Source organism: Eisenbergiella porci, assembly GCF_009696275.1.
Classification (GTDB): Bacteria; Bacillota; Clostridia; order Lachnospirales; family Lachnospiraceae; genus Eisenbergiella; species Eisenbergiella porci.
In genome coordinates this window covers 57672-173014 of the sequence record NZ_VUMI01000003.1, presented here as the reverse complement: position 1 = coordinate 173014, position 115343 = coordinate 57672, and the positions used below count along the sequence as shown (strand labels likewise).

Below are 115343 nucleotides of genomic sequence, written 5' to 3'. Positions count from 1 at the left end.
ATTTCTCATATAAACCAGTGATGCCTGAAGGTATATACACCCTGGTAAAGCCCACTTCTTTTGCATAGCCTGCCGCACATTCAATTAGCTGCCGGCTGATCCGGTTCCCTCTGAAACGAGAGGACTGCGGAAATAGATAAAGACATAGGTCTATTGAAATAAGAAAGCCGGAGGAGAAAAATTTTTATCTGCCTTTTTTAATCTGACATACTGTTGTCATATTATGTGTGTTAGGATGAATACATCAAAAGACGAAAGGAGTCAGATATGGAAGAAAGATTTTGCCAGAGCTGCGGAATGCCTATGGGGGATACCGATGAATTATACGGAACGGAGGCAGACGGCAGCAAGAGTACAGACTATTGCTCCTATTGCTATGCGGACGGCGCATTTACATCGGAATGTACGATGGATGAAATGATTGAAGGCTGCATCCCTCCCATGCTGGAATCAAATCCCGAATTGAAGGAAGAGGATGCACGCAGTATGATGCAGCAGTGGTTCCCCGTCCTGAAACGGTGGAAGAACAACTAAATATAAAAAAACAGGGAGCGTGTCAGCATTACAGGTTAAGCTGAGTTCAATGCAGTGCCGGCAGACTCCCTTTCTGTCATACCAGAACATTTATTTCTTCTTTTCCCTGATAGGAATCCATATTTCACTGCTGTAATCATAGGAATGGGTATCTCCCATTGTGTACATTTCCACATTAAAACCGCTCGCAAACTCATACCTGGAGTTCCCCGGCAGCCATTCATTGAAAATACGCGAATTCACCGCCTGAAGTGCGCCGGGCATCGGCCCTGTACACCAGAATTTTGCTATGGTGCAGCCCGGCAGCAGGGCTTGTGTCATACCCTCCGGAAGCTCCCCTCCCCTGTAATCGCCCGCGATAATATAACGGAACTCCCTGCAGTTACCAGGGATTTCGATACAGATGCCGTACTTTCCGATACAGCAGTCCCTGACCTGGGCCGGCGCATTTTTATTGCAGTATTTCTGCTTGAAGCTGTTCCAGAAGGACGGTATTTCATCATATGCGCTGTCGAAGGAGAAGATCCGCTCCAGACCGATTACCGGCAGCGGATCCATTTTTTCCACTGTATAATTCAGATTACTTCCGCCTTCCACCGTGATTTTTATATGAAGCGGCTGAAAAACCTGAAGTTTGTCAGGATTTTTTTTCAGCTGCATGGGAGCCGCCCCATGAAAACGGCTGAAGGCTTTTGTGAAGCTTTCAGGAGTTTCATAACCGTATTTGTAAGCCAGGTCAATGATCCTGTCATTTCCGGCCAGCACATCCAGCGCGGCAAGATACAGCCGTCTGCTGCGAAGATAAGCGCCGATGGTCATTCCGGTTATGATTTTAAAGCCCTTCTGGAAATAAAAGGGGGACAGGTTTATATGAGCGGCTATATCCTCTGCTGTAATATTTTCCATCAGATGAGCTTCCATGTAATTTACAGCTTCCTTCATTGCTTCCAGCCATTCCATACCGTCAGTCCTTTCTTTCGTGCAACGCACATTTCTGCTTAAAGTTCCATCCATTATACATGATGGCAGATTAAGTTGCCTGTCTTTTCCTGCCCATTTCTGTCCGCTCCATTTTGGCCGAATGCAGGGCAGACAGGAGAATATCATTATTATGCCACGCTCCGGTTATTTCGAACGCTTCATATAAAAAAACGGCGCAGGAAATTCTTTTGAAATTATAATAGCATAGATTGGAACAGAAGGGAGATGTTATTTTAAGCCAGAAGTTGATGAAAACCGTGTAAAAAACGAACTGTCCCGTTGCAGGCTTGCTTCGGCGTCGGACGTCAGACGGGGCTGGCTTTTTTCCATCGGTATAGTATAATGAAAATGCAGAGATAAAAACACAGCCCGGTAGGTAGTCCGGGCGCAGCGGACAATATTTGTGAAAGCGCTGTCAGTAACCCTCCCTCCTTGGGTCGTCCGTTCTTTGTTCATAAATATATTTAAGGAGGATTCTTTTATGGACAGAGCATCGGAAGAAGCAGGACAGCAGGCAGTTTTGAGGGTGTTTTTTGAAGACCCGTTCTGGGTGGGGGTGTTTGAGCGCACTTCACAGGGAAGGGTATCCGTTTCAAAGATTACCTTTGGCCCGGAGCCTAAGGATTATGAGGTATGGGATTTCCTTCTCAGGAATTATTCAAAGCTGTGTTTCAGTCCTTCGGTGGAAGCTGTGGTAAAAGAAACGGGGCAAAATCCCAAAAGGATGCGGCGGCAGGTGTGCAGGGAACTGCGGCAGCCGGGCATCGGAACCCCGGTGCGGCGGCCATGGTAATGATGGATCTGGATAATTTCAAGGGGATTAATGATCGTTATGGACACGACTGGGGCGATGAATATCTGAGGCGCTGCGCCCGCATCCTGGAAAAAAGCAATGGGGAACGGGGCATAGCGGCCAGAAGGTCGGGAGATGAATTCTGCCTGTTTCTGCATCATTTTTCTTCCAGGGAGGAAATCGCCAATTATATGGAAGAACTGTACGGGGAAATCCGTGCCGGGGAAATCACTTTCCCTGACGGAAGCACCGGCTTCTTGCGAATCTCCTCAGGGCTGGCCTGGTACGGGGAATCGCTTAACAGCGGCAGCATGCTGTTGCGTGCGGCGGATTATGCGCTGTATGATGCAAAGAACAATGGAAAAGGAATATGGAAGCAGTATTCCCTGTGAGATACAGGGAAACTGAAGAAAGTAAGCCGCAGGAAATCGGGAATTTCCTGCGGCTTTTATTTCCGCGGCTTACCCCAGCCGCGGCCTTGTTGCACTTTTAGTTAACTGTATTAAAACGGTACAGATACTTTTTGTCAGAAGCTGTTACCATTATTTGCTGCTGATTTCACTGTGCAGCTCCTGAATGGATTTTACTTCTCCGTTGCCGTGTTCCTTCACATACTTGATTCCCTTTGCGGTAGCGCGTGCGGCGGCAATGGTGGTCATGTAAGGAATTTTTGCTTTAATGGCGGCCTTCCTTAAATAGCTGTCGTCATGCATGCTTTCCTTGCCGACAGGAGAGTTTACAACCAGCTGGATTTTTCCGTTGGTGATGAGGTCGAGGATATTCGGCCTGCCCTCATAAAGCTTGTTAACCCTTTCCGCTTCGATGCCTGCTTCTCTGATGAGATTGCAGGTGTTTTCCGTTGCGATGATTTTAAAGCCTGCTTCAGCAAATGCCTTTGCTACCTCAACCACCTCGGCCTTGTCCTTTCTGTTTACGGAAATCAGGACGGTGCCTTCCAGGGGAAGACGGGACTGGGTTGCTTCCTGCGCTTTATAGAACGCTTCTCCATAGTAGGTGGACAGGCCTAAAACTTCGCCGGTGGAGCGCATTTCCGGTCCGAGAACCGGATCGACCTCCGGGAACATATTGAAGGGGAATACCGCTTCCTTTACACCGTAGTAAGGGATATGCTGCTCCTTCAATCCGGAAATGGGGGAGGGCTTGCCGGTAAGCTCTGCAGTGATGATATCAATGGCAAGGGGCACCATACGGATATTGCATACCTTGGATACTAACGGCACGGTACGGGATGCGCGGGGATTGGCCTCCAGCACATAAACTCTGCCGTTTTCGATGGCATACTGCATGTTCATCAGGCCTTTTACATGCATTTCTTCCGCAATCCTTCTTGTATAATCCTTGATTGTTTTCACATTTTCCTCGGAAATGTGTACGGAAGGGATAATGCAGGCAGAGTCTCCGGAATGCACGCCTGCCAGCTCAATATGCTCCATAACCGCAGGAACAAAGGCATGTGTCCCATCGCTGATGGCATCCGCTTCACATTCCATGGCATGATTCAGGAAACGGTCGATGAGGATAGGGCGGTCGGGAGTAACGCCGACTGCGGCCTTCATATAGCCCGCCATGCTTTCATCATCGTAAACCACTTCCATGCCGCGTCCACCTAAAACATAGGAAGGGCGGACCATTACAGGATAGCCAATCCGGTTGGCAATCTCAAGCGCTTCCTCCACGGTGGTTGCCATTCCTGACTCCGGCATGGGGATTTCCAGTTTTTCCATCATGGCGCGGAACAGGTCGCGATCCTCCGCCAGATCGATAACGGAAGGGGAGGTGCCGAGAATTTTCACACCGTTCTTTTCCAGTTCATTTGCAAGATTCAGAGGCGTCTGTCCGCCGAACTGTGCGATAACGCCCACCGGTTTTTCCTTTTTATAGATACTCAGTACATCCTCCAGGGTCAGCGGTTCAAAATACAGCTTGTCGGAGGTGTCGTAGTCGGTGGAAACAGTTTCCGGGTTACAGTTAACGATGATGGTTTCAAAGCCCAGCTTTTTCAGGGCCAGTGAGGCATGAACGCAGCAGTAGTCGAATTCGATGCCCTGTCCGATACGGTTGGGGCCGCCGCCGAGAATCATAACCTTGGGTTTGTCGTTGGAGATGGGATTCTTATCCTCCGCGTTGTAGGTGGAGTAGTAGTAGGCGCTGTCGGGAGTGCCGCTTACATGGACGCCTTCCCAGGCTTCCTCCACACCCAGCGCAATACGGCGGTTCCGGATATCGTCTTCCGGGATTTCAAGGATCTGGCTTAAGTATTTGTCGGAGAAGCCATCCTTCTTTGCAGCAATCAGGCGGTCATCGGCAGGAAGGCCGCCTTTATGGGCGGCGAGCGCCTCTTCTTCTTCCACCAGTTCCTTCATCTGCTGTATAAAGTAGGTTTTTACCTTGGTAATGTCATGGATTTCATCAATGGTGGCACCCTTGCGGAGCGCTTCATACATGATAAAATGACGTTCACTGGAGGGCGTAATCAGCATGGAGAGGAGCTGTTCCTTTGTTTTGCTGTCAAAATCCTTCGCATGGCCCAGGCCGTAGCGGCCGGTTTCCAGGCTGCGGATGGCTTTCTGGAAGGCTTCCTTGTAGTTCTTGCCGATGCTCATGACTTCGCCTACCGCACGCATCTGCGTACCCAGCTTGTCTTCTACGCCTTTGAATTTTTCAAAGGCCCAGCGGGCGAACTTGATTACCACATAGTCTCCGTCAGGCACATATTTGTCCAGAGTCCCGTATTTTCCGCAGGGGATGTCCTTCAGGGTGAGGCCGCAGGCCAGCATGGCTGAAACGAGGGCGATAGGGAAGCCGGTAGCCTTGGAAGCCAGAGCGGAGGAACGGGAGGTACGGGGATTGATTTCGATAACAACGATGCGGTCGGTTTCCGGATCATGGGCAAACTGTACGTTGGTGCCGCCGATAACCTGAACGCTTTCAACGATTTTATAAGCCTGCTCCTGCAGACGCTTCTGACATTCCTCAGAAATGGTGAGCATAGGGGCGGAACAGAAAGAATCGCCGGTATGCACGCCGAGGGGATCGATATTCTCAATAAAGCAGACGGTGATCATGTTGTTTTCACAGTCCCTGACAATTTCCAGCTCCAGCTCTTCCCAGCCGAGAATGGATTCTTCCACAAGAACCTGTCCCACCAGGCTTGCCTGGAGGCCTCTTGCGCATACTGTTTTCAGCTCGTCCACGTTGTAAACGAGTCCGCCGCCTGCGCCGCCCATGGTATAAGCGGGACGGAGTACTACGGGATAGCCAAGACGATCCGCAATGGACAGCGCCTCTTCCACGCTGTAGGCAACCTCGCTGCGGGCCATTTCAATGCCCAGCTCGTTCATGGCTTTTTTGAATTCGATACGATCTTCGCCGCGTTCGATGGCATCCACCTGGACGCCGATAACCTGAACGTTATATTTTTCCAGAACGCCGGCTTTGTTCAGCTCCGCGCACAGGTTCAGTCCGGACTGTCCGCCCAGGTTGGGCAGCAGGGCGTCGGGCCTTTCCTTGGCGATAATCTGCTCCAGCCGTTCCACATTCAGCGGTTCGATGTAAGTAACATCGGCTGTTTCCGGATCGGTCATAATGGTTGCAGGATTGGAATTAACGAGTACGATTTCATAACCCAGTTTCTTGAGTGCTTTACATGCCTGGGTTCCGGAATAGTCAAATTCGCAGGCCTGACCGATGATGATCGGACCGGAACCGATGATAAGTACTTTGTGAATGTCTGTTCTTTGTGACATATTTCCTCCATTCTGCTGCAGAAAATCCGCAGCCCTAGTATCAGGCGGGAAAACGGCGCCAGCTTTTACGCATCTGTACGCAAACCGAAATGGAAAGAACCATCTGATCCCTTCCGCCCGTTCTGCAGTAATTTCCCTTTGCAGTATATTATATAGGAAAATCGCCAAAAGGCAAATCATATTTTTTATGAATTATAAAAAGAAAATAAAGTGATAAAAAATAGTTGCTAAAACAATAATGTTTTATTATACTGAAAATCAGGAAAAGAATATTTCCTGACGGCTTCTGTTATCAGTCAGGAGTAAAGATGAAAGCAAGAGATAAGTTTCAGAAGTTAAATCTGAGCAATGCCTTCCTGTTCGCAGCGGTGATGAATGACGCAGAGGTCTGCCGGCTGGTGCTGGAGATATTGACAGGAGAACCTGTGGAAGCGGTGAATGTGCAGAGTGAACAGAGTATTTTATTCAGTTCCGATTTCAGGAGCGTGCGTCTTGATGTTTATGCCAGGGACTGCCTGGAGGTAGAGTACGATCTGGAAATGGAGAATGGCGGTGAAAGTCTGCCAAAGCGCAGCCGGTATTACCAGTCCCAGATGGACGTAGCCGCTCTGAAGCCGGGGGATGATGTGGATCTGCTGGGATTAAGCTATGTTATATTTCTGTGTACCTTTGATCCTTTTGACGAGGGACTGTATCGTTATCGTTTTGAAAATACCTGCACGGAAACAGGAAACAGCCTGGGAGACGGAACGAAAAAGATATTTCTGAATACCAGGGGACGGACAAAAAAGGATGTATCAGAGGAACTGCTGCATTTTCTGGCCTATGTGGAAAATACTACGGATGAATGTGCGGCATTGTACAATGATCGGAAGCTTGACAGGATTCACCGGAAGGTGAAGGAACTGAAGGCAAGCCGGGAATGGAGGGCGAGGTATATGAAGTTTGAGGAGCTGCTTTCTAAGGAACGTGAGGAAGGGCAGTTTGCCGGTGAAAAAAGGATGCTGGCTTTGGTGCGCGCCATGCTTCAGGATAACCGGAGCGATGAAATCCCGTTGCTGGAAACAGATGAAAAGCTGCGGGAAGAGCTGTTCAGGGAATATCATATATAATTCAATAATTCTATTCTTCTCAGCTGCCCGTCCGGGCAGCGTCTTTATCGGACCGGGGATTATACTGCCGGTCTGTTCAGGTATTTTATGTGCCTGATTTCAAATTTTCCAATATATAATAAATTCAGATAACGGCCTGCCGGGCGGGAAATATTTTTTCCTTTTTAAGGTCAGTTTTAGCCTTTTATAATTATTACGTCTTTCATTTCTATATTCAGGCAACAGCATACGGATTTCCACTTCAATAGTCGACATATGATATAAAATATACTACACTAATTTATAGGATAAGGAGGTGTTACATGGCAGCCATAGATCTGATAGTTCTGGGAATGATTAAGCAGCAGCCGCAAAGCGCTTATGAGCTCCAGAAAAATGTAGAGTACAGGAACATATCCCGCTGGGTAAAAATCAGCACGCCTTCCATATACAAGAAGGTTATCCAGCTGGAGGAGAAGGGATATCTGGAGGCGGAGCTTGTCCGGGAGGGAAATATGCCGGAGAAAAGCGTCTACCGGATAACGCCAGAGGGCGAACATTTTTTTATGGACCTGATGGAAAAAACAGCGCGGGAAACCGTGAGTATTTTCCTGAATTTCAATGCGGTGATCATGAACCTGGATTTTATGCCGGAGGAAAAGAGAAAGGAGCTTCTGGAAGGAATACATGACGGAATCAGCGATCTGAAGGAAACCATCGAGGTAAAAAGCGGTGAAAGACAGCATATTCCGCTGACAGGGCGGACCATACTGCAGCAGCAGCTGGAAATGACGGAGGCAATGGAGCGCTGGCTTACCGGCTTTGAAAAGGAGTATCTGAAGAAAAAATGAAGCCGCTGTGATAAGAAGCGGCGTAAAAAACGTGCAGGTCCGCATCAGCGGATGGAGAGGAGAAGTAATGGCATTCTTCGTGAAAAAGGGCTGCCTGTGATCTATGAGGTAGGACCCGGAGTCCACGAATGGGATTTCTGGAACCGTTATATCAAACGGATTCTGGTCTGGCTTCCTTTAGAGGAGCCGGCAGCAGGAAGCTACAGCGGAAAAATAGGTGATGCCGGGCGGCCGTAGACCATGCTGCAAAATCAAATGTAATTGTTCAGTCCCTTCACAGTTACTGCAGGAATCGGTTGCAACTGGCGCCGTACTGGGGCATAATAAAGATAACAGCTAAAGAGGGCGGACGAGCCGGCGGTAATACCGGCTCGTCATTTCCGCGGGCAGTGCAGGAGCGCGGCAAAAGCAGGAAGAACGTCGGGTGCGCAAAAGGGAGGGGCTTACGTGAAGCAAAATGGGAAACGCAACAAGTATACCTTTGGATTAGGGACCATAGGCAGGGATATGGTCTATTCCATGGTGAGCATGTATCTGATTTATTATCTTACGGACATTATTGAACTGCCCACATCCACACTTTGGTGGATCACGGCAATCGTTCTTTGTGCCCGTATTTTTGATGCGTTAAACGATCCGATTATGGGCGTGATTGTGGATAATACGGACACAAAATATGGGAAATTCAAGCCCTGGATCGCACTGGGCGCATTACTTTCAGGAATGCTGACCGTCCTGCTCTTTACGGATTTCGGACTGCAGGGAGCGGCCTATATCGCCGTATTTGCCCTGATTTATGTGGCCTGGGGGCTGGCCTATACTGCGAATGACATTTCCTACTGGTCCATGCTGCCTTCCCTGAGCCTGGAGCAGAAGGAACGGGAGCAAATCGGATCCGTTGCCAGGATTTGCGCCAATATAGGCCTGTTTTTCGTGGTTGCGGGGATTGTGCCTATTACCACTGCCTTTGGAAATGCCCTGGGAAGCATGCAAAAGGGCTACTTTGCCTTTTCATTCCTGGTGGTGGCCGTGATGTGGGCGGGCCAGTGCGTCACTCTTGTCGGAGTGCGTGAGCCAAGGGAGCTGGTGGTGAAAAATAAGCATACCAGCCTGCGGGAGCTGCTGCAGGTAATTTTCAAAAACGACCAGCTTCTTTACACAGCAATTTCCATGGCGCTGTTCATGATTGGCTATACCACAACCACCAGTTTCGGCCTTTATTTTTTCAAATATGCCTATGGGGATGAGGGGATGTATTCTGTTTTTGCGCTGATTCTTGGCGTTTCCCAGATCGCCGCGCTGGTGGTGTTCCCCTGGATCAGCAGGTTCTTCGAGCGGAAGACGCTCTATGCCTTTGCCACCGCACTGGTGGTGGCCGGCTATCTCATCTTTTTCTTTGCGCCGCTTGATACCATGCTCTTTATCGGAATCGCCGGCGTTCTGCTCTTCGTGGGGCAGGCATTTATCCAGCTGATGATGCTCATGTTTCTGGCGGATACGGTGGAATACGGGTTCTGGAAATCGGGACGCAGAAATGACAGCGTCACCTTCTCACTCCAGCCGTTTATCAATAAAATGGGCGGCGCGGTTTCCTCCGGCGTGGTAAGCGCCACGGTCATCCTGTCCGGCATCAAGGAGGCGCAGAGCGCGGCGGATGTAACGGCCGAAGGCCTGCTGATGATGAAAACGGCCATGATGGTTTTCCCGCTGATTTGCATTGTGGCGGGTTTCCTGCTTTACCTGAAAAAGTATAAAATTGACCGAAAGCTTTATGAACAGATTCTGAAGGACTTAAAGGAGAGAGGCGATCTCAGAATCGGGGAAGGAGAGTGAACCATGTATCACGAAATTACAATGAAAAGCAGCTTGAGAGAGGTATATGCCCACCCCGTCGGACACGACATCCTGAAAAAGATCCTTCTGCAGGCAGGTATGCAGGATAAGCTTCTTACCAGCCGGCTGACCGGATCCCTGTCCCTGCAGGCCCTGTCCGTACTGACGAAAAAAATGCTGGATGATGCTTTCTGGCAGACCTTTCTGCATCTGCTCAACAGCGAACAGGACCGCCCGGACGGGGGCGATGGGGAGCTTATTAAAAAGTGGTGGAAGGAAGCCGTTTTTTACCAGATCTATCCCCGCAGCTTCTGTGATACGAACGGCGACGGAATCGGTGATTTGAAGGGAATTATCGGAAAACTGGATTACCTGCATACGCTGGGGGCGGACGCTGTCTGGCTGTCGCCGATCTATGATTCGCCCAACGACGACAACGGCTATGATATCCGGGATTATCATAAGATAATGAAGGAATTCGGCACCATGGAGGAGTTTGACGCCCTGCTTTCCGGTCTGCACCAGAGGGGGATGCGGCTGATTATGGATTTGGTGGTTAACCATACCTCAGACGAGCACGAATGGTTCCGGGAGGCGGTAAGGGATCCTTACGGCCCCTGCCATGATTACTATATTTTCCGGGAAAATGAGGACGGGAGAGAGCCGAATAACTGGACGTCCTTTTTCGGCCAGGGAAAATACGGGGATGCCTGGCGCTATATTCCGCAGAATGACGAATGGGCGCTGCATCTTTTTTCCAAAAAACAGATGGATTTAAACTGGGATAATCCCCGGCTGCGCTCCGAAATCATTTCCATGGTAAAATGGTGGCTGGAAAAGGGCGTGGACGGCTTCCGTCTGGATGTTATCAACTATATTTCCAAGGAGGAAGGGCTTCCCTACGGCAATGAAAGCGTGAGAAAAATGATGGGCTATGTGGGAATTGAGCATTATTTTTACGGCCCCCATCTTCATGATTATCTGCGGGAGCTGCGCTGTAAGGCGTTTGACACTACCGACGCTTTTTCCGTGGGAGAGACACCGGGGGTGGGAATGCAGATGGCCAGGCTTCTTACCGGGGAGGACAGGCATGAGCTGGACATGATTTTCTCCTTTGATCATCTGGAAACGCCGGGACATACCCGTTTTGACGACTATCGCTACGATCTGAACTACCTGAAGCAGTACTATACGGAATGGATGGAGGGTTATGGAAACGGCTGCTGGATGTCGCTCTTTTTCGAAAACCATGACAATCCCCGGATGATATCCAAAATAAACGAAGACCCGGAGTACCGCTTTGCCATCGGCAAGCTTCTGGGAATGATCCAGTTTACGCTGCGGGGAACGCCTTTTATCTATCAGGGGCAGGAGCTGGGAGCAATCAACGGGTCGTTTACGGATATATCACAGATTCAGGATGTGGAGAGCCGGAACCTGTATGAAGAATTCTGCCGCACCATGGGCGAAGAGGAGGCACTGCGCCGGATCCTTGCAGGGACCCGCGATCATGCCAGGCTCATGATGGACTGGCAGGAGGTATGCCGTCAGAAAAACGACAGAGAATCCATTTATTATTTTTATAAAAAACTGATAGCCCTGCGGAAAAAATATCCCGCGCTTGTTTACGGGGAAGTCAGGATTGTCCATAAGGAGAAGAAAAATTTCTTCGCCTGGTTCCGTGAACTGGGCAACGAGGCTTTTTATGTGGAATGTAATCTCAGCGAAAAGCAGAGAAAGCGCCCGCCCCGCCCGAAGGGCTTTTGCCCCTTGCTTTCCAACTATAGCCGGATAGAGAGCAGGATGCAGCCCTATGAGGCCTGCCTTTACCGCTTTAAAAAGGAAGCTGCCGTTTGCGGTAAGGGTTCCGCCAAAGCGCCGGAAGGAAGGTGACGGACATGGATAAGCATATGGATAAGAAAAGCAATGTCTCCAGCCCGGTGATATTACTCCTTTCCTTTTTATTTATCGCGTTGGAAAGCGTCCGCCTTTTCACTGGTAAGCAAAGCGCCTATTTTACAGACGCCATCCTGCCGGCCGTATGGATTGCAGCTTATTTTCTCATAATAGCCGTGCTGCTTTTGGCCTGCTTCCTTCTCTGCATCCGGGGAATGCGCCGCCAATGGCACCACCTTTTACGCATTCCCCTGGCCATGTACTTCCTTTATTGCCTGGCGGTAGCCGGCCTTATCCTCACCACCGGCTATGCCCCGCTGATTCTGCTTCCCGTCATGGTGGGAATTATCGTCATCATAGTAGAAATCATCAACGAAAGAACTCTGGTCCGTTGAGCGGGGGAGGGGGAAACGTCCCGGTTCCGGTTCCATCCGCCCTTTGTCCGCGCAGGCTGCGGCCGGGCTTCCTTTTCCCGGTCCGGCGGGGCGTGTTTTCGGTTCCAGTCTCAAAAACGGGGTGTTTCTAACCGTTCCCCTATACCGGGCATCTGCCAACGCGGCCAAAACTCCTCCGCAGCGGCCCTGGAAGCTGCGGCGCGTGAAAAGGTTTTGAGGCCTGCTGCGTCGTCAGACAGGCCGCTAAGGGCGGCAGAAGCCCGGCCCTGGGGAAGCGGTAAGAAACATCTCCGTTTTTTCCAATGGAGCCGAAAACACGCCCCGCCGGCCCGGGAAAAGGAAGCCCGGCCGCAGCCTGCGCGGACAAAGGGCGGATGGAACCGGAACCGGGACGTTTGGCATCTCTCCACATAAATGGAAACCGGTCAGAAAAAGACAAATAAACTGCAAGATTTTACATTTTCAAATGGTTTAGGATCTTTTATTATTTAATATAAGGATATGTGTGTATGAAGTTTTCCTTTAGGGAAGGCTTCATACTGCAGCATATAAAAAAATGGAGGAAATATTTACGATGAACAGCAAGCTTTTACAAGAAAACGGGTTTATGCCCTGGGAGCAGAATCCGGAGTGTTTCCGGATCAATAAGAGAGCGCCTCACAGTGACATTATCCCTTTTCCTTCTCTGGAGGATGCCCTTTCATGGAATAAGACTGCCAGAAGGGTGACAGATTTGAACGGAATCTGGAAGTTTCGTTATTTTGAGAATCCGGATCAGTGCAACGCCGCATATCCGGAAGGGTTGGAAATGGTAATGGATACACATAACTGGGGACATATCCGGGTGCCGGCAAACTGGCAGATGGAGGGGTATGATTATCCGCAGTACGTGAATGTAAAGTATCCCTGGGAAATGACGGAAGATATCATGCCGCCGGAAATCCCCAGAGTTTATAACCCGGTGGGGATTTATGAACGTTCCTTTTTTGCAGAGAAAACAGACGGAGAGAGGATGTATCTTCGTTTTGAAGGCATTGAATCCTGCGGCGAGGTGTATGTGAACGGAAGTTTTGTGGGCTACAGCGAGGGTTCTTTTACTCCCGCGGAGTATGATATTACGGATTATGCGGTTGACGGGGAAAACCAGCTGGTGGTGAAGGTGCTGCGCTGGTGTGACGGCAGCTGGCTGGAGGATCAGGATTTCTGGCGTCTGTCCGGTATTTTCAGGGATGTGGCCCTGTATACCCTGCCTGAAGTACATATTGGTGACTGGAAAGTGGATGCCCTGCTGGATGAGAATTACCAGGACGGTATCCTGAATGTGGAAGCGGCGCTGGAAGGGAAGGCGGACGGCTGCAGGGTACGGCTGGAGCTTTACAGTCCCAGGGGCAGACAGCTGCTGGATTCTCCCGAGACAGAGGTAAAGGACGGAAAAGCAGCATTTTCCCTGCAGGTGGAGACACCCTGGCAGTGGAGTGCGGAATCTCCTGTGCTTTATACTGTAGTGCTGTATCTGGAGAATGAAGGAGAGGAAACAATTCTGGCGGCACGCTGCGGATTCCGTACCTTTGAATTAAAGGACGGCCTGATGATGCTGAATAACAAGAGGATTGTTTTCAAGGGCGCAAACAGGCATGAGTTCGGCGCTGAATTCGGAAGGGCCATTACGAGGGAAGCCATGCTTAAGGACGTGCTGGCGATGAAACGCAACAATATCAACGCTGTCCGCACCTCCCATTATCCCAACCATCCTTATTGGTACGAGCTGTGTGATGAATATGGTCTTTATGTAATCGATGAAACCAATCTGGAAACCCACGGCAGCTGGACCTACGGCGTGCCCGAAGAGGAGCAGCCCGACATCCTTCCGGGAAGCAATCCCCGCTGGACGGGAGCGGTCCTTGACAGAGTGGCGGATATGTATTACAGGGACAGAAATCATCCTTCGGTGCTCATATGGTCCCTGGGAAATGAGTCCTTCTGCGGAACGAACTTCCGTAAAATGGCTGATTTCCTCCGCACCCATGACAGTACCAGGCTTGTCCATTATGAAGGACAGTGCCACTGCCAGGGGTATGAGGATGTGACGGATATGATTTCCACCATGTACACCCCGGTGGAGCAATGGGTGAAATATGAAGATACTAATCCGGAGAAGCCCGCTATCCTCTGTGAATATGCGCATGCCATGGGAAATTCCTGCGGCAGCCTTATCAAATATACGGAGGCTTTCGAAAAATATCCTAAGCTTCAGGGCGGCTTTATCTGGGATTTCGTGGATCAGGCGATTTTGACAAAGGACAAGAATGGTAAGGATTACCTGGGCTACGGCGGTGATTTTGGAGAAGGCTATACGGATGGGATTTTCTGCGGAAACGGCCTGATGTTTGCGGACAGGACGGAAACTCCCAAGATTAAGGAAACGAGAATCTGCTATCAGAATATGAAATTTGCTGATGCCGACTGGGAGACCGGCGAGGTGACAATCTGCAACAGGAGCTTGTTTACGGATTTATCCGCTTATCGTTTTGTGTGGACGCTGGTTCTTGACGAGGTTTCCTGCGCTCAGGGAAGTGTGGACGTTAAATGCGCGCCCGGGGAAACCGTTAAGGTACGCCTTCCTTTTGCCGGGGAACTAAAAAAATGGAAGGAAGCAGGAAAATCCTGTCTGGAGGCCTTCCTGAATATGGAAGCGCAGCTGAAGGAGGATACGGCCTGGGCCAGAGCCGGCTATGCTGTGGCAAAGGGACAGTTTATTACCGGCAGCAGGGAAAGCCTTCTTACGGAAAAGAAGGAAGGAAGCAGCCTGAAGGTAACGGAGAATTTCGGCGCCCTGATAATTACAGGCAGTGATTTCGAATACCGTTTTTCCAAACGAAGCGGAGACTTCTACAGCATCCGCAGAGACGGAAAGGAATACCTGAAGGCGCCCCTGGAATGCAATTTCTGGAGAGCGAGCACGGACAATGACCGTGGAAGCAAACAGTCCTACCGTTCCATGATATGGAGATATGCCGGTGCGAATGCCGCCAAATGGACCAATCAGGGAAAGGTTAGCGGCGAGGCTGTGGAGGTGGAGATGAAATTCATCCTGCCCACTACATCCCAGGCAGTGATGGAAACGAAAATCACCATACGTCCGGATGGCAGCATTCTGTTTGACAACACATATAAAGGCGGGGAAAATCTGCCTGATATACCGGAGGCAGGCCTGCTGTTTACCCTTCCGGAAAGCTTTGACCGTTTTGAATGGCACGGCAGGGGAGAACACGAAAACTACATTGACAGGAACAGCTCCGCCTTTGTAGGAACCTACCGTTCCAAAGTGGCGGATCGCATGGCACCTTATCTGATGCCTCAGGAATGCGGCAACATGACAGGCGTCAGAAGGCTTACCGTAATGAGCCGCTGCGGAGCAAGCCTGACCTTTACCGGAATCCCGGAGGTGGAAGCGAATGTCCTTCCCTATACCCCGGAGGAAATGGAGCTTGCCGCACATCAGAAGGATCTGCTCCCTTCCGATAAGACGGTGGTAAGAATAAATTACCGCCAGACCGGCGTTGGCGGAGACGACACCTGGAGCCTCAATGCCAGGGCACATGAAGAATTCCGCATCAAAGGCGACGGAACGTATCATTTTGTATTTAAAGTAAAACCGGAATAAAAAAGCGTTAACGCAGTAAAAAACGGCCGCCCCGGAAGCGATGGTAACATCAGCGCTTCCGCAGGCGGCCGTTTCTGTGAAATTATACATCATTCAAGCTGACTCAATACTGTTTGGGCCGCAGCCCCTTCAGGACTCAGGTCATGGAGGCCTTATAAATCTCATCAATGGAGCGTTTCAGCACCGCATTGAATTCCTCGTCCGTCTGCTGCTTCAAAAGCCCTGCGGTAAGCGCCCTGGAAAAGCTTGCGATCAGCCGGTGATTCCTTGCCAGCCGCTGATTGGCTTCCACCTGGCTGTAACCGCCGGACAGCGCCACAACACGCACCACATGAGGATCGTCAATCAGCTCTGCATAAAAATCGTCTATACTGGGTATCGAAAGCTTAAACATCAGCTTCGTATCCGGAGCCAGCGTGCTTAAATGCGCCAGCAGCTCCTTTTTCAGCAGATTTTCCGCCGCCTCCTTGTCGGGAATGAAGATATCCACCTCAGGCTCAAGAATCGGAACCAGTCCTGCGTCGGCAATACGGCAACCAATTTCAAACTGCTGGTCCACGATTTTTTTAATTCCGTAAGGATCGGCCGCTTTGATAACAGACCGCATTTTCGTTCCGAAAATATGCCTTTCCTTCGCCCGTTCCAGCAGTTCCTCCAGATTGTGGATAGGCTTCATCATCCGGACGCCGTATTCCTGCTCCGCAAGTCCCTTGTCCACCTTCAGGATCGGCAGAATCCCTTTCTCTTCCCACAGGTAATCTGCGGTAAACTTCCCGTCAATCTGCCGTTCCATCGTGTTCTCAAAAAGAATTGCCCCCAGAATATGCTCGGAAGTGAAAGCAGGGCTTGTCATAATCCTGGTCCTCATCTCATGGATAAGGTCGAACATCTCCTTATCGCTGTGATAGGCTTCATCCGGAATACCATAGAGCCGGAGAGCCTTCGGCGTGCTCCCGCCGCTCTGATCCAGTGCCGCGATAAAACCGTTTCCCTTGTGCATCCGTTCAAATTGTTCCTGATTCATATATGCTCCCCCTTTTCTGCAGAGTTCCGGCAAATTTCACGTTCCGGCCTCTACGATCAGCCATCCGCATATATTCAGCCGATGCGTCCTTCACCACAACTGCTAATCAAAATCAACAAGTTTCTCTATAGTTATATTATACTGCCATATCCGCAAAAACGCCACAAAATATCAGCAAATTCCACAAAAAAATTCAAGGCGCTTTGCACGAAAGCCCATTCATTTTCCATTATTTATGACGAGCTAAATTGTAAGTTCACGCCTTTACGCCAAGACATTCCAAAAGCCGCCAATGTCCGGGGCGCCGTCCGGCTCCGGCAGAACTGATGTGCGTCCGCTCCAAAGCTGCCGCCAAAACCGCAAAAATAGCGGAAGGCCCCGCAAGTACGGGACCTTCACTTTTTTTATAATATAATTGAGCAACAGAACCGCATCCATAAGCCTGACTGACACAATTCCGTGTTCCCATCAATTTGTTATAATCATACCCTACAAATGTGACAAAACTATGTACACATTCATAAGAAAAAATAAAAAAAACACGAAAGATTTTATAAATTATTAGGAATAAGAGGAAGAAAGACAGTTGATTGCAGCCGCTTCAGATGGCAGGAAGGACGGCGCCGACGCTGATGCATTTATCCTGGTTCCTTCACAATGAATTTCAAAATGTCTTGAGATATTTTATGAAATATAGTAATGTGAAGTTGACTTCACGTGAAGTATACTTCATATGAATAAAGGGAGGCTGATAATGAAAACGAAGGTGAAAGAGCTGCGAACCGCATCCGGGATTACCCAGCAGCAGCTTGCCGAATTGGTTCACGTTTCGGCCAGGACAATCATATCCATTGAGAAGGAACAGTACAGCCCGTCCTTAATGCTGGCATATCGGATAGCGGAGGTTTTTCATGTAACAGTGGAGGAGCTGTGCTGCCTGGAAGAAAACAAAAGGCTGGAGGATCAAAAGTATGAGGAATTGTAAGAAATTAAGCTATACGGATAAAATTAAATGGCGTATCCGTATTTTGTGGATGGTTTTAGCTGCGATGCTGGTTTATATGGTAACGGTGGCGGAACTGGGCGGCGGGGATTCCAGGATTATGACCGGCCTGGCGAAGCAGTTCAGCAGTTTTGTTTTTTTCGGGGGCCTGATTTATGTGGCTTACAGAATTGTCCGAAATAAAAAGCTGCTGAAAAACAGAATGCTTTTAAAGGAACAGCTGCGCATGGAGCAGGACGAAAGAAATCAGTATCTGCATGATAAAAGCGGAGGGATCATAGTGGATATCCTGTTGTTATCTCTGCTGTTTATCACTGTGACAGCCGCATTATTCAACATGGCGGCCTTTTATACGGCAATCACCATACTGGGGCTTACGGTTGTCCTGAAGGCGGCGGCATACTTCTTTTTCAGCCGCAGATAGGCTGCGGGGAGAGGAGAATGCTGCGCCGGATGGCGGCTGAGATGTGATGCTTTTGTGTGTTTCCCATGTAAGAAGTGAAAGGAGAAATCAGATGAGGGCGCTCAGAGTGTTTGGAAGCTTTGTGTATATGACGGCGGTAATTTTTTTCTGCCTTTGCATTTCCGCCGGGCCGTTATGTACATTTACGATTAATAACGTGATTGTGGGGCGTGCAGTATCCTCCAGAGTACTGGACGAGGTATACAGGGGTTGGCCGGAAGTGACCTATGGACAGATGGAGGCCATAGAGAAGGGGATTACGGACAGTGCTGCGCTGCAAAGGCTGACAGGCGATCTCCTGGATGCCATGGCTGAAGAGGCGGTAATGGAAGAGACTGCAAAAATCGCGGAAATGGCAGAATCAGCCGGAAGGACCGGAAATGAAGCTGCCATATTTCTGACGGATAAAACGGTGGAAGAACTGAAGGAGGGTATTTACTCGGAAGTGATAAAGGAAATGGGAGAGCTTCTGACAGAGGAACAAAAGACGGTACTGGAGGATGGGATAGAAATTCAGGTTAATATAATAGCAGACGGGTCTTAAGACGGTCGCAGCCGGTATGCTTGGCGACGTTTATCTGCCGGTAAACGGTCCGCTGCGGCTGTATGCCGCGTTGACTTCTTTTCAGGCAAAGGCTGTTGCATTCCTGTTTCTTTTTGCAGGTGCCGCCGCCGTATTCTGGGCCTGCAGGGGATGGTCTGCAGGGCTCCGCCTGCTGGCCTGGGACAGCATGGCCGCAGGCCTGCTTACCGGAGCGGCCATACCCTTTGCCATTTCATCATCAGCCCGTTTCTTGACCAATCGGATTCTGGGAAGAACGGTGGAGATTACGCTGACGCCTCTGTTATTCTGCGGCGGGATATTGTCTGCCGCAGGGCTGCTCTTCCTTGCCCTGGCGTATGTGCTGCAAAAACACCGATCTGACAGGCTGTAAAATACTGTTTGCGCCAACTGGACAAACCGCTGGAAAAATCCCCCTGCCACAGATTACAAAAAGGGCAGAGACAGTCAAGCGGCTGCAGTACAGGTATGGTATGGTAATAAAAAAAGGAGGAACAAAAAATGTACGCATGGGAACAGATACAGCAGACGGTAGACTACATTGATAAGCATCTGGGAGAGGAGCTTGCCATAGATAATCTGGCAGAAATGGCCTCACTGTCACCTTTTTATTACCAGAGACTGTTTAAGCGGCTGGTAAAAAAGCCGGTGGGTGAGTACATTAAGCTCCGCCGCATGGGTAAGGCGACGGAGGCGCTGCTGCAGAAGGACAGCCGCATTTTGGATATTGCCCTGGAGCTTGGCTTTACCTCACATGAACATTTCACCAGGACGTTTAAGGAAACCTTCGGCATGACGCCGGAGGAATACCGCCGTAATCCAACAACCTTAAACCGCATGACCAAACCGGAGCTTTCCCTGAATTATGTATTGGTGGGGGAAGGGGTTCCCCTGGTAACGGAGGGGATTGTCATTGAGGTAAAAAGAGAACAGAAGGAAGAAGCCGTCAGATATACGGGCTTTGAAAAGAAAATGCCGGTTGCCTTCCTGGACGGCATCGGATGCGACTCCGGAGTGGATCCCCTTGGACAGCTGTGGGACGACCTGCATGAGGCAAAGGATAAAATACCGGGCCTTATGGAGAGCGGAGAGGAAGCCGGGGTTACGCTGCCCTGCAGTGAGGAAGGGTTTTTCCGTTATTTTGCGGGCGCAAGAATCCGGCCGGACGCTGCGGCTTTAGGATATTCGCAGTGGGAGCTTCCCGCAGGGGAGTATGTCGTGTGTTCCTTTGAGGCGGAAAATTTCATGATGCTTGTGACGGATGCTCTTTACAAGGCGCTGAATTACGTTTACGGGGTATGGCTTCCCGGCCACGGACTGCAGACGGAAGGCTTCTGCGCCGAGCTTTATGCCAGCCATACCATGGAAACAACGAGCATGGAAATCTGGATGAAGCTTATTACAGACAGGGAAGAAAAAATGGAATAGTCTTAAAAACGCCTGCCGGCAATTTCTCCGGCAGGCGTTTTTGACTTCTTTAGCAGCACCGTCCCCTCAGGCGGGAAAAAGAAAACGGGCGGCGGTGGTGAACAGGAAGCAGAGTATAATTCCGCAAACAGTTGGTACAAGAAAGGAAAGCAGCGTCCATTTCAGGCTCCCCGATTCCTTTCGGATCGTAAGGAGGGTGGTGGCGCAGGGCCAGTGCATCAGGGAAAAAAGAAGGGTGCTTACCGCCGTAATCCAGGTCCAGCCGTTGGCGGTAAATAGCTGCATCAGCTGTACGCCCTCCACTTCCAGCAGACTCCCCCTGGCCATATAGGTCATAATAATGATGGGCACTACGATTTCATTGGCCGGAAGCCCCAGAAGAAAACCGGTGAGGATACAGCCGTCCATGCCAAGCCGTCGGGCGAAGGGATCAAGAAAGCCGGTGAGCGCCGTAAGCAGCGTGGTCTGTCCGGAAAGCGGCACATTGGCCAGCACCCAGATGAGCAGCCCGGCGGGCGCGGCGGAGATTACGGCCCTTCCCAGCACCTTCAGCGTCCGGTCAACAATGCTGCGCACAATCACCTTCAGGATCTGGGGCCTGCGGTAGGGCGGCATTTCCAGAGTGAAGGAAGAGGGGACGCCCTTCAGTATGGTGGCGGAAAGCAGCCTGGAGACGAGGAAGGTCATCAGGACGCCCAGCACAATGAGCGCCACCAGGATGCACGCGCCCAGGAGAGAGCCGGTCAGCCCGCCCGCCCCGCCGATGAGGAAAAGCGTGATGATGGACAGCATGGTGGGAAATGCGCCACCATCCAAACGGCAACTTTGCTCCATACGACGAGTAGATGGCTGACAGTTCCCTACTCGCCGTCGATAAAAATATGGAGGTCTTTGCCATCCCAGACAATTTTCTTAACTATCAGCTTGATTAAGGTACGCTTTTCTTCAATCGTCAGCGTATGGAAATTGTCTTTGAAGCTGGATAACGCCGTGGACAGCATATCCACTTGGATTTCCCTGTCCGCGATGATGTTTACATCCTTTTGCAGACGGGCTTTTTCTTCTTTCATGGAAGTAAGCTCTTTGTCCAGCTCCGTGATTCTGGCGTTTACACGTTCAATGAACGCCGCTCCTAAGTTTCCGTGTGACAGTGTGTTGATTAGATTGTCAATCTCGCTGTTACATTTCTTGATTTTATCATCAATGACCGCTACGGGGCTTTTTTGTGTCTGTCCTTGTAAATCACGTTTCAGCTTTTCCAGCAGTTTGTAGATACCGGAGTTCTCGTCTGTGTACTGCATGAGATATTCACAAACAATATCGTCCGCCTGCTGTCCATTGAGATTTTGACAGTCACATAAATTTAAGCCGCCACGCAGTTTATTGTTACAAATATAGTCGTAAAGTTCACGGTTGCCGCCTTTGCCGCTCCGCTGCTTTGCGAACATCCGGCTCTGGCATTTATCACAGAAGATTAAGCCGGACAGCAAGGAATAGTCATTATGCATGATAGCAGGTTTCTTCCCTGTGGGGATATTGTCTTTTAAGATATTTTGAATTGCTACCCACTTTTTACCGGAAATACGCCCCTTGTGCTTACCGATTGCGACAATCCATTTATCCATATCCTGTCTTGGGGCACTTTTCTTTCGGTAATCACGCTTATTGTATGCCAGCAGACCGTATTTATTGGAACAATCGGTTTTCTCAAAACAAACATCTGAATGATGTTCCGTGAAGTATTCCCATGCGTCTTCGTCAGCGATACAGTAAACCGGATTCTGTAATATCTCTTTAATGCCTAATAGAGAGAAAATCTTTCCTGTACGTGATTTAATCCCCTGCTTGATTAAGTATTTGCTTACGCCGGATATGCTCCGAAGCTCTAAGAACTTTTCCAGAATACAGTCAATGGTTTTCAATTCCTCTGGATTGTCCTTTAGCTTGCAGGAAGTCTTGATTTTGCCGTCAATGATGATTTCCTGTATCTTTTCAGAAGTAAATCCTGTTGGGGTAGTGCCGCCCAGCCAGCGTCCAGTCCTAGCCAGCATTAGCATATTGTCACGGACACGCTCTGCAATCGTTTCTCTTTCCAGTTGGGCGAAAACCGAAGCTATGTACATCATGGCTTTTCCCATAGGCTTTGAGGTGTCAAATTCTTCTTTGATACAGATAAATGAAATATTGTAGCTGTTCAAGTCTTCAATCAGAGAAGAAAAGTCACTGACATTACGGCTGATACGGTCAAGACGATAGCAGACAACGTATTCCGGTTTATTCAGTTTTATATCACGGAGCATTTGCTGGAATTGCGGTCTGTCCGTGTTCTTTGCAGAAAAGCCCTCGTCTTCATAGACGACGATTTCCGCATTATTCGATTCGGGGATTTTGGTTAAAATATACTCCCTGCACATTTCAATCTGGTTTTCAACGCTTTCCCCTTTGCCCGTATATACCGATTTACGGCTGTATATATAGATTCTCAAAGGTTACTCACCATCCTTTTTCTGCTGCACATAGTCAAATAAAATCTTAGCGCATAAGTTGGAAAAGGTACGCTTGTCCTCTTTTGCCAGATTATCTAACTGCTGCTTTAATTCCTTTGAAATTGTTATAGGTACTCTTACGTTATTTTCAGAAACAGCCAAACTATCCACCTCCTTATATATAGTGTATCACAGTGTAACACTTTTGTCAAGATTGCTAATTGATATTAAAAAGTTTCACACAAAAGATTGAGTTAAAACATAAATTGACATACTAGATATTGTGGGATAAAATAGATATATGAATTTTAGTGATTGAGGGAGGGCAAATATTTATGTCAGTTAGTGATTATTTTTCAACATTTTGTTCTAATTTAAGAATGAGTTCCGATACGGTATCGACGATTCAATATCGGTATCATCAAATTACCAAACGAATTAATCTTGATTATAGAAATAGTTCATCAGAAACGGCGTATAGTTTATATGTCGGTTCTTACGGTAGAGGTACAGAAATATGGACGAGTGATATAGACATGATTGTACAATTACCATATGAAACTTATGCTAAATTTAACGCATATAGCAGTAATGGTCAGTCAGCCCTTTTGCAAGAGGTAAAAGGCGTTTTACAGAAAACATATAGTACATCTTTTGTTAAGGGTGATGGACAAGTAATTGGTATAAATTTTACGGACGGTATAAATTTTGAAATTGTTCCAGCTTTTATTAACAAAGATGACAGTTATACTTATCCAGATTCCAATGATGGAGGAAGTTGGAAAACTACAGACCCAAGAAAAGAAATTGCTGCTATGAATACAAGAAATAGTAACACTAATAAGAATTTAAAACGACTGTGTAGAATGGCTAGAGCATGGAAAGAAAAATGTAATGTTTCAATGAGTGGAATATTGATAGATACATTAGCCTATAAATTTATTGGAGATTGGGAATATAAAGATAAATCGTATCTGTATTATGATTTTATGAGTAGAGATTTTTTTGAATATCTAAAAAACATTGACACATCTCAAAGTTATTGGCTAGCACCGGGAAGTAACCGCTATGTTTGGAAATCGGGTAGTTTTCAATCAAAGGCAAAAACAGCATATGATAATGCAGTAGCCGCCATATCGTATGAGAACGATAATAAATCATATTCTGCAAAGCAAAAATGGAGAGAAATTTATGGAACGAAATTCCCAGATTAGCCAAGGCTATAAGTTGGAATCACAAATTAGAGAAGCATATGGCAGGGTTACATATACCCAAACCTGTCATGATAAAATCATTAGTCGATTATTAAAAACTAATGACAGAATAAAAATTTGGCAAATTGTTTTGTCAGCGATTACTACGAGTGGTTTTATTGTTGCGATTCTTTCGGAAGATAAAATAGCAAGCGTATTAGGAGCAATTATATCCCTTGTATTACTGATTTTAAATTCTTATACAAAAAACTTCAACTTAGTAGAAAAGGCGCAAGAACATAAGGTAGCGTCAGACGCTTTGTGGAAAATCCGAGAAGAATATGTATCATTATTAACTGATTTTGAAATCTTAGAGCCAGAAGCTATAATGAAAAAAAGAGATGAATTGCAAGAAAGAACTGCTGAAGTATACAGTAACTCTCCTAGAACAGATGGAAAAAGTTATGCAGAAGCTCAAAAGGCTTTGAAGAATGATGAAGAACAAACTTTTTCAGAAAATGAAATAGATATTATGTTACCTAATTCTATAAGGCGCAGTAATAGAGATATAAAATAATAGAAAATGTATGTGAAGGAGTATCGTAAAAATGGTACTCCTTTTTTCTTGTCCAAAATTCAGAAAGGATGTGATACCCATGCCCCGACAAGAACCGCAGGAGCGTTCCCCTCCGCATAACATTATGAGATTCCGCCAGTCACGAGCTGGCAGAAATCCCCTTTATTCGGCTTGGCTACCCTTTACCTGTCAGAATGGGATTTGTCAAGGGTGTGAAGCACAACGCCAGCCCTTGATAAATCACAGGCAGACAGGTATTCTCCACGAAGCTGAATAAGGAACTATCCAAATCCATCAACCATCAATCATCAGAAAGGAAAGGTAAAAACATATGGAACTTAAATTTGTTATCCCCAACATGGAAAAGACATTCGGCAGCTTGGAGTTTGCCGGAGAAGACAAGACAGAACAGCGCAGAATCAATGGGCGCATGACCGTACTCACACGCAGCTTCAATCTTTACTCTGACGTACAGCGGGCGGATGATATTGTCGTGATTCTGCCAGCCGAAGCAGGCGAAAAACATTTTGATTTTGAAGAACGGGTAAAGCTGGTAAATCCTAGTATTACCGCAGAGGGCTATAAAATCGGTACTCGTGGCTTCACAAACTACATCCTCCATGCGGATGACATGGTAAAAGCATAAGGAAAGAGAGGTATTATTTATGAGATTAGCAAATGGAATCGTCATTGACAAGGAGGCAACATTCGGGGCGTTGAAATTCTCCGCCCTCCGCCGTGAGGTACGGATTCAGAACGAGGACGGTACGGTATCGGATGAAATCAAGGAGCGCACTTACGATTTGAAGTCCAGAGGACAGGGGCGCATGATTCAAGTGTCCATCCCTGCCAGCGTACCGCTGAAAGAGTTTGACTACAACGCAGAAGTAGAAATCATCAATCCCGTTGCTGATACCGTCGCAACCGCAACATTTCAAGGGGCGGATGTGGACTGGTATATCAAGGCGGATGATATTGTCTTGAAGAAAGGTGCTGCCCCTGCCGGAAATCCGCAGCCACCAAAGAAAGACAATCCGCCTGCAAAATAGGAAGCCTATGGATGGTATCGCAGGATATGACGAGTACGAAAACGACTTCCGGCTTCTTGCCCTGCCGGAATACCGCTGGATGGCGGAACAGCTATTGAACGAAGCCTTAGAAGATTACAGTCCAACGGAAAATCTGAATGTATTTATGCCGGATTGCCTATGCAATGATATTTCCGGCTATACATTCCTGTTTACAGCCCGTACAGAAGACAGCGAAAAAACCTATTCGCTGCTCTACACGGGCTTTTATTAAATTCAGAGAAAAGGAGTGAATCAAGCATGAAACAGTATCTCCCACGTGGCAAGCGGATTCGTGCCACGGACACAGACTTAGTTTTCCATACTGCCACCGCCGCCCTGCTTCCAGTCTTTCTGCTGATTGTCCTGCTGTTTCATGGCAGATCAATCATGCAGACAGACTGGCAGGATGTTACTTTAACGCAGCTTAAAGAATCCATCCGCATTCCCTATCTGCTTATCAGCATGGGCGTGGCAGGATTTATCTGTCTGGCGGCGGCTCTGGTCTTCCGGCATTACTGCCGTGACTATGTGAAACAGCTCTACCACCGCCAAAAGCTGGCGAAGATGGTTCTGGAAAATAAATGGTATGAAGCGGAACAGGTGCAGTCAGACGGTTTCTTCAAAGACCTGTCCTCCAGCCGTTCAAAGGAGAAAATCAGCTATTTCCCCAAAATCTACTACCAGCTAAAAAACGGGCTGATTCACATTCGGGTGGAAATAACGCTGGGAAAATATCAAGACCAGCTTTTGCACTTGGAAAAGAAACTGGAAAGCGGTTTGTACTGTGAGCTGACCGACAAGGAATTAAAGGATTCTTACGTGGAATATACCTTGCTCTATGACTCTATCGCAAACCGCATTTCCATAGAGGATGTGCAGGCAAAGGATGGCAAGCTCCGGCTGATGAAAAATATCTGGTGGGAGTATGACAAGCTGCCCCATATGCTGATTGCCGGAGGAACGGGTGGCGGTAAGACGTATTTCATTCTGACGCTCATAGAAGCCCTGCTCCGCACAAATGCTGTTCTCTACGTCTTAGACCCGAAGAACGGTGCGAAACGTTTCTACTTGAAAAGAGTAGACACAGCACAATCAACTAAATTTGTGCTGGAGAACTGAACACACGAATAGTCGAATGATGGGGTAACGCCCTGAAAGGCTACTTTAATACTCCGACTGGCAGAATTATGAGTAAATATAAGACTGTCAGAAGCTCGGTGAAGTCGGCAAAGAGATACCGTAACAGATAATGCTGACGAAAAATACCCAGAGGTGGGTGTCGTATCCCATATGCCGGAAGTCTATAAAATATCTATGGTTAGTATGTAGATGAGCGGTCTACTGACGAATCTTTGAATGTACAGGTCTATATCGGGACTGGATAGAAATGTCCAGTGACACAAATAGTGTCGCTACTGTGGGTGAGTAAGACTCGTTTTTATGAAAATCCATATAATGTTACAGGCATTATCAAAGTAGCAGGCTTAGAGAAGAAACCTACGGATATATGTACAGATAGTGTGTTAGGAACGTTGAAAGCTGGCAACATGGAGATTTTACTATCTATGAAGTGTTCACATCATAAGGTTATTGTGAGATTAGCAATGATATAAGGTGTGTTTATGCCAGTGATAGTGGTGGCACAGTACCTATGAAACCATGATAACAATGGTGGAGGGATAGCCACTAGTCATTGAAGAATAGAATTACTAAGAATGGTATGGGTTCGAGTAAGACTAAGAGATGTACTTACTCCTGTCATTAAGGAGGATACAAACCATGCTAAAGAAAGACAAGCTCCGCTATAACGAATATTATGATATGCAACATATTTATGATGAGTTATACGCACAGAGCAAAAATGGTAATAACTTTTATAAGTTACTGGAAATTATTGGTTCAGAACAAAATATCTGCTTGGCATACCGAAATTTAAAAACAAACAGCGGAAGCAAAACCGCTGGTACAGATGGGCTAACGATTGATGATATTAAACATTTGTGTGATGAAGATATTATTATGAAAGTCCGAAGCAGCCTGGATAATTACCAACCAAAATCAGTCAGACGGGTTTTTATTCCTAAATCTGGAAGCGATAAAATGCGACCTCTCGGAATCCCCTGTATCTGGGACAGACTTGTACAACAATGTATCTTGCAAGTCCTAGAACCGATATGCGAACCTAAGTTCCATAATCATTCCTATGGATTCCGTGCGAATCGAAGTGCCCACCATGCACTTGGCAGAGTAACCAGTTTGATAAACATATCAAAGTATCATTACTGCATTGATGTAGATATTAAAGGATTCTTTGATAATGTCAACCACGGGAAATTGTTAAAACAGATTTGGACACTTGGCATTCGGGATAAAAGACTGATTTGCATTATTAGTAAAATGCTGAAAGCTGAAATTGACGGCGAGGGTGTCCCAGAAAAAGGAACTCCGCAAGGCGGTCTGTTAAGTCCCCTGCTCTCGCTCATAGTCCTTAATGAATTGGATTGGTGGGTAAGCAGTCAATGGGAAACTTTCCAGCCAAAGCACCGTAATAAAAACGGTTGGTTCCAATATGCAAAGAAACATACGAGGTTAAAAAGTGGCTTTATTGTGCGTTATGCTGACGATTTTAAAATTATGTGTTCGACCTATGAAGAAGCACAGCGATTCTATCACAGTACCGTAGATTTTCTTAACAAAAGGCTGAAATTAGAAATCAGTCCAGAAAAATCAAAGGTAGTAAATCTGAAGAAAAATTCATCAGATTTTCTGGGATTCAAAATTAAAGTGATTCCAAAAGGGAAAACAAAACATGGATATGTTGCCAAAACAGATATGAACCAGAAAGCACTAAAGAAAGCAAAAACAAATCTAAAGTTAAAAGTCAGGGATATAGTCAGGCACACAACTACTTTCCAGATTGCACGTTATAATCTGGCGGTTATGGGAATGCAGAATTATTATTGTGTGGCTACGAATATATACAACAATTTAACAGAAGTAAGTTACGCTCTTTTACCGACCACCAGAGTTCGCTTTAAAAAGATTGCAAAGCTAATACCTTTTGAAACTACAAGTCAAGATTTCCAGATGAAAACAACTGGAATACGACCACAAACAAAAATTATTATGATTGCCGATACTCCTCTATTGCCAATCAACGGAGTAAAACACAAAAATCCGCTGAATTTCTCACAGGATATATGCAACTTTACAGAACACGGAAGAAGCAGAATACATGAGGAAATAGCATTGGTAACCAAAGGAGAGATACGGATTCTTTTAGAGTATAAAGACACCACAAAGAGTGTTGAATTTAATGATAATCGAATTTCGGTATTTATAGCCCAACAAGGCAATTGCTATATCACTAATCGAAGGCATAGCCCGACTGATATGGTTTGTATCTACAAGAATATTACCGAAACAGATAGAGATAAATACCAAAATCTTGTATTTGTTGAAATACCAATATCAAAAGCGATACTGACTGAATCAGTACAACAGGCAAAAATGTGGTTGATGAACTATGGCTTGAGCAGTCAACAAAAGAAAAAGCTGAACAAAATACGAGCGAACTATGGATACCAAGCAATAAAATAACCAGAACTTATGAATCTATTTGAATATGATGGAACGCCGTATGAAGCGAAAGTTTCATGTACGGTGTGAAGCGGGGGAAAACTTGGAGATAACATCAAAGAGTTACCTATCGCTATCTGACCTTGCGGACTTGGAAGCCGTCATGCCAAACGTCTACTATAAAAAGGATGATATGACCGCCTGCCTTGACCGTTTCTATGATGAAATGATGAAACGCAGCGAGGATATGAAGCAGATGGATGGCTACAAGACAGGGGAAAACTACGCCTACTTGGGATTGCCAGCGAACTTCCTTATCTTTGATGAATATGTGGCGTTCATGGAAATGTTGGGAACAAAAGAGAATGCCATCGTCCTTAACAAGCTGAAACAGATTGTCATGCTGGGGCGGCAGGCCGGATTCTTTCTGATTCTTGCCTGCCAGCGTCCGGACGCAAAATATCTGGGCGACGGAATCCGTGACCAGTTCAATTTCCGTGTGGCTCTTGGGCGTATGTCTGAAATGGGCTATGGGATGATGTTCGGGGAAACCGACAAGGATTTTTTCTTGAAGCAGATAAAAGGGCGTGGCTATGTGGACGTGGGAACAAGCGTCATATCCGAATTTTACACGCCCCTTGTGCCAAAAGGACACGACTTCCTAAAGGAAATCAAACTACTTGCAAACAGCAGGCAGGACACACAGGCGGCGTGCGGAGCGGAAGCCGCAGGGGTGGACTGACCTGCTGGCTGGTGTGCCGCAAGGCACGCCAGCACCTAACCCCCCGTATCTAACAGGGGGGTACAAATCGACTGGAAACAGTCTGAAAATAAAGCGGAATCCTGCTGGTTACATGGGATTCCTTAAAATCCGGCGTGTGTCAGCAAAGTACCGAAAGTTGACATACGCCTTTTTGATGTAATAGGAAATTCCTCCTTACGGAGAAATCTGGAATAAAATAGCCCGCCGGAGGTGGGCATGCTGATAAGACGAATACTTTTAGAAGATATAAAAACCTTCTTCAAATTCGTCATCATCAAGGTCATCATCCTCAGTAAGGAAGTAATGCATATCGAGCAAATCAGAGTCAGTCATATTTTTAACCAGTTTTGCAGTCATGCCTTCCGGAGGATTTTTGATATATTTTTGCCTGAGTCCCTCTATAAATTTTGGATCCATTGTACGCCTCCTGCCAGTTGATAGTTTCAGTATGGAGCAGACAGGAGATAAAATCAAGCACATTTACCACTGGAACGGCAACGATATTTTGCCATTGCCCTTTCGTAGAGTTCATGAAGAGAAACAGGCTTATGATTGTGGTAGAGTTCCAGAAACTCCATTTGGCGGTTACATTTTGGACATTGAAGAGGATCGTAACCGAAGGATAAGAGGAAGAGTTGCCGCCATTTGTTAAAATCAAGCAAAATTCTGTGCTTTGATTTTGGAACAGCCCGGCGAAGGCTTTCGTCAGATTTGCGGTGCCTCGCATAGAGTCCGTAATAACGCGTCATCTTGAAATATTTTTCTGGTATGTGCTGGATAAGCAGGGAAATAAAGTCCATTACTGGGACTGTTTTTTCTACGTAGGAATTATCTTCGTGTTTATTATAGTGGAAAGTCACGTTTTCCCCGTCATAGGAATCAATACGTGAGGAGGCAATCACAGGGCGGCCGAGATAGCGGCTGATGTATTTTACAACAGTGTCAGTATCACAGAGGTTAGGCTTTGCATAAACATAAAACCCATTTTTATCTTTTTTGTAAATGGCAGCCTTGGTCTTTTTGAAGGAAGGGCCAATGCACTTTTCCAATTCATTTAAAAGAGCAGTCTGGAAAGCCTTGCGAAGATAAGTATAGCTAAAGTGTTTGACAACTCTCCAGAAGCCGTCATCGGAGAAACCACCTTCGGTAAGAAGGCAATGGATGTGGGGATTCCATTCCAGGGGTCTGCCGAAGGTGTGCAGGACACAAATGAAACCGGGGACAAAGTTCCTGCTTTTATTCATTTCATGGAACATTCTGAGAATGACGCTGCGAACCGCCTGAAAAAGGCAGTTAAGGCGGGAACGGTCATCCAGAAAGAAAGGGCGAAGGTCTTCATCTATGGTAAAGACGAGATGCCTGTGGGTACAGTCAACGAGCTTAAAGGAGATTTTAGTAGAGCGGTCAATACAGTACTTGTTGCCGCAGGTAGGGCAAAATTTAGAATGACAGCGGAAAGGAACAAATTTAAGTTCGCCGCAGTGGGGACAGCCGTACATGGCACCGCCGTAGGCGGGGTCTCCACAGTTAATCATCTTTTCCACGTTTTCCATAACAATGGGGCGTGGATGAAGAGTATATTCAATTTCTTCGTAATGTTCTCTAAAAATCTTTTGAAGGATGCTCATAAGAGTATTATGAAGGAATTAGGGAGAAAAAACAACCCCACCCCTCAAGATTGAGGGGCAGGGGAGTTGAATAGGCGAAGCCTATTTTTTATTGGAGGGATATTCACTGAATCACGATACTTGGGTACAGGAATTAAAGGAAAAACGCTCCGGCTATGGAATCTCACAGAGCAGACTTGCGATAACTGCTGGCGTGACACGCCAGTATTTAAGCGACATTGAAACGGGCAAGGTACTTCCGTCCGCCGAACGGAAAGCGGCTATCATGGAAGCACTGGAACGGTTCAATCCAGACGCTCCCCTTGAAATGCTCTTTGACTATGTGCGGATTCGCTTCCCTACTCTGGATGTGAAGCACATCGTTGAGGATATTTTGAGGTTGAAGCTGTCCTATATGCTCCATGAAGACTACGGCTTTTATTCTTACGCTGAACATTACTGTCTGGGCGACATATTCGTGCTGGTATCGCCCGAAGTAGAAAAAGGTGTGCTGCTGGAACTGAAAGGGCGTGGCTGCCGCCAGTTTGAAAGCTACCTGCTGGCACAGGAACGGAGCTGGTACGAGTTTTTCATGGACTGTCTGGTGGAGGGCGGCGTGATGAAGCGGCTTGACCTTGCCATCAATGACAAGACAGGGATTCTTAACATCCCCCGTCTGACGGAGAAATGCCGGAATGAGGAATGTGTTTCCGTGTTCCGCAGCTTTAAGAGCTACCGAAGCGGCGAACTGGTGCGGAGGGATGAAAAAGAATGTATGGGAAATACACTGTATATCGGCTCTTTGCAGAGTGAAGTGTACTTCTGCATTTATGAAAAGGATTTTGAACAGTACAAGAAAAATGACATTCCCATAGAGGAAGCCGAAGTTAAGAACCGCTTCGAAATCCGGCTGAAAAATGAGCGTGCCTATTACGCCCTCCGTGACCTGCTGGCATATGACAATCCAGAACGAACCGCTTTTAAGATTATCAACCGCTATGTGCGGTTCGTGGATAAGGACGATACGAAGCCCCGTTCTGAATGGCGGATAAGTGAGGAATGGGTGTGGTTTATCGGAGAGAATCGGGAGAGCATGAAGCTGACAACGAAGCCCGAACCGTATTCATTCCAGCGTACCTTGAACTGGCTTTCCCATCAAGTAGCCCCAACCTTGAAAATGGCTATGAAGCTGGATGAAATCAACCATACGCAGGTCGTAAAGGATATTATCGCCAGTGCGAAGCTGACCGAGCGGCACGAAAAAATCTTAAAGCAGCAAGCAGCCACCGCAAAGGAGGTGGTTATCTAGTTGATTTTTATTCCCTGTTGACATTCAAGCAAAGAAATCCCCTACGGGGATACCACCATGTACGGAAAGCAGGTACATGAATGAGGAAAGGAGCGATTTTATGAATTTCGGACAGAACTTATACAACTGGTTTTTATCAAACGCGCAATCTCTGGTACTGCTGGCAATCGTTGTGATTGGACTTTACCTCGGATTTAAGCGTGAATTTAGCAAGCTTATTGGCTTTCTGATTATCTCGCTGATTGCCGTTGGTCTGGTCTTCAACGCCGCTGGTGTGAAAGATATTCTGTTAGAGCTGTTCAACAAGATTATCGGAGCTTAAATTAGCTTGGTATAATAATCATTTAGTGATACAATACAACTAAATATAATTTTAGGGGTGTATCATGAAAAAAAAGCATATTATTCTTTTGTATATTCTTGTTTTATTGTTATCTTTAGTAATTCCTATAATCATAAATGAAAGCTATAAAGCCAATACGGGCTATATAACGTTATGGGAAGCTAAAGATGTGCTTCTTTATTTTGGTTCAATACTTGGAGCGTTAGGCACTACTTTTATTGGCGTTGTTGCTTTATTTCAAAGTGCACAGGCAAACAAAATCAGTGATAGGCTATTGCAACTTGAAGAAAGGAATAGTACGCCATTTTTGCACATTGATACGGCTAATTGCAAAATTGATACATTCACAAACAGAGAAATCGATATTTCTATTTATTTCAGAAATGCTACGGAAAATGTTATAAATATAGTCCATGTGGATGAGTTAAAAATAGATGCAGTTTTTCTATCTAATACTGATAAAAAGATACCATTTTGTCAAACGTGGACAAGACATTATTCGGTATTACCCAATCAAAGTAGACAAATGAATTTTTATATGACTTCTCCAAAAGAAGAACCAGCATTTGTTTTCTCGGAGTATTTATATAGTAGCGGATTTCTCCAGCTTCATTGTGAATTAAGTATTACTTTAGGATATGCCAATTCAAAAGACATATTTGAACAAAGCTACGAATTTGTTATAAACATTGCTTGTCCTAAAGATAGCAAGAAATACTTTGCAATGTTTGATGGTGTTGAAAACAGCATAGAGAAAACTAATTTTGAAGAAGCAGCCAATAATTAGGCTGCTTCTTACGTTAGAAAGGATGTGGCACACTATCGAAGAAATGAGAATTTATATTGCCAACTTAGGCAAATACAATGAGGGCGAATTGGTCGGGGCATGGTTCATACCGCCCATTGACTTTGACGAAGTAAAGGAGCGTATCGGTTTAAATGACGAATACGAAGAATACGCCATCCATGACTACGAACTGCCCTTTGAAATCGACGAGTACACGCCCATTGAGGAAGTAAACCGCTTATGTGAAATGGTGGAGGACTTATCAGAGGATATACAGGCAGAGCTTCACGAACTGCAATCCTATTTCGGCGGTATCGAAGAATTGTGCGAGCATGAAGACGATATTATCCATTATCCCGATTGTGAGGATATGGCGGATGTAGCACGCTATTTCATTGAAGAAACAGGGGCTTTGGGCGAAGTGCCGGCAAGCCTGCAAAACTACATTGATTATGAAGCCTACGGGCGTGACCTTGAAATCAGCGGCAGTTTTGTTGTCACGAACCACGGCGTATTTGAAATTACTCGTTAAGAATCTGGCAGATCATAACCCGACAGGGCTATTCTGGCAGATTCTTTGTTTTTCGGGGCGGCTTCCATGCTGCCCCACACTTTTTAGAAAGGACTGATTACATGAAGAAAATACGAAGCTACACAAGTATCTGGTCGGTTGAAAAGGTGCTTTATTCCATCAATGACTTTAAGCTGCCATTCCCCATCACATTTACACAAATGACGTGGTTTGTGGTATCGCTGTTTGCTGTCATGCTGCTTGGAAATGTGCCGCCGCTGTCTATGATAGATGGGGCTTTCCTAAAATACTTTGGGATTCCCCTTGCGCTTACATGGTTCATGTGCCAGAAAACCTTTGATGGGAAGAAACCTTACGGCTTTCTGAAATCCGTTATTGCCTATCTGGTGCGCCCGAAACTGACCTATGCAGGAAAGACCGTGAAGCTGGGGAAAGACCATCCGGCAGAATCCATCACGGCAGTTAGGAGTGGAATTTATGGCATATCCGATTAAATATATCGAAAACAATCTGGTGTGGAACAACGACGGGGAATGTTTCGCCTACTATGAGCTGCTTCCCTACAATTATTCGTTCCTTAGTCCAGAACAGAAGTATCAAGTCCACGATTCATTCCGGCAGTTAATCGCACAGAACCGTGACGGAAGAATCCATGCCTTGCAGATTAGTACGGAATCCAGTATAAGGGCGGCGCAGGAACGCTCTAAAAAGGAAGTGTCCGGCAGGCTGAAAGAAATTGCCTATGAAAAAATCGACGCACAGACTGAAGCCCTTATTTCCATGATTGGGGAAAATCAAGTGGACTACCGCTTTTTTATCGGCTTCAAGCTGATTCTGAATGAGCAGGAAGTCACGATTAAAAACGTGGGTAAAGAAGCGGCAAATGCTCTTTCCGACTTCATCCACGATGTGAACCATAAGCTCATGGGGGATTTCGTTTCCATGAACAATGATGAAATCTGGCGTTTCTCTAAGATGGAAAAACTGCTGGAAAATAAAATATCACGCCGCTTTAAAATCCGCCGTCTGGACAAGGACGATTTCGGTTATCTCATTGAACACCTTTACGGGCAGACAGGAACGGCATATGAGGACTACGAATACTATCTGCCGAAGAAAAAACTGGATAAGGAAACGCTGATAAAATATTATGACCTTATCAAGCCGACACGCTGTCTGATTGAAGAAAAACAGCGGTATTTGAAAATTGAGCAGGAGGATTCCACAGCATACGTCGCCTATTTTACCATCAATTCCATTGTGGGCGAACTGGACTTCCCGTCTTCTGAAATCTTCTACTATCAGCAACAGCAATTCACCTTTCCCATTGATACCAGTATGAATGTGGAAATCGTGGCGAACAGGAAAGCACTGTCCACTGTCCGCAACAAGAAGAAAGAGCTGAAAGATTTGGATAACCACGCATGGCAGAGCGACAACGAAACCAGCTCCAATGTGGCGGAAGCACTGGACAGTGTGAACGAGCTGGAAACCACCTTAGACCAGAGCAAGGAATCCATGTATAAACTATCCTACGTGGTGCGTGTTACGGCTCCCGACCTTGACGAGCTGAAACGTCGCTGTAATGAAGTCAAGGACTTCTACGACGATTTGAGCGTGAAGCTGGTACGTCCATTTGGAGATATGCTGGGCTTGCATGGGGAATTTCTGCCTGCCAGCAAACGGTATATGAATGATTACATCCAGTATGTGACGAGCGATTTCCTCGCCGGATTGGGATTCGGGGCAACGCAGATGTTGGGAGAGAATGAGGGAATCTATGTGGGGTATAGCCTTGATACAGGAAGAAATGTGTATCTGAAACCTGCCCTCGCCAGTCAAGGAGTGAAAGGTTCTGTGACTAACGCCCTCGCTGCCGCTTTCGTCGGCTCATTGGGCGGTGGAAAATCATTCTCCAACAACATGATTGTTTATTACTCCGTCCTGTTCGGCGCACAGGCTGTCATTGTAGACCCAAAGGCGGAACGTGGGAACTGGAAAGAAACGCTGCCGGAAATTGCCGACGAAATTAACATTGTCAATCTGACCTCGGACGAGAAAAACAAGGGGCTTCTTGACCCCTACGTGATTATGGAGAATCCGAAAGATTCGGAATCGCTGGCAATCGACATTCTTACATTCCTTACAGGCATTTCCTCCCGTGACGGCGAAAAGTTCCCTGTCCTACGGAAAGCCATTCGTGCCGTAACCAACAGTGAGGAACGGGGCTTAATGAAAGTCATTGAGGAATTACGTGTGGAGGGTACGCCCATCAGCGTAAGCATTGCCGACCATATCGAATCCTTCACAGATTACGATTTTGCACATCTGCTTTTCTCACACGGGGATGTGGAACAGTCCATCAGCCTTGAAAAGCAGTTGAACATCATACAGGTGGCGGATTTGGTGCTGCCGGATAAGGAAACCAGCTTTGAAGAATATACCACAATGGAGCTTTTGTCCGTGGCTATGTTAATCGTTATCAGCACCTTTGCCCTTGACTTCATCCACACAGACCGCAGCATTTTTAAGATTGTAGACCTTGACGAAGCATGGAGCTTCTTACAGGTGGCGCAGGGAAAAACCCTGTCCATGAAGTTAGTGAGAGCTGGGCGAGCCATGAACGCAGGCGTTTACTTTGTCACGCAGAACACAGACGATTTACTGGATGAAAAGCTGAAAAACAATCTCGGCTTAAAATTTGCGTTCCGTTCCACGGATAGTAACGAGATAAAAAAGACGCTCTCCTTTTTCGGAGTGGACGCAGAGGACGAAAATAACCAGAAGCGGTTGCGTGACCTTGAAAATGGACAGTGCCTTATCAGTGACCTATACGGGCGTGTGGGCGTGATACAGTTCCATCCGATATTTGAAGATTTGCTGCACGCCTTTGATACCAGACCGCCCGTCAGAAAAGAGGTGGAGGAATGACAATAAAAAAGCGGTTACACCGGAATCCGACGGCAGGCGGCAAGCCGGAACAGAAAAGAAAATGGAATATGCAGCGGCTTGGAAAAGTGGCAGTTACGGTACTTCTGGTATTCGTGATTGCCATTTTTTTGTTAGCGACGCTGGGAACGGTCGCCCATGCCGCAGGGCTGGTGGATGATACCGTCAATACCGCTAACGAATACAGCAAGTACCCACTGGACAACTACCAGCTTGATTTTTATGTGGACACGGGCTGGGATTGGCTGCCGTGGAACTGGCTGGACGGTATTGGAAAACAGGTTATGTATGGGCTTTACGCCATCACGAATTTTATCTGGACAATCAGCCTGTATCTTTCCAACGCCACGGGCTATCTGATACAGGAAGCCTATTCACTGGACTTCATATCAGCAACGGCGGATTCTATCGGAAAAAATATGCAAACCCTTGCAGGCATTACCCCAAACGGGCTGTCCTCGGAGGGATTTTATATCGGATTCCTGCTGATTCTGATTCTTGTTGTGGGAATCTACGTTGCCTACACAGGGCTTATCAAGCGTGAAACTACAAAAGCAATCCATGCTGTTGTGAATTTCGTGGTGGTGTTCCTGCTGTCAGCGTCCTTTATTGCCTACGCTCCCGACTATATCGGGAAAATCAATGACTTTTCCGCAGACATCAGCAATGCCAGCCTGTCACTGGGAACGAAGATTGTCCTGCCCAACTCGGAGAGCCAGGGGAAAGACAGTGTAGACCTTATCCGTGACAGCCTTTTTTCTATACAAGTAAAACAGCCGTGGCTTCTGCTTCAATACGGCAACTCGGATATGGAGAGTGTTGGTGCGGATCGGGTGGAGAGTTTACTATCCACCAGCCCCGACACCAACAACGGCGAAGACAGGGAAGAAATCGTCGTGGAGGAAATCGAGGACAGAGAGAACACGAACCTTACTGTTACAAAAACCATCAACCGCTTGGGAATGGTGTTCTTCCTCTTTATCTTCAATATTGGTATTTCCGTGTTTGTGTTCCTATTGACTGGCATTATGATTTTCTCGCAGGTGTTATTCATCATTTACGCTATGTTCCTGCCTGTGAGCTTCATTTTAAGTATGGTTCCCACCTTTGACGGAATGTCAAAACGTGCCATCACAAAGCTGTTCAACACCATTCTGACAAGGGCAGGAATCACGCTGATTATCACGACGGCGTTCAGTATATCAACCATGCTCTATACGCTGTCCGCAGGTTATCCGTTCTTCCTCATCGCGTTCTTGCAGATAGTGACCTTTGCCGGAATCTACTTCAAGCTGGGGGATTTAATGAGTATGTTCTCCTTGCAGAGCGGCGATTCCCAAAGCGTGGGAAGCCGTATTATGCGAAGACCCCGTATGCTCATGCACGCCCATATGCACCGCTTACAGCATAAGCTGGGGCGTTCTGTGGCGGCTCTTGGGGCTGGCGCAGCCGTTTCTAAGGCTTCTAAGCAATCGGGGGCGGCTTCCAGTTCGGGAGCTTCCAGAACCACACAGGCAGACCATACCCGACCAGACGGACAGACTGGCACAGAAGAAAAGGCTTCTTTGGGCAAACGGGCTGGACAGGCGGCAGGTGCGGTTTTGGATGCCAAAGGCAAGATTGTTGACACCACCGCAGGGCTGAAAGAACAGGCAAAGGATTTACCCGTCAATGCAAAATATGCCCTTTACCACGGAAAAACGCAGGTATCGGAGGGGGTGCGTGACTTTACATCCAGCATGACACAGACTAGAACCGCCAGAGCGGAGGGGCGCAGGGATAAAGAAGAACAGCGCAGGAAGACCATTGCGGAGCGTCGGGCGGAAATGGAACAGGCGGCGCAGAGGAAAGAGTCTGCCACAGAGCCAAAGAAATCCGCTGCCCCTGTCCATGAACGTCCTGCCACCACTACACCCCAAACAGAATCCCGTGAGCCTGTGGAACGCAGCCAGACACAGACGGCCAGAGCTACGGCACAGGCTGGAAGTGCTGGCAAGCCTACGGAAAGACCTGTGGTATCATCCGTAAAAGAAAAGACGGATATGCCAGCCGTCACGGAACGGCAACCCCTGTCCGGCAGTTCTTCCCATTCAGACAGACCGCTGCCAAAGGCGGCTGCCCCTGCCACCGCAGAGCAAGAGCCGCAGCGACAGTCCATCAAGGAACGCAGTTCCACCGTTAAGCGTGAATCTACCAGAAAGGAGAAGTTCAGAACTGCCACCGAAGTTAAGAAAGGGGAGAAAAAATGAAGCTGAAGCATATCATAATTGCCAGCTCTGGGGTGTTCGTGCTGATTTTCTCCCTGCTCCTGTTTGTGGTCGTCCTGTTCTCGGACGAAGAAGACGGCGGCTCTCATATCCAGTATGGCGGCGTGAATGTGTCAGCGGAGGTACTGGCACATAAGCCCCTGCTGGAAAAGTACGCAAGAGAATACGGGATTGAGGAATACATCAATGTGCTGCTTGTGATTATACAGGTGGAATCCGGCGGTACGCTGGAAGACGTTATGCAGTCCTCGGAATCGCTGGGATTGCCGCCAAACTCACTAAGCACAGAGGAATCCATCAAGCAGGGCTGCAAGTATTTCTCGGAACTGGTGGCTTCCGCCGAAGCAAAGGGCTGTGACCTAAACGCCGTTATTCAGTCCTATAACTACGGCGGCGGCTTTCTTGACTATGTGTCGAACCGTGGAAAAAAATACACTTTTGAACTGGCGGAAAGTTTCGCAAGGGATAAATCCGGCGGAACGAAAGTGACCTATACAAACCCTATCGCTGTGGAGAAAAACGGCGGATGGCGGTATAACTATGGAAATATGTTTTATGTGCTGGTAGTGTCGCAATATCTGACGGTAGCACAGTTTGACGACGAAACGGTACAGGCTATCATGGATGAAGCCTTAAAATATGAGGGCTGGCGGTATGTTTTCGGCGGGGCTTCCCCTACTACCTCCTTTGACTGTTCCGGTCTTGTCCAGTGGTGTTTCGGCAAGGCTGGAATCTCCATGCCACGGACGGCACAGGAACAGTACAATGCGACGCAGCATATTCCCCTGTCCGAAGCAAAGGCTGGGGATTTGGTCTTTTTCCACTCTACCTATAACGCTGGCACTTATATTACGCACGTCGGAATATATCAAGGAAATAACCGTATGTTCCACGCAGGCGACCCTATCGGTTATGCCGATTTGACAAGCTCCTACTGGCAACAGCATTTAGCCAGTGCAGGAAGAATCTCAAAATAGAAAGGATGAAAACCATGATTCAAATAAGAAAAAAAGAAAACCAGAAACCAGAAAAAGAAAAAAAGCCCCGTGTCTACAAGGCGAATACCCACAAGCGGATTGTAATTGCCTTATGGGTGCTGCTGGCGGTCAGCTTCTGCTTTGCGGTCTATAAAAATTTCACAGCGATAGACGTTCATACCATCCATGAAACAAAGGTCATTGAGGAGAAAATCGTTGATACCCACAAGATAGAGAACTTTGTGACGAACTTTGCAAAGGTCTACTATTCATGGGAACAGACGGCAGCTTCCATTGATAGCAGGGAGAACGCCATCAAGAATTATTTGACGGGAGAATTGCAGGCACTTAATAACGATACCATCCGCAAGGATATTCCCGTGTCCTCGGCGGTCAAGGGGGTACAGATATGGTCTGTCACGCAGGCGGATGAAAACCAGTTCTCCGTGATTTTCACTGTGGAACAGTTAATCACGGAGAACGGAAGCACAAAGACAGTGCGTTCCGCTTATGAAGTCACGGTTTATGTGGATGGCTCTGGAAACATGGTTCTCATTAAGAACCCGACCATTACCAGCATACCCGTAAAATCCGGCTACACACCAAAAGCAAAGGAAAGCGACGGTACGGTAGACGCTGTGACAACGGATGAAATCAACGAATTTCTGACGACATTCTTTAAAATCTACCCAACCGCAACCGCTAAAGAGCTATCCTATTATGTGAATGAGGGCGTGTTAAAGCCGATAGGGAAAGATTATGTATTCTCGGAACTGGTAAATCCCATCTATAACCGCAGCGATAGTCAAGTGACGGTTTCCGTGGCTGTGAAGTATCTCGACCAGCAGACAAAGGCGACACAGGTATCACAGTTTGACTTGGTACTGGAAAAGAGCGGGAGCAACTGGAAAATAGCAAAATAAAAGTTTTTTTGGATTGATTTAAACTATAATTCTGTATTGACTTTAATAAAATTTATAGTATACTTAATATTATTAAAGGAGATATGAAAGGAGGGTTGAATTTGGAGATTGATAAAATACCGCAGTGGATATTGGCTTTAGAACAAGAAGACGCCACATTTCTTAAAAATTTTGTTCTAAAGTCAGGTTCATTAAAAGAGATAGCAAAGCTGTACGAAGTTTCATATCCAACGGTTCGGTTACGGTTAGATAAGCTCATACAAAAAATAGAAATCAGTGACCAGCAAGAAGATGAACCATTTCAAACATTTATCAAAGGGTTAGCAGTTGATTCAAAGATTGATTTAGAAACAGCAAAAATTATTATTGACAAGTATAAAAAAGAAAAGGAGAAATAATTATGTCAACTTCACTATTGATTATCGTCGTTTTCGCTGCCATCGTTCTAATGATGGTTGTTCAAACCAATTTAAGTAAATTAAAGTCTCCAGCTTGGGGGGCTATCATCCCCACGGTAGTATTTATTGCCGCAATCTATGCCCATTTCTTTGCCAAAGTGGAATTAAGAATTGGAAGCGTTTTGATTTTTCTAATTCCGTTTATTTGGAGTTTAGAGGAATGGTATAGGGGTAGAAAGAAAAGACTGGTCGAAACAGAAAAAGAAATTACTAAGATGAAGGCAAAGGACATTTAGAAATTGGAGGGTGGTATATGTGGAATTAACGCAGTGGATATTGTGTCCAGTTTGCAATAATAAAACAAGGTTGAAAATTAGAAAAGATACTATTATTAAAAATTTTCCGTTATATTGTCCTAAATGTAAGACGGAAACTTTAATTAGTGTTCTACAACTAAATACTTTTATTGAAAAAGAGCCAGACGCACAGACGCAGAGCCGATAAAATGAGATTTTATAACCTCAATTTATCGGCTCTTTTCATTGGTAAGCAGATTGTAGCTATTCTGCATTTCTGGATTCCTTAATACCATTAGCAAGAGCTTCCATAAGCATTAACTCTTTATCTGTAAAGCTGTCCATCTGTTTTTCTATCTGCCTGCGTCTGGTGCTTTTCGCCAGATCAGCGGCAGGTAAGAAAAACTCGTCAGCGGACACATTTAGCAAGGACACAAGGTCATAGAGCACCTGTAAGCTGGGGTGTTGCCCTTTATTCTCAATGTTCGTTAAATAGCGTGGGTCAATCTCAATCATTGCTCCCACCTGTTCACGGGTTAAACCCCGCTTTTTACGGGCTTCTTTTATCGCAAGCCCAAACGCTCTAAAATCATATTTATCTTCTTTTTTACGCATAATAAACCACCTCTGTACATTTTACTGTTCCTGTTCGATGAGCGACAGGTATAGAAAAACGTATTATAAGGTTTTACAATTCCTATTATGCGGTTTGTATAAAAAAACATACTGCCAGACGGCAAATAAAAAAAACCGTTTTCTGGCAGCATGATTTTCTTGCGTCAAAATCAGTTTTAATCCAGACGACGGTTTGAAGAAAGCCGCCGTCTTTTTGTTTGTTAAATAGAATCCACGGAGGATGTGTTGAAGTTAGCTATGAAAGCTCGGCGGTTTGTAAGGAGGTAGCCGCCATGCACGACACAATCATTCGGCATAATTCTACAACTGGTACGTCATTAAAAAAAGCCATTCTCCTACATTAGATAAAAGCGCCTACCTATATGGTTTTTCAAAATACATAGCAGGTACTAATAAAGCACATAAGCAGATTGTAAAGTCTGTTTGTGTGCTTTTTTGGTTGCCGGAAACTTTTTTCAAAGTTTTTTTGCCAGTAATGCAACTGGCAGCCCTTTCGTGTCGGGACTTAGTGCGAAAGGGGGCAAAGGAGTCCAATCCACTCTCTTTCATGGCAAGAAAGGGGGTGAGATACTATGAAGCCATCTTCTTTTCAGACAACCATTGAAAATCAGTTTGATTACATCTGCAAGCGTGCTATGGACGACGAACGCAAGGATTATATGAAAGCACTGTCCAGACAGTCCAAACGGGAAACACTGTTTTCCGATATGGGCGATTACCTTGTAAGTCAGTTTGCAACCACAGACAGCTATTCATCTGATTTTCATATCTTTATGCTGAATGGTTTAAGTGTTGGTGTGGAAAATGATTTGTTAAGTGAAGCATTACGGAATCTGACAGACAAAAAGCGTGAAATTATCCTGTTGTACTATTTTATGGATATGAACGACACAGAGATTGCAGACCTGCTAAATCTGAATCGTTCCACGGTTTACCGTCACAGAACCAGCGGACTTGCCTTTATCAAAGAATTTATGGAGGGAACCGAAGAATGAAAACTACATATCCCATGATTCCCTTTCCTATTATTGTGGCGGCGACGGATGGAGATACAGAGGCTATCAACCAGATTGTAAAGCATTACAGCGGCTTTATCGCAAAACGCTCCCTCCGCCCCATGAAAGACGAATACGGGAATCAGCACATGGTCGTGGATGAAACTTTACGCCGCAGGATGGAAACCAGACTGATTGCGAAAATTTTATCCTTTGAAATCGGAGAAGAATAAAACATTTTCCCTTTCGTGGAAGCGTGTCGATTTGCTTCACGCTTCCCGAACAGGGATGTTTGCCACTCTATCAAAACATATTGCCGTCAGTGTGTTTTGACAGGCTGACAAGCCGTTGTTCCTTGAAAACTGAATAAAGCAATCGAATACGTTTCGATAGGGAAAGAGCCGACGGGCTGACACGCCATGACCCCGAAAGGAGGGATGAAAAACGAGCGATTCATGTTAGCGTTCCGTATGCAGCTTTTGGCAGAGCTGCCGCCATGACCGCCCTATCGTGATAATGATACTCCCGTACAGCCACAGTCCGAGCGTGAAAAAACCGTCGCAGGCAAAGGGTACGGCTGCATGAGAACCATGCAGGGGTTAGATTCCCGTGAGCTATGCCAGAGCTGTTCGATTTGCTTATGCCTAAAAATGAAGCTGCACCAGAATCGAGCAGCTTCATAAGATGGAATAGGACATACAGACATTTTCATAACATAAAGTGTCTGGTATTTATGGAAAGGAGGGCGTGAATGAAAAGAAATTGTGTTCAGAATGTTATTATCCATGTTCCAGAAAATATGGACTTTCACGCCCTTTCCGATAAAATCAATGATTTTCATTTAGAGGTGGTGGAACGCAGGCTAAACAGTTCTAACCTAACCACGGAAGAAAAGATAGCCGTTATTGATAAAATACTGGATAACCTAAAATCACGTGAGCTTGATGGAATCATCAAATAAGTGTTTGTGAAGCCGCCATACATTGTAGGGTGGCTTTGCTTGTTTTTGTTCCCAGCTACGAAGTGTAAAATGCTTTACGCCCATAAGCTGTGCAAGCTCCTGTTGTGTGATATGGTTTTTCTTGCGATAGGCTTTCATCTTTGAAGCCCAATCGCCAAAGTCATACATAGATACGGTTAATTCGGCTGTTTCTTCATTGTCAGCGCCGAGGAACAATTTTGTTTCCCTTTGTATGGTGGTGGAAAACGGCCGTTGCAGGGGACAAAATTATTGGTGATGATGGCGATAAGCCGTTCCCTGGGCGAATCGATAATCCTGCATCCGGTGACGCCCGCCGCGTTGCAGCCGAAGCCCATGCACATGGTAAGCGCCTGTTTCCCGCAGGCAGAGCAGCTTTGGAAGCACCGATCCAGGTTAAAAGCCACTCTGGGAAGGTAACCGAAATCCTCCAATAATGTAAAAAGCGGGAAAAAAATAGCCATGGGCGGCAGCATGACGGAAATGACCCAGGCCATAACACGGTAGACACCGTGAAGCAGCACATCCGTCAGCACTGCAGGAACGCCCGCCAGGGAAAAGAGCAGGGCCAGCCGGTCCTCCAGCCCGAACAGCAGCCGTGACAACAGGGCGGAGGGATAATTCGCCCCGGTTATGGTAAGCCAGAAAATCCCAAGCAGCCCAAGCAGCATGATGGGGAAGCCGGTAAGCCTGCTGGTGAATATGCGATCCAGCTTCCGGTCTTTTTTATCACAGTCCTCATCCGGGTAAAATACAACGCCTTTGCAGACCCGTTCTGCCGTCCGGACAAAGGCGGAAGCCAGATCATCATGGAGCTGCTCCCTGCTGATGCCACGATCCTCAAGCATCTGGCGTATCTCCTCCAGCGTGCCTGAAATTTCCGGAATGGCAGCCGGATCAAAGCCCAGATAATTTTTCAGCGAAGCCTGCAGGCTTTCGTTGGCGTCCAGCAGACGGGCGCCTATAAAACGGGCGGAGGGGAGCTTTTTTCCGGAAGCGCTGCAGATCCTTTTCAGCCGTGGGACGAGGAGGGATAAGGCTTCCTCAATGTATTCCGGATAGACTACCCGTGGAGTGGACGCTTCAGGCAGGGCGCAGGAACGACCGGAAAGGGGCGAGGAAAAGAGCATCTGCTCCAGTTCATCCAGAAGCTCATCAAGTCCCCTGCTGCTTCGGGCCGTAGTGCCGGCAACGGGAAGCCGCAGACGGAAGGAAAGCAGGGAAAGATCCAGCTGGATTTTCTTTTTGCGGGCTTCGTCCAGCAGGTTGACGCACAGAAGGACGGGCCTGCCGGCTTCCATAATCTGCAGCACCAGATTCAGGTTCCGTTCCAGGCAGGTGGCATCGCAGACCACGATTACGGCGTCCGGCTCCCCGAAACATATGAAATCCCGCGCCACCTCCTCCTCTGCGGAGTGTGCCATGAGGGAATAACAGCCCGGGATGTCCACCAGGGTATAAGTATTATCATGAAAGGTGCAGGTTCCCCGGGCATTGACCACGGTTTTGCCCGGCCAGTTGCCCGTATGCTGCTTCATGCCGGTAAGGGCGTTGAAAATAGTGCTTTTTCCCACATTGGGATTTCCAGCCAGGGCGATGACCTTTTGCTGCGTTTTTTCCTGCGCAGGAGAAAGGCAGGTCTGCTGCAGGGACAGTGCGGCCGCTTTATTTTTCATGAAAAGCCTCCTTTGCCAGAAGGATATTCTTTGCATCTTCCCTGCGCAGGGCAATGACTGTGCCGCGTATCCGGTAGGCGGTGGGATCGCCCAGAGGGCTTCTCTGGAGACAGGTCACCGCTGTTCCCGGAATAAAACCGATATCCTGAAGACGTCTGCGCATTTCCCCACAGGCGTTAAGACCGCTGATTCTGGCAGAGTACCCGGGTTCCAGCCGGGTCAGAGAAAAAAGGTCTGTCATTCGTTGCCTCCTTCATTCCGCCGGGGCCGGAGCGCATTTGAAAATCCATTCCTTCCATAACGTGCACGGCAGCAGCGTTTTTTGCGTTGATCGGAGCTTTCGCAAAAAAGACTGCAAAACGCAGTATACCGCTGTTAGAAAACAATTTTCAAATACGTTCTCAGGCAGACTGCTGACAGGCCCCGACGTATCATTCCAGTTTAATATATGCCGTATAAAAAAATGCGTGCATAGGGGGCGGTAACCGGATCGATTGTGCCAGGAAAACGGACGGGTGGGGGTTGGCATTTTGACAGAAGTACGATAAAGTAGTAGATAGGACAGGTAATGGGAAACTGTGAAGGAAGAGAACCGTTACAAAAAGGAAAGAAAAGAGGGACGAGGATGCTGGAAGCAGGAACAGAAGGGTATCAGGAGCTGGTGGTAACCATGGAGGATACGGCGCTTGCTGCGGGAAGCGGGGGACTGCGGGTGCTGGCCACGCCGGTGATGTGCGCGCTTATGGAAAAGGCCTGTTGGAAAAGTGCCGCCGGACTGCTTGGAGAAGGAGAGGATACGGTGGGAATTTCATTGTCCGTCAGGCATGTGGCGGCGACGCCGGTGGGCATGAAGGTGTGGTGTAAAAGCTGCTTAACCCAGGTGGAGGGAAGAAAACTGACGTTTCATGTGGAGGCGTACGATGAAGCCGGCCTGATTGGAACCGGAGAGCATGAACGGGTTCTGATTCAGGCGCAGCGTTTTCAGGAAAAGGCGGACGCAAAGAGGAAGCCTGAGAAGGGAAAGGAGTAAAAAAGAGGATGGGAAGGGAACAAAAAAGAAAGAATATTGTGCTGCTGATGACGGATCAGCTGCGGGGAGACTGTATGGGCTGCGCGGGGCACCCGGATGTGAAGACCCCTTATCTGGACACGCTGGCGTCCAAAGGTGTGCGGTTTGAAAATGCTTATTCGGCCTGCCCTTCCTGTGTGCCCGCCAGGGCGGCGCTGCATACGGGACTGACGCAGGAATCCCACAGAAGAGTGGGCTATGCGGACGGCATCCGCTGGGAGTATCCGCACACTATGGCGGGAGAACTGACGAAGGCCGGTTATTATACACAGTGTGTGGGGAAAATGCATGTGGACCCCCTGAGAAATTATCTGGGCTTCTGCCATGTGGAGCTGCACGACGGTTATCTTCATTATTACAGGGATCCGGAAATCCCTTACCGGGAGAACCAGAAGCAGGCGGATGATTATTTCCATTGGCTCAAGCAGGAGAAGGGTATCGACTGTGATGTGACCGACACTGGCCTGGAATGCAATTCCTGGGTGGCAAGACCCTGGATTTATGAGGAAAAATATCACCCTACCAACTGGGTGACGGATCGCTCCATCGATTTCCTGCGCCGCAGGGATCCGGACATGCCGTTTTTCCTTTTCGCCTCTTATTTAAGGCCCCATCCGCCGTTTGATGCGCCCCAGTGCTATTTTGATATGTACAGGAACAAAGAGCTGACGCCTCCGGTAGTGGGAGACTGGTGTGACGAAGAGGCGCTTCGCGCCAGGGGCAGGATTTTTGATTCGGATACCGGCCCGCTGGATCCGGAGCTTGTACGGGAAATGCAGATTGGCTATTATGCCTGCATCACTCATCTGGATCATCAAATTGGACGGCTGATCCAGACGCTTGTGGAAAATAAGCTGTATGACGATACAATCATCCTTTTTGTCTCCGACCACGGTGAGCTTTTGGGGGATCATCATCTGTTCCGCAAGAGCCGTGCTTATCAGGGCAGCAGCCGTGTGCCCTTCCTTGTTTCAGGAGGCGGCTTCCGGCCGGAAAAGCCCGGCAGTGTGAAGACGGATGTGGTGGAGCTTCGGGATGTGATGCCAACGGTGCTGGAGGCGGCAGGCATACAAATCCCCGACAGCGTGGAGGGAATCAGCCTTTGGAATACGGCGCTGAAGGATAGCGGGACGCCTGAAGTGAGGGAATACCTGCATGGAGAGCATACGCTTGGCGAAGCGTCCAGCCACTGGATTATTACAAAAGACGAAAAATATATCTGGTACTCCCAGACCGGAGAAGAGCAGTATTTCCGGATTGCGGAGGATCCGGATGAGCTGCATAATCTTATTGGAAGCGAGAAGGCAAAGGAAAGGGTGGAGGCGCTGCGCGGCCTGCTGATCCAGGAGCTTCAGGACAGAGAGGAAGGCTTTGTCCGGGAGGGAAGGCTGGTAACCGGATGCAAGCCGATCGTCTGGCTGACCAAAGGGAAATAGGCGGTTGTGGTTTACAGGACAGCCGAAGGCTGAACTGTCAGGAGGATGGAACCTGTTGCCAGGGAATCTGTCAGACACACATCAGGGAATCCGCCAGACAGTTATGAATTGACAACCCAACAAGAAAATGATACATTAAATCTCAGTAAATCCTGCGTTTAAGGCCGCTTTTGGCAACCGTTCGGCTATCCGGCCGGTTGCCGCCCCTATCCACAGTCAGCTTTGGGGACGGGGCGCGGCCTGACAGAAAAAATAAGAAAATCGGAGAGGTACAGAAAAGTTATGCATTGGTCAGACCGAATTGCACAGGAAATTATCAGGCGCCGCCCTGATAAGGAAGAATATGTATGCGCCGCCGGAATCAGTCCGTCCGGCTCCATTCACATTGGGAATTTCAGAGATATTGCGACAAGCTATTTTGTGGTAAAGGCATTGAGACGCCAGGGAAAGAAAGCGAGGCTTCTTTTTTCCTGGGATGAATTCGACAGGCTCCGCAAAATCCCGGTAAACGTGGCCAAGATTGCCAGACCGGAGGGAGAGAAGCCCTGGGATGAGTATATCGGCTATCCTTATGTGGACGTGCCCAATCCCTATGATGACGGCTGCCCCAACTACGCAAAGCATTTTGAAAATGAGTTCGAGGAGGCAATGGAACGTTTCGGCATCCATATGGATTACCGTTACCAGGCCGAGATGAACCGTTCCGGAAAATATGCCCAGTATGTGATTCATGCGCTGAAGAAGCGTGGAGAGATTTTTGACATCCTGGACAGCTTCCGTACCCAGAGCGCCCAGGAAGGAGAGCGTGAGAATTACTATCCTGTGAGCATCTACTGCCCTCACTGCCGCAGGGATACCACGAAAATCCTCTCTCTTTCCGATGACTGCACCGTGGCGGAATATGAATGCGCCTGCGGACATAAGGGAACCTTTGACTTTACGAAGGACTTTAACTGCAAGCTGGCCTGGAAGATCGACTGGCCCATGCGCTGGATGTATGAGGGCGTGGATTTTGAACCGGGCGGAAAGGATCATGCCAGCCCGGGAGGCAGCTATGATACCAGCCGCGTAATCGCGAAGAAAATATTTGATTTTGAAGCTCCTATCTTCCAGGGCTATGAATTTATCGGGATCAAGGGGGCAACCGGCAAAATGTCAGGCTCATCAGGCCTGAACCTCACGCCGGACACCCTGCTGAAGCTGTATCAGCCGGAAATGATTCTCTGGCTGTACGCCAAGTCCGAGCCTACCAAGGCCTTTGATTTCTGCTTTGATGACGGCATCCTGCGCCAGTATTTTGAATTTGACAAGCAGTACAATGACTTTATGGAAGGGAAGGGGGATGAATTCCTCAATACCGTTATGGCAAACTGCCTGCTGGAAACAGGGGAAGAGGATGGAAAGCCGGTTTACCGTAAGATCGAAACCGTGCCCATGAGCCTCCTTGTCCAGCTGGGATCCGTCGTGGATTTCAACGTTCCCATGCTGGAGACTGTATTCGGCAAAATCGGCCAGCCCTTTACCTATGAACAGTTTAAGGACAGGTTGGACAGAGCGAAATACTGGCTGGAGCAGTGCTCTCCTGAAAACGTGAACCGCCTCAGGCCTTACAGGAACTGGGAGGTTTATGAGACCCTGAATGAAGAGGAAAAGAAGGAAATCGCCCTTCTTCATGACTATATTAAAAACGGCGGCTACGACCTGGATGAACTGAACCAGGAGCTGTATGCCATCCCTAAAAAGGTGATGGGAGAACTGCAGGATCCCAAGGAACTGAAGAAGATCCAGGGACAGTTCTTTAAAAATGTATACCGCCTTCTCATCGATAAGGAGAAAGGCCCCAGACTTTATCTGTTCCTTTACGCCATTGAGCCTGAGAAATATGTGAGCCTTCTGGATTTCTCCACACCCATGACGGAAGAAGAAAAACAGTCTCTGATAAAAGAAGAGCCTGCGCCGGAAGAAACGGAGAAGAAGCAGGTACCGCTGGGAGAGCCCGATCCGGTGGAGCCGATCCGTGAGGAAATTGATATCGAAGAATTTTCACGCATGGACATGCGCGTATGCAAGGTGCTGAAATGTACGGAAATCAGAAAGTCACACAGCTGCTATAAGCTGACGCTGTTTGACGGCCTGAAGGAACGTGTGATTGTATCCAGCATTAAGAGCTATTATACGCCGGAAGAAATGATAGGGAAGAAGATTATCGTCATTGCGAATCTGAAGCCTGCCAGATTTTCAGGTGTCACCAGCGAAGGAATGCTGCTGGCGGCCACGAACAATGCCTGCGGCTGCCAGGTGATCTTTGTGGATGATATTGTGCCGGAAGGAACAAGAATCTGCTGATAATGTAATTGAACAGAAGCTCCGGGAAATGGGTTTTCCCGGAGCTTTCCTATTACGGCGGCTGTAAAGATCCGGAGAAGGAAGATGGAAGTTACCGGATGGCCGGTCCAGACGCTGATAGATAAAAGAAGACGGGAGGAAAAAACGATATGAGATATCCATTATTTTTACCGGATGGGGGAACCATCGGTTTTGTGGCGCCATCCTTCGGCTGTGCGTCGGAACCATATAAAACCGCATTTATACATGCCCAGCAGCGGTTTAGGGAAATGGGCTACCGCCTGGATTTGGGGCCGAACTGCTATGCACAGGAAGGCGTCGGCATCAGCAACACGCCGGAAAAATGCGGCAAAGAACTGAATGAGTATCTGCATACTGAAAAGGCGGATGTGCTGATCTCCTGCGGCGGCGGGGAATTGATGTGTGAGGCGCTGGATTATGTGGATTTTAAAGGAATCAGTGAGGCTTCCCCCAAGTGGTATATGGGCTATTCGGATAATACGAACCTTACCTTCCTGCTGACGACGCTGTGTGATACGGCTTCCATTTACGGACCCTGCGCAGGCGCTTTCGGTATGGAGCCCTGGCATGAATCCATTCAGGATGCGCTGGAGCTGCTGCAGGGGAAAAAGCTTGTGGTGAAGGGGTATGATAAATGGGAAAAGGAAGCGGGAAAATGTGAAGAAAATCCTCTTGTTCCCTACCAGGTAACGGAGGAGCGCATACTGCGCAGATTCCCAGATGCTGACAGCGAATTTTCAGGACGCCTGCTGGGCGGCTGTATGGACTGTCTGGTAAATCTGTTGGGAACGCGTTACGACAGGGTGACGGATTTTACCCGGAAATATCAGGAAGATGGCATCATATGGTTCCTGGAGTCCTGCGATTTGAATGTATTTGCCATACGACGTGCTATCTGGCAGATGCAGCACGCCGGCTGGTTCTCCCATGTAAAGGGCTTTCTCATCGGCCGCCCTCTGGTATTCGGACAGGAAATGATGGGCCTGGATCAATACCATGCTGTGTATGATCTCCTGAAGGGTTATCAGGTGCCGGTGATTATGGATGTGGATCTGGGACACCTGCCTCCGCAGATGCCGCTGATCTGCGGAAGCCTGGCAACGGTAAGCTGCAGGGGGAATGAACTGGAAGTGCGGATGGAACTGAAGTAGCGTTAAAAAGCGCCGGGATGGGGAATCTGCAGCGAACAGCCTGATATAAGGATCCGAGCCAAAGGAAAGGTTACCGGAAAATGTTCGGGTTCAGTTCCACAATTTCCCCGTTTGCCGGGTGATAACCATGACAGACCGACTGAATTATCATTCCGTGGCATGCGACGGCCACCTTATCGTAAGAACTGTTTTTTTTCAGTACCCTCAGAACACGCTTTCTCATTGCGGCGAGATCTTCCCAGACCTTTTCCCTGCCGTCGGCATAATTTCCGCCCATGGCAACAAATTCATGATAACTGTTTTCTGCAATTTCATCAGGTTCATAAATATAGCTCTTATTTGCAAGCCATTCATGCAGATCCGTTTCTATAACGATTTCGGCCTTAAAGCTTTTTGAAGCGCCGGATGGGAGAGGGATTTTTACAGCCTTGTGGATATTGATAATACCTGTGGATTCGCCGGCTACAGCCAGTGCATACTTCCTCTGCACGGAGGAAAGCAGATGCTGAATCTGTGCCCGAGACAGATTTCAGGGGAACTGGCGTTGATCGAGGCCGCGGTAGCGGATGTGTATGTGAAAGCATAGGAGGAAAAGTAACATTGTGAAAAATGCAGAAGTACTATACAACAGAAATTTTACGACAGGAGAGGTGGACCGGAGAATGTATGGCTCCTTTGTGGAGCATCTGGGACGCTGTGTCTACAACGGAATCTATCAGCCGGGGCATCCCACGGCGGATGAAAACGGCTTCCGCAATGATGTCAAGGAGCTGATCCGTGAGCTGGGAGTGACGGCCATACGCTATCCCGGCGGCAACTTCGTGTCCGGCTATGACTGGAAGGACGGTATCGGCCCGAAGGAAAAACGGCCCGTGCGTAAGGAAATGGCCTGGAATGTGCTGGAAACCAATGAAGTGGGAACCGATGAGTTCGCGCGCTTTGCGGCGGACTGCGGGACAGAGGTCCTGATGGCGGTCAACCTGGGGACCGGGACGCCGAAGGAAGCGGCAGAGCTGGTGGATTACTGCAATACCGAAAAGGGCACGGCCTGGAGCGAAGCGCGCAGGGGCAACGGCTCGGAAGCGCCTCATGATTTTAAGGTATGGTGCTTGGGAAATGAAATGGATGGATCCTTCCATAAAGCTGATCGCCTGCGGTACCTGTACCAATGAGGTGGGGCACACCTCCTATGGCGACTGGGATCTTGCCGTGCTGGAGGAGGCCTATGACTGCATTGACTATCTTTCCCTCCACCGGTATTTCAACTACGATCCTGCCAAGCAGCTTTTTTACCCGATGCACGAGGATGAAACGGATATCCCGTTTTTCTTCCGCGATCTGAGGGATTTCCTGGATACCATTATCAGCGCCTGTGATTTTGTCAAGGGAAAGAAACGCTCCGATAAAACAATGATGATTTCCTTTGATGAATGGGGCGTGATTACGGATACAGGCGCGGTGCCGGGAGGCGTGAGCCAGGATTTCGGCTTCGCCAATTTCCGCCAGCTGGATGCGGTGATATACGGCGGCCTGCTGTGTACTTTCCTCAATTATGCGGATCGGGTAAAAATCGCCTGCCAGTCGCTTCTTGTTAACGAGGGCGGCATGATAACCACCGATCCGGGCGGCAAAGCGATCCGTCAGACCACTTTTTACCCCTTCCAGGATGCCGCCCGTTACGGCAGGGGCATTTCCCTGAAGGGCGCTGCCCGTTTGCCGAAGGCTGCAACCTGTCATCACGGTGAGCAGGAAACGGTGACAACTGCCTGTGTCTATAATGAGGAACAAAAAGAAATCACCGTATTCGCCATGAACTGTGAAATGCAGGAGGACGTAAAGCTCCGGCTGTCCTTTGAAGGCTTCGGCAGCATGGAGGGTATTGCGTGGCGTGAGCTTTACGACGATGATCCATATGCGAAGAATACCTTTGACGAAGAATTCAGGGTGGTGCCGAAGGAAAAAGAACTGGCGGACGTATCGGACGGCGTAACGGAAGTTATTTTGAAGAAGCATTCCTGGAATGTGCTGCGCTGGAAACTGAAATAACGCAGGCTGCGCACTAAAAGGAACACACAAAAAGCTGCGGATTCCAAAAACGGAGGGATTCCGCAGCTTTTTGCCGGTGTGCCATCTGATGGCTATGGATGCAAGGTCCACATTATATAAAGGAAAATGGTAACTGTTCGGTATTTCTCCCAGTTACGGAAAATGTACACTGAATCTGTATCTGGCCATGTCAGCGTTTACTTCATGATTGGTGTGCCGAAACGGACTTTTCTGTATATTTTCTGTATTACCACAACAGGAAGACTGACCAGCAGATATAAAGTGGAAAGGATTCCGGCAAGACCTCCGACAAGCATGATAATTAACATTCCGATATTCATTTTATATTGCCCCCTTTATTAGCTTCTTTCTTTTGTCAGACCTATTTTAGCAACCGTATTAGCTTCTGAAAAGACTTTTAATGGATGCTTAACACAATCATAGCGTTCTGTTAGCACTTTCTTAGCGCGGGATGGGACAGGGGGCAGACCTTGTTAAGGAAGGCAGGGGCGTAGCATGTACATTCATTTGTTATTTTTAATGGAATCAACACGCCGACCGCCCGTGACTTTCCCGAAAAGCTGTGCTATACTTGTTAAGAAAACAAATACCGCGAGACAAACGGAGGGACTATGAATATAGAAGAGGAAGAAAAGAAGCATTTTGCGGTACTCATAGATGCGGACAATATCAGTGAAAAATATGCGGCGAGCATATTTAACGAAATTGCAGATTACGGTTATGCGTCCTACCGCCGTATTTACGGAAACTGGGCGAAAGGAAACGGCTGGAAGGAGGACACTCTTCTGGAAAACTCCATCAACCCCATCCAGCAGTTCAACTATACAATAGGAAAAAATGCCACGGATATGGCCATGGTCATTGACGCCATGGACATCCTGTATTCCGGCAAGGTGGACGGCTTCTGCCTGGTGACCAGCGACAGTGATTTTACCAAGCTTGCCATGCGTCTGCGTGAGGAGCAGATGTATGTGATCGGCATGGGAGAATCCAAAACCCCTCTGGCCCTGACCAAAGCCTGTAATAAATTCATCCATCTGGATTTGATTTCCGGTGAGGTGGAGGACAAGAATGCGGAGGGCATCAAGACAGCAGGCAGCGGCAGGAAGCAGAAGGCGCTTGCCGCGGAAGACAAGCAGGACAGCACGGTTACTCCAATCAGTGAAATCGAAGAGGCCATCATTACCTTTGTCCAGAACAATGAAAACAAAGGCAAGCCCACCTATCTGGGCGAGGTGGGAAGCCGGCTCTGCGACAAATTCATCGAATTCGACGCCAGAAACTACGGCTACACCAAGCTGGTCACCCTGCTGAAGGACAAATGCCCCAAGCTCATCATTATACAGGAGGGAACCTCCTACCGTATTGAGCTGAAGGAACAGACAGAACCGGAAGACCTGGAGAAGGAGATCACCGCCTTCCTGAAACGCAACGGCGGAAAGGTGGACAACCTTTCCCTGGTCCTGGAGCAGCTTAAGAAAAAGCATCCCAACTTCAATCTGAGCGACTACGGATACAGCCGTATTTCCAGTTTCCTGCGCAGCTTTGATAAAATTGCGGTGCATGGAAATGCGCTGATGCTGAAGGATGAGGGGCGAAGAAAATAGTTTTTACACAGGAGAAAAGGTATGAAACCGACAGGGCCATGCGATTAACTTAATTGCAGAGGCCTTGTTTTCTCTTTCCCTCTGAAGCCAGCCTTCCTGTATTAAAAAGATAAGGCCGCCGGAATAATAACACATATTATTGACACCGAAACAGCCAGTCTGTACAATAAGAATTACCTGCCTGTGACTATAAAGGTATCGGACAGTTATGTCTGTCAAAAGGAAACCAAAGAGTAAACATTCATGGAAAATAATTATAATATCATCACCAGAATAAACAAAGCCTATTCCGGTATGAGCAAACGACACAAGCAAATAGCGTCCTATATATTGGAGCACTACGACCAGGCGGCATTCATGACCGCGGCGAAAATGGGAGAGGCGCTGTCCATAAGCGAATCAACGGTGGTGCGTTTTGCGGCGGCCATCGGCTATGAAGGCTATCCGGAAATGCAGGCTGCGCTGGCTGCCTGGGTGAAAACCAAACTAAATGCCGTACAGAAGGTAGGCGCCGCCTATCGTGGCAGCAGCCAGTCCGAGGTGCTCACCAGTGTGCTTTCCAGCGATATGGAGAAAATACAGGATACCATTGATAACCTGGATCCCGCAGCCTTTGACGCGGCGGTGGATATTATCCTGGAGGCCCGTACCGTTTATATCGCGGGCATCAGAAGCTGTGCTCCCCTGGCGGAGTTCCTCAGCTTTTACCTGAATATGATCCGGGGAAACATTGTACTGCTGAAAACGACGAGCTTAAGCGAGGTTTTTGAGCAGATGCTGCGGATTGGTGATAAGGATGCCATCATCGGCATCAGCTTTCCCAGATATTCCATGCGTACACTGAAAGCCATGGAGTTTGCCAACGACAGGAATGCCAAGGTAATCACTATCACTGACAGTGTGCATTCCCCCATGAATCTGTATTCCTCCTGCAATCTGCTTGCAAGAAGCGATATGGTTTCCATCGTGGATTCCCTTGTTGCGCCGCTGAGCGTAATCAACGCCCTGGTGGTGGCTCTATGCCTGAAACGGCCGGAGGCCGTGAAAGCGAGCTTGGAATCCCTGGAGGGTGCTTGGAATAATTACCAGGTCTATCTGAATGATGAGATTAATTTTATTGATGAGGATGCTTTCCTGAACCTGCCTGCCTCAGGCAGGGATGGGGAAAAGGCGGCAGCGGCGGAACGGAGGAATCTATGAGCAGGGTATTAATAGTCGGCGGCGGCGCCGCAGGAATGATGGCGGCGCTTTCCGCGGCCGGGAAAGGCCACTGCGTTACTGTTTATGAAAAAAATGAAAAGCTGGGCAAGAAAATATACATCACAGGCAAAGGCAGATGTAATGTGACCAATGCCTGTGAGCCTCAGGAGCTGTATCAAAGTGTAGTCAGCAATCCCAAATTTCTCTACAGCGCCTTTTCCCGTTTTGACAATCAGGCGGTACAGGATTTCTTTGAAGCAAACGGCTGTCCGCTGAAAACGGAAAGGGGCGGCCGGGTTTTCCCTGTTTCGGATCACTCCTCGGATATCATCCGCGCCCTGTCGTCGGCCCTGGAAAAAGCCGGCGTGGAAATCCGGCTCCATACCCCGGTAAAAAAGCTCCTTGTAAAAAAAGCGGAGGACGGTTCCAATGCCATAAGAGGGCTTAAGCTTCTCTCAGGTGAAGAAATTACGGCGGACGCCGTGGTGCTTGCCTGCGGAGGCCTTTCTTACCAGGCTACAGGCTCCACCGGCGACGGCATGCGTATGGCGCAGGAGCTGGGACATTCCCTGGTCCCCTGCATGCCCTCCCTGGTTCCCTTCCATATAAAAGAGGAGTGGTGCCGACAGATGCAGGGCCTTGCCCTAAAAAATGTTTCGGCTGCATTATATATAGAAGAAAAAGAAATTTACAGCGGCTTTGGTGAGATGCTTTTTACCCATTTCGGCGTGAGCGGTCCGCTGATTCTCAGCGCCAGCAGCTACTACCAAACCGCTGCGGAGAAGCTGAGAAAGAAGAAGGAAAAGCAGGCAAAGAAAGCAGGGGCGGCTGCAGAGCCTTTGGAAAATGGAAAGGTTAAGGCACATGCTTACCTGAAGCTGGATTTGAAACCCGCCCTTTCCATGGAGCAGCTTGACAAAAGGATTCTGCGGGATTTTGAGGAAAATAAGAACAAGCAGTTTAAAAACGCGGTGGACGGACTCTTCCCCGCCAGGCTGGTTCCCATCATGATTCAGCTTTCCGGCATTGACCCGGAAAAGAAGGTACATGAGATAACAAGGGAAGAAAGAAAATATTTTGAAGAATGCATCAAGGGACTGACGCTGACCATTGCCGGAACGAGAGGCTTTGAAGAGGCGATAATCACCCGCGGCGGCGTCCGCGTAAAGGAGGTCAACCCTTCCACCATGGAATCCAGGCTGGTGCCCGGGCTGTATATGGCCGGTGAAATGCTGGATCTGGATGCGCTGACAGGAGGCTTTAACCTGCAGATTGCCTGGTCAACAGGATACCTTGCGGGTGCCAGCATACCGTGACGGCCTGAAGGCAGAAAGTGGCGGCCCGCATCAGGACCGCCCGAATATAATATACGCGGCGTTGGCCGCATGCCCGGCAAAAGGGCGGATAGGAGCAAAAATGAGTTATAATATCGCAATTGACGGCCCTGCGGGAGCAGGGAAAAGCACGATTGCCAAAAAGCTTGCAAAGAAGCTGGGCTATGTTTATGTGGATACAGGCGCAATGTACAGGGCGATTGCCCTTTTCCTTCTCAGGGAGAAGGTACAGCCGCAGGATACTGACTCAATACTGGCGAAATGCACAGGGGCAGATGTTACCATAAGCTATCAGGACGGCGAACAGATTGTGCTGCTGAACGGAGAAAATGTGAATGGCCTGATCCGTACGGAGAAAGTGGGAAACATGGCCTCCAATTCCTCCGCTGTCCCGGCTGTAAGGGACAGGCTGCGCAGTCTTCAGCAGGAGCTGGCTGCCAATGAGAATGTGATTATGGACGGCCGCGATATCGGAACATGCGTGCTCCCTGACGCGGACGTGAAAATATTCCTGACTGCGGACAGCGCTGTCAGGGCCAGACGGAGATTTGAGGAGCTTGCGGCAAAAGGAACGCCGGAGCCGCTTGAAAAAATTGAAAAGGATATCATTGAAAGGGATGCCAGGGACAGGAACCGGGAGATATCGCCTTTAAAGCAGGCAGAGGACGCGGTTCTGGTGGACACCTCCGAAATGACCATTGACGAGGTAGTGGAAGCTATCCTGGAAATCTGCAGAAAGAAAGGATGCATATAATATGGAAGTAATTCTGGCAGAAAGCGCCGGCTTCTGCTTTGGTGTAAAGCGTGCCGTGGATAAGGTCTACGAACAGATAGAAACCGGAAAGAAAATATATACCTACGGACCGATTATCCACAACGAATTTGTGGTGCAGGATCTGGGAAAAAAAGGGGTTGAGGTCATCGAATCCGAGGAAGCGCTGGAGCAGCTTACGGAGGGAACCATCGTCATCCGATCCCACGGAGTGCCCAAATCCATCTGCGAAAAAATAGAAAAACAGGGACTGGAATGCGTGGATGCCACCTGCCCTTTTGTAAAAAGGATTCATAAAATAGTAGAAAAGGAAAGTGCGGCAGGCCGACAGATAGTTATCATCGGAAATGCCGGACACCCCGAAGTAGAGGGGATTCAGGGCTGGTCCGTCACTCCGGCGATAGTTATTGAATCGGAAAAAGAAGCACAGGATTTCGTACCTGAGGCCGGGAAAAAGCTGTGTATTGTGTCGCAGACGACATTTAACTACAATAAATTTCAAGAATTAGTTGAAATTTTTCTAAAAAAAGGTTATGATATTAGTGTTGTGAATACTATCTGTAACGCAACTGAGGAGAGACAAACTGAGGCAAAGGATATTGCAGCGAAGGTTGATGCGATGATTGTTATCGGTGGGAAGCACAGTTCCAATACAAGAAAGCTGTATGAAATATGCTGCAAGGAGTGTGCTCACACCTGTTTGATACAGACACTTGATGACTTGCATTTAGAACTACCCAAAGCTGTCCGCCTGGTGGGTATTACAGCCGGAGCGTCTACCCCGAATAAATTAATCGAGGAGGTTCAAAACTATGTCAGAATTAACTTTTGAACAAATGTTGGAGGAATCATTAAAAACTATACATGCGGGAGAGGTAGTCGAAGGTACAGTTATCGATGTTAAGCCTGAAGAAGTGATTCTTAATATCGGATACAAGTCAGACGGTATTCTTGCAAAAAACGAATATACGAATGATCCCGGCGTGGACATGACAGCGGTCGTTAAAACGGGCGACAAGATGGAAGTCAAGGTACTTAAGGTAAATGACGGAGAAGGACAGGTTATCCTTTCCTACAAGCGCCTGGCTGCTGACAGAGGAAACAAGAGAATAGAAGAAGCATACAACAATCACGAAGTGCTTACTGCCAAGGTAACCCAGGTACTTGACGGCGGATTAAGCGTAGTGGTAGATGAAGTCAGAATTTTCATTCCCGCAAGTCTGGTTTCCGACACTTATGAGAAGGACCTGAACAAATACGCAGGACAGGATATTGAATTCGTTATCAGCGAATACAATCCGAAGAGAAGGAGATATATCGGCGACCGCAAGCAGCTCATCGTTGCCAAGAAGGCCGAGATGCAGAAGGAACTGCTTGAAAGAATCCATGAAGGTGATGTAGTGGAAGGAACTGTTAAGAACGTAACAGATTTCGGCGCATTCATCGATCTGGGCGGAGCAGACGGACTGCTTCATATTTCTGAGATGTCCTGGGGCAGAGTGGAACACCCCAAGAAGGTATTCAAGGTTGGTGATCAGGTTACCGTACAGATTAAGGAAATCAACGGCAGCAAAATTGCTCTCAGTATGAAGTTTGACGATGCCAATCCCTGGAAGACCGCTGCAGAGAAGTATGCAGTTGGCAATGTAGTAACAGGCAGAGTGGCAAGAATGACTGATTTTGGCGCGTTTATTGAGCTGGAACCCGGAATTGATGCTCTTCTTCATGTTTCCCAGATTGCTAAAGAGCATGTGGACAAACCGTCAGATGTTCTGAAGGCAGGAGAAGAAATTACGGCAAAGGTTGTTGATTTCAATGAAACAGACAGGAAGATCAGCCTGAGTATTAAGGCTATGCTTGCTCCCGAATCTAAGGAAGTGAAGGAAGAAGCTCCTGTACAGGAAGAAGCAGACGCAGACGTGGTTTCCGTAGATATTGATGCTGTAATCGCAAAGCAGAAGGCAGAAGAAGATTCTGCTGAATAATTAACAATGAGTGGCAGCATACTGTGCTGTTGAAAGGGATGCGGGAGTACGCCGCATCCCTTTTTTAAATATGCCCGGCGGTGTACGATTCTGCAGGCTATGTAAGCGTAAGCAGCAAAGAGACGCCGAACCGCCGTAAATACATAAAAATGGAAGGAATGAGGAAAAATGAGTAAGGTTGTAAATGAACCAAGAATCAAGAATCCGCTGCACGGATAATGAACTGGAAATCCATTTTCATTACTGTCCGCTTGTGAAGGCATGGCAGAAGGCGGGCTGCAGTGATGAGGAGATCGCCTGCCTGTGTGATACAGCCATGTGCGGTGACAGAGGGAACGGATAGGCCTACGGCTGCGCCCTGGATCTGCCGAAAACCATTGCAAACGGCGATGATATCTGCCATCTCAGATATTACCGCCAAAATGCCATGAAAGAACAGTAACTGTGAGGACGGATATCCGGCAGTTACAATGAGATACAAATGGGATGCGAAGCCGGCAGAGGGGGACGGCTGCGCAGCAGAATGAGTTGCTTCTTATATTACAATCTGGAGGAAGATGATGAAAAAGAAGATTCTGTATGCTGCAGCGGTACTGGCAGCTTTGTTGTTTATCTGGCTGGGAAACGAGGGCAGCAAGCCTTTGGTGCTTAAAGGCACGGATTTGAACCAGACAGCGGGCGTCAGCGATTATACAGGGCTGATTGCCATTGATGAAACGGCCGCATATTACGGCATGTTTGCCTATACGGACGATTATGTACTGGATAAGGGAACCTATACCATAAGGCCTGAATATTCCAATACCTCGTCCGATAATATCATTGAAGTATGGGACAATGGTACAAAGGTGGCCCAGTGGAGCCTGGAGAGTACGGATGGAGTGAAAACTACCCGGGATTACACCTTTACACTGGATAAAACTTCACAGCAGCTGCATATACGTATTTACTATCAGGGAAAAGGAAGCCTGATTGTAAATAATATTTCCCTGATCCCTCACGGCGCTTTTTACAGGGATGCCTGGTTCCTGGCGGCTGTAGTGATACTGCTGGCCATAACCGGCGTTTTTCTTGCATCCTATGAGAAAAAGCATCCGTCAGGAAGAGAACAGAAGGTTACTTTCCTGATATTGGCGGGACTGTGCCTGTATTCTTCCATGCCCCTGTTTATCCAGGCCTTTGCCCAGGCGGATGACGTCTGCTACCATCTGCTCAGAATTGAGGGGCTGAAGGATGGAATGCTGGACGGGCAGTTCCCGGTGGTTATTTTCCCTGAAGCGCTGGCAGGAAACGGATATCTGAACAGCATGTATCCCTATCTGTTCCTGTATATCCCCGCAGTGCTGAGGCTGCTTGGCGTTTCCCTGGCGCTTTCCTATAAAACGCTGATATTTATGGCCAATATTGCCACTGTAGCGATTACATTCCGGGTATTCAAATCCATTACCAGGTCAAAATATGCCTGTATTCTGGGAACGGCGCTTTATATTCTGATGCCCTACCGTTTTACGAATATTTATGCAAGGGGCGCGCTTGGGGAAACACTGGCGCTGACCTTCCTGCCGCTGATTATCGCCGGCTTTTACCATGTGCTGCTGGGAGATAAGAAGAAATGGCCGTGGCTGGTAATCGGCTTTACTGGAGTGATTGAAAGCCATGTGCTCAGCACAGCCACGATGAGCGTGATTTTCGCAGTTTGCTGTCTTATTTTTATCAGGGAGCTCTTCTGTGACAAAAGATGGCTTGAACTGCTGAAAGCGGCGGGGCTTACGGTGCTGCTGAATCTGTGGTTCCTGGTGCCTTTCCTGTTCTTCTACCTGAAGGAAAACCTGTACCAGAAGGCGCTGGACTGGAGCGGCTTTTCGGAGTACTCCATCAATGCTTCCTTCCTGGCGGATACCTTCCATACCAACGATTACCGTTTCCTGTCCCTGGGACTTCCCATCCTGGGCTGTGCGGCAATATGCATCCTCAAGCTGGTATGCGAGAAATCAAAGGAAAAGAACTGTAAAAGAGACAGCTTCCTCACCTATCTTTTCGGCTGCGCTTGTGTGCTGACCTTCCTTGTGACAGGCTATTTCGGAAGCAAGACGCTGAAGGAGCTGATTCCGGCCATCGAACCGGTCCTGCGGACGATCCAGTTCCCATGGCGGCTTCTGGCCCCTGCAGGAATCCTGTTTATCTTTGCGGGCGTCATCTGGCTGTCCGAATCGGAGGTGCTGCGGCCCTACAGGAATCTTGTATTTGCATTCCTGGTGGGAGTGAACCTGCTCACCTGCCTGAATCAGCCCTATAATCAGAACAATTTTGCCTATAAAGATTATGATGACACCACAACGGTGGGACATCAGGATAAAATCATAGGAATCCCGAAATCGGATGCCACCGTTATTTATCCATATGAATGGCGGATAGATGCGCTGATGGACGATAAGCTGACAGCGGATCTGCAGCTTTCCGATGCCGAAAAGGTAATTGTACAGGATTATGAAAAGAAGGGCACCAAAGGAAAGCTGACCTATCAAACCTCGGAGGAAGGGCAGTATGTGGATTTCCCGATCCAGAAATATCTGGGCTATACGGCGGAGGATGAAAACGGGACGCCGCTGGAAGTAACCTACGGAAATAATTACCGTGTGAGGGTGATGTTAAACGGAGACGGAGCCAGCCATACCGTCTTTGTAAGATACCGCCAGCCTGTTATTTTCCGTATCTCCCAGGTGATATCCCTTCTGACGCTGCTTGGCTGTATTGCAGTACCGGGATATTTTGTGATGAACCGCAGAAAATGCAGTCCCGCTGTTGAAGCGGCCGGATCGGGCAAGAAAAAGGACGGAACGCATTAACGCATTCCGTCCAGTATATGGGCAGCATAGAGGGACAGCCGTTTATTGTCATTCAGGAAAGCTTCTTCCAGAAGGAAAAAGCTTTCCTTTTCTTTTACCCCTTTCCGGAAGGCCGGGGTGAAAAGATCCTCCTGTCCCGGCTTGAGATGCTGGGGCAGGAACTCGCCGCTTTTTCTCGTATAGCAGGTGGCGGGAGTAGCGGGCACCCGATGGGACTTATCCACATATACGGCCACTGATTTATGAATGGCATTGTCCTCCTCCGGAAGATAAGAGTAATTTTTATAATCCGGGTAAAAGAATTTCAGCTCGCCGGAAAGTACAGGTATTTTCAGCGTTCCCGTATTTTCGCTGCCGGAAAAATAACAGCCTCCTCCATGAAATGAGAGGGGGACAGGCAGCGCGGCGGGAAAAGTGAGCCGGACAAGGAGTTCTTTTTGTATGTTTCCCGCATAATCTGTACAAAGGTCCGTTTCCGCCCCGACAGCGGACGGGATGCTTTCAAAAAGCTCCGGATAGGAAAGGATGGGAACCACGGACAGCATGCCCCGGATGTCGTCCGCATTGTGAAGAAGGAGCACCTCCAGCAGGCGGTGATCCCGTTCCTGGCGATAGACCTTGTACAGTTCTATCAGCTGGCCGCCGGTAAAGGGATCCTCTCTGTTAAGGCCAAGATATTCCTCCAATGTTTTCTGCTTGCAGTTGGGCAGCTTGAGCAGATTTTTTAAGGGCGATATCTGTCGGTAGATGTCCGTCTGCTCCATTTGCGGGAAAGGGGAATCCAGGCCATATTTTTTGCATTTTGCCTGTACGAAGGGGACATCGAAGGTCGTCCCGTTAAAGTGCACCAGCTTCCGGTAAGGGGCGGCAAATTTCAGGAAAGCGTCCAGAATGGCTTCCTCCTCAGCCGTGTTTTCTGCAAACCATTGCTGCAGGGTCCACTTTTTATCCTGAAGAAACGCGGCGCCGATAAGATAAACGGAAGCGTTTTTGGGGGAGAGTCCGGTGGTTTCGATATCAAAAAAAAGGATACTTTCCGTGTCTCCCAGAAAATGCCGGATGGTTTCTCCGGCAGTTGTATGTATGTTCTTAATTCGTGTTTTCATACAATTAATATACCATATTTTTTGATTTTTATGTAGTAATTTGATGAAAATTAAGGTATGATTATGTTATGCCGTGCGTCCCGTGGTTTGCCGGCAGGAAGGTAACCGGCCCGTTTGAAAAGAACGGCTGCAGAGGAATACGGCGGATCCGGGGAAACACAGGAGGCGAGGGGGACCAAAGCGTGTTTGAAAAATGCGTTCCGGCTTTCGTCCTGTGCATACGCAATAATTAACAAGAAAAGAGGGATAGCTAAAATGGCTAAGGCGAAGTTAACATTTATGGGCGGCATCCATCCATACGACGGAAAAGACCTGTCCAAGGATAAGCCCATGAAAGCAGTTTTGCCAAAGGGAGATCTGGTGTATCCGTTGTCCCAGCATATCGGCGCGCCCGCCAGGCCAATCGTGGCAAAGGGGGACCATGTGCTGGCAGGGCAGAAGATAGCGGAAGCGGGGGGCTTCGTATCCGCATCGGTATTCTGTACCGTATCGGGAACGGTGAAGTCCATTGAACCGAGGCGTGTGGTCACCGGCGATAATGTGATGAGCATTGTGGTTGAGAATGATCAGCGGTATGAAGAGGTGGAATATCCTCCGGTGAAGCCCCTTGAGGAGCTGTCAGGAGAAGAGATCATCAATCTGGTGAAGGAAGCGGGCGTGGTCGGTATGGGCGGCGCAGGGTTCCCCACGCATGTAAAGCTTTCACCAAAGGAACCGGATAAAATAGAATATGTGATTGCCAACTGTGCCGAATGTGAACCTTATCTTACCTCGGATTACCGCAGGATGCTGGAGGAGCCTGATAAGCTCATCGGGGGCCTTCAGGTGATTCTGCGGCTTTTCCCAAATGCAAAGGGAGTGTTGGCGGTGGAGGACAATAAGCCGGACTGCATAAAGCTTTTGACTGAGATGACCAGCGACGAACCTAGGATTACGGTGAAGAAGCTGAAAACCAAGTACCCCCAGGGCTCCGAGCGCCAGCTTATTTTTGCAGTGACCGGGCGGGCCATCAATTCCTCCATGCTTCCTGCGGATGCAGGCTGTATCGTGGACAATGTGGATACCGTGGTCGCGGTCAACCGTGCGGTGAGGGAGGGTAAACCTCTGATGAACCGTATTGTTACCGTTACGGGGGATGCCATTGCCAATCCCCAGAATTTTATTGTCCGGATCGGAACGAATTATCATGAACTGATAGAAGAAGCGGGCGGCTTCTCCAAAGAACCGGAGAAGATTGTTTCGGGCGGCCCCATGATGGGCTTCGGCATTTTCGATCTGGATGTGCCCACAACGAAAACGGCGTCCGCACTGCTGTGTATGTCGAAGGATGAGGTGGGAGAGCCTTCGGCCTGCATCAACTGCGGAAGATGTGTGGAGGCCTGCCCTTCCAGGCTTGTGCCCACACTGCTTTCCACCTATTCGGAGCATTATGATATGGAAGCCTTTGAGAAGCATGACGGTATGGAATGCTGTGAATGCGGCTGCTGCAGCTATGTCTGCCCGGCCAAGCGCCAGCTTACCCAGGCGATTAAATCCATGCGTAAAATGGTACTGGCAGAGCGCAAGAAAACAAACGCTGCCAATAAAAAATAGGAGGAAAGAGCAATGAGCGACTTGATGAAGGTATCATCCAACCCGCATATCAGATCCAAAGACTCCACAGGCAGAATTATGCTTGCGGTCATTGCGGCACTGCTTCCCACCACGATCTTTGGCATCTGGAATTTCGGTATCCGCGCGCTGCTGATAGTTGCAGTGACCATCGCATCCACGGTACTGACAGAATTTTTATATGAAAAGATAACGAAAAAGAAGAACACCATCGGGGATCTGTCCGCTGTGGTGACGGGACTTCTGCTGGCGCTGAACCTGCCGGTGAGCGTGCCCTGGTGGATCGGCGTCATCGGCGGCGTATTTGCAATTCTCGTTGTGAAGATGCTGTTCGGCGGCCTGGGACAGAACTTTATGAACCCGGCTCTGGGAGCCAGATGCTTTCTGCTGATTTCCTTTGCCTCAATTATGACCAATTTTAACTGCGACGCCTACACAGGCGCTACGCCGCTTGCCGCAGTGAAAGCGGGAGAGAGCGTTAATGTTCTGGATATGGTAATCGGCAGGACTGGGGGAACCATCGGCGAAACCTCCATGCTGTGCATCGTTCTTGGCGCATGCCTGCTGATCTGGCTGGAAATCATCGATTTGAGAATTCCCGGTACATACATCGTAAGCTTTGTGGTTTTCATGATACTTTTCGGAGGGCATGGGCTTGACAGATACTATATTTCCGCACAGCTTTCCGGCGGCGGCCTGATGCTGGGCGCTTTCTTCATGGCGACCGATTATGTAACGCGGCCGGTGACCAAGAAGGGGCAGTATATTTACGGTATTCTGCTGGGTGTGCTCACCGGTATTTTCAGGGTTTTAAGCGCCAGCGCGGAGGGTGTTTCCTATGCGATTATCCTGGGGAACCTGCTGGTGCCCCTGATTGAGAGGTTTACTCTTCCCAAAGCTTTTGGTAAAGGAGGAGAACGGGCATGAAAAGTATGTTGAAGGATGCGGGAATTTTATTCCTGATTACATTGGTTTCCGGCCTGCTTCTGGGCCTTGTTTACCAGGTGACGAAGGATCCCATTGCGGTGCAGGAGGAGAAGGCCAGGATGGAAGCGCGCCAGGAGGTATTCCAGGACGCGGATTATTTTGAAGACGGGGAAGGCTTCTCTGAGGAAGCGGCGCAGGCGGTGCTGAATGAGGGCGGCTTCACCCAGGAGAGCATCAACGAATACTGCGCTGCCTATGACAAGGACGGCGGCCTTTTAGGATACGTGATTACGGTGACCAGCCATGAGGGCTACGGCGGAGACATCAGGTTCACCATCGGTGTGCGCATGGACAATACGCTCAACGGAATGTCCATTCTCTCCATTTCCGAGACTCCCGGCCTGGGCATGCAGGCGGAAGAGGTATTGAAGCCTCAGTTTGCAGGCAAAAAGGCGGAAAGCTACGTCTATACCAAGGACGGCGTTTCGGCAGACAACGAAATTGACGCTATTACCAGCGCCACAATCACGACCAATGCGGTCACAAACGGCGTAAACGCCGGACTGTATTATTTCCAGACGGAACTGAAAGGAGGCAGCGGCAATGAATAAGCCAACCGAACGTCTCTATAACGGAATTATAAAAGAAAATCCCACCTTTGTGCTGACCCTGGGCATGTGCCCCACACTGGCGGTCACCACATCGGCGATAAACGGGCTGGGCATGGGCCTTTCCACAATGGTGGTGCTGGCGCTGAGCAACCTGATGATATCGCTGTTTCGCAAAATTATACCTGATAAAGTGAGAATTCCCGCCTTTATCGTAATTGTGGCAAGCTTCGTTACCATGGTGGAGCTGCTTCTGCAGGCGTATGTGCCGTTTTTGTATGATGCGCTGGGCATTTATATCCCTTTGATCGTTGTTAACTGTATCATTCTGGGCCGTGCAGAAAGCTATGCTTCCAAGAACGGGCCGCTCCCTTCTTTATTTGACGGCATTGGAATGGGCCTGGGCTTTTCCCTAGCGCTCACCTGCATCGGTCTGGTGCGTGAGATCCTGGGCTCCGGCAAGTTTTTCGGCTTCGCCATTCTGGGAAGCAAGGCGCCGGAAATCTTCGGCTCCGATATTCTGCAGCATTACGTGCCCATCAATATTTTTGTTATGGCTCCCGGTGCATTCTTCGTTCTGGCGGCGCTGACGGCGATTCAGAATAAAGTGAAGATTAACGGGGAAAAGAAAGGCAAGGATATGTCCAAGATTCAGTCTGGCTGCAGCGAGGACTGCATGTCCTGCGGAGAATCCGGCTGTGCACGCCGTTTTTATGACGCGGATGCGGGAAAAAAGGAGGAGGGAAAATAAATGTTGGATCAGCTGCGAGAATTATTGCTTATATTAATCGGTTCCTCACTGGTGAGCAACGTGGTACTCAGCCAGTTCCTCGGTTTGTGCCCTTTCCTCGGCGTTTCCAAAAAGGTGGAAACCGCGGCCGGAATGGGGACTGCCGTTATCTTTGTAATTACGCTGTCCAGCGCGGTGGCGGGCGTCATCTATAAATTCGTCCTTACGCCGTTAAACATTACTTACCTGCAGACCATTGTTTTCATTCTGGTCATTGCGGCGCTGGTTCAGTTCGTGGAAATGTTTTTGAAAAAATATATGGTGTCTCTCTACAACGCGCTGGGTGTATACTTGCCCCTGATTACCACCAACTGTGCGGTTCTGGGTGTGGCGCTGACCAACGTCCAGAAGAACTACGGGATTCTGGCAGGGACGGTCAACGGCTTTGCAACGGCGCTTGGCTTCACGATCGCAATTATCATTCTGGCGGGAATCCGCGAGAAGATGGCGTATAATGACGTACCGGAATCCTTCAGGGGAATGCCTATCGTCCTGATTACTGCGGGACTTATGGCAATTGCCTTCTGCGGCTTTTCCGGCCTGTCGCTTAAATAGGAGGTGGAGTCGGTGAGTATTTCAGGTATTCTGATTGCTACGGCAATCGTAGGCGGTGTGGGGCTGTTTATCGGCCTTTTCCTCGGAGGGGCCGCCATACTTTTCAAGGTAGAGGTAAATGAAAAAGAAGAAGCGGTTCTTGCACAGCTGCCCGGAAATAACTGCGGCGGCTGCGGATATCCCGGCTGTGCGGGGCTGGCTGCGGCCATAGCGTCGGGCAAGGCCCCTGTCAACGCCTGCCCGGTAGGCGGCGCTGAGGTTGGGAAAAAGGTTGCTGAGATCATGGGTGTGGAAGCGGAGGAGGGAGAGCGCATGGTCGCTTTCGTTGCGTGCCGCGGAACCCGTGACAAGATTAAGGTGGATTACGATTATGTGGGCCTGCATGACTGCCGCATGCTTTCCTTTGTGCCAAACGGCGGCGCCAAGTCCTGTAATTTCGGCTGCCTTGGCTATGGAAGCTGCGTGGAGGTCTGCCCCTTTGACGCCATACATATTTTTAACGGTGTGGCGCAGGTGGACAGACAGGCCTGCAAGGCCTGCGGAAAATGTATCTCCGTATGTCCAAAGAATCTGATTGCGCTGATTCCCTATTCGGCAAAATATGCGGCGGCCTGCAGCTCCGGCGATAAAGGCCCCATTACGATGAAAGACTGCCGGGCCGGCTGTATCGGCTGCGGTATCTGTGAGAAGAACTGTCCTTCCGGCGCCATTAAGGTGGAGAATTTCAATGCCACCATTGACCAGAGCAAATGTACAGGCTGCGGCATCTGTGTGGAGAAGTGCCCGAAGAAGGTGATTGTCTGCTGCAGCGGGGAACAGACGCAGGAATAATTGTGAAGACGCCGGATGGCGGACTTCGCAGAACAGGAAAGAGGAGTAAAATAATGGAGAGTGTTACACTGGGAAAAACAGGCATCACCGTGAATAAAAACGGCTTTGGAGCGCTTCCCATCCAGCGTATCAGCGATGAGGAAGCGGTGTATCTGCTGCGTAAGGCTTATGAGAACGGAATTACTTTTTTTGATACGGCCCGTGCCTATTCGGACAGCGAACATAAGCTGGGGCTGGCGTTTCAGGGAATGTGGGATAAGGTGTATGTGGCATCTAAAACCGCGGCGGTAACCCCGGAGGATTTTTGGAAGGATCTGCAGACCTCCCTTACTACGCTGGGAAGGGATTATCTGGATCTGTATCAGTTCCACAATCCGTCCTTCTGCCCCAAACCGGGTGACGGGAGCGGCCTCTATGAATGCATGCTGGAAGCGAAGGAACAAGGGAAAATCAGGCATATCGGCATTACCAACCACCGTCTGGCAGTGGCGGAGGAAGCCATAGACAGCGGCCTGTATGAGACCCTGCAGTTCCCGTTCAGCTATCTGTCCGCGCAGCAGGAGCTGGATTTGGTAGAAAAATGCAGGAAGACGAATATGGGCTTTATCGCCATGAAGGCGCTTTCCGGCGGCCTGATTAATAATTCCGCCGCCGCATATGCCTATCTTGCCCAATTTGCCCATGTGCTTCCCATCTGGGGGGTACAGAGGGAAAGCGAGCTGGATGAATTCCTCAGTTATGTGGAGAATCCTCCGGCGCTCACCGAAGAACTGGAAGCGGTCATCAGCCATGACAGACAGGAGCTTCAGGGTGAGTTCTGCCGCGGCTGCGGCTATTGCATGCCCTGTCCGGCAGGCATTGAAATCAATAACTGTGCGAGGATGTCCCTGATGATAAGAAGAGCGCCCTCCGCAGCCCAGCTGACGCCTGAAATGCAGGAAAAGATGCTGCAGATTGAAAACTGTCTGCACTGCGGGAAGTGTAAGAGCAAATGTCCGTACAATCTGGACACTCCTGCGCTGCTGGAACGCAACCTGAAGGATTATAAGGAAATTCTGGCGGGGAAGGCCATTTAGCGGCTGGCAGCAGTTAGAGAAAAATGTAACTGCGAAGGTACTGAACAATTACAAAAATAAAGGCGGAATAAAGCTGCCGCAAATCCGGAGGACCAAAGTCCGATGCCGGATCTGCGGCAGTTTTTAATTTGTTTTGGTCTGCATTTTATTAAGCGTTTTATCCTGCATTTGCTAAATGCCTCTTCCTGAATTACCAATAATTTCCAATGCAATTTCGCTAGTTCTATTTTACAATATTGAAAACGGTACACCCAATATATCTTTACGAAGCAGGCTGTCAAATTTATGGAGGAAGCCAAAAATGGATAAGAATAAAGCATTGGAACTGATATTAGCAAATGCCTGTTGTACACTGGAGGACAGCTGTCGATTATGTCCGTATTATGCGGATCCGCCGTCAAAAGAATGTGAGAACTTTTCCATGGAGGATCTGAGGAAAGCGGTGGAAGTGATTCAAGCACATAAGAAAAAATAACCTGTAACTGAAAAGCCGGCAGTCTGCTTCCCTGCTAAGAAAGTATTAAGTTTTCCCATTACATATTGACCGTTTGAGTTCCTTTTCCTATAATTTACTCACACTTCCGGATGCTTTTCGTCATATTTTGCGAAAGGCGGCATTACAATAGTATTAGAAGATGAAACCGGCCTGCAGCGGCCGGATGCCGGATCTCTGCCGGGGGTGGCATGGACAGAAAATTGCAGGCACAAGATGTAAAAACGTCCTGCAGAAGGAGAGGCAGAACATGGAGGAAGAATCCGATACAGGACAAATCAGTACAGAGAAAGACAATTCCGTAAAAACAGCAAAAGCACCGGAGATGCATAACCTGCGCAGCAGAAAAAAGGGCAGGCTATGTTTTTTTATGTCTTTTTGCAGGAAAACGGCAGGCTACATAAAAGGCCAGCCGCCGGGCAGAATCATTGCCATGGGCTTTGCGCTGGTGATTCTGGCGGGCGCGTTGCTTCTGAAGCTTCCGGTATCCGTCAGGGAAGGGGCAAATGTCAGCTTTATTGATGCACTTTTTACCTCTACCAGCGCGGTATGTGTTACCGGCCTGATTGCCGTGGACACAGCGGATCATTTTACGGTTTTCGGAAGGACGGTGGTGGCGTTGCTGATTCAGATTGGCGGCCTTGGAGTCACCTCCGTAGGGGTGGGCTTTATCCTTATGGCAGGCAAGCGGATTGGCCTGAAGGGCAGAAAGCTGGTCAGGGAAGCGATGAATGTGGACACATCAAAGGGAATGGTGCGGCTGGTAAAGAATGTGCTTCTCATGACACTTTGCTTTGAGGGCGCAGGAGCGGTTCTGAGCTTTCTCGTATTTATCCGCGACTATCCGCCGTTGGAAGCACTGGGGATCAGTCTGTTTCATTCTGTAGCTGCCTTTAATAATTCCGGCTTCGATATATTGGGCGGGCTGCAAAACATGATTCCTTATCAGAGCAATGTGCTGCTGAACCTGACCACGAGCGGACTTATTATTTTTGGTGGGCTGGGATTCCTGGTAATTCTGGATGTGCTCAGGAGCCGTTCCTTTAAAAAGCTGTGCCTGCATTCCAAAATTGTAATCGTAATGAGCATTTTTTTGATTGCGGCGGGAACGTTGTCACTGAAGGCTACGGAAAATATTACATGGCTGGGCGCTTTTTTCCAAAGCGTATCCGCAAGGACGGCCGGCTTTTCCAGCTATCCAATCGGAAGCTTTACCGATGCGGGACTTTTTACCCTGATCATTCTGATGTTTATCGGGGCATCGCCCGGATCAACGGGCGGCGGCATTAAGACAAGTACGTTTTTTGTTTTAATACAGGCGGCCAGAAGCGCGGCGACCAATCAGTATGCCGGCGCTTTTAAACGTAAAATACCGGCCGATGTGATTTCAAAGGCTTTTATTATTACTTTTTTATCCGCTATTGTTGTGGGCACAGGAACCTTTATCATGTGCCTGCTGGAACCTGAATATACGTTTCTCCAGCTGGCGTTTGAAGTGACCTCCGCATTTGGGACCGTCGGCCTGTCAACAGGAATAACGCCGGATCTGGGAATAGCCGGGAAGCTGGTAATAATTCTTATCATGTTTATCGGAAGGCTGGGGCCGCTGACCATCGCATCCCTGTGGACATTCAAACCTACGGCAAACGCCAGATTCACGGAAGAAGGCATTGCCATCGGATAACGTAAAAACGGCTTTATGCAATGAATGACGCCGCAGCGGCGGCGGGACAGAAAGGATGAAAATAATGAATAAGAAAAAAAGCACGGAAAATACGGTTTCTTATGGGGTAATAGGCCTGGGCAGGTTTGGTTCCGCACTTGCCAGGAGACTGGCGGAAGCAGGGGAAGAAGTGATCGTGGTGGACTGCAGTGAAAGCAAGGTGAAGGAGCTGCGCCAGTACACGGAAAACGCCTATGTGGCGGATGAACTGAGCAAAGAGGTCCTGGAAGAAATCGGGATCCAGAACTGTGATACCGTGATCGTGGGAATCGGTGAAAAAATAGACACCTGCATACTCACCACGCTGAATGTGGTGAATCTGGGCGTACCGCGGGTGATTGCCAAGGCGATCAGTTCAGATCAGGGCGAGGTACTGGAAAAAATAGGGGCGGAGGTCGTTTACCCGGAACGTGACATGGCCCTCCGGCTGGCAAGGAGGCTGCTGACCGGAAGCGTGCTTGATAATATATCCCTGAACAATAACGTGGAGATCGCAGAGGTGCGCCTGACGGAAAAATCTGCGGGACGCAGTATATTGGAAATGGATTTGCGGCGAAGCTTTGGTTTAAATATCATTGCTTTGGAGCATAATGGAAAAACAGACACGGAAGTCGATCCCGCTTACATTTTCAAAGGGGATGAAATATTGGTGGTCATTGGAAAAAAAGAAAATATCACGCGGTTTGAAAAAGAAAAATAGATTGGAGGAACAGAATGCAGGGTAGCCAGGAAAATATGATAACTACGGTGATTAAGGGGATTTGTGTGGGAGGGACCATGCTTGTGCCCGGCTGCAGCGGCGGAAGCATGGCGATGATTCTGGGGATTTATGACAGGCTGGTTTCATCGGTCAGCTCCTTTATGAAGCATAAAAAGGAAAGTCTCTGCTTTCTTGCCCTCTTTTGCGTCGGCGGCGGGATGGGGATGGTCCTTTTCGCAAAACCTCTCCTGAGCCTGATGGAACGGTTTGAGATGCCTATGCTTTATTTTTTTATAGGAGCCGTGGGAGGCAGCGTTCCCATGATACTGAAAAAAGCGCAGTGGGAACGGAAAGGGTTGGGGAAAATCCTGTTTTTTCTGTTGGGAGCCGGCGTGGTGGGGCTGTTTGCCCTGTTGCCGTCTGACACGTTTCAGGCGGATATGAATGCAGGTCTTACTTCCTATCTGATGCTCATACTTGCCGGCGTCATTGCGGCGGTGGCCCTTGTCCTTCCGGGCATCAGCGTTTCCTACATGCTGCTACTGATGGGAATGTATGACACGGTCATGAAAGCGATCACGCAGCTGCATCTGCCGTACCTGATTCCGGTAGGGCTGGGGCTGGCCATTGGGGTTATCGTTTCCACCAGGCTGCTTGAAAGCGCCATGGCAAGATTCCCGGGACCTGCTTATCTTTGTATTCTCGGCTTCATGGCGGCCTCTATGGCACAGGTGTTTCCCGGCCTGCCGGGAGGAAGGGAATGGCTGACCTGCCTTCTGATGCTGGCGGCAGGCTTTTTAATTATTTATTTCATTTCGGAAAAGGAAATCAGGGGTTCTGTGCAGACTGCTTCCCGCTGAGGCCGCTGCTGTAATGCAGCTTGTAATCCTCCGTAATAAAAACAGCTTCCGTATCAGGAAGGGATTCTATCAGCGCCATTCCTTCCTCCGGCCCCAGGACAAAGGCAGTGGTGCTAAGCGCGTCGCCCTCCATGGAAGAGGAGGACAGGATGGTGACGCCCAGCAGCCCGTTTTCCACAGGATAGCCGGTAAAGGGATCCAGAAGATGATGGTAGCGTTTACCGTCCTTTTCAAAATACCTTTCATAAACACCGGAGGAAACCAGGGAGCGATCTGAGAGGGAAAGGGTGGTCAGCGCTGTATTCTGCGTATCGAAGGGTTTGCGCACGCCGATTTCAAAGGGAGAGCCGTCCGGTTTGCTGCCTACGGCCAGAATGTTGCCGCCAAGATTGATCAGGGCGCTTTCCACCCCTTTTTCCAGCAGACTTTCCTTTAAGCGATCCGCGATAAATCCCTTTGCAATGAACCCCAGATCCACCTGGGTCTGCGGATCGGTTAACGTGACTGTATTTCCGTCGATGCGGATATTTTTATAATTAATATGAGGAAGAAGAGCCTGGATATCGGCAGCCGCCGGTATCTTTTTTTGTGCGTTTTTGTCCGCGGCCTGACCGGTAAAATCCCACAAATCCATCAGAGGGGCAACGGTGGGATCGATTCTGCCTCCGCTTAATTCGGCATATTTGCAGGCCTGTCCCAGAAGGTAAGCCGTATCCTCAGATACCGTGACGGGAACGCCGCCGCTGTGGTTAAGGCGGTAGATATCGCTGCCCTGAAGCGTTTGGCTCAGCTTTTTTTCATAATCATCACACAGCAGCAGGCAGTCCTTAAGTACCCGGGCATCTTTGCTTCGGTAAACCGTTATCGTAATGACCGTATTGAAATAAAAACCGGATTCTGAATAAGGAACGTTTTCCCGGCCGCATCCGTTTAAGAAAGCGCCTGAAAGCAGAAAAGCAAGTAAAAGAGCAAAAGTTATTTTATTATGACGAAATATGCGATGCTTCATGAAGAACCTCTTTTTCTTCCGGAATAATTAATGGATGTCCCGGAAATGCCGTAAATACGGCTTTTTCTTTATGCCGATCATTATAACATGTTTTCCTAGGCGGGACAAATCCTTTCCGGGTTTGAAAACTTGTCTTAAAAGAGATATATTTTGCGTACCTGCTGTATAAAATATGAATATAGTATTGAATAAGTATTACAAAATGATTACGTTTCAGGCTAAAACAGCAGAAAGGTATGGTGTATTCATAGATGCAGTATAAAAAATACGGGCTTGTTTTATTATTGTCCAATTTGCTTGTGGTTACAGCGTGGCTGTGTGTGCGCGGTGTGGAGATAAATACTATTGCCTCAAGGCAGGCCTTCAGGGCGTCTGTTATGGAAGATATCGCCGACTTTCAGGAGACAAGCGTCAGTACTGTGGTGCAGGCGGCTTCCTCGGATCAGCGGGTTATCCACTGCGGCGTTCTGGAGAAAAAGCCGGTTTACCAGTTAAACGATGCGGATTATGAAGCACTTTTGAAAATTGTGGAGGCGGAGGCCGGCGGTGAGGATGAGAACGGCAAGCTTCTTGTTGCCAACGTTGTTTTAAACAGGGTTAACAGCAATATTTTCCCCGACACGGTGACCGGAGTGGTCTATCAGAAGGAGTTCGGTGTCTGCCAGTTTTCTCCGGTCAGCGACGGCAGAATCAACAGGGTGAGGGTGAGCGAGGAAACCCGGCGTGCCGTGGAACGAGCTGTTTACGGGGAAGATATCTCCCAGGGCGCATTGTATTTTGTCGCACGGCGTGCTGTGGCGCCGGATCGGATGCAGTGGTTTGATAATCACCTGACATGGCTGTTTGCTTATGGCGGGCATGAATTTTTTGGAAGCTGAGACGGAAATTGGGATGTAATGGACTGCGGCCGAAAAATATAAGGTTTTTCTAAAAAAATAAGATAAATATTTCCTTTTAAATTGAAATCGTATATAATTATAACCGTTATGTATGCCGTTTGAGGTCAAAAAAGTGCCATTGGAGGACAAAGGAATCTTTTTCCAGAATAAGCAGGTATAATGAATGTGAAACCAGATAGGGGGGCAGAGGATTTGTTGAAAATAGCTTTGGTTGATGACAATACCGACTTTCTTCTGCTTCTGCGTAAAAAAGTGCATACGTTCTTTGATGGCAAAAATGTTTTGTGCGAAGTCAGACTTTTCCCTAACCCGGAGGTTTTTTATTTTGATCTAGAAGAAGGATTTCAATATGATATCTGTTTTCTGGACATCGAAATGCCACAAATGAACGGCCTGGAACTTGCGCGAAAAATCCGGGAAACTGCACAGGCTACGTATCTGATTTTCATTACCTCATATCTACAATATGCCGTGGAAGGGTATGAGGTAAAAGCTTTTTCCTATATCCCAAAGAATCTCCTGGAAGAGAAGCTTGAGGCAACTCTTCTGGAGATTTTGGGGGAAATGCAGAAGAAAATAGAAAAATATTATTTTGTTGAAACTAATTCCCGTTTTGAACGGATAGAATATCAAGAAATTATATATGTTTACAAAAATAATAAAAATGCAGTTTTCGTCTTAATTGACAGGGAAGTTCCGGTACGCAAGTCACTCCAGGAGGTCTACATACAGCTGGATTCCAGCGAGTTCCTTTGTGTGGAGCGAGGTTATATCGTTAATATCAAGCATATTGTAAAGCTCGAAAATAAAGAGATTACGCTCAGAAACGGAAAGCGGCTTCAGATTGGCAGAACACATATGAAAGAGGTAAAAGAGGCTATCCATTATTTTTGGAGGGATAGGATGTGATTTGGCTGAGAGTTGCGCAGGGTGTGCTTTGTGCTGTAGAGATTTGCGGACTATATTATTTACTTCAGGTGTTCTTTGATAAGAGGAGCGATAAAGCCTGGAGTAATATTTTGTGGTTTTTGTCGGGAGTTTTACTTTGGGGGCTGACGGTATATCATCGGGAAACAGTAGCTATGTATTCTCGATTTTATATGTTTTTGTGTATTACATTGTTTGTACTTGTAAGTATATCTTTTTATAGAGTTAAATTTATTAAAGCCTTATTAATTTCTTCGTTATATTTTGTTATTCTCTACTTTCTTGATCTTTTGTTTAGTTATACAGGACAATATTTTTTTATAAGCATTGATTTTATAAATTGTGTTCAGAATGAATTATGCTGGAAAAGAATTTTGACAATGTCAATTGGTAGAGCAATACTTTATATTGGATTAATCGGGATAATAAAAAAGAAAAAATTGATAGGACAAACATTTGATAAATATCAGTTAATGTTTTGGGGATTTGTTTCAGTTGTTTATATAGGATTATATTTTTGTGAAAGAATTTATTATGTACCATATCGTTTAAAAGGGAGTACAGATTTCTATTTTATATTGTTTCCGAGTTTGTTAATTCTTTTCTTTATTATAATAGTTATTTATATTATGTATATTGAAAAGAAAAATGAAATACACTTGGTGAATAGCCAAAATAATTTGATAGAGAAAAATTATCAGGAAATGTTTTTATTATATCAAAAGCGAGAACGTGTCTTTCATGATATGAAGAACCATTTAGCTGTATTATCGATGTTGATTGCAGAAAGGGATTTAGATAGAGCGGAAAGCTATATAGGTAAGGTGACAGAACCAATTCTAAAGTTAGAACATAAAAAATATACTGGGAATAGAATAGTTGATATCATATTAGCTGATAAAATTGAAAAAGCTGAGAATAATGATATTGATTTTATGGTAAAAACTGGTATAATTTCAGAAGGAAGGATACAGGACATTGACTGGTGCTCTATATTGTCTAATCTTCTTGATAATGCAATTGAAGCATGTTTGAAACTGAAAGAATCGGAACGTTGGATTAAAATTAATATAAATCAGAATGAATGTGCAACAATTATTAATATATCAAATACATTTGATGGTAAGATTCAGCGAGATAATGGTTGGTTAAAAAGTAGCAAAAATAATGAGTACATGCATGGTCTTGGAATAAAAAGTGTGCAGAATTCGGTGGAAAAATACAATGGTATTTTGGAATATAGGGCTGAAATGAAAATATTTAAAATAAATATTTCATTATTTTATTAAGGAGGAAAACAAATATGGAAATGAAGAGAGAAGACTTTATGTCTTGTGCAGGAGATGTTACCTTTGAGATGAAGGAGATTCAAAAAGAAGATATCAATGAGGTGCAGGCACCTGATATTACAGCTTCAACTCAGTTTTTTACAATTTTTTGTTGTTAAAAAGCAAAAAGCAAGATGTTTTGGCATCTTGCTTTTTTATATACTTCAGTGAATTTAAAAAAGTATATGGGTAAGGAAAATGCTATGCAAGATAATATATTTCTTTTGATAAATTATGAGACGGTTTTGTCTGTAGAAGAAATCAACCAATCCAAGTCCCACACTTTCGGAACCTTCTATCTCCCTTTCCTGGCCGCTGCCAAACAAGAATATCTCCAGGCTCTATCCTTTCATACCCGTTCGGAAAATCCAGGCACTCTTTTCTGTCCGGGAATGCCCGAGCTAATCCTATCCCGTCTCCACGCCGTCTGCGTCCGCACCCTTATAGTAGAAATGAGCATGTACAAAGCCGTCGGAAAGCTGGAAGGAGGCAGCAGCAGTGAAGAATATCAGTTTTTTAACGAACAGATTCTTGGCAGAAAGGAACTGCGGGAAGAGCTTTTTGAAGTATATCCCCTTCTGGCGGAAAATATCAGAAGGACCATCAGCCAATCTGCGGATTTTCTAAGCGAAATGCGAAACCGTCTGGAAGTGGATCGGAAGGAAATCGAAAAAAACATACTTCACGGCAGAACCATGGGAAATATCACAGGGATTCAAGACATGGCGGCGGATTGCCACAGTAATGGGAAATGTGTGTTGAAAATAGAAACGGATCAGGGAGATACCTTCCTGTATAAACCACGCAATGCCAAAACGGAAAAGGCATTTCTCAATCTGCTGAATTATTTTTATGAAGGAATACAGCTGGAAGGTTATACCTATGGCATGGTCCTTCGTGAGGAATATGCCTGGATTGAATGGGTTTCCCCACAGGAGTGTACGCAGCCGTCTCAGACAGAACGGTATTTCAGACGTCTGGGCGTTTGTGTTTTTCTAAGCTTTTTACTGGGGACGGGAGATCTGCACTATGAGAACATGATAGCTCATGGAGAATATCCGGTTCCTGTAGATACGGAGGTGCTTTGCACAACGGCCGGAGGGGAAAAGGAGCCCGCAGAGAATTATTCCGTAGAAAGTTATTCCGTACTGTACAGCGGAATCCTTCCTGACCCGGCGAGGCAGACGCATGTAAATGTGCTGAATGCGGGGGAAGGTCAAAAAGCGGCAATAAAAGTGGCCAGGGTGATCAATGACAAAACCTCCGATATGAAAATTTCATATGAAAATCCACAGATGCCCGCAGGAAAAAATCAGGTGGTGCTGAGTGGAAACAAAGTATCCCCGACTGCCTATAAATCTGTCATTATATCAGGATTTCGGGAAGCCGGCCTGATGTTTTTGAAAGATAAAAACAAAGTGATTCAGAAAATTATGGAGGAAATCCGGGACTGCAGAGTCCGTGTGCTCCTGGACAATACGCAGAGGTATGCCACTCTTTTATCCGGCGGCAGCCATCCCATGGTTTTGCAAAAGGAAGAGAACCGGAGGAAGCTTTTCGAGAACCTGTATGCAGGAAAGACGGCGCTGACCGGGGCGGAAAAGAAGGCAGTGGAATATGGGATCCGGGATTTGCAGGAGGGCGATATTCCTTATTATTTTACAAGGCCTGACAACTGCGCCCTTTTTGCCTCAGGAGGAGAGGAATTGCCGGACTATTTTCCCCTGTCCTTCATCGATTGTCTTAAAAATAGAGCGGACAGGCTGTGCAGGGAAGAGCTTGTCAGGCAGGAACAAATCATCGGGCTGTCGATGGATTTGTCAGGCTATGACAAAACGGACTTCATCAATTCTTATGTCTCCCTCCCGGTGCAGATAGCGCCTGGCAGGGACAGGGAGCGAAGGTTTTATGAAAAAGCATTGGAAATAGCGGAGCAGATTGGGCAGGCTGCCCTATGGGACGAAAAAAGAGAGCATGTGAACTGGATAGAACCGGTTCTGGCAGGTGTGAAGGAAGAAGGAATCCGGCTTTCGCAGGGGGATTATTATCTCTATAACGGAACCGCAGGAATTGCCGTATTTCTTCATGCGGTTAATAAAGCATGCGGAAAACAGGAAGAACTGTGCCGGGCGGTGCGAAATACTCTTTTTCATTATACAAACCGCTGCATGGAGGACAGAAGGAACCTGGCGTCGGAGAGTACGGGCGCTTTCTGCGGAGAAGCTTCCATATGTTATGCATATCAGGCAATGTATCGGATAACAGGAGAAATGGTTTTTCTGGAATATGCTGAAAAACACAGCCAGTTGCTGCCGGAGCTGATAGAGAAGGATACCGTTTACGATCTGGTATATGGAAATGCCGGAGCGGTCCTGGTTCTGTGCGGTATGTATGAGATTACCTCTTCGGAAGCGTATCTGCGGCTTGCCCGCAGGGCTGCGGATATCCTCACTGCCAATGTCCAAAAGCGGGAAAAAGGGAGCGGCTGGCCTAACCGGGCATCCCAGGCTGCGCTGGCCGGAATGTCCCACGGCGGCAGCGGTTTTCTGCCGGGGCTGGCAAAACTTGACTATCTGTTGAAAAGTACGGAATATGAACCTGTCTTGTCGGAAGCTCTCGCCTATGAACGCAGCCTTTACAGTGAAAAATGGCATAACTGGGCGGATCTGCGTCAGGAAGAGGGCGAAGGGCGCTGGCAGGCGGCAGCCTGGTGTCATGGCTTCGGCGGTATTGCCGCGGCAAGGCTTGCCTGTCTGCCCTACGTGGACGGGAAGCTGAAGGAAGTGATGGAAGAGGACTTGCGACTGGCGGAGCATGGCTTTCTGGCGCTTCGAAGAAGAGAAGGGATGTGTTTATGCCATGGAAATATGGGAATGCTTCTCCTTCTTGAGCGCTATGGGAAAACGTTTCCGTCAGAACAGCTTGCGCAGGTGAAGAATGCTCTTTGCGGAGCAGCTTTGGAGGAACTGGAGAAGGGGCGTCTTATGCCTCAGGAAAAATACGCCAGGGGCTTAATGAGCGGCATGTCCGGCATTGGCTATGCCTGCCTGAAGCTGGCCGGATTTACAACGCTTCCGGATATTCTGGTGTGTGGAATCTGAATCGTGAAAAACAAAACCGGGAAAATGTCTTCCTGGGAAAAACAAAAGTGTGTCCGAAACGGATTGCATCAGGAAAGAATGTATGTTATACTGATGAACTGACAGGGGAACGGCACGATGGAAACCTGTCCGGATGTATACAGGAAATGCACAGGCTGTAAATCATATGAGAAAGTGAGCCTGCCTCGGCAGGCGGTGAGGAGATTGTGAAATGGAAATCTTATACAGGAGTACCAGAAGTAACACGTCAGTAAGCGCTTCCCAGGCAATTCTGAAGGGACTTTCAGAGGACGGGGGCCTTTTCGTACCGGAGAGAATCCCCCAATTGGATAAGACGCTGGAAGAACTGGGCAGTATGACTTACGGAGAAGTGGCTTATGAGGTTATGAAGCTTTTTCTCACTGATTTTACGGAGGAAGAGCTGAAGAAGTGTATTGCCAATGCCTATGACAGCAAATTTGACACGGAAGTGATTGCACCCATGGCGGAAGCGGACGGCGCTTATTTTCTGGAGCTTTTTCATGGAAAAACCATTGCTTTTAAGGACATGGCGCTATCCATCCTTCCTCATCTGATGATTACGGCGGCAGCGAAGAATAAAGCGGATAAGGAAATTGTCATTCTTACGGCAACCTCCGGGGATACCGGGAAGGCGGCCCTGGCGGGCTTTGCGGATGTGCCGGGAACGAAAATTATTGTTTTTTACCCCAAGAACGGCGTCAGCCCGATCCAGGAGAAGCAGATGGTTACCCAGAAAGGGGCCAATACCCATGTGGTGGGTATCCACGGCAATTTTGATGATGCCCAGACCGGTGTAAAGAAGCTTTTTTCCGACAAAGAACTGGAAAAAGAGATGGCGGCGGGAGGATATCAGTTTTCCTCCGCGAACTCCATTAACATAGGACGCCTGGTTCCCCAGATTGTTTATTACGTATATGCTTATGTGCAGCTGCTGGCGGAAGGCAAGCTTGCAAAGGGTGAGAAAATCAACGTGACGGTTCCCACCGGTAATTTCGGCAATATTCTGGCGGCGTTTTATGCGAAGAATATGGGGCTTCCCATCAATAAGCTGATTTGCGCCTCCAATGAGAACAAGGTGCTTTACGATTTCTTTTCCACAGGGGAATACGATCGCAACCGTGAATTCGTGCTGACCAGTTCTCCTTCCATGGATATTCTGATCTCCAGTAATCTGGAGCGCCTGATATATCGCATTGCCGGAAATGATCCGGAAAAGACGGCAGATTTGATGAAAGCGCTGGGCGGTGACGGAAAATATGAAATCACTCCGGAAATGAAAGCGCAGCTGGGTGATTTTTATGGCAATTATGCAAAAGAGGAGGAAGCCTTCGCAAAGATCAGGGCTCTTTATGAGGATACGGGCTATGTGATTGATACCCATACCGCAGTGGCGGCAGCTGTTTATGACAAGTATAAAGAAGCGACAGGGGATAAGGATACCGTAACGGTCATCGCTTCCACTGCCAGTCCCTTCAAATTTACAAGAAGCGTGCTGCAGGCCATTGCTCCCAAATATGCGTATGCTTCCTGGGGAGATTTTGAGCTGGTTGACGAGCTGGCCCGCATTGCCAATGTGGAGATCCCTGCGGCAATCGAAGAGATCCGGACAGCTCCTGTACTGCATGATACCGTATGTGAAAAAGACGGCATGAAGGATGTTGTAAAGAGCTTCCTCGGGCTAAAGAAATAATAAAATATAGAAATAATAAAATATAAAGAAATAATAAAAACCGTGCGGCTCTTACCGGAACTGAACGGTTTTTTATTGCACAAAAAAACAGGCCGGCGTTGTGTGCCGGCCTGTTTATCATTTTCTGTCCCTGAGACTGATATAATCTTTGTCCGTACAAATGGTTTTGTAAGCGGGACGGATGATTTTGCCGTTGTTGGCAAGCTCTTCCATGCGGTGTGCGCTCCAGCCCACCATACGTGCGATGGCGAATATCGGAGTATACAGCTCAGTGGGAAGGCCGAGCATGTTGTAAACGTAGCCGGAATAGAAGTCTACGTTTACGCTGACGCCCTTGTACATCTGTCTTTCCCCGGAAATAACGCTGGGGGCGAGCTTTTCCACCAGATTGTAAAGTTCAAATTCCTTATGAAGCCCTTTTTCTTCCGAAAGCTTTTCCACGAACGTCTTCAGAATAACAGCTCTCGGATCCGATTTGGAATAGACCGCATGGCCAACGCCGTAGATCAGTCCTGCATGGTCGAATGCGTCCTTGCTCAGCAGGCGTTCCAGATAACGGGAAACCTCTTCTTCGTCCGCCCAGTCCTTTACTTCCTTCTTCATATCCTCGAACATCTGCATTACCTTGATGTTCGCACCACCGTGACGGGGACCCTTCAGGGAGCCGATGGCAGCAGCCATTACGGAATAGGTATCCGTCAGAGAGGAGGTTACAACATGGGTTGTAAAGGAGGAGTTATTGCCGCCGCCGTGCTCCATGTGCAGAATCATACAGATATCCAGGATTCTGGCTTCCAGTGGGGTATAAGAGCTGTCGGGACGCAGGATATGGAGGATATTTTCCGCCATGGAGCCTTCGGTCATCGGCTGATGGATGAAGAGACTGTTGCCGTCATGATAATGGCTGTAAGCCTGGTATCCGTAAATGGATAGCATCGGGCAGAGACTGATAAGCTGTAAGCACTGTCTGAGTACATTGGGAAGGGAAACATCATCCGCCCTGTCATCATATGAGTAGAGCGTCAGGATGCTTCTGGCAAGCGTGTTCATCATATCCTTGCTGGGGGCCTTCATAATGATGTCCCTCACAAAGCTTGTGGGGAGGCTTCTGTAATAAATAAGCAGCTTTTCAAATTCGGCAAGCTCTTCCCTGGTGGGCAGCTTGTTGAAAAGCAGAAGAAATGTAACCTCTTCAAAACCAAATCTGTTATCCTTATGGAAACCTTCAACTAGATCGTTAACCTCATAGCCTCTGTAAAAAAGGTGACCGTCGCAGGGGACCGATTTACCATCCGCCATCTTTGTAGCGCGTACATCGGAAATATTCGTTAGTCCGGCAAGCACACCTTTTCCGTTCAGATCACGAAGTCCTCTTTTGACATCGTATTTGGTGTAAAGCTCGGTATCGATGACACCTGCTTCTTTGCTTAATTCAGCCAACCGTACGATTTCGGAAGTAACATCAGAATAGCTGTTGTGCTCTTCCATTCAATCAACCACCTTTCCTCATAATATTATTGTCTGCTTTGCTTTTCATCCGGCCATTTTTAGTTTGACACGTTAAAAAAGAAAAGTAGATAATTAACATAATAACATGGATGAGAATTTGAAACAAGAAAAAATGTATTTATTTAGAAACATTTAACATTTCGTTCACGATTCGGGATGGCTTTTTTGTGCGTATTGTATTACAATATTAAGCGGTATCGTGGTATTGTCCGGTTTTTCCCAGGAAGGACTTTTGTTATGGACTTCCGGCGGTCATTATGAAAGGGGCATCCCGGGGAGAACCGGACGATACCGCAGTAGCACTAATATAGGAAGGAAGGTGTTGAAGAAAATGGATAAAAAAGAAATATTAGGACATATTGACCACACCCTTTTAAAACCCTATGCCGTATGGGAGGACATTGAAAAGCTGTGCCGGGAAGCGGTGGAATATGGAACGGCATCCGTATGCATTCCTCCCTGCTATGTGAGCAGGGCGCATGATAAGTTCGAAACGCTTAATATCTGCACGGTAGTCGGTTTCCCTCTGGGTTACAGCGTGACCGCAGCGAAGGCGGCGGAAGTGGAACAGGCGGTCAGAGACGGCGCCAACGAAATAGATATGGTAGTGAATATCAGCGATGTTAAGAATCATCAGTACGGCAAGGTGGAAGCGGAAATCCGCATGCTGAAGGAAGCCTGCCAGGGCCGTGTGCTGAAGGTGATTATAGAAACCTGCTTCCTGACGGAGGAAGAGAAAATTGCCATGTGCCAGGCGGTTACCAAGGCCGGGGCGGATTATATCAAGACCTCCACAGGCTTTGGCACGGGAGGGGCTGCTCTGGAGGATGTTAAGCTTTTCAAAGAGCATATCGGCCCCGGCGTAAAAATCAAGGCGGCCGGCGGCGTGAAAACCAGAGAGGATCTGGAGATGTTTCTGGAGGCGGGCTGCGACAGAATCGGAACCTCCTCCGCAGTGGGGCTTCTAAAGGGGGAGACCGCAAAGGATAATTGATGCCGTCAGGCAGTGGATTTATCAGACAGAGGATTTATCAGACAGCCAACAATACCGGGCCAGGTGCCCGGCAGGAAAAAGGAGAAAAGGTTATGAATCAGGTAATACAGGAGCGTATTACTGCGCTCAGGAAGGTGATGGAAAGGGAAGGCGTGGACTATTACATGGTGCCTACGGCCGACTTCCATAATTCCGAATATGTGGATCAGTATTTTAAAATGAGAGAATATCTTTCCGGCTTCACAGGCTCTAACGGGACCCTAGTGGTCAGCGCCGGGGAAGCGGGACTGTGGACGGACGGACGCTATTTTATCCAGGCGGAGAACGAACTGAAGGGAACAGGCATCCGGCTGTTCCGGATGCTGGACGAGGGCGTGCCCACCATTCAGGAATATCTGCAGGCGAATATGAAGGAAGGCCAGACGCTGGGCTTTGACGGCAGAGTAGTGGATACCGCTTTCGGCTGCAGGCTGGAGAAGGCGCTTTCTGATAAGAAAATTATTTTTGCATATGATAAGGATCTGGCGGATGAGGTATGGGCGGACAGGCCCGGGCTGCCCAGCCACCCGGTCATGGTTCTTGAGGAAGCCATCTGCGGAAGGACTGCCGGAGAAAAAATGGCAGAGGTCCGCAGCGCCATGGAAAAAGAAGGAACCGATGCATTCCTGTTAAGCAAGCTGGACGATATCATGTGGCTGTTCAATATCCGTGGAGGGGACGCGGAGTGCAATCCGGTGGCCCTTTCCTATGCTTATCTGACAGCAAAGGAATGTTTCCTTTTCAGCCAGGAGACGGAGGTGACGGACGCGCTCAGGGAGCACGCTGCCAAGTACGGCATCGTCCTGAAAAAGTATGATGAAACAGCGGACTTCCTGAAAAACAGGACGGAAAAGGAATGTGTTCTCTATGACGGACGTAATACCAGCTATGCCCTTTACCGCACCCTTACGGAAAAAGGGGAGTGCAGGGACGCAAAGAATCCCACGGAGCTGATGAAGGCTGTGAAAAATGAAGTGGAGCTTGCACATATGGAGGAAGTATACCTCAAGGACAGCGCGGCAGTGTGCAGGTTTATTTACTGGCTGAAGAAAAATGTGGGCAAATTGAAGATTACTGAGGTAACTGCGGCGGATTATCTGGATCATCTCAGAAGCGAAATCGACGGTTATCTGGATCTGTCCTTCCCCACCATAGCAGGCTACAAAGAAAATGCGGCTATGATGCATTATGAAGCCACTCCTGATAACTGCAAGGAGCTGGAAGCGGAAGGAATGCTGCTGGTGGATTCCGGCGGACAGTATCTGGGAGGCACTACGGATGTGACCAGAACCATTGTGCTTGGCCCCGTCTCAGAGGAGATCAGGGAGCATTTTACGGCGGTGGCTGTGGGGATGCTGCAGCTGACCAACGCCAGGTTCCTGTATGGCTGTACGGGAAGAAACCTGGATATTCTGGCCAGACAGCCCATGTGGGACAGAAATATCGATTATAAATGCGGCACCGGCCACGGCGTAGGCTACATTCTGAACGTGCACGAAGGACCGCAGGGAATCCGCTGGCGTTTTGCGGAAGGACAGAGCGAGTCAGTGATCGAGGCGGGCATGGACGTAACAAATGAACCCGGCGTTTATATAGAAGGAAGCCACGGAATCCGTACGGAGAATGTGATGGTTGCCCGCAATGGCGTGAAGAACGGGGATGGACAGTTCATGTATTTTGATACCCTTACCTATGTGCCCATTGACCTGGAAGGGATCAACCCTTCCCTAATGGAGCCGGGACAGATCAGGATGCTTAACGAATACCACAAAGCTGTTTATGAGAAGATTTCTCCTTTGCTTACGGAAGAAGAGAGGCTCTGGCTGAAGGAAGAGACAAGGGAAATATAAAATTATTCTTAAATCGCTAAATTAGAATTAGAAAATCTTGACTTTTAAACCCTGCTTTGAGATAATAATACAGATGTGCAGGCACGATTACGGCGGTTACGCTGTGAAAATGCCGCATCGGTGCGCTTTTCACTGCCGCATTGGTGAAAAGATGCGCATTGCAAGGCGTGAAGCCGTGGATTTGCAACAGAAACGGCTCTTCGGACAAGCCTAAACAGCTGCTGTCTTGAGGGGGAAAGGCTGCAATCACGCGGTACATAATACACACAAATAAAGGAGGACGTACTAATGTCAACAAAAGCGTATTATCCAATTTCCGAAATCGGCGCTGGTAAGACAGGTTTTTCCAAAACCAGATCTATCATTGAAGCTGCATTTTACGGAAATAATGTAGTTAAGATCAATACTCTGAAAGAGGCTTATGATCTTGCTAAGAATTCTCCTGGTACTGTTGTAACAGATATGCCTATTTACAGAGGCGATGAAATCGGACTTGAGAGAGATTCCAAGGTTCTTCTGTTCAACGACGGCGCAGTTACGGGCCGTTATGCAGGAGCACGCCGCATCAAAGGCGAGCCTGGTGTAGATGCCGCAAAGCTTGACAAGGTAGTTATGGATGCTGTTTATGAGACACGTTGGAAAACAATGTATCATGCAGAAGTATATATCGGCCTTGATCCTGAATTTATGGTTAAAGCTCATCTGCTCATTCCGGAAGGCGAAGAGAACATCATGTACTCCTGGATGTTGAACTTCCAGTATATGTCTGATGAGTATGTAAGAATGTACAAGAACTCCAAACCTGTTGGAGACGGCAAAGAAGCTGACGTTTATATCTTCTCCGATCCTCAGTGGGCACCCACCAACCATCCGGATGTTGATTACAGCTGCTTAAGCGATCCTCTGACACTGTGCTACTTCGATACCAACGAAAACTGCGCAGCTATCCTTGGTATGAAATACTTCGGAGAGCACAAGAAGGGTACTCTGACAATGGCATGGGCTATTGCCAACAGAAACGGATATGCTTCCTGCCACGGCGGACAGAAGGAATATACCCTTCCCGATGGAAGAAAGTATGTTGCTTCCGTATACGGTCTGTCAGGATCCGGAAAGTCTACTCTGACACATGCAAAGCATGGCGGAAAGTATGACATCAAGGTTCTTCATGATGACGCTTTCATCATCAATACAGATACCTGTGCTTCCATCGCTCTGGAGCCTTCTTATTTCGATAAGACCGCAGATTATCCTACAGGATGTGAAGATAACAAATACTTATTAACGGCTCAGAACTGCTCCGCAACTCTGGATGAGGACGGAAAAGTACAGCTGGTAACTGAAGATATCAGAAATGGTAACGGACGTGCTATCAAATCCAAATTATGGTCTCCTAACCGTGTAGATAAGCTTGACGCTCCCGTTAACGCTATTTTCTGGATTATGAAAGACCCTACCATTCCTCCGGTAGTTAAACTGAAAGGATCCGCTCTTGCATCTGTAATGGGTGCAACCCTTGCTACCAAGACATCTTCCGCAGAACGTGTTGCAGCAGGAACCGACCTGAACGCTCTTCGTATCGTTCCTTACGCTAACCCTTTCAGAACTTATCCTCTGGCTAACGACTATGAGAAGTTCAAAAAGCTGGTTGAAGAGAAGAACGTAGACTGCTACATCATCAACACAGGCGATTTCATGGGCAAGAAGGTTAAACCTGCCGATACTCTTGGAATTCTTGAGACCATCGTTGAAGAAAAAGCAGAATTCAAGCCTTGGGTACCTTTCTCCGATATTGAAATTATGGATTGGGAAGGCTTTGTGCCTGACCTGAAGGATCCTGAATATGTTGCCCAGTTAAAGGCTCGTATGCAGGACCGTGTAAATGCGGTAGAAGGTTTCGCAACCAAGAAAGACGGCTACGACAAGCTTCCTGACGAAGCACTCGCAGCTCTGAAGAAGGTTGTTGACGAAGCTAACACTCTGTAATTTTTAAAGAAGGGAAGGGGAGGGTTAGTAACTGTTCAGACCTGTCTGAACAGTTACAAGGGTGGTTAACGGCCTTTCCTTTCCTTTTTTTTTCTGTTGTATTTTCAGTACGATCAGGATATAATATAACTAACCTGAAATGTTCGATAACTCTTGTTGTTTTGAACCTACATTTACTTTAAACGGGACTCCTACATTGCCGTGTGGATGTCAGGCCCTCATTGCGCAGGGGAAGGCAGAAGCGCCGGTTGCGGTAACCCACCTAGCAGATAGCTAGGAGTCAAAAGACAAGAGCCGGCATTTTGGGGGGACACAAAAGATAAGAGCAGCCTTCAATGGCTGCTTTTTTCAATCATTGAAACTTTCTGTACTGTTGAATATAAGGGGAGTTTATGGAAAGAGGCGGACGGGAAAGAGACAGCAGACAAAATCATCCTGCACGGTCTGCAAGGCGAAATAGCACCATGCAGACACAGGGGCATAACCGGTATCTGGATGAAAAAAGAGACGCGCAGAGAAGGAAAGCGGAACGCAGGGCGGAAAAACGTCTGGCCGCCATAAACCGCGCCGGAAAACAGCAGAATCGCAGGCAGTCCCGGGGCAGGAGCTATAGTTTTGCCGGAAGAGCTGGCCTGAAGGAAAGAGCTGGCCTGAATGGAAGAAATGCTACATACGGGGGAAATCCTCCGGGCGGAAGATGGATGAAGCTGACTGTGATTGTACTGGGGGCTGTGCTGCTGTTTCTGCTGCTGATTCAGGCAATTGTGGAGATTACGGTACCCCGTACCGAAGGAGAATATCTGTCGCTTCAGGAGGCAGGGAATATGACCTGGCTGTTGGCGGATACTGCAGGAATTACGGACAGTAATGCATATGCATCGATTTTTGCTCAGGAGGCGTCCTCGGCCAGCGACGGTATGCTGACCTTTTCCCAGTGGAAGCAGATTACGGAGCTGTTTCCGGATTGCGCTTTTGAGCTTCCCGGAGGCTATCGGAAAAAGGAGAAGGTGCTGCAGGAGGACTGGTACCGTTTCTTTGATGAAGCAAGGAGGGTGTATGACCAGGAGGGGCGAATCCACGATATGGATTTGACACCCATTGGTTTTGGAGCTTCCGTTACGGATGCAGACGGCAGGGCGCTGGAAGAAAATGCTCTGATATCTGCGGAAAGCGCATATACTTATATGAGTGAACGGATCAGGGATTGTCTGTTTTTGCCGATAGTAGTGGTGGAAAGAGACGGTATTCTGTATGCTCTGAGGGAAAAGACGGGTACACAGTCTGAACTGTCCAACATCTGGCTTATGGAAGTGGAAGCGGATGCCCTGCGCTGCTTCTGGAACGATTATGAGCTTACGATTTCCATGCCGGAAGGGAAAGCGGAGCAGCTGGGAGCTTCCAGGGAACAGGTGGCGGATCTTTCTTTTGCGGACGGGGCGCTGACGGCGATTCATATGCGCACCGATAAAGTTTCCGGCAAGCTGTTAAAAATCAGGGACAATGGGGCGGAAATTGAAGGCCAGGGCTTTTATCCTTTTGCTGAAGAGCTGAAAATTTACAGGCTTTACGGAACTCTGAAAAAGTATAATACCACCGATTTATGTATCGGCTATGATTTTACGGATTTTGTAATAGAAGATGGGGAGATTCAGGCCTGTCTGGTAGTCAGGGAAGAAGCGATGGAGAATATCCGGGTGCTGGTTAAGACCTCGGATTTCGGAAGCGCTTTCCATGAAACTCTGGAAATGAAGGCAGACTGCGATCTTTCTGTGATATCAGGCCCTTATGAAGCAAGGCAGACAACGGTGGTGCCTGCGGGAGAAATACTCACGATAGGAAAAGACAGCGAGCTTTTTGCGGGGGGACGCGTCCGCATTGAGCCTGCGGTGCTCACCGGGCATATCAGCCTTCTGAATGTAAACCGCAGCCAGGGAGTGCCCTCATACCGTGGAAGCCTGGAGCTGGAAAAGCAGCAGGATGGGATCGTTGTGATTAACGAGGTGCTTTTAGAGGAGTATCTTTACGCGGTGGTTCCCAGTGAAATGCCTTCCTCATATCCGTTGGAAGCGCTGAAAGCACAGGCGGTATGCGCAAGGACCTATGCCTACGCGAAGATGCTGCATGCGGGGCTGCCCGCTTACGGCGCCCATGTGGATGACAGCGCAGGATTCCAGGTGTATAACAATATTACGGAAAATGTGGAAACGACCAAAGCGGTAAAGGAGACGAAGGGCGAGCTGGTTTATTACGGTGAGCAGCTGGCGGATACCTATTATTATTCCACCTCCTGCGGTTATGGGACGAATACGGGAATCTGGCTGAATTCCGTTCCGGAAAATTTCCCTTATCTTCAGGCGAAGGCCGTAAATGTAGCGGGAGTGACCGATGTGCAGGGAGATGCGATTGACGAAAGCGTGAATGAAGCGGATATCAGTCCCGCTGGCTCCATGATGACTGAGGAGGAATTTGCCGCTTTTATCACTACCACCAGGGATTCTGATTTTGAAAAAGACGAAGCCTGGTACCGGTGGACCTATCAGGTGGATCAGCTTGACAGTACGATTCTCTATTCCAATATTGTAAAGCGGTATGAAGCCAATCCGGGTGCGATTTATGTCCGCCAGGCGGATGGCGGCTTTACCAACCAGGCTCCGGTGGATCCGGGCCGGATTACGGATATTTACATCGCCGCCAGAAATGCCGGCGGTGTGGCGGAGGAGCTGGTTATCGAAGGAGAGAACGGAGCGGTAATGGTGAAAACGGAGCACAATATCCGTTATGTCCTGAGCAACGGCACCAGCAAGGTAATCCGCCAGGACGGAAGCGAATATAATGCGGCCTCCATGCTTCCCAGCGCCTTTTTTACCATGGAAACTGGAAAAGAAAATGGATATGTGGTAGGATATAGTTTAATTGGCGGCGGCTTCGGCCATGGAGTGGGCCTGAGCCAGAACGGCGCCAGAAGTATGGCGGCGGATGGCTGCGACAGCGACACCATATTGGGATTTTTCTATGAAGGAAGCAGCGTAAAAGCGGTTTACTGACCGTTTTCTGCGTCTCTGACGCGGGAACGGCGGCGCCGCGCTGGCAGTTGCGGCGCCGATGCGGGATGGGCTCATCCCAATCAAAGACCCCGCTGCAAGCAACGGGGTATCAAACTTGCAGCGCTGCAGAGCAGCGGGGTATTTGGTCTACGCTCCGCTTCGGTCGGTGCAAAACATGTGCCACTGGCACATAGCACCCCTCGCGGCAGTCGCCAAATATCCATGCAAGCATGGCTACTTGGCTCGTTGCTCGCGGGAATAAATGCCATAAGCAGATTACAAAATAAAACGCAGGAAAGGAAAAGCGGTCAATGAGAATTTACAGGATTCTGAGAGGGTTTGGAAGACAGATGTCCCGTGCAAATGTGAATGCATATGCGGCCAGCACCGCCTTTTTCCTTTTTCTGTCTCTGATCCCCATGGTCATGCTGATTTGCTCCATCATACCTTATACGCCGCTGAAGGAATCCGATCTGACAAAGGCTGTCCTGCTTTTGCCAACAACGATTTCTCCCCTGCTGTCCTCTTTGATTGCGAGCATTTATGACAATTCCTTTGGAATCATGAGCGCCGCGGCGATTGTGACTATCTGGTCCGCGGGTAAGGGCGTGCTGGCGCTGATGCGCGGGCTGAATGCCATGAACAGCGTGGTGGAGGACCGGAACTATGTGCTGCAGAGAATTATAGCCTCCTTTTACCTGATTATTTTTCTGATTACCATCATATTTTTATTGATTGTAATGGTATTCGGAAATCTGCTGGCGGACACCATTGTGCGGCATGTGCCCCAGATGGAGGATCTCTTCGCGCTGCTGCTGCATTTCAGGGGGCTTTTTTCCTGGTGCGTCATGATCCTGATATTTGCGGTGATGTATACCTATATACCCAACTGCAAGCTGAAATTTTCCCACCAGATTCCCGGTGCCGTATTTTCCGCAACCACCTGGAATATTTTTTCCTGGGGCTTTTCTGTTTACGTCCAGCACTTTAACGGATTTGACATGTACGGCAGCCTTACCACAATCGTCATCGTAATGCTCTGGCTTTATTTCTGCTTCTACCTTTTCCTGATCGGGGCGCATATCAACAGGTTCCTTGCCCCTTTCCGAAGAATCAGGGAACAGACGGCATATGGAAACGTAAGAAAATAAAAAAATCACCGGGGTACGGTGATTTTTTTATTTTACAGTAATTACAGGGCAGCCAGCCGCCGCGTGTTCTCGGGATTCATAAGTGTGAGACCGGACACCGGCGATACTAAGCGGCTTCCCAAAGGAAAACGCCGCCGCACTCCTCCCGGAACTGACTGCATCTATATTATAGTCAGTTCCGGCGGCTTTTGCAAGTTTTTAGAGTAACATGGGTTGACAGCCCGGAAGGTTTGTGATACATTAACGATAGTTTATAGCAAATGAATCATTTTCTAAAAACTGTGATGGGAAGAAGTAAGGAAAAGAAGAACCTACAGAAAGCAGCCGGCAGATGAGAGGCGCAGGAGATACTTTCCCGAATACATCCCGGAGTTTCGCACCCAAATCGTTAAGAGAGTAGGCTGCGACGGAAAGCAACCGTTATCCTGCGAAGAGTATCGCTGATGTTGGCCGGACTGCAGGCCGGAGACAGGACAGTCGTACTCGAAGAGGCAGACAGTGTGAGCTGGCTGCGAATGAAGGTGGTAACACGGGTAACAGACACTCGTCCTTTTTTCCGGATATGACGGAAAAAGGGATTTTTTTATTTTCGCGGGCAACGAGCCAAGCAGCCATGCTTGCATGGATATTTGGCGACTGCCGCGAGGATCAAAGACCACGTTGTTTGCAGCAGGGTTGATTTAAGGAAGAAATACGAGCGGAAAACCTGGCGGCGGCCTGAGAAAAATGTGAAAGAGGTAACTGTGGGTTACCGGACAGTTACAAAAGGAGAATGAAAAATGAAGGTATTTGAAGAATTAAGAGCACGCGGACTTCTGGCGCAGCTGACGGACGAAGAAGAAATCAGGGAACTGGTGAATGAAGGAAAGGCTACTTTTTATATTGGATTTGACCCTACGGCGGACAGTCTCCATGTAGGGCATTTCATGGCGCTTTGCCTGATGAAGCGTCTTCAGATGGCTGGAAACAAGCCCATTGCCCTGCTGGGAGGCGGCACCGGCATGATCGGGGATCCTTCCGGAAGAAGCGATATGCGTACCATGATGACAAAGGAAACCATTGACCATAACTGCGAATGCTTCCGGAAGCAGATGAGCAAGTTTATTGATTTTTCAGAAGGAAAGGCAATTCTGGCAAACAATGCGGACTGGCTGCTGGATCTGAACTACGTGGAGCTGCTGCGTGAGGTAGGCGCCTGCTTCTCCGTAAATAACATGCTGAGGGCGGAATGCTACAAGCAGCGTATGGAGAAGGGGCTGAGCTTCCTGGAATTTAACTACATGATCATGCAGAGCTACGATTTCCTCATGCTGTACAAGAAATACGGCTGCAATATGCAGTTCGGCGGCGATGATCAGTGGAGCAACATGCTGGGCGGTACGGAGCTTATCCGCAGAAAGCTGGGCAAGGATGCATACGCCATGACCATTACCCTGCTTTTGAATTCCGAAGGAAAGAAGATGGGCAAGACCCAGAAGGGAGCCGTATGGCTTGATCCCAACAAGACTTCACCCTTTGATTTCTACCAGTACTGGAGAAATATCGACGATGCGGACGTCCTGAAATGCCTGCGTATGCTTACCTTCCTTCCCATCGAGCAGATCGATGAAATGGACAAATGGGAAGGCAGCCAGCTCAACCAGGCCAAGGAAATCCTGGCATTTGAGCTGACCAAGCTGGTGCATGACGAGGCGGAGGCTGCGAAGGCCCAGGAAAGCGCAAGAGCGCTCTTTACCGGCGGGAATGCGGCAGAAATGCCCACCGCAGAGCTGACGGCCGCAGACCTTAGCGAAGGCAACATTGATATTTTGGATCTGCTGGTTAAATCCGGCCTGGTAGCCTCCCGTTCCGAGGGCCGCCGCGCGGTGGAACAGGGCGGCGTATCCATGGATGGAGAAAAGGTAACTGACATCAAGGCTGTTTTTGCAGGAGAAGATTTCCACGGGGAAGGAAAGGTCCTGAAACGCGGCAAGAAAAACTTCAAACGTATTGTTGTAAAATAAGCCTTATCTCAGCCGGCTTCCATTCCTGTTTTTTTAGTCATATTCATTCCCTTCCGCTGCATATATTTGTAACAGCTAGGCACAGCGGAAGGGGATTTTTTTATGGACACTTTGCATACACAAAATTTATACAAAGACATTCAGTTAAGAACCGGCGGAGAAATCTACATCGGTGTGGTGGGACCGGTGCGAACCGGAAAGTCCACCTTTATCAAACGCTTCATGGATTTGCTGGTGCTGCCCTACATTACGGACGAAGCAGAAAAGGTACGCGCGCAGGATGAACTGCCTCAAAGCTCAGGCGGGAAAACAATTACCACAACAGAACCCAAATTCATTCCCAAGGAAGCTGCCCAGATCACGCTGAGCGGGGATGTGAACGTAAAGGTGCGCCTGGTGGACTGTGTGGGCTTCATGGTGGACGGTGCGGCCGGGCACATGGAGGACGATGAAGAACGGCTGGTAAAAACCCCCTGGTTTGAATATGAGATTCCGTTCACTCAGGCGGCGGAGATCGGCACCAAGAAGGTTATCAACGATCATTCCACCATAGGAATCGTGGTGACCACAGACGGCAGCTTCGGGGAACTGAAAAGAGAAAACTACATACCGCCGGAGGAGAGGACCATCCAGGAACTGAAAAAGCTCCATAAGCCTTTCCTTGTTCTGGTGAATTCCCAAAGGCCCTATGGGGAAGAGGCCCAGCACACAGCGGCGCAGATCCAGGAAAAATACCATGTAACGGCGCTTCCCGTCAACTGTGAACAGCTGAAGCGTGATGACATCAACCAGATAATGGAAAAGGTGCTTTACGAATTCCCGGTGACCATGATCGAATTCTATATGCCGAAATGGGTGGAAATGCTTCCCAATACCCATAAGCTGAAAGCGGATCTCATCGAAAAGGTGCGCACGATGATGGAAGGCATTGATACGGTCAAGGATGTGGTGGAAACCCAGGTGGCGCTGGACAGCGAATATATCAAGCGCTGCATTGTGGAAAAAATCAATATGGCGGACGGCAGCATCCGGGTGGTTCTGGATGTGGACGATAAATATTACTACGAGATGTTAAGCGAGCTTATCGGAGAAAATGTGGCCAGCGAATATCAGCTTATTTCCGTATTAAAGGAAATGTCCAGAATGCGCAGGGAATATACGAAGGTGCTTCACGCCATGGAATCCGTGCGGCTGAAGGGCTACGGGGTCGTAACGCCGGAGCGGGCGGAGATTAGGCTGGAGAAGCCGGAGGTCATCAAGCACGGCAACAAGTTCGGTGTGAAGATCAGGGCGGAAAGCCCGTCCATCCATATGATAAAGGCCAACGTCATCACGGAAATCGCGCCGATTGTGGGTACCCAGGAACAGGCAGAGGATCTGATCAGCTATATCGCGGATGCGGAGAAGGACTCAGACGGTATCTGGGAAACCAATATTTTCGGCAAAACGGTGGAACAGCTGGTCAATGACGGCATTACAAGCAAGATCGCCATGATCGGGGATGAAAGCCAGGTGAAGCTGCAGGAGACCATGCAGAAGATCGTCAACGACAGCAATGGCGGGATGGTATGCATCATCATTTAATAAGGAAAAGTAAAAACCGGAAGGCGGCTGTGGAAATGCGTATCCACAGCGGTGCCTTCCGGTTTTTTCACTAGGAATTGGCAGGGGTTTCTGCTATAATGATACATTATATGGCTTATGCGGGCCAGAATAACCATAATAAAGGAGGCTTATCTATGAATCCCGTATATGATAAATTGTTGAAATGCTACGACAGCTTTAAACGTAAGATTGATTTCCAGCCGGAGGTTGCCATTGTGCTCGGCTCCGGGCTGGGCGATTATGCGGATGATATCAGAGTGGAGGCGGAGCTTGACTATCATGAGATAGAAGGCTTCCCTGTTTCCACCGTTCCGGGACATGCCGGGAAATTTATTTTCGGATATGTGAAAGATGTGCCGGTGGTCTGCATGAAGGGCAGGGTCCACTATTATGAAGGGTATCCGATTTCCGATGTGGTGCTTCCCACCAGGCTGATGAAGCTGATGGGTGCGAAGGTATTGTTTCTGACCAATGCATCCGGCGGAATTAATCCTTCCTTTACGGCAGGGGATTTTATGATGCTTAAGGATCATATTTCCCTTTGGGCGCCCAACCCGCTGATTGGCGCCAACATTGACGAGCTGGGAGTGCGTTTCCCGGATATGACGCACGTGTATGACGAGGATCTGCAGGAGCTTATCAGGGAAGCTGCGAAGGAGCAGGGAATTTCCCTGAAGGAAGGGATTTATGCCCAGCTTACGGGACCGTCCTTTGAATCGCCGGCAGAAATTCAGCTGCTTCACAAGCTGGGTGTGGATGCCGTGGGAATGTCCACTGTTGTGGAGGCCATTGCAGCCAATCACATGGGAATGAAAATCTGCTGCATTTCCTGCGTATGCAACCTGGCGGCAGGCATGACGGATAACCCGCTTACCCACGAGGAAGTGCAGGAAGCGGCCAATGCGGCGGCTCCCAAGTTCAAGGCCCTGGTGACGGAATCCGTGAAAAAATTCGGCGCAGCCTTAAAATAACGGCTGCAAAACGGGGAGATGGAGATGACAGACTATCGTAATTTGATTAAAGAAGCGATTCGGGCGCGGGAAAATGCCTATGCGCCGTATTCGGGCTTTTATGTGGGGGCCGCGCTGCTTGCAGCCTATGAACAGGATGGAAAGCCGCTTATTTTTACCGGCTGCAATATTGAAAATGCGGCGTTTACCCCAACCAACTGTGCGGAAAGGACGGCTTTTTTCAAGGGCATCAGCGAGGGTGTGAGAGCATTCCGGGCGATTGCCATTGCCGGCGGGAGGCAGGGGGCGCTTTCGGATTATACCATGCCCTGCGGCGTGTGCCGTCAGGTGATGATGGAGTTCTGCAATCCGGAAACCTTTGAGGTAATCGCAGCGGTTTCCGAAGATGATTACAGGGTTTTCAAGCTGAAGGAGCTTTTGCCGGAAGGGTTCGGCCCGGACAATCTGTAGCGGGAATGCTGCGGGCGGGAGCTTTCTGCAGGGAAGAAAGGCCGCGCGGCGAAGAGAGCGCTTCGGCTATAATAAATAAGGAGAAAATTTTAACATGAAAATACGTTTGTACAATGCCAGAATCATTACAATGGCGGAAGGCTGCAGTCTGCTGGAAGGGGAAATCTGGGTGGAAAACGACAGGATTCTCTATGTGGGAGACGGTACGGATCTGGATGCGTTCTGTAAAAGGACAGGCATCCCCGGCCTGGCTGTGGATAAGGAAATTGACTGTGAGGGAAATGTGCTCATGCCCGGCTTTAAGGATGCGCATACCCATTCGGCCATGGTGGCCATGCGTTCCTTTGCGGATGACATGCCGCTGCAGGAATGGCTGAACACAAAGATTTTCCCTCTGGAAGCGAAAATGACGGAGCAGGATAATTACGATCTGACGCAGCTGGCCATCCTGGAATATCTGACCACAGGCGTAACCTCTGTATTTGACATGTACCTGTCACCGAAGGATATCGCCCGGGCATGTGTGGATATGGGAATGCGCTGTGTGCTGGTAAGCGGTCTGAACAAATTCGGCCCGGCGCTTGAGGTGATGGAGGAACGCTACCTGACTCTGAACCGGATGCATCCGCTGATTTCCTATATGCTGGGCGTCCATGCGGAGTACACCTGTTCCAAGGAGCTGCTGGAGCAGGTGTCGGAAATGGTGCACAAATATAAGGCGCCTCTTTTTACCCATATTTCTGAAACAAGGACGGAGACGGACGAGTGTCTGGAGCGCTACGGCATGACTCCGCCGCAGTTCCTGGATTCCCTGGGACTGTTTGATTATGGCGGAGGCGGCTATCACTGCGTTCATTTCACGGAAGAGGATATGGATCTGTTCGCGAAAAAGGGGCTGCATATTATAACCAACCCTGGCTCCAACACGAAGCTGGCCAGCGGCGTGGCGCCGATTACCCGTTTCCTGGAAAAGGGAATCAATGTGGGGATAGGCACGGACGGCGCCTCCAGCAACAACTGTCTGGATATGTTCCGTGAAATGTTCCTGACCACGGGCCTTGCCAAGCTGAAGGAAAAGGATGCTTCTGCAGTGGACGCGGAGGAAGTGCTGAAAATGGCCACGGTCAACGGGGCGAAGGCCATGGGGCTTACGGACTGTGACATCCTGGCAGAGGGCAAGAAGGCGGATATCATCATGATCGATCTGCATCAGCCGAACATGCAGCCGCTTAACAACATTGCCAAGAATATCGTTTACAGCGGAAGCAAGCAGAACGTAAAAATGACCATGATTGACGGACGGATTCTTTACTATGACGGCAGGTTCCTCTGCTGTGACGATGTGGAAGCGCTTTATGCAAAGGCAAATGAGATCATTGCCAGGCTCAGCGCCGAATAACAAAATACGGGTTCCGGCGCGGCTGCTCAGTTTAGGGACAGCTGCGCCGGAATTTTTTTGCGACAGGACTGCTTTTACACTTTCCGTGAGAAAGGCGGCATCTGGATCATCTGCTGAAAAGGACCTCTGACGCCAGAATTCGCCGACGGAATTCGACAAAAGGGCATAGACAAAAATTGGATTTCAGTATACAATTAGTAACGTGTTCTTTAATTTATTACACTACTATTTAACACAATCTTAGGAGGTAGGGAGATGTTAGAAAAGTTCTTCAAACTGAAGGAAAACAAAACCGATGTGAAGACAGAAATCATGGCCGGTATTACCACGTTCATGACAATGGCTTACATCCTTGCGGTTAACCCCAACATTCTTTCCGCGGCGGGAATGGATGCTCATGCGGTTCTGATCGCAACTGCGCTTGCTGCATTTGTCGGCACAGCCATGATGGCACTGTTCGCAAACTATCCGTTTGCACTGGCTCCCGGTATGGGCCTGAATGCTTATTTTGCTTATACCGTAGTACTGAATATGGGATATTCCTGGCAGATCGCTTTAATGGCGGTATTTGTAGAAGGTATTATATTTATCATACTTTCTCTTACCAATGTGCGTGAGGCGATTTTCAATGCCATTCCCATGACACTGAAATCCGCAGTCAGCGTTGGTATCGGACTTTTCATCGCCTTTATCGGACTTCAGAATGCTAAAATCGTTGTAAACAGCGATGCAACACTGCTTACCTATCAGTCCTTCAAGGGAGATACCTTCCATTCCATCGGTATCGGCGCTATCCTGGCCCTGATTGGCGTTCTGATTACTGCCATTCTTCTTGTAAAAAGAGTAAAGGGCGGCATCCTTTTAGGTATAATTATTACATGGATACTGGGAATTATCTGCGAACTGGTTGGCATTTACGTTCCCAATCCGGATGCAGGCATGTATTCCGTAATCCCTTCCGCAATCGTAAGCTTTGACTTTTCTTCCTTCGGCCAGACCTTCGGCCAGGTATTCAAGGCAGATTTCTCAGGAATCCGGATTCTTGATTTTATTGTAGTAATGTTTGCGTTCCTGTTTGTTGACCTGTTTGATACGCTGGGAACACTGATCGGTGTAGCATCCAAGGCCGATATGCTGGACAAGGATGGCAAGCTGCCCAGGATTAAGGGCGCCCTGATGGCAGATGCAGTGGCAACAAGCGTCGGCGCTATTTTCGGTACTTCCACCACCACCACCTTTGTAGAAAGTGCATCCGGTGTAACAGAAGGCGGACGTACGGGCCTGACAGCGATTACCACAGGACTTCTGTTCCTGCTTGCGCTGATTTTCTCACCCCTGTTCCTTACCATCCCTTCCTTTGCAACAGCTCCTGCACTGATCATTGTAGGCTTCTATATGATGGGTGCGGTTGTGAAGATCAACTTTGAAGATATGTCGGAAGCGATTCCCTCATTCCTGTGCATTATCGCTATGCCTCTGGCATACAGCATTTCCGAAGGTATCGCCATCGGCGTTATTTCCTGGACACTGCTGAACCTGCTGACAGGAAAAGCAAAGGACAAGAAGATCAGCATCCTGATGTATGTGCTTACAGTCCTGTTTATTCTGAAATATATTTTCCTGTAATCAGCAAAACGGCAATTTCACATTTATGGCGGAAATCCATGCGGAATCGTCATGAGATAATTGCAACTGTGAGGGGGAAACAGTTATCTGCCCGGATTCCTCACAGCTGCTGATAATTACATAATAAAGAAGCTTATGAAAAGAGCCTCTGCCGTCCATGTGACCGCGGAGGCTCTTTTTTGACAGAACAGCATTTTAACCGACAAGGGAATGGCAGGGAAAACATAAATTTTTATAAATTTTTCCGGGAAGGATAAACAGATGGAAAAATGTATGGTACAATATCCCGGAAGCTTATTGGGCGGCAAATGTATAGAACAGAGCTGCCGAAGTGATAAAAAGATTACAGTTCAACGAATGTATAGCGGCGGCAGGCAGCCGGCCCACCGCGCAGCGATTTTGAATGGCGGGAGGCAGCCGCAGTTGGGCCTGGGCAAAACTGTGGCCTGAAAAGGAGTGATAATATGCATAACCAGTTGACAGAAAATGATATCAAAAGAATGAAGGAAGAGATTGAATACAGGAAGCTGGTAGTACGCAAGGAGGCGCTGGAGGCGGTGAAGGAAGCCAGGGCCCAGGGCGACTTAAGTGAAAATTTTGAATACTATGCGGCCAAAAGAGAGAAGAACCGGAATGAAAGCAGAATCCGTTTCCTGGAGAGGATGATCAAGACGGCGGAGGTGATATCCGACGATTCCAAAGAGGACGAGATCGGTGTAAACAATACGGTGGAGCTGTTCTTTGAAGAGGATGGTACAACGGAAACGATGAAAATCGTCACCACCATGCGCGGAAATTCCCTGGAAGGCCTGGTGAGCACGGAATCCCCCATTGGCAGGGCGCTTCTGGGACACCGGGAAGGGGACAGGGTATACGTTGAGGTGAACAGCAGCTACGGCTACTATGTGGTGGTCCGTTCCATCCGGAAAACCATTGACGACGGCTCTGATAAAATCAGGAGCTTTTAAGGCGCTTCAGGTGCTGCCGGCAAGCCGGCCTGCGGATGGTTTATAGGAAAAGGACGGGAAAGGAATGGCTATGAAAATTACTTATATCGCGCACAGCGGCTTTTGCGTGGAGCTGGAGAAACATGTGCTGCTGTTTGACTATTTTACAGGAGAGCTTCCTTCGTGGGATAAGGAGAAAACAATATTGGTATTTGCTTCCCATAAGCATCAGGATCATTTCAGCCTGAGAATTCTGGAGCTGCGGAAGGAATATCCTCATATACATTATTTTTTCGGAAATGATATCAAGCTCAAGCCCGACTATCTGCTCCGCAAAAAGGCGGATCCGGAGGCGCTGTCCGATGTAACGGTGATGAAGGCGCATGAACAGACCGGTTATGGCGGGGAAAGCCAGGCTGTGACAGTCCGTACGCTGAAATCTACGGATGAAGGCGTTGCGTTTCTTGTGGAAGCGGAGGGGAAGACCTTTTACCATGCAGGGGATTTAAACTGGTGGCACTGGGAAGGGGAGCCCGCGAGCTGGAACCGGAATATGGAGACCGGCTTCAGGCGGGAAATCGACAGCATTGCAGGAGAACGCTTTGACGCGGCTTTCGTACCGCTTGATCCCAGGCTGGAAGCGGCGTATGGCCTGGGGATGGATTATTTTCTCCAGAAGACATCGGCAACCCACGTATTCCCCATGCATATGTGGGAGGAATACGGCTATATTTCCAAATATAAGGAAACACAGACCGGACGGCAGCACGCGGCGCAAATCGTTGACATCAGCAGACGCGGAGAAGAATTTGTGCTTTAAAAAAGCAGGAGGAACTTGCATATGGAATCGCTTATGATACTGGTGCTCGTCATAGCGGCCGTATTGGCCGTATTTATAAAGGGAGCGGCGGATGAACGCGTAAAGCAGCGCAGGCAGAAGCGGAAAATACATGAAGGCTTCGGCGCAGTGCCGGACAGAGACTATTCGGACGAGGAGCTTTCCAGCATACCCGGCTATTTTTCCATGCATCAGGAGCCGGAGCAGGTGGATGACATCACCTGGAACGATCTTGGCATGGATCAGCTTTTTTTCCGGATGAACCAGACCTATTCCTCCGCCGGACAGGAATATCTCTATTATCTGTTGAGGACCCCGCAGCTGAAAGATGCAAAGGCGCTGGATGCCATGGAAGAAAAGATTACCTGCTTCGGGCAGCAGGAGCAGATGCGTGAACAGCTGCAGTATGCCTATATGCAGCTGGGCAGAAGCGGAAAATATTCCGTCTACGATTATCTGAATTACCTTGACAATCTGGGAGAGCGCAGCAGCCTTTCCCATATAATCTGCGATCTTCTGCTCATTCCGGCCATTGGCATGGTTATCGTTTCCCCGCCCATTGGCATGATGTTCCTTTTCCTTCTTTTTACGGTAAATATTTTCGGCTATATGAAACAGAAGCATGAAATCGAGCCTTATCTTACCAGCTTTGCCTATGTCCGCCGGATACTGGATTTTTCAGCCCGGATCAGGAAAATGGACATCCCCGTGCTGAAAGAGGAATGGGAGGAACTGAAAATACTGGAGGGCAAATTCGGCAAATTCCGTTACAGCGCCATGCTCGGCATGCGCGGAAGCGATACGGCGGGAGATCCCCTGTCCCTGATACTGGACTATGTAAATATGCTCCTTCACCTGGATCTCATCTGCTTCAACACCATGCTTAAGGAGGTCAGGAAGCACCTGCCGGACATCGACAGAATGATCACCATTGCCGGAAAAACGGAAGCCTGCATAGCCATCGCCTCCTACCGTGCGTCCCTGGCTTCCGGCTGGTGCAGCCCGCGCCTGACGGAGGACAGCAGGGAAAGCGTACGCCTTGAAATCAGGGGACTCTATCATCCTCTGCTGGAAGAGCCTGTGAAAAATGATATTCTGGCAAAGCAGGGAATCCTGGTCACCGGCTCCAACGCCTCCGGAAAATCCACCTTTCTGAAGGCCGTGGCTCTGAATGCACTGCTGGCCCAGACAATCCACACCTGCACCGCCGATTTTTATTCGGGGAGCCTGTACCGCATCATGACCTCCATGGCCCTGCGTGACGATTTGGAAGGCGGGGAAAGCTACTATATTGTGGAAATCAAATCCCTGAAACGGATTCTGGATGCGGCAAGGGAGGGCAGCGCCCCTGTCCTCTGTTTTGTGGACGAGGTCCTGCGGGGCACCAACACCGTGGAACGGATTGCCGCCTCCACCCAGATCCTGCGAAGCCTCAGCCGCCCCGGCGTCCTCTGCTTTGCAGCCACGCATGACATTGAGCTGACGGAGCTGCTGGCGGACTGCTATGACAATTACCATTTTGAAGAAGAAATCATGGAAGGAGACATTCTTTTCAATTATATACTCCGCTCCGGAAAAGCAATGACCCGCAATGCGATACGCCTGCTCGGCATCATCGGCTATGAAAATGCAATCATTGAAGAAGCCAATGCACTGGCCGCACATTTCCTGGAAACCGGAAACTGGACGTAACGGCGGAAAATACCATACAGTGACATCCGGACAAAAATGACTATTGCAAGAAATGAGGGAAAATCAATGAAAGTAACCATATACACAGACGGAGCCGCAAGAGGAAACCCGGAAGGCCCCGGCGGCTACGGAACCATTCTCCAATATGTGGATCAGAAAGGGAACCTGCACGAAAAAGAACTCTCCGGCGGCTATATCAAAACCACCAACAACCGCATGGAGCTCATGGCGGTCATAGCCGGGCTGGAAGCCCTCAACCGCCCCTGTGAGGCTGAGGTTATCTCAGACTCCAAATACGTAACGGACGCCTTCAACAAACACTGGATAGACGGCTGGCTCAAAAAAAACTGGAAAGGAGCCTCGGGCCCCGTTAAAAACGTAGACCTCTGGAAACGCCTCCTGAAAGCCGCCGCCCCTCACACCGTCACTTTTACCTGGGTCAAAGGCCACGACGGCCACCCCGAAAACGAACGCTGCGACACCCTGGCCACCACCGCCGCCGACGGCACCAACCTGCTCCCGGACCCCGGAATCTCACTCCCCCTCTTGACGGCCTGTACCAATAAATGTTATGATAAATAAGACCGCGGGGCAACACCGCGCCGAAATCGAAAGCCTGTGATTCAGGCAAGGGGTTTGAAGCAAATGGCTGATTTTACATTATTTTTGAATTCATTTTTATCCTATTTACTGCTTTTTGTGCTGATTGCAGTGCTGGCTGTTATTGCCGTTGCAATCGGCATCACCATGCGGAAGAAGAAAAATGCCAGGGAGGCTGCGGAAGCCCTGACCCGGGGGACAGAAGAAGCACAGGCGCCGGGAACGCAGTTCTGACAGAAAACCAGGAGAAATGTTTACGTTTAACCAAAAGAGTGGGGATGTCCCGCTCTTTTTTGTGAGTAGTGCGGGGATTTGCCATGCCAAAATCATCGAATCAGAAGCTGAAGCTGCTTTACCTGCTGAAAATCCTGCGGGAAGAAACCGACGAGGAGCATTTCCTCAATTCCCAGCAGCTCATTGAGCGCCTTGCCCGGTGGGATATCAGCGCGGAACGGAAAAGTATCTATGATGATATTGCCCGGCTCATGGATTTCGGTTATGATATCGTCCATGTGAAAAATAAGGCCGGCAGCGGCTACTATATGGGTTCCCGGGAATTTGAGCTTCCTGAGCTGAAGCTTCTGGTGGACGTGGTTCAGGCCTCCCGTTTTATCACCCAGCGCAAATCCAGGGAACTGATACAGAAGCTGGAGCAGTTCGTCGGCGCCAAGGAAGCGACGCAGCTGCAGCGCCAGGTATATGTGGCGGGCAGGGTGAAGACGGAAAACGAAAGCATTTACTATAATGTGGATTTCATACACAGAGCCATTCAGGAAAACAGACAGATTTCCTTTCAGTATATGGAATGGACGCTGGATCGGAGGCTGGTTCCCCGTAAAGGCGGGGAGCGGTATGTGATCAGCCCCTGGGCGCTGTCCTGGAATGATGAAAATTATTATCTCATCGGCTATGATGCGGCAGCGGATCAGCTGAAGCATTACCGGGTGGATAAAATGGGCTCCATCCAGCTGACGGCATTGGAAAGAGAGGGCGGCAGCGCTTTTAAAAGCTTTGATATCGCCGCTTATACCAATAAAACCTTCGGTATGTACGGAGGAAAAGAAGAGACGGTGTCCCTGGAGTTTGCGGACAGGCTGATCGGCGTGGTGATTGACCGGTTCGGAAAAGAAACGGACATCCGCAGGCTGGCGGAGGGAACCTTCCGTATCCGGGTGAAGGTGGCTGTTAGCGGACAGTTTTTCGGGTGGCTGACAGGCCTTGGAATCCAGGCCAGGCTTACCGGGCCGCCGGATGTGGTTGAGGAATACAAAGAATATCTTAAAAAAATAAACAAACTGTATGAGGAAGGCCGTTTTGAGGAAGCATAACAAGGAACGGCAGACAGGAGGAAGACATGGAGCTTCATTTTGCATCCAGAATGAAGGATTATGAGGAAGGTATTTTTCAGGTATTAAATGAAAAGAAAAATGAACTGGAGCGGCAGGGGAGAAAGGTGTATAACCTTTCCGTGGGAACACCGGATTTCAAGCCGCAGCAGAGGATCATCGACGCAGTGGTGAGCGCGGCGGGAAAGCCTGAAAATTATAAATATGCGCTTCGGGATCTGCCGGAGCTGACGGACGCGGTGATCAGCCGCTATCAGAGACGCTACGGCGTGCAGCTGGAGCCGGAGGAAATCATGTCCGTCTATGGTTCTCAGGAAGGGATCGCCCATGTAGGCCTTTCCCTCTGCGATGAAGGCGATATTGTCCTCGTGCCGGATCCGGGCTATCCGATTTTTGCCATCGGGCCGTCTCTGGCGGGAGCGAAGCTGGTAACCTATCCCTTAACGGAGGAAAACTACTGGCTACCCGATCTGGAGGCGTTGGGGGAAACGGCGGATAAAGCAAAGTTTATGATAGTTTCCTATCCGATGAACCCCATATGTAAATGCGCCCCCCATTCTTTTTACGAGGAACTGATTCCCTGGGCGAAGGCACATGAACTGGTCATCATCCATGATAACGCCTATTCGGATATCATTTATGACGGAAGGCAGGGGATTTCCATTCTTTCCATTCCGGGGGCAAAGGAAGTTTGCGTGGAATTCTATTCCCTTTCCAAATCCTATAACTATACGGGGGCCAGGATGGGCTTCCTTACCGGAAACAGGGAGCTGGTGCAGAACTTCAAAAAGCTGCGTTCCCAGATTGACTACGGAACATTCCTGCCTGTGCAGTACGGAGCCATTGCAGCGCTGACCGGGCCGGACGAGCCTGTGCTTCTCCAGTGTGAGGAATACAGGAAAAGAAGGGATGCCCTGTGCGGCGGCTTCCGTTCCATCGGCTGGAATGTGCCGGACAGCGAAGGCACCATGTTTGCCTGGGCGCCTGTACCAGAAGGTTTTGAAGACGATACCGCATTCGTCATGGAGCTTATGGAGAAAACAGGCGTGCTGTGTACGCCGGGAAGCAGCTTCGGCGAGCTGGGAAAAGGACATGTACGTTTCGCCCTCACCCTGCCTGTGGAGACGATCAGGGAGGCTGTGGAAGCAGTCAGAAGGAGCGGAATCCTTTCCAGATAACAGGAGAAAGGCAGATATCGGGACAGGGAAAGGAGAAGCAGCAGTTTGGCTATCCGGGCTGTTGCAGGAAGAAAAATGAAAAGCGGAAAATCCTCCGACAGGCATTGACAGAGAGGCCGGATTCCTTTATACTGATATCTGCCACTAGATATAGTGGTAAGAAATGTATATTTGGCAGGATATAGTATTTTTGCAGTATTTGAAGGTGTTTGAAGGAATACAGCAGCTGCATAACTATTCTTTTATACTACATAACTGACAACGCATACCGCAAACCGGATGAGGGAAAAGGCAGAACGTGTACGGTGCTCGTCACGTACCGCATTCCAGCAACCGGATTTTTTTCCCGCTTTTGCGCTGACAGTAACGGGAAAGACGCGCCCCAACGGAGCAGATAGGAGAAGAAATGGAGAATACGGTACAAGGGCTTATGGAGAATGAAGAGCAGGATTACGGAAAAGAATACCAGACAAAGCTGGATGTAAAGGTGGTAAAGAAGGACGGGACAAGGGAGTCCTTCAATGTGCAGAAGGTGATAAATGCGGTGGGAAAAAGCGCTTACCGCGCCCTTACCAAATTTACGGATGAAGAAAAGAGAAGAATCTGCAGCTATGTCATTGAAAAGGTGGATGAGCTGGAATGCAGTGAGATTCCCATTCCTGTGATGCACAATATTGTGGAGAGCGCCCTGGAGGAGGTTAAGCCCATCGTGGCCAAAAGCTACAGGGACTACCGGAATTATAAGCAGGATTTTGTCCGTATGCTGGACGATGTGTACAAGAAGAGCCAGTCCATCATGTATATCGGCGACAAGGAAAACGCCAATACGGATTCCGCCCTGGTTTCCACGAAGAGAAGCCTTATTTTCAACCAGCTCAACAAGGAGCTGTACCAGAAGTTTTTTATGACAACGGAAGAAATCCAGGCCTGCAGGGACGGTTATATTTATGTGCATGATATGAGCGCAAGAAGGGATACCATGAACTGCTGCCTGTTCGATGTACAAAACGTCCTGTCCGGCGGCTTTGAAATGGGAAATATCTGGTACAACGAACCGAAAACCCTGGATGTGGCTTTTGACGTTATCGGCGATATTGTCCTGAGCGCCGCCAGCCAGCAGTACGGCGGCTTCACGGTGCCCAGCGTGGATCTGATACTGGAGCCTTATGCGCAGAAATCCTTTGACCGGGATATGAAAAAATATCTGGCGCTGGGTGTTCCGGAAGAAAAAGCGGAAGAAGTGGCTTATGCAGATGTGGTCAAGGAAATGGAGCAGGGTTTCCAGGGCTGGGAATATAAATTCAACACCGTGGCCAGCAGCCGCGGGGATTATCCGTTCATCACAGTGACTGCAGGCACGGGAACCGGACGTTTTGCGAAGCTTGCCACCGTTTCCATGCTGAAGGTGCGCCGGGAGGGACAGGGAAAGGATGGCTTCAGGAAGCCGGTACTCTTCCCCAAGATTGTTTTCCTCTATGATGAAAACCTGCATGGCCCCGGAAAACCGCTGGAGGATGTGTTTGAGGAAGGGGTAAGGTGCTCCGCAAAAACCATGTATCCCGACTGGCTCAGCCTGACCGGAGAAGGCTATGTGGCCAGCATGTATAAAAAATACGGCAAAATCGTATCCCCCATGGGCTGCCGCGCCTTCCTTTCCCCCTGGTATGTCAGGGGCGGCATGCATCCTGCGGATGAAAAGGACGAACCTGTGTTTGTGGGCCGTTTCAATATCGGCGCGGTTTCCCTCCATCTGCCCATGATCCTTGCCAAGGCAAGACAGGAAAGCAAGGATTTTTATGAGGTGCTGGATTACTATCTGAACCTGATCAGGCAGCTGCATATCCGTACCTATGCCTATCTGGGAGAAATGCGTGCGTCCACCAATCCCCTCGCCTACTGCGAGGGCGGTTTCCTGGGCGGAAATCTGAAGCTTTCGGATAAGATCAAGCCGCTGTTAAAGTCGGCTACGGCATCCTTCGGCATTACGGCGCTGAATGAGCTGCAGATGCTCTATAACGGCAAATCCCTTGTGGAGGACGGCCAGTTCGCGCTGGAGGTTATGGAGCACATCAACAGCAAAATCAATGAGTATAAAGAAGAGGACGGCAACCTCTATGCAATCTACGGTACGCCGGCAGAAAACCTGTGCGGCCTGCAGGTGAAGCAGTTCCGCAATAAATACGGCATTATCGAAGGGGTATCTGACAGGGAATACGTGAGCAACAGTTTCCACTGCCATGTAACAGAGGATATCACTCCCATTGAAAAGCAGGATAAGGAAGGCCGTTTCTGGAACCTGTGCAACGGCGGAAAGATCCAGTATGTAAAATACCCCATCGATTACAATATCGAGGCGGTAAAAACCCTCATCCGCAGGGCAATGGACAAGGGCTTCTATGAAGGCGTGAACCTTTCCCTTGCCTACTGCGACGACTGCGGGCATCAGGAGCTGGAGATGGATATCTGTCCCAAGTGCGGCAGCCGGAACCTAACCAAAATCGACCGGATGAACGGCTATCTGTCTTATTCCAGGGTCCACGGCGATACCAGGCTGAATGACGCCAAGATGGCTGAAATTGCGGAAAGGAAATCAATGTAGCATGCGTTACCATAACATTACTCATGAGGATATGCTCAACGGGGACGGCCTGCGGGTCGTCCTCTGGGTAGCAGGCTGCGAGCACTGCTGCCCGGAATGCCAGAATCCTGTCACCTGGGATCCGGAGGGCGGGCTTGCATTTGACAAAGCGGCAAAGGAAGAAATTTTTGGCCAGCTGGATAAATCCTACATATCAGGAATTACTTTTTCAGGCGGCGATCCCATGCATCCCGCCAATAAGGGAGATGTGCGGCAGCTGATGAAGGAAATCAGGGAAAAATATCCCGATAAAACCATATGGCTCTATACCGGGGATGTATGGGAGAATCTGTACAGGGATTCCATTATGAAATATGTGGATGTCTGCGTGGACGGGGAATTTGAAATTGCCAAAAAGGATGTGCGGCTGATGTGGAAGGGAAGCTCCAATCAGAGAGTGATTGATGTACAGGCCTCCCTGAAACAGGAAAATCCGGCGGTTCCCGTTCTTCACTGCCCGGATTATGCACCGGAAGACGGGGTATTTCAGAAAGGAGTGACAGGATGCGGAGAATAGCCAGATTTATGAAGGTGAGCAGGGAGCAGTTCACCGCTGATTTTAAGGATGCCTTTCCGGCATGCGGGCAGGAACAGATTGCACAGATTTATGATGCGCTGAAGCTTCCGGCAAGAGCGACCGGAGGCAGCGCGGGATATGATTTTTTTACGCCTATACAGATAGAACTGAAGCCTGGGGAAACCGTGAAGATTCCTACGGGAATCCGGGTAACCATGCAGCCGGAATGGGTGCTGCACCTTTATCCCAGAAGCGGGCTGGGCTTCAAATACAGGCTGCAGCTGAATAATACGGTAGGCATTATTGACAGCGATTATTTTAACAGCGACAACGAAGGCCATATTTTTGCTAAGATCACCAATGATTCCAATGAGGGAAAGACGCTGAAGCTTCAGGCAGGCGAGGGCTTTATGCAGGGTATTTTCCTGGAATACGGAATTACTGAGGATGACGAGGCGGACGGTGTGAGAAACGGCGGCTTTGGCAGCACGACTAAGAATGCATAAGGGAACTCCTTTCCGGACAAACTATATCTATATGTCCGGAAAGGAGTTTTTTGCTTATGTCTGAGGAAAAAATGGCGACAGGCCTTGAGTCAAATATGACATGGCTGAATAAAAAGCTGAAGGCTGACCAGAATTTCGACGTGGTTTACAGGGTAATCCATGTGGGCGGAAAAAATGCCTGCATTTACTTCATCGACGGCTTCTGCAAGGATGAACTGATGCAGAAGCTGCTGCAGCAGTTTATGGGGATTACTGCGGAAGATATGCCGAAGGACGCCCATGAAATGTCTAAAAGCTTTGTACCGTATGTGGAGGTGGATCTGAAGGACTCCTGGGAGGAAATCCTCTACAGCCTGATGTCCGGCGTGTTCGCCCTGTTTGTGGACGGCTTTGACAAATGCATCCTCATTGACTCCAGGACCTATCCCTCCAGGGGAGTGGAGGAGCCGGAAAAGGATAAGGTGCTCAGAGGCTCCAAGGACGGCTTTGTGGAAACCATTGTTTTCAACACCGCGCTTATCCGGCGCCGCATCCGTTCCACGGAGCTGGTGATGGAAATGATGCACGCCGGCAAAAGCTCCAAGACAGATATTGTCCTGTGCTACATGGACAACCGGGTGGATCATGCCTTCCTGGAAAAAATACGTGACCGGATTAAACACATTCAGGTGGACGCCCTGACCATGAACCAGGAAAGCCTTGCGGAGTGCTTGTATGACAGGAAATGGTACAATCCCTTTCCGAAATTCAAATTCACCGAGCGCCCCGACACCGCATCGGCCCAGGTGCTGGAAGGAAATATTATCATCCTGGTGGACAATTCCCCCTCCGTACTGATCATGCCCACATCTATTTTTGACGTGGTGGAGGAAGCGGATGACTACTATTTTCCCCCTATCACAGGAACCTATCTGAGATTATCCAGGTTTATTATCGCAGTGCTTACCTACCTGATGACGCCCACATTTCTGCTGCTGATGAAAAATCCGTATTTGATACCAAGGGGCTTTGAATTCATTATGGTAAGGGATACGGTGAATATTCCCCTCATCTGGCAGTTTTTGATACTGGAGCTGGCGATTGACGGCCTGCGGCTGGCCGCGGTGAATACGCCCAACATGCTCAGCACCCCGCTGAGTGTCATGGCGGCCCTGGTGCTGGGTGAATTTTCCGTCAACAGCGGCTGGTTCAACTCTGAGGTTATGCTTTATATGGCCTTTGTGGCGATAGCGAATTATACGCAGTCCAGCTATGAACTGGGCTATGCGCTGAAATTCATGCGTATCCTGAACCTGATTCTCACCGCTGTTTTCGGGATCTGGGGATATGTGGGAGGAATTATACTCTGCATCCTTTTTATGTTTACCAACCGCACAGTGTCCAATCAGAGCTATGTCTACCCGCTTTTTCCCTTTAATGCAAAGCAGCTGGCAAAACGCCTTTTCCGCCTGCGCCTTCCGGGCGCTCTGGATCCGGTGAGGAAAGAAAAAAAATAAAAATACGGATATGGGGCAGGCCGGAAAGAGAACATCTGGAGGCCTGCTTTTTTCCTGTTCGTAAAAAGGTATTTTTTTGTTCTTACGTAAAAAAAAGTTCAGAATTTACTAAAAAGATAAATACATTCATATATATTTTCTTGTTTCCGGCGACTAACCGTGCTAAAATAAAACGAGCGTATTAATCCGCAATCGGATATGAGGAGGAAGAAGATGGCCGGTTTTAAAATTGTTACAGACAG

Annotated in this window: 106 protein-coding genes, 1 other RNA gene, 3 pseudogenes and 1 other annotated feature (1 of these 111 only partly in view); of the genes and pseudogenes, 93 read left to right on the top strand and 17 right to left on the bottom strand. The window is 48.4% G+C overall.

All coding sequences use genetic code 11. The annotated features are described in order from the left end of the window. Positions 1-267: 267 nt before the first annotated feature. The gene (locus tag FYJ45_RS03110) at positions 268-534 is read left to right on the top strand and encodes a zinc ribbon domain-containing protein (protein ID WP_021637531.1); all 267 of its coding nucleotides are present in this window, start codon (positions 268-270) and stop codon (positions 532-534) included. 90 nt (positions 535-624) lie between these two features. Here FYJ45_RS03110 and FYJ45_RS03105 read toward each other — a convergent pair whose 3' ends face one another. Beyond that, positions 625-1494: an AraC family transcriptional regulator gene (locus tag FYJ45_RS03105; RefSeq protein WP_154463435.1), complete on the bottom strand. Its 870-nt coding sequence runs from the start codon at positions 1492-1494 to the stop codon at positions 625-627. Positions 1495-1996: 502 nt separating this feature from the next. Between FYJ45_RS03105 and FYJ45_RS03100 the strand changes: the two are divergent. Both FYJ45_RS03100 and FYJ45_RS03095 read left to right on the top strand, forming a co-directional pair. Continuing rightward, positions 1997-2287 (top strand): annotated as a pseudogene (locus FYJ45_RS03100) (YjdF family protein); the annotation flags it as partial. A gap of 14 nt (positions 2288-2301) precedes the next feature. Continuing rightward, complete coding sequence (locus tag FYJ45_RS03095) at positions 2302-2700, top strand: GGDEF domain-containing protein (RefSeq protein WP_195841629.1); 399 nt, start codon at positions 2302-2304, stop codon at positions 2698-2700. Between the two features lie 150 nt (positions 2701-2850). Here FYJ45_RS03095 and carB read toward each other — a convergent pair whose 3' ends face one another. Then, entirely contained in the window at positions 2851-6075 is a 3225-nt protein-coding gene (carB, locus tag FYJ45_RS03090; RefSeq protein ID WP_154463432.1) for a carbamoyl-phosphate synthase large subunit, read from the bottom strand. A 308-nt stretch (positions 6076-6383) separates the two neighbouring features. On the opposite strand from carB, the gene FYJ45_RS03085 reads away from it, so the two are divergent. From FYJ45_RS03085 to FYJ45_RS03055, 7 genes are all read left to right on the top strand, one after another. Further along, positions 6384-7187, top strand: coding sequence for an Rpn family recombination-promoting nuclease/putative transposase (locus tag FYJ45_RS03085; RefSeq protein ID WP_154463431.1), 804 nt, complete (start codon positions 6384-6386; stop codon positions 7185-7187). Positions 7188-7489: 302 nt separating this feature from the next. Beyond that, complete coding sequence (locus FYJ45_RS03080) at positions 7490-8017, top strand: PadR family transcriptional regulator (RefSeq protein WP_021637523.1); 528 nt, start codon at positions 7490-7492, stop codon at positions 8015-8017. Between the two features lie 51 nt (positions 8018-8068). Beyond that, positions 8069-8254 carry a hypothetical protein gene (locus tag FYJ45_RS03075; protein WP_154463430.1) on the top strand — a complete coding sequence of 62 codons (186 nt, stop codon included), beginning with the start codon at positions 8069-8071 and terminating at the stop codon, positions 8252-8254. A 210-nt stretch (positions 8255-8464) separates the two neighbouring features. Next, the gene (locus FYJ45_RS03070) at positions 8465-9850 is read left to right on the top strand and encodes a glycoside-pentoside-hexuronide (GPH):cation symporter (RefSeq protein ID WP_276891088.1); all 1386 of its coding nucleotides are present in this window, start codon (positions 8465-8467) and stop codon (positions 9848-9850) included. A gap of 3 nt (positions 9851-9853) precedes the next feature. Next, complete coding sequence (locus tag FYJ45_RS03065) at positions 9854-11743, top strand: alpha-glucosidase (protein WP_154463429.1); 1890 nt, start codon at positions 9854-9856, stop codon at positions 11741-11743. A 5-nt stretch (positions 11744-11748) separates the two neighbouring features. After that, the gene (locus tag FYJ45_RS03060; protein WP_025491014.1) at positions 11749-12141 is read left to right on the top strand and encodes a hypothetical protein; all 393 of its coding nucleotides are present in this window, start codon (positions 11749-11751) and stop codon (positions 12139-12141) included. Positions 12142-12715: 574 nt separating this feature from the next. Further along, positions 12716-15805 carry a glycoside hydrolase family 2 TIM barrel-domain containing protein gene (locus FYJ45_RS03055; RefSeq protein WP_207708384.1) on the top strand — a complete coding sequence of 1030 codons (3090 nt, stop codon included), beginning with the start codon at positions 12716-12718 and terminating at the stop codon, positions 15803-15805. Between the two features lie 136 nt (positions 15806-15941). Here the strand turns inward: FYJ45_RS03055 and FYJ45_RS03050 are convergent, their stop codons facing one another. Beyond that, complete coding sequence (locus FYJ45_RS03050) at positions 15942-16829, bottom strand: fructose bisphosphate aldolase (protein WP_021637513.1); 888 nt, start codon at positions 16827-16829, stop codon at positions 15942-15944. 754 nt (positions 16830-17583) lie between these two features. On the opposite strand from FYJ45_RS03050, the gene FYJ45_RS03045 reads away from it, so the two are divergent. The 5 genes from FYJ45_RS03045 to FYJ45_RS03025 all read left to right on the top strand — a co-directional run bounded on the left by FYJ45_RS03045 (position 17584) and on the right by FYJ45_RS03025 (position 20285). Continuing rightward, entirely contained in the window at positions 17584-17814 is a 231-nt protein-coding gene (locus FYJ45_RS03045; protein WP_025491018.1) for a helix-turn-helix transcriptional regulator, read from the top strand. Continuing rightward, entirely contained in the window at positions 17801-18256 is a 456-nt protein-coding gene (locus tag FYJ45_RS03040) for a hypothetical protein (RefSeq protein WP_021636475.1), read from the top strand. Before FYJ45_RS03045 ends, FYJ45_RS03040 begins: the two co-directional genes overlap by 14 nt. 91 nt (positions 18257-18347) lie before the next feature. Then, complete coding sequence (locus FYJ45_RS03035; RefSeq protein WP_154463427.1) at positions 18348-18839, top strand: hypothetical protein; 492 nt, start codon at positions 18348-18350, stop codon at positions 18837-18839. 16 nt (positions 18840-18855) lie between these two features. Beyond that, entirely contained in the window at positions 18856-19230 is a 375-nt protein-coding gene (locus tag FYJ45_RS03030; protein WP_154463426.1) for a hypothetical protein, read from the top strand. Positions 19231-19358: 128 nt separating this feature from the next. Continuing rightward, positions 19359-20285: an AraC family transcriptional regulator gene (locus tag FYJ45_RS03025; RefSeq protein ID WP_154463425.1), complete on the top strand. Its 927-nt coding sequence runs from the start codon at positions 19359-19361 to the stop codon at positions 20283-20285. Positions 20286-20351: 66 nt separating this feature from the next. Here FYJ45_RS03025 and FYJ45_RS03020 read toward each other — a convergent pair whose 3' ends face one another. Genes FYJ45_RS03020 through FYJ45_RS03010 form a run of 3 tightly spaced genes read right to left on the bottom strand, consistent with a single transcriptional unit; the run spans position 20352 to position 22942 of the window. Next, positions 20352-21101 (bottom strand): nucleoside recognition domain-containing protein, encoded by a 750-nt coding sequence (locus FYJ45_RS03020; protein ID WP_235930526.1) that lies wholly within the window; start codon positions 21099-21101, stop codon positions 20352-20354. A 44-nt stretch (positions 21102-21145) separates the two neighbouring features. Continuing rightward, positions 21146-22771, bottom strand: a complete 1626-nt coding sequence (locus tag FYJ45_RS03015) for a recombinase family protein (RefSeq protein ID WP_154463424.1) — start codon at positions 22769-22771, stop codon at positions 21146-21148. A 3-nt stretch (positions 22772-22774) separates the two neighbouring features. Further along, complete coding sequence (locus FYJ45_RS03010; RefSeq protein WP_276891085.1) at positions 22775-22942, bottom strand: ribbon-helix-helix domain-containing protein; 168 nt, start codon at positions 22940-22942, stop codon at positions 22775-22777. Between the two features lie 164 nt (positions 22943-23106). Here FYJ45_RS03010 and FYJ45_RS03005 point away from each other — a divergent pair, with 164 nt between their 5' ends. The 8 genes and pseudogenes from FYJ45_RS03005 to FYJ45_RS02970 form a co-directional block, all read left to right on the top strand. Further along, positions 23107-23985, top strand: coding sequence for an SMODS domain-containing nucleotidyltransferase (locus FYJ45_RS03005; RefSeq protein WP_154463422.1), 879 nt, complete (start codon positions 23107-23109; stop codon positions 23983-23985). Next, positions 23963-24541 (top strand): SLATT domain-containing protein, encoded by a 579-nt coding sequence (locus FYJ45_RS03000; RefSeq protein ID WP_154463421.1) that lies wholly within the window; start codon positions 23963-23965, stop codon positions 24539-24541. The genes FYJ45_RS03005 and FYJ45_RS03000 overlap by 23 nt, the downstream gene beginning before the upstream one ends. 331 nt (positions 24542-24872) lie before the next feature. Beyond that, positions 24873-25187, top strand: a complete 315-nt coding sequence (locus FYJ45_RS02995) for a YdcP family protein (protein WP_154463420.1) — start codon at positions 24873-24875, stop codon at positions 25185-25187. 19 nt (positions 25188-25206) lie between these two features. Beyond that, positions 25207-25590, top strand: coding sequence for a YdcP family protein (locus FYJ45_RS02990; protein ID WP_154463419.1), 384 nt, complete (start codon positions 25207-25209; stop codon positions 25588-25590). Between the two features lie 7 nt (positions 25591-25597). Beyond that, positions 25598-25843, top strand: coding sequence for a hypothetical protein (locus tag FYJ45_RS02985; RefSeq protein ID WP_154463418.1), 246 nt, complete (start codon positions 25598-25600; stop codon positions 25841-25843). 26 nt (positions 25844-25869) lie between these two features. After that, positions 25870-26661, top strand: a pseudogene (locus FYJ45_RS02980) (ATP-binding protein); the annotation flags it as partial. Positions 26662-27390: 729 nt separating this feature from the next. Then, positions 27391-29211 (top strand): group II intron reverse transcriptase/maturase, encoded by a 1821-nt coding sequence (ltrA, locus tag FYJ45_RS02975; protein WP_154463417.1) that lies wholly within the window; start codon positions 27391-27393, stop codon positions 29209-29211. A gap of 115 nt (positions 29212-29326) precedes the next feature. Continuing rightward, positions 29327-29932: pseudogene (locus FYJ45_RS02970) on the top strand (ATP-binding protein); the annotation flags it as partial. A gap of 258 nt (positions 29933-30190) precedes the next feature. On the opposite strand, the gene FYJ45_RS02960 reads toward FYJ45_RS02970, so the two are convergent. Beyond that, the gene (locus tag FYJ45_RS02960; RefSeq protein ID WP_154463416.1) at positions 30191-30370 is read right to left on the bottom strand and encodes a hypothetical protein; all 180 of its coding nucleotides are present in this window, start codon (positions 30368-30370) and stop codon (positions 30191-30193) included. A 53-nt stretch (positions 30371-30423) separates the two neighbouring features. Then, complete coding sequence (locus tag FYJ45_RS32520; RefSeq protein ID WP_154463415.1) at positions 30424-31581, bottom strand: IS91 family transposase; 1158 nt, start codon at positions 31579-31581, stop codon at positions 30424-30426. A 91-nt stretch (positions 31582-31672) separates the two neighbouring features. Between FYJ45_RS32520 and mobT the strand changes: the two genes are divergently transcribed. The 12 genes from mobT to FYJ45_RS02895 all read left to right on the top strand — a co-directional run bounded on the left by mobT (position 31673) and on the right by FYJ45_RS02895 (position 42549). Continuing rightward, positions 31673-32869 (top strand): MobT family relaxase, encoded by a 1197-nt coding sequence (gene mobT / locus FYJ45_RS02950; RefSeq protein ID WP_154463414.1) that lies wholly within the window; start codon positions 31673-31675, stop codon positions 32867-32869. A 100-nt stretch (positions 32870-32969) separates the two neighbouring features. Continuing rightward, the gene (locus FYJ45_RS02945) at positions 32970-33191 is read left to right on the top strand and encodes a hypothetical protein (protein WP_054354504.1); all 222 of its coding nucleotides are present in this window, start codon (positions 32970-32972) and stop codon (positions 33189-33191) included. 64 nt (positions 33192-33255) lie between these two features. Next, positions 33256-33999: a hypothetical protein gene (locus FYJ45_RS02940; protein ID WP_154463413.1), complete on the top strand. Its 744-nt coding sequence runs from the start codon at positions 33256-33258 to the stop codon at positions 33997-33999. Positions 34000-34042: 43 nt separating this feature from the next. Next, positions 34043-34531: an antirestriction protein ArdA gene (locus FYJ45_RS02935; protein ID WP_154463458.1), complete on the top strand. Its 489-nt coding sequence runs from the start codon at positions 34043-34045 to the stop codon at positions 34529-34531. A 101-nt stretch (positions 34532-34632) separates the two neighbouring features. Next, positions 34633-35025 carry a conjugal transfer protein gene (locus FYJ45_RS02930; protein ID WP_154463412.1) on the top strand — a complete coding sequence of 131 codons (393 nt, stop codon included), beginning with the start codon at positions 34633-34635 and terminating at the stop codon, positions 35023-35025. Beyond that, a complete protein-coding gene (tcpF, locus tag FYJ45_RS02925; RefSeq protein ID WP_154463411.1) occupies positions 35009-37462 on the top strand; it encodes a conjugal transfer ATPase TcpF in 2454 nt (817 codons plus the stop codon). Before FYJ45_RS02930 ends, tcpF begins: the two co-directional genes overlap by 17 nt. Further along, positions 37459-39729, top strand: coding sequence for a CD3337/EF1877 family mobilome membrane protein (locus FYJ45_RS02920; RefSeq protein ID WP_154463410.1), 2271 nt, complete (start codon positions 37459-37461; stop codon positions 39727-39729). Before tcpF ends, FYJ45_RS02920 begins: the two co-directional genes overlap by 4 nt. Beyond that, a complete protein-coding gene (locus FYJ45_RS02915) occupies positions 39726-40724 on the top strand; it encodes a bifunctional lytic transglycosylase/C40 family peptidase (protein WP_154463409.1) in 999 nt (332 codons plus the stop codon). The genes FYJ45_RS02920 and FYJ45_RS02915 overlap by 4 nt, the downstream gene beginning before the upstream one ends. A 14-nt stretch (positions 40725-40738) precedes the next feature. Next, positions 40739-41647, top strand: a complete 909-nt coding sequence (locus tag FYJ45_RS02910; protein ID WP_154463408.1) for a conjugal transfer protein — start codon at positions 40739-40741, stop codon at positions 41645-41647. 101 nt (positions 41648-41748) lie between these two features. Continuing rightward, positions 41749-42045, top strand: a complete 297-nt coding sequence (locus FYJ45_RS02905; protein ID WP_154463407.1) for a DUF2089 family protein — start codon at positions 41749-41751, stop codon at positions 42043-42045. Between the two features lie 2 nt (positions 42046-42047). Continuing rightward, positions 42048-42341 carry a hypothetical protein gene (locus tag FYJ45_RS02900; RefSeq protein ID WP_154463406.1) on the top strand — a complete coding sequence of 98 codons (294 nt, stop codon included), beginning with the start codon at positions 42048-42050 and terminating at the stop codon, positions 42339-42341. Positions 42342-42360: 19 nt separating this feature from the next. After that, the gene (locus FYJ45_RS02895) at positions 42361-42549 is read left to right on the top strand and encodes a cysteine-rich KTR domain-containing protein (protein ID WP_276891075.1); all 189 of its coding nucleotides are present in this window, start codon (positions 42361-42363) and stop codon (positions 42547-42549) included. A gap of 56 nt (positions 42550-42605) precedes the next feature. On the opposite strand, the gene FYJ45_RS02890 is transcribed toward FYJ45_RS02895, so the two are convergent. Further along, complete coding sequence (locus tag FYJ45_RS02890; RefSeq protein WP_154463405.1) at positions 42606-42956, bottom strand: helix-turn-helix domain-containing protein; 351 nt, start codon at positions 42954-42956, stop codon at positions 42606-42608. Between the two features lie 593 nt (positions 42957-43549). Here FYJ45_RS02890 and FYJ45_RS02885 point away from each other — a divergent pair. From FYJ45_RS02885 to FYJ45_RS02875, 3 genes are all read left to right on the top strand, one after another. After that, positions 43550-43972, top strand: coding sequence for a sigma-70 family RNA polymerase sigma factor (locus FYJ45_RS02885; RefSeq protein ID WP_154463404.1), 423 nt, complete (start codon positions 43550-43552; stop codon positions 43970-43972). Beyond that, the gene (locus tag FYJ45_RS02880) at positions 43969-44205 is read left to right on the top strand and encodes a helix-turn-helix domain-containing protein (RefSeq protein ID WP_154463403.1); all 237 of its coding nucleotides are present in this window, start codon (positions 43969-43971) and stop codon (positions 44203-44205) included. The genes FYJ45_RS02885 and FYJ45_RS02880 overlap by 4 nt, the downstream gene beginning before the upstream one ends. Before the next feature lie 518 nt (positions 44206-44723). After that, positions 44724-44933 carry a hypothetical protein gene (locus FYJ45_RS02875; RefSeq protein ID WP_154463402.1) on the top strand — a complete coding sequence of 70 codons (210 nt, stop codon included), beginning with the start codon at positions 44724-44726 and terminating at the stop codon, positions 44931-44933. Here the strand turns inward: FYJ45_RS02875 and FYJ45_RS33030 are convergent. Genes FYJ45_RS33030 through FYJ45_RS02860 form a run of 3 tightly spaced genes read right to left on the bottom strand, consistent with a single transcriptional unit; the run spans position 44904 to position 46868 of the window. Continuing rightward, positions 44904-45071, bottom strand: a complete 168-nt coding sequence (locus FYJ45_RS33030) for a helix-turn-helix domain-containing protein (protein WP_207708383.1) — start codon at positions 45069-45071, stop codon at positions 44904-44906. The genes FYJ45_RS02875 and FYJ45_RS33030 overlap by 30 nt on opposite strands. A gap of 38 nt (positions 45072-45109) precedes the next feature. Further along, positions 45110-46627, bottom strand: coding sequence for a ferrous iron transporter B (locus FYJ45_RS02865; protein WP_154463401.1), 1518 nt, complete (start codon positions 46625-46627; stop codon positions 45110-45112). Beyond that, a complete protein-coding gene (locus tag FYJ45_RS02860) occupies positions 46617-46868 on the bottom strand; it encodes a FeoA family protein (protein WP_154463400.1) in 252 nt (83 codons plus the stop codon). The genes FYJ45_RS02865 and FYJ45_RS02860 overlap by 11 nt, the downstream gene beginning before the upstream one ends. A 327-nt stretch (positions 46869-47195) precedes the next feature. On the opposite strand from FYJ45_RS02860, the gene FYJ45_RS02855 reads away from it, so the two are divergent. From FYJ45_RS02855 to FYJ45_RS02840, 4 genes are all read left to right on the top strand, one after another. Next, complete coding sequence (locus FYJ45_RS02855; protein WP_330588503.1) at positions 47196-47657, top strand: thioesterase family protein; 462 nt, start codon at positions 47196-47198, stop codon at positions 47655-47657. A gap of 8 nt (positions 47658-47665) precedes the next feature. Beyond that, on the top strand, positions 47666-49132 hold the full coding sequence (locus tag FYJ45_RS02850; RefSeq protein ID WP_154463399.1) for an arylsulfatase: 1467 nt from the start codon (positions 47666-47668) through the stop codon (positions 49130-49132). Between the two features lie 282 nt (positions 49133-49414). Next, complete coding sequence (lysS, locus tag FYJ45_RS02845; protein WP_154463398.1) at positions 49415-51478, top strand: lysine--tRNA ligase; 2064 nt, start codon at positions 49415-49417, stop codon at positions 51476-51478. A 149-nt stretch (positions 51479-51627) separates the two neighbouring features. Further along, complete coding sequence (locus tag FYJ45_RS02840) at positions 51628-52650, top strand: S66 family peptidase (protein WP_154463397.1); 1023 nt, start codon at positions 51628-51630, stop codon at positions 52648-52650. Between the two features lie 70 nt (positions 52651-52720). Here FYJ45_RS02840 and FYJ45_RS02835 read toward each other — a convergent pair whose 3' ends face one another. Further along, positions 52721-53140, bottom strand: coding sequence for a histidine phosphatase family protein (locus FYJ45_RS02835; RefSeq protein WP_195841628.1), 420 nt, complete (start codon positions 53138-53140; stop codon positions 52721-52723). Positions 53141-53252: 112 nt separating this feature from the next. Between FYJ45_RS02835 and FYJ45_RS02830 the strand changes: the two genes are divergently transcribed. Both FYJ45_RS02830 and FYJ45_RS02825 read left to right on the top strand, forming a co-directional pair. Beyond that, complete coding sequence (locus FYJ45_RS02830) at positions 53253-53822, top strand: hypothetical protein (protein WP_154463395.1); 570 nt, start codon at positions 53253-53255, stop codon at positions 53820-53822. After that, positions 53776-54696 (top strand): alpha-L-arabinofuranosidase C-terminal domain-containing protein, encoded by a 921-nt coding sequence (locus FYJ45_RS02825; protein WP_195841627.1) that lies wholly within the window; start codon positions 53776-53778, stop codon positions 54694-54696. Before FYJ45_RS02830 ends, FYJ45_RS02825 begins: the two co-directional genes overlap by 47 nt. Positions 54697-54893: 197 nt before the next feature. Here FYJ45_RS02825 and FYJ45_RS29385 read toward each other — a convergent pair whose 3' ends face one another. Further along, positions 54894-55037, bottom strand: a complete 144-nt coding sequence (locus FYJ45_RS29385) for a hypothetical protein (RefSeq protein ID WP_195841626.1) — start codon at positions 55035-55037, stop codon at positions 54894-54896. 291 nt (positions 55038-55328) lie between these two features. Here FYJ45_RS29385 and FYJ45_RS02820 point away from each other — a divergent pair, with 291 nt between their 5' ends. The 8 genes from FYJ45_RS02820 (at position 55329) to FYJ45_RS02785 (ending at position 64461) form a co-directional block, all read left to right on the top strand. After that, on the top strand, positions 55329-56324 hold the full coding sequence (locus FYJ45_RS02820) for an NYN domain-containing protein (protein ID WP_021636430.1): 996 nt from the start codon (positions 55329-55331) through the stop codon (positions 56322-56324). Positions 56325-56567: 243 nt separating this feature from the next. Further along, positions 56568-57524: a MurR/RpiR family transcriptional regulator gene (locus FYJ45_RS02815; RefSeq protein ID WP_154463393.1), complete on the top strand. Its 957-nt coding sequence runs from the start codon at positions 56568-56570 to the stop codon at positions 57522-57524. Further along, on the top strand, positions 57521-58840 hold the full coding sequence (locus tag FYJ45_RS02810) for a BaiN/RdsA family NAD(P)/FAD-dependent oxidoreductase (protein WP_154463392.1): 1320 nt from the start codon (positions 57521-57523) through the stop codon (positions 58838-58840). The genes FYJ45_RS02815 and FYJ45_RS02810 overlap by 4 nt, the downstream gene beginning before the upstream one ends. Positions 58841-58940: 100 nt before the next feature. Next, a complete protein-coding gene (cmk, locus tag FYJ45_RS02805) occupies positions 58941-59612 on the top strand; it encodes a (d)CMP kinase (RefSeq protein WP_154463391.1) in 672 nt (223 codons plus the stop codon). A 1-nt stretch (position 59613) separates the two neighbouring features. Next, positions 59614-60462, top strand: coding sequence for a 4-hydroxy-3-methylbut-2-enyl diphosphate reductase (gene ispH / locus FYJ45_RS02800; RefSeq protein WP_154463390.1), 849 nt, complete (start codon positions 59614-59616; stop codon positions 60460-60462). After that, on the top strand, positions 60443-61615 hold the full coding sequence (gene rpsA, locus FYJ45_RS02795; RefSeq protein WP_154463389.1) for a 30S ribosomal protein S1: 1173 nt from the start codon (positions 60443-60445) through the stop codon (positions 61613-61615). Before ispH ends, rpsA begins: the two co-directional genes overlap by 20 nt. A 184-nt stretch (positions 61616-61799) precedes the next feature. After that, a complete protein-coding gene (locus FYJ45_RS30255; RefSeq protein WP_235930524.1) occupies positions 61800-61958 on the top strand; it encodes an L-2-amino-thiazoline-4-carboxylic acid hydrolase in 159 nt (52 codons plus the stop codon). Positions 61959-62175: 217 nt separating this feature from the next. Next, entirely contained in the window at positions 62176-64461 is a 2286-nt protein-coding gene (locus tag FYJ45_RS02785; protein WP_154463388.1) for a hypothetical protein, read from the top strand. Here the strand turns inward: FYJ45_RS02785 and FYJ45_RS02780 are convergent. Next, positions 64458-65567 (bottom strand): ribonuclease H-like domain-containing protein, encoded by a 1110-nt coding sequence (locus FYJ45_RS02780; RefSeq protein WP_154463387.1) that lies wholly within the window; start codon positions 65565-65567, stop codon positions 64458-64460. The two genes, FYJ45_RS02785 and FYJ45_RS02780, sit on opposite strands and share 4 nt — an antisense overlap. A gap of 255 nt (positions 65568-65822) precedes the next feature. On the opposite strand from FYJ45_RS02780, the gene rsxC reads away from it, so the two are divergent. From rsxC to FYJ45_RS02725, 11 genes are all read left to right on the top strand, one after another. Next, positions 65823-67160 (top strand): electron transport complex subunit RsxC, encoded by a 1338-nt coding sequence (rsxC, locus tag FYJ45_RS02775; protein WP_154463386.1) that lies wholly within the window; start codon positions 65823-65825, stop codon positions 67158-67160. Positions 67161-67172: 12 nt separating this feature from the next. Beyond that, entirely contained in the window at positions 67173-68105 is a 933-nt protein-coding gene (locus FYJ45_RS02770) for an RnfABCDGE type electron transport complex subunit D (protein ID WP_154463385.1), read from the top strand. Then, positions 68102-68716: an RnfABCDGE type electron transport complex subunit G gene (locus tag FYJ45_RS02765; RefSeq protein ID WP_154463384.1), complete on the top strand. Its 615-nt coding sequence runs from the start codon at positions 68102-68104 to the stop codon at positions 68714-68716. Before FYJ45_RS02770 ends, FYJ45_RS02765 begins: the two co-directional genes overlap by 4 nt. Beyond that, on the top strand, positions 68709-69464 hold the full coding sequence (gene rsxE / locus FYJ45_RS02760) for an electron transport complex subunit RsxE (RefSeq protein WP_154463383.1): 756 nt from the start codon (positions 68709-68711) through the stop codon (positions 69462-69464). Before FYJ45_RS02765 ends, rsxE begins: the two co-directional genes overlap by 8 nt. A 12-nt stretch (positions 69465-69476) precedes the next feature. Beyond that, positions 69477-70058 carry an electron transport complex subunit RsxA gene (rsxA, locus tag FYJ45_RS02755; RefSeq protein WP_025491036.1) on the top strand — a complete coding sequence of 194 codons (582 nt, stop codon included), beginning with the start codon at positions 69477-69479 and terminating at the stop codon, positions 70056-70058. A gap of 12 nt (positions 70059-70070) precedes the next feature. Further along, complete coding sequence (locus tag FYJ45_RS02750) at positions 70071-70889, top strand: RnfABCDGE type electron transport complex subunit B (protein ID WP_276891069.1); 819 nt, start codon at positions 70071-70073, stop codon at positions 70887-70889. Positions 70890-70942: 53 nt separating this feature from the next. Beyond that, on the top strand, positions 70943-71965 hold the full coding sequence (locus FYJ45_RS02745; RefSeq protein WP_154463382.1) for an aldo/keto reductase: 1023 nt from the start codon (positions 70943-70945) through the stop codon (positions 71963-71965). A 301-nt stretch (positions 71966-72266) separates the two neighbouring features. Next, on the top strand, positions 72267-72440 hold the full coding sequence (locus tag FYJ45_RS02740) for a hypothetical protein (protein ID WP_154463381.1): 174 nt from the start codon (positions 72267-72269) through the stop codon (positions 72438-72440). Between the two features lie 388 nt (positions 72441-72828). Further along, entirely contained in the window at positions 72829-74142 is a 1314-nt protein-coding gene (locus FYJ45_RS02735; protein WP_154463455.1) for a TrkH family potassium uptake protein, read from the top strand. A 64-nt stretch (positions 74143-74206) separates the two neighbouring features. Continuing rightward, entirely contained in the window at positions 74207-74881 is a 675-nt protein-coding gene (locus FYJ45_RS02730; RefSeq protein WP_235930522.1) for a potassium channel family protein, read from the top strand. A gap of 14 nt (positions 74882-74895) precedes the next feature. Then, positions 74896-75741, top strand: coding sequence for a DUF368 domain-containing protein (locus FYJ45_RS02725; protein WP_021636401.1), 846 nt, complete (start codon positions 74896-74898; stop codon positions 75739-75741). Here FYJ45_RS02725 and FYJ45_RS02720 read toward each other — a convergent pair. Next, the gene (locus FYJ45_RS02720; RefSeq protein ID WP_154463379.1) at positions 75710-76750 is read right to left on the bottom strand and encodes an FAD:protein FMN transferase; all 1041 of its coding nucleotides are present in this window, start codon (positions 76748-76750) and stop codon (positions 75710-75712) included. The genes FYJ45_RS02725 and FYJ45_RS02720 overlap by 32 nt on opposite strands. 251 nt (positions 76751-77001) lie before the next feature. Between FYJ45_RS02720 and FYJ45_RS02715 the strand changes: the two genes are divergently transcribed. From FYJ45_RS02715 to thrC, 6 genes are all read left to right on the top strand, one after another. Then, a complete protein-coding gene (locus FYJ45_RS02715) occupies positions 77002-77628 on the top strand; it encodes a cell wall hydrolase (RefSeq protein ID WP_021636398.1) in 627 nt (208 codons plus the stop codon). A 180-nt stretch (positions 77629-77808) separates the two neighbouring features. After that, positions 77809-78558 carry a LytR/AlgR family response regulator transcription factor gene (locus FYJ45_RS02710; protein ID WP_235930521.1) on the top strand — a complete coding sequence of 250 codons (750 nt, stop codon included), beginning with the start codon at positions 77809-77811 and terminating at the stop codon, positions 78556-78558. Next, the gene (locus FYJ45_RS02705; RefSeq protein ID WP_154463378.1) at positions 78555-79865 is read left to right on the top strand and encodes a sensor histidine kinase; all 1311 of its coding nucleotides are present in this window, start codon (positions 78555-78557) and stop codon (positions 79863-79865) included. Before FYJ45_RS02710 ends, FYJ45_RS02705 begins: the two co-directional genes overlap by 4 nt. Before the next feature lie 14 nt (positions 79866-79879). Beyond that, a complete protein-coding gene (locus FYJ45_RS02700) occupies positions 79880-80023 on the top strand; it encodes a hypothetical protein (protein ID WP_154463377.1) in 144 nt (47 codons plus the stop codon). 84 nt (positions 80024-80107) lie between these two features. Next, on the top strand, positions 80108-83005 hold the full coding sequence (lanM, locus tag FYJ45_RS02695) for a type 2 lanthipeptide synthetase LanM (RefSeq protein WP_195841624.1): 2898 nt from the start codon (positions 80108-80110) through the stop codon (positions 83003-83005). Positions 83006-83216: 211 nt separating this feature from the next. Then, positions 83217-84716, top strand: coding sequence for a threonine synthase (gene thrC / locus FYJ45_RS02690; RefSeq protein ID WP_154463375.1), 1500 nt, complete (start codon positions 83217-83219; stop codon positions 84714-84716). 117 nt (positions 84717-84833) lie between these two features. Here the strand turns inward: thrC and FYJ45_RS02685 are convergent, their stop codons facing one another. Then, complete coding sequence (locus FYJ45_RS02685) at positions 84834-86204, bottom strand: citrate/2-methylcitrate synthase (protein WP_154463374.1); 1371 nt, start codon at positions 86202-86204, stop codon at positions 84834-84836. 352 nt (positions 86205-86556) lie between these two features. On the opposite strand from FYJ45_RS02685, the gene deoC reads away from it, so the two are divergent. The 24 genes from deoC to FYJ45_RS02565 all read left to right on the top strand — a co-directional run. Beyond that, positions 86557-87219, top strand: coding sequence for a deoxyribose-phosphate aldolase (deoC, locus tag FYJ45_RS02680; RefSeq protein ID WP_154463373.1), 663 nt, complete (start codon positions 86557-86559; stop codon positions 87217-87219). Positions 87220-87311: 92 nt separating this feature from the next. After that, positions 87312-89108: an aminopeptidase P family protein gene (locus FYJ45_RS02675; RefSeq protein ID WP_154463372.1), complete on the top strand. Its 1797-nt coding sequence runs from the start codon at positions 87312-87314 to the stop codon at positions 89106-89108. Positions 89109-89396: 288 nt separating this feature from the next. Beyond that, positions 89397-91094 (top strand): phosphoenolpyruvate carboxykinase (ATP), encoded by a 1698-nt coding sequence (locus tag FYJ45_RS02670; protein ID WP_154463370.1) that lies wholly within the window; start codon positions 89397-89399, stop codon positions 91092-91094. A 128-nt stretch (positions 91095-91222) separates the two neighbouring features. Continuing rightward, positions 91223-91407, top strand: a non-coding RNA gene (ssrS, locus tag FYJ45_RS02665) — 6S RNA. A 79-nt stretch (positions 91408-91486) separates the two neighbouring features. Beyond that, positions 91487-94138 carry a SpoIID/LytB domain-containing protein gene (locus tag FYJ45_RS02660; RefSeq protein ID WP_154463368.1) on the top strand — a complete coding sequence of 884 codons (2652 nt, stop codon included), beginning with the start codon at positions 91487-91489 and terminating at the stop codon, positions 94136-94138. A gap of 311 nt (positions 94139-94449) precedes the next feature. Further along, entirely contained in the window at positions 94450-95289 is an 840-nt protein-coding gene (locus FYJ45_RS02655; protein ID WP_021636382.1) for a YihY/virulence factor BrkB family protein, read from the top strand. 272 nt (positions 95290-95561) lie between these two features. Continuing rightward, positions 95562-95844: a binding site (T-box leader), on the top strand. Positions 95845-96068: 224 nt separating this feature from the next. Further along, entirely contained in the window at positions 96069-97292 is a 1224-nt protein-coding gene (tyrS, locus tag FYJ45_RS02650) for a tyrosine--tRNA ligase (RefSeq protein WP_021636377.1), read from the top strand. Positions 97293-97403: 111 nt separating this feature from the next. After that, a complete protein-coding gene (gene spoIVA, locus FYJ45_RS02645; RefSeq protein ID WP_025491053.1) occupies positions 97404-98876 on the top strand; it encodes a stage IV sporulation protein A in 1473 nt (490 codons plus the stop codon). Positions 98877-99031: 155 nt separating this feature from the next. Beyond that, complete coding sequence (locus FYJ45_RS02640; protein ID WP_025491054.1) at positions 99032-99868, top strand: purine-nucleoside phosphorylase; 837 nt, start codon at positions 99032-99034, stop codon at positions 99866-99868. 18 nt (positions 99869-99886) lie between these two features. After that, positions 99887-100318, top strand: a complete 432-nt coding sequence (locus FYJ45_RS02635; RefSeq protein WP_021636373.1) for a cytidine deaminase — start codon at positions 99887-99889, stop codon at positions 100316-100318. A gap of 94 nt (positions 100319-100412) precedes the next feature. After that, positions 100413-101717, top strand: a complete 1305-nt coding sequence (locus FYJ45_RS02630) for an amidohydrolase family protein (protein ID WP_154463366.1) — start codon at positions 100413-100415, stop codon at positions 101715-101717. A 255-nt stretch (positions 101718-101972) separates the two neighbouring features. Continuing rightward, positions 101973-103343, top strand: coding sequence for an NCS2 family permease (locus tag FYJ45_RS02625; RefSeq protein WP_021636370.1), 1371 nt, complete (start codon positions 101973-101975; stop codon positions 103341-103343). Positions 103344-103807: 464 nt separating this feature from the next. After that, positions 103808-104311, top strand: coding sequence for a GreA/GreB family elongation factor (locus FYJ45_RS02620; protein WP_025491058.1), 504 nt, complete (start codon positions 103808-103810; stop codon positions 104309-104311). Positions 104312-104375: 64 nt separating this feature from the next. Further along, a complete protein-coding gene (locus tag FYJ45_RS02615) occupies positions 104376-105110 on the top strand; it encodes an MBL fold metallo-hydrolase (RefSeq protein ID WP_235930519.1) in 735 nt (244 codons plus the stop codon). Positions 105111-105131: 21 nt separating this feature from the next. Then, positions 105132-106820 carry a MutS-related protein gene (locus FYJ45_RS02610; RefSeq protein ID WP_154463364.1) on the top strand — a complete coding sequence of 563 codons (1689 nt, stop codon included), beginning with the start codon at positions 105132-105134 and terminating at the stop codon, positions 106818-106820. A 66-nt stretch (positions 106821-106886) separates the two neighbouring features. Next, positions 106887-107402, top strand: coding sequence for a ribonuclease HI (rnhA, locus tag FYJ45_RS02605; protein ID WP_154463363.1), 516 nt, complete (start codon positions 106887-106889; stop codon positions 107400-107402). Positions 107403-107465: 63 nt separating this feature from the next. Then, positions 107466-107654 (top strand): hypothetical protein, encoded by a 189-nt coding sequence (locus tag FYJ45_RS02600; RefSeq protein ID WP_154463361.1) that lies wholly within the window; start codon positions 107466-107468, stop codon positions 107652-107654. 83 nt (positions 107655-107737) lie between these two features. Beyond that, entirely contained in the window at positions 107738-108748 is a 1011-nt protein-coding gene (locus FYJ45_RS02595) for a helix-turn-helix transcriptional regulator (protein ID WP_154463359.1), read from the top strand. A 26-nt stretch (positions 108749-108774) separates the two neighbouring features. Further along, on the top strand, positions 108775-109944 hold the full coding sequence (locus tag FYJ45_RS02590; protein WP_154463357.1) for a pyridoxal phosphate-dependent aminotransferase: 1170 nt from the start codon (positions 108775-108777) through the stop codon (positions 109942-109944). A 430-nt stretch (positions 109945-110374) separates the two neighbouring features. Continuing rightward, positions 110375-112543 carry an anaerobic ribonucleoside-triphosphate reductase gene (nrdD, locus tag FYJ45_RS02585; RefSeq protein ID WP_083492970.1) on the top strand — a complete coding sequence of 723 codons (2169 nt, stop codon included), beginning with the start codon at positions 110375-110377 and terminating at the stop codon, positions 112541-112543. Position 112544: 1 nt separating this feature from the next. Beyond that, a complete protein-coding gene (nrdG, locus tag FYJ45_RS02580) occupies positions 112545-113099 on the top strand; it encodes an anaerobic ribonucleoside-triphosphate reductase activating protein (RefSeq protein WP_025491064.1) in 555 nt (184 codons plus the stop codon). After that, positions 113087-113605: a dCTP deaminase/dUTPase family protein gene (locus FYJ45_RS02575; protein WP_025491065.1), complete on the top strand. Its 519-nt coding sequence runs from the start codon at positions 113087-113089 to the stop codon at positions 113603-113605. The genes nrdG and FYJ45_RS02575 overlap by 13 nt, the downstream gene beginning before the upstream one ends. 56 nt (positions 113606-113661) lie before the next feature. After that, positions 113662-115101 (top strand): spore germination protein, encoded by a 1440-nt coding sequence (locus FYJ45_RS02570; protein WP_195841621.1) that lies wholly within the window; start codon positions 113662-113664, stop codon positions 115099-115101. A 213-nt stretch (positions 115102-115314) separates the two neighbouring features. Next, on the top strand, positions 115315-115343 hold the 5' portion of the coding sequence (locus FYJ45_RS02565; RefSeq protein WP_035321905.1) for a DegV family protein. Its footprint extends 841 nt past the window's final position; only the first 29 of its 870 coding nucleotides appear in the window; its start codon is at positions 115315-115317; its stop codon lies off the right edge, out of view.

Bases quoted from the DNA above. Each gene is read 5' to 3' on its own strand.
- FYJ45_RS03065 (WP_154463429.1), top strand. From the start codon at position 9,854: ATGTATCACGAAATTACAATGAAAAGCAGCTTGAGAGAGGTATATGCC.
- FYJ45_RS03095 (WP_195841629.1), top strand. From the start codon at position 2,302: ATGGTAATGATGGATCTGGATAATTTCAAGGGGATTAATGATCGTTAT.
- deoC (WP_154463373.1), top strand. From the start codon at position 86,557: ATGGATAAAAAAGAAATATTAGGACATATTGACCACACCCTTTTAAAA.
- FYJ45_RS02670 (WP_154463370.1), top strand. From the start codon at position 89,397: ATGTCAACAAAAGCGTATTATCCAATTTCCGAAATCGGCGCTGGTAAG.
- FYJ45_RS02815 (WP_154463393.1), top strand. From the start codon at position 56,568: ATGGAAAATAATTATAATATCATCACCAGAATAAACAAAGCCTATTCC.
- FYJ45_RS02810 (WP_154463392.1), top strand. From the start codon at position 57,521: ATGAGCAGGGTATTAATAGTCGGCGGCGGCGCCGCAGGAATGATGGCG.
- FYJ45_RS02735 (WP_154463455.1), top strand. From the start codon at position 72,829: ATGTCTTTTTGCAGGAAAACGGCAGGCTACATAAAAGGCCAGCCGCCG.
- FYJ45_RS02730 (WP_235930522.1), top strand. From the start codon at position 74,207: ATGAATAAGAAAAAAAGCACGGAAAATACGGTTTCTTATGGGGTAATA.
- FYJ45_RS02625 (WP_021636370.1), top strand. From the start codon at position 101,973: ATGTTAGAAAAGTTCTTCAAACTGAAGGAAAACAAAACCGATGTGAAG.
- FYJ45_RS02920 (WP_154463410.1), top strand. From the start codon at position 37,459: ATGACAATAAAAAAGCGGTTACACCGGAATCCGACGGCAGGCGGCAAG.
- FYJ45_RS02840 (WP_154463397.1), top strand. From the start codon at position 51,628: ATGAGATATCCATTATTTTTACCGGATGGGGGAACCATCGGTTTTGTG.
- FYJ45_RS02995 (WP_154463420.1), top strand. From the start codon at position 24,873: ATGGAACTTAAATTTGTTATCCCCAACATGGAAAAGACATTCGGCAGC.
- FYJ45_RS03085 (WP_154463431.1), top strand. From the start codon at position 6,384: ATGAAAGCAAGAGATAAGTTTCAGAAGTTAAATCTGAGCAATGCCTTC.
- FYJ45_RS02620 (WP_025491058.1), top strand. From the start codon at position 103,808: ATGCATAACCAGTTGACAGAAAATGATATCAAAAGAATGAAGGAAGAG.
- FYJ45_RS02640 (WP_025491054.1), top strand. From the start codon at position 99,032: ATGAATCCCGTATATGATAAATTGTTGAAATGCTACGACAGCTTTAAA.
- thrC (WP_154463375.1), top strand. From the start codon at position 83,217: ATGGAAATCTTATACAGGAGTACCAGAAGTAACACGTCAGTAAGCGCT.
- FYJ45_RS02635 (WP_021636373.1), top strand. From the start codon at position 99,887: ATGGAGATGACAGACTATCGTAATTTGATTAAAGAAGCGATTCGGGCG.
- FYJ45_RS02595 (WP_154463359.1), top strand. From the start codon at position 107,738: ATGCCAAAATCATCGAATCAGAAGCTGAAGCTGCTTTACCTGCTGAAA.
- nrdD (WP_083492970.1), top strand. From the start codon at position 110,375: ATGGAGAATGAAGAGCAGGATTACGGAAAAGAATACCAGACAAAGCTG.
- FYJ45_RS03110 (WP_021637531.1), top strand. From the start codon at position 268: ATGGAAGAAAGATTTTGCCAGAGCTGCGGAATGCCTATGGGGGATACC.
- FYJ45_RS03055 (WP_207708384.1), top strand. From the start codon at position 12,716: ATGAACAGCAAGCTTTTACAAGAAAACGGGTTTATGCCCTGGGAGCAG.
- FYJ45_RS02660 (WP_154463368.1), top strand. From the start codon at position 91,487: ATGGAAAGAGGCGGACGGGAAAGAGACAGCAGACAAAATCATCCTGCA.
- FYJ45_RS02655 (WP_021636382.1), top strand. From the start codon at position 94,450: ATGAGAATTTACAGGATTCTGAGAGGGTTTGGAAGACAGATGTCCCGT.
- FYJ45_RS02610 (WP_154463364.1), top strand. From the start codon at position 105,132: ATGGAATCGCTTATGATACTGGTGCTCGTCATAGCGGCCGTATTGGCC.
- FYJ45_RS03105 (WP_154463435.1), bottom strand. From the start codon at position 1,494: ATGGAATGGCTGGAAGCAATGAAGGAAGCTGTAAATTACATGGAAGCT.
- FYJ45_RS02570 (WP_195841621.1), top strand. From the start codon at position 113,662: ATGTCTGAGGAAAAAATGGCGACAGGCCTTGAGTCAAATATGACATGG.
- FYJ45_RS33030 (WP_207708383.1), bottom strand. From the start codon at position 45,071: ATGAAAGCCTATCGCAAGAAAAACCATATCACACAACAGGAGCTTGCA.
- FYJ45_RS02880 (WP_154463403.1), top strand. From the start codon at position 43,969: ATGAAAACTACATATCCCATGATTCCCTTTCCTATTATTGTGGCGGCG.
- FYJ45_RS02785 (WP_154463388.1), top strand. From the start codon at position 62,176: ATGAAAAAGAAGATTCTGTATGCTGCAGCGGTACTGGCAGCTTTGTTG.
- FYJ45_RS02985 (WP_154463418.1), top strand. From the start codon at position 25,598: ATGGATGGTATCGCAGGATATGACGAGTACGAAAACGACTTCCGGCTT.
- FYJ45_RS02935 (WP_154463458.1), top strand. From the start codon at position 34,043: ATGAGAATTTATATTGCCAACTTAGGCAAATACAATGAGGGCGAATTG.
- FYJ45_RS02765 (WP_154463384.1), top strand. From the start codon at position 68,102: ATGAAAAGTATGTTGAAGGATGCGGGAATTTTATTCCTGATTACATTG.
- FYJ45_RS02590 (WP_154463357.1), top strand. From the start codon at position 108,775: ATGGAGCTTCATTTTGCATCCAGAATGAAGGATTATGAGGAAGGTATT.
- FYJ45_RS29385 (WP_195841626.1), bottom strand. From the start codon at position 55,037: ATGAATATCGGAATGTTAATTATCATGCTTGTCGGAGGTCTTGCCGGA.
- FYJ45_RS02960 (WP_154463416.1), bottom strand. From the start codon at position 30,370: ATGGATCCAAAATTTATAGAGGGACTCAGGCAAAAATATATCAAAAAT.
- FYJ45_RS03060 (WP_025491014.1), top strand. From the start codon at position 11,749: ATGGATAAGCATATGGATAAGAAAAGCAATGTCTCCAGCCCGGTGATA.
- FYJ45_RS02860 (WP_154463400.1), bottom strand. From the start codon at position 46,868: ATGACAGACCTTTTTTCTCTGACCCGGCTGGAACCCGGGTACTCTGCC.
- FYJ45_RS02915 (WP_154463409.1), top strand. From the start codon at position 39,726: ATGAAGCTGAAGCATATCATAATTGCCAGCTCTGGGGTGTTCGTGCTG.
- FYJ45_RS32520 (WP_154463415.1), bottom strand. From the start codon at position 31,581: ATGAGCATCCTTCAAAAGATTTTTAGAGAACATTACGAAGAAATTGAA.
- lysS (WP_154463398.1), top strand. From the start codon at position 49,415: ATGCATTGGTCAGACCGAATTGCACAGGAAATTATCAGGCGCCGCCCT.
- FYJ45_RS02885 (WP_154463404.1), top strand. From the start codon at position 43,550: ATGAAGCCATCTTCTTTTCAGACAACCATTGAAAATCAGTTTGATTAC.
- FYJ45_RS03035 (WP_154463427.1), top strand. From the start codon at position 18,348: ATGAGGGCGCTCAGAGTGTTTGGAAGCTTTGTGTATATGACGGCGGTA.
- FYJ45_RS02850 (WP_154463399.1), top strand. From the start codon at position 47,666: ATGGGAAGGGAACAAAAAAGAAAGAATATTGTGCTGCTGATGACGGAT.
- tyrS (WP_021636377.1), top strand. From the start codon at position 96,069: ATGAAGGTATTTGAAGAATTAAGAGCACGCGGACTTCTGGCGCAGCTG.
- FYJ45_RS02770 (WP_154463385.1), top strand. From the start codon at position 67,173: ATGAGCGACTTGATGAAGGTATCATCCAACCCGCATATCAGATCCAAA.
- FYJ45_RS03050 (WP_021637513.1), bottom strand. From the start codon at position 16,829: ATGAATCAGGAACAATTTGAACGGATGCACAAGGGAAACGGTTTTATC.
- FYJ45_RS02700 (WP_154463377.1), top strand. From the start codon at position 79,880: ATGGAAATGAAGAGAGAAGACTTTATGTCTTGTGCAGGAGATGTTACC.
- FYJ45_RS02855 (WP_330588503.1), top strand. From the start codon at position 47,196: ATGGGAAACTGTGAAGGAAGAGAACCGTTACAAAAAGGAAAGAAAAGA.
- FYJ45_RS02865 (WP_154463401.1), bottom strand. From the start codon at position 46,627: ATGAAAAATAAAGCGGCCGCACTGTCCCTGCAGCAGACCTGCCTTTCT.
- FYJ45_RS02715 (WP_021636398.1), top strand. From the start codon at position 77,002: ATGCAGTATAAAAAATACGGGCTTGTTTTATTATTGTCCAATTTGCTT.
- FYJ45_RS02725 (WP_021636401.1), top strand. From the start codon at position 74,896: ATGCAGGGTAGCCAGGAAAATATGATAACTACGGTGATTAAGGGGATT.
- FYJ45_RS02910 (WP_154463408.1), top strand. From the start codon at position 40,739: ATGATTCAAATAAGAAAAAAAGAAAACCAGAAACCAGAAAAAGAAAAA.
- FYJ45_RS02900 (WP_154463406.1), top strand. From the start codon at position 42,048: ATGTCAACTTCACTATTGATTATCGTCGTTTTCGCTGCCATCGTTCTA.
- FYJ45_RS02820 (WP_021636430.1), top strand. From the start codon at position 55,329: ATGAATATAGAAGAGGAAGAAAAGAAGCATTTTGCGGTACTCATAGAT.
- rpsA (WP_154463389.1), top strand. From the start codon at position 60,443: ATGTCAGAATTAACTTTTGAACAAATGTTGGAGGAATCATTAAAAACT.
- FYJ45_RS02615 (WP_235930519.1), top strand. From the start codon at position 104,376: ATGGCTATGAAAATTACTTATATCGCGCACAGCGGCTTTTGCGTGGAG.
- carB (WP_154463432.1), bottom strand. From the start codon at position 6,075: ATGTCACAAAGAACAGACATTCACAAAGTACTTATCATCGGTTCCGGT.
- FYJ45_RS02890 (WP_154463405.1), bottom strand. From the start codon at position 42,956: ATGCGTAAAAAAGAAGATAAATATGATTTTAGAGCGTTTGGGCTTGCG.
- rsxE (WP_154463383.1), top strand. From the start codon at position 68,709: ATGAATAAGCCAACCGAACGTCTCTATAACGGAATTATAAAAGAAAAT.
- FYJ45_RS02780 (WP_154463387.1), bottom strand. From the start codon at position 65,567: ATGAAAACACGAATTAAGAACATACATACAACTGCCGGAGAAACCATC.
- FYJ45_RS03030 (WP_154463426.1), top strand. From the start codon at position 18,856: ATGCTTGGCGACGTTTATCTGCCGGTAAACGGTCCGCTGCGGCTGTAT.
- FYJ45_RS02575 (WP_025491065.1), top strand. From the start codon at position 113,087: ATGCGGAGAATAGCCAGATTTATGAAGGTGAGCAGGGAGCAGTTCACC.
- FYJ45_RS02740 (WP_154463381.1), top strand. From the start codon at position 72,267: ATGGATAAGAATAAAGCATTGGAACTGATATTAGCAAATGCCTGTTGT.
- cmk (WP_154463391.1), top strand. From the start codon at position 58,941: ATGAGTTATAATATCGCAATTGACGGCCCTGCGGGAGCAGGGAAAAGC.
- FYJ45_RS02720 (WP_154463379.1), bottom strand. From the start codon at position 76,750: ATGAAGCATCGCATATTTCGTCATAATAAAATAACTTTTGCTCTTTTA.
- FYJ45_RS03000 (WP_154463421.1), top strand. From the start codon at position 23,963: ATGGAACGAAATTCCCAGATTAGCCAAGGCTATAAGTTGGAATCACAA.
- FYJ45_RS03080 (WP_021637523.1), top strand. From the start codon at position 7,490: ATGGCAGCCATAGATCTGATAGTTCTGGGAATGATTAAGCAGCAGCCG.
- rnhA (WP_154463363.1), top strand. From the start codon at position 106,887: ATGAAAGTAACCATATACACAGACGGAGCCGCAAGAGGAAACCCGGAA.
- ispH (WP_154463390.1), top strand. From the start codon at position 59,614: ATGGAAGTAATTCTGGCAGAAAGCGCCGGCTTCTGCTTTGGTGTAAAG.
- FYJ45_RS02875 (WP_154463402.1), top strand. From the start codon at position 44,724: ATGAAAAGAAATTGTGTTCAGAATGTTATTATCCATGTTCCAGAAAAT.
- FYJ45_RS02675 (WP_154463372.1), top strand. From the start codon at position 87,312: ATGAATCAGGTAATACAGGAGCGTATTACTGCGCTCAGGAAGGTGATG.
- ltrA (WP_154463417.1), top strand. From the start codon at position 27,391: ATGCTAAAGAAAGACAAGCTCCGCTATAACGAATATTATGATATGCAA.
- FYJ45_RS03040 (WP_021636475.1), top strand. From the start codon at position 17,801: ATGAGGAATTGTAAGAAATTAAGCTATACGGATAAAATTAAATGGCGT.
- rsxC (WP_154463386.1), top strand. From the start codon at position 65,823: ATGGCTAAGGCGAAGTTAACATTTATGGGCGGCATCCATCCATACGAC.
- lanM (WP_195841624.1), top strand. From the start codon at position 80,108: ATGCAAGATAATATATTTCTTTTGATAAATTATGAGACGGTTTTGTCT.
- FYJ45_RS02685 (WP_154463374.1), bottom strand. From the start codon at position 86,204: ATGGAAGAGCACAACAGCTATTCTGATGTTACTTCCGAAATCGTACGG.
- FYJ45_RS03005 (WP_154463422.1), top strand. From the start codon at position 23,107: ATGTCAGTTAGTGATTATTTTTCAACATTTTGTTCTAATTTAAGAATG.
- FYJ45_RS02825 (WP_195841627.1), top strand. From the start codon at position 53,776: ATGGATCCTTCCATAAAGCTGATCGCCTGCGGTACCTGTACCAATGAG.
- FYJ45_RS03045 (WP_025491018.1), top strand. From the start codon at position 17,584: ATGAAAACGAAGGTGAAAGAGCTGCGAACCGCATCCGGGATTACCCAG.
- FYJ45_RS02990 (WP_154463419.1), top strand. From the start codon at position 25,207: ATGAGATTAGCAAATGGAATCGTCATTGACAAGGAGGCAACATTCGGG.
- FYJ45_RS02630 (WP_154463366.1), top strand. From the start codon at position 100,413: ATGAAAATACGTTTGTACAATGCCAGAATCATTACAATGGCGGAAGGC.
- FYJ45_RS02945 (WP_054354504.1), top strand. From the start codon at position 32,970: ATGAATTTCGGACAGAACTTATACAACTGGTTTTTATCAAACGCGCAA.
- nrdG (WP_025491064.1), top strand. From the start codon at position 112,545: ATGCGTTACCATAACATTACTCATGAGGATATGCTCAACGGGGACGGC.
- FYJ45_RS02745 (WP_154463382.1), top strand. From the start codon at position 70,943: ATGGAGAGTGTTACACTGGGAAAAACAGGCATCACCGTGAATAAAAAC.
- FYJ45_RS02940 (WP_154463413.1), top strand. From the start codon at position 33,256: ATGAAAAAAAAGCATATTATTCTTTTGTATATTCTTGTTTTATTGTTA.
- tcpF (WP_154463411.1), top strand. From the start codon at position 35,009: ATGGCATATCCGATTAAATATATCGAAAACAATCTGGTGTGGAACAAC.
- FYJ45_RS02710 (WP_235930521.1), top strand. From the start codon at position 77,809: ATGAATGTGAAACCAGATAGGGGGGCAGAGGATTTGTTGAAAATAGCT.
- FYJ45_RS02600 (WP_154463361.1), top strand. From the start codon at position 107,466: ATGGCTGATTTTACATTATTTTTGAATTCATTTTTATCCTATTTACTG.
- FYJ45_RS03025 (WP_154463425.1), top strand. From the start codon at position 19,359: ATGTACGCATGGGAACAGATACAGCAGACGGTAGACTACATTGATAAG.
- FYJ45_RS03075 (WP_154463430.1), top strand. From the start codon at position 8,069: ATGGAGAGGAGAAGTAATGGCATTCTTCGTGAAAAAGGGCTGCCTGTG.
- FYJ45_RS30255 (WP_235930524.1), top strand. From the start codon at position 61,800: ATGAACCAAGAATCAAGAATCCGCTGCACGGATAATGAACTGGAAATC.
- FYJ45_RS02930 (WP_154463412.1), top strand. From the start codon at position 34,633: ATGAAGAAAATACGAAGCTACACAAGTATCTGGTCGGTTGAAAAGGTG.